This is a genomic window from Achromobacter sp. HZ01 (assembly GCF_003267925.1).
GTDB lineage: Bacteria > Pseudomonadota > Gammaproteobacteria > Burkholderiales > Burkholderiaceae_B > Achromobacter > Achromobacter pulmonis_A.
In genome coordinates this window covers 53660-166417 of sequence record NZ_LWKV01000004.1, presented here as the reverse complement: position 1 = coordinate 166417, position 112758 = coordinate 53660, and the positions used below count along the sequence as shown (strand labels likewise).

Sequence of the window (112758 nt, the reverse complement as noted above, 5' to 3'; positions counted from 1 at the left end):
CAGCGACTGGGTCGAGGGCGGCGTCACGCCCGACGACGCGGTGGAGATCGCGCGCCACTTCAAGGCCGCCGGCGCCGACATGATCGACTGCTCCTCCGGCCAGGTCAGCAAGGAAGAAAAGCCGGTCTACGGCCGCATGTTCCAGACTCCGTTCGCCGACCGCGTGCGCAACGAGGCCGGCATTCCCACCATCGCGGTGGGCGCGATCTTCGAGGCCGACCACGCCAACGCCATCATCGCCTCGGGGCGCGCCGACCTCTGCGCGCTCGCGCGGCCCCATCTGGCCGACGCCTCCTGGACGCTGCGCGAAGCGGCGCGGGTGGGCTACCGTGACGTAGGCTGGCCGAGCCAGTATTTCGCCGGCAAGCGCCAGCTGGAGACCAATTTCGAACGCGCCGCCGCCATGGCGCAACTGGACATCAAATGAACGCAACTCCGCTTCCCCTGGCCGGGCGCCACGCCCTGGTGACGGGCGGGGCCCGCGGCATCGGGCTGGCCTGCGCCCGCGCGCTGCTGGCGCGCGGCGCCCGCGTCACGCTGCTGGGCCGCGACGGCGCGGCGCTGGAGGCCGCGGCCGACGGCCTGGCCCGCATGGGCCAGGTGCAGGCCGTCAGCGCCGACATCGCCGACGAGGCCTCGGTGCGCGCGGCCTTTGCCCAGGCCGAGGCCGAATTCGGGCCGGTCCTGGTGCTGGTGAACAACGCCGGCCAGGCGGTCAGCGAACGCTTCGACCGGACCGACGCGGCCTTGTGGAATTCCATGATTGCCGTCAACCTGACCGGCACGTTCCACTGTATCCAGGCGGCCCTGCCGGGGATGCTGAAAGAGAAATGGGGGCGGGTCATCAACGTGGCCAGCACCGCCGGCCTGATCGGCTACGGCTACGTCAGCGCGTATTGCGCGGCCAAGCATGGCGTGGTCGGGCTGACCCGCTCGCTGGCGCTGGAAACCGCGCAGAAGGGCGTGACGGTCAACGCGGTCTGCCCCGGCTACACCGAAACCGACATCGTGCGCGGGGCGGTGTCGAACATCGTCGACAAGACCGGCATGAGCCCCGAAGCCGCCCGCGCCAAGCTGGCCGAACGCAACCCGCAGGGCCGCCTGGTGCAGCCCGAGGAAGTGGCCGAGACGGTCGCCTGGCTGGCGCTGCCGGCCTCGGCCTCGATCAATGGCCAGGCCATCGCCGTCGACGGCGGCGAGGTGATGACCGGCTGAGGCCGGCGTCGCGTCCACCGAACAACCCTGAATGGAGACACCATGAGCACCCAGCCCGAAGAGCACACCATGAAGCACCACAAGCGTCCGATGGCCGGCTACCAGGCCAGGACGTTCCTGTGGCAGGTGTCGGCCGACGGCAAGATCGGCTCGATCACCCTCAACCGCCCGGAGCGCAAGAACCCGCTGACGTTCGACTCCTACGCCGAGCTGCGCGACCTGTTCCGTTCGCTGGTGTACGCCACCGACATCAAGGTGGTCGTGGTGACGGGCGCGGGCGGCAACTTCTGCTCGGGCGGCGACGTGCATGAAATCATCGGTCCGCTGACCAGAATGTCCATGCCCGAGCTGCTGGACTTCACGCGCATGACGGGCGATCTGGTCAAGGCCATGCGCGCCTGCCCGCAGCCCATCGTGGCCGCGGTCGACGGCGTCTGCGCCGGCGCCGGGGCGATGGTCGCGCTGGCCGCCGACATGCGCCTGGGCACGCCGGCGGCGCGCACCGCCTTCCTGTTCACGCGGGTCGGCCTGGCCGGCGCCGACATGGGCGCCTGCACGCTGCTGCCGCGCATGATCGGCCAGGGCCGCGCGTCGGAACTGCTGTACACCGGCCGCGCCATGACCGCGGAAGAGGGCGCCAGCTGGGGATTTTTCAACGCGCTGCACGAGTCCGGCGCGCTGGCCGAGGCCGCGCAGGCGCTGGCCGCGCAGCTGGCCGCGGGTCCGACCTTCGCCCACGGCGTGACCAAGAAGCTGCTGCACCAGGAATGGAACATGGGCGTGGACGAGGCGATCGAGGCCGAAGCCGAGGCCCAGGCCATCTGCATGCAGACGCGCGATTTCCACCGCGCCTACGAGGCTTTCGTGGCCAAGCAGAAACCCGTATTCCAAGGGGACTGATCATGCGCGACGCAAGCTGGCTGGACTGGCCGTTTTTCGACGATGCGCACCGCAAGCTGGCGCGCGAGGCCGACGCCTGGTGCGAGGCCTCCCTGGGGGACGTGGATCACCATGACGCCGACGGCGCATGCAAAAAGCTGGTGCGGGCCATGGGCCAGGCCGGCTGGCTGCGCTACGCCGTGGCGGCCGGCCCCGGCGGGGCCTGGGGCGGGGCGCAGCCCGAGGTGGATTCGCGCGCGGTCTGCATCCTGCGCGAGACCTTCGCCCGCCACGAAGGGCTGGCGGACTTCGCCTTCGCCATGCAGGGCCTGGGCAGCGGCGCGATTTCGCTGATGGGCTCTGAGGACGTGCGCCAGCGCTACCTGCCGCGCGTGGCGCGCGGCGAAGCCATCGCCGCCTTCGCGCTGTCGGAGCCCGAGGCCGGCTCGGACGTGGCCGCGCTGGCCTGCGAGGCCCGCCAGGACGGCGACCACTACGTGCTCAACGGCGCCAAGACCTGGATCTCCAACGGCGGCATCGCCGATTTCTATTGCGTGTTCGCGCGCACCGGCGAAGCGCCCGGGGCGCGCGGCATCAGCGCCTTCGTGGTGGACGCCGGCACGCCCGGCTTCGAGATCAGCGAGCGCATCGAGCTGATCGCCCCGCATCCGCTGGCCACCATCACGTTCGACAACTGCCGCATCCCGGCCTCGCAGCGCCTGGGCGACGCCGGCCAGGGCTTCAAGCTGGCCATGATGACGCTGGACATCTTCCGCGCCTCGGTGGCCGCGGCCGCGCTGGGTTTTGCGCGCCGGGCGCTGGACGAGGCCCTGACGCGGGCGCGCTCGCGCCGCATGTTCGGCCAGACCCTGGCCGACCTGCAGCTGACCCAGGCGGCGCTGGGCGACATGGCGGCCGCCATCGACGCCTCGGCGCTGCTGACGTACCGCGCGGCCTGGATGCGCGACGTGCAGAAGCAGCGCACCACGCGCGAAGCGGCCATGGCCAAGATGACCGCCACCGAATCGGCCCAGACCGTCATCGACCGCGCGCTGCAGATGTTCGGCGGCGCCGGCGTGGTGTCGGGCATGCCGGTGGAGAAGTTGTATCGGGAAATCAGAGCGCTGCGCATCTACGAAGGCGCCACCGAAGTGCAGAAGTTGATCATCGCCCGCGAACTGCTGAAAACCTAAAAATGCCGACCGGCTCCGCCAAGGGGAATTCCATGGAAGCATCCGCCCACATCGACACTTTCGCCCGGGACAACCTGCCCCCGGCCGAACAATGGCCCGAGTTCCTGCTCGACGGTCCCGACGTGGCCTATCCCAAACGCTTCAATTGCGCCGTCGAGCTGGTGGACGCGATGGTGGGCCGCGGGCATGGCGAACGCGTGGCGCTGCGCTGGCGCCAGGACGGCAAGCCGGCCGCCATGACCTACCGCGAGCTGGCCGCGCTGAGCAACCGCATCGCCCGCGTGCTGGTCGAGGACATGGGGCTGGTGCCCGGCAACCGCGTGCTGCTGCGCGGGCCGAACAACCCCATGATGGCGGCGTCCTGGCTGGCCGCGATCAAGGCGGGCCTGGTCACCGTGCCGACGATGCCGCTGCTGCGCGCCAAGGAGCTCAAGCAGATCATCGACAAGGCGCAGGTGCAGGCGGTGCTGTGCGACGTGCGCCTGAAGGACGAGGCCGAATTCTGCGTGCAGCCCGGCCACGAGCACCATTGCCCGGCGCTGTCGCGGGTCATGTATTTCAACGATGCCGCGCCCGACGCGCTGGACGCGCTGGCCGCGGGCAAGCCGGACGACGCCTTCCAGGCCTGCGACACGGCCGCCGACGACGTCTGCCTGATCGCCTTCACCAGCGGCACCACGGGCGCGCCCAAGGGCTGCATGCACTTTCACCGCGACGTGCTGGCGATGTGCGACCTGTTTCCCAGGCACGTCATCAAGCCGGGCCCGGACGACATTTTCTGCGGCACGCCGCCCCTGGCCTTCACCTTCGGCCTGGGCGGGCTGCTGTGCTTCCCGCTGCGGGCAGGCGCCAGCGCCGTGCTGGCCGAGAAGCTGACGCCGGAAAGCCTGCTGCAATTGATTCAGGATTTCCGCGCCACCATCGTGTTCACCGCGCCGACCTTCTACCGGCAGATGTCCGCGCTGGCGGGCAAGTTCGATATTTCCTCGCTGAAGAAGAGCGTGTCGGCCGGCGAGGCGTTGCCCGACGCCACCCGCCAGCTGTGGAAAGAGGCCACCGGCATCGAGATGATCGACGGCATCGGCGGCACGGAAATGATCCACGTGTTCGTGTCCAGCCCGCCCGAGTCGGTGCGCCGCGGCGCCATCGGCCGCGTGGTGCCGGGCTATGTGGCGCGCATCGTGGACGACAAGATGCAGCCGGTGCCCAACGGTACGGTGGGCCGGCTGGCGATCAAGGGTCCCACCGGATGTCGCTACCTGGCCGACGAGCGCCAGCTGCGCTTCGTGCAGGACGGCTGGAACCTGCCGGGCGATACCTTCGTGCAGGATGACGACGGCTATCTGTTCTATCAGGCGCGCAATGACGACATGATCGTCTCGGCCGGCTACAACATCGCCGGCCCCGAGGTGGAGGACGCGCTGCTGCGCCACGAGGCCGTGGCCGAGTGCGGGGTGGTGGGCGCGCCGGACGACGAACGCGGCCAGGTGGTCAAGGCTTTCGTGGTGCTCAAGCCGGGCTACGAGGCCGGCGGCGAGCTCACCACGGCGCTGCAGCAGTTCGTCAAGGCCACCATCGCGCCTTACAAGTATCCGCGCGCCATCGAGTACGTGGATGCGCTGCCGCGCACCGAGACCGGCAAGCTGCAGCGTTTCGCGCTGCGCAAGATGGCTTGAACAGACCGGAAGGAAACATCATGGCAGCTCCGTTCATCAGCCAGGTAGAGGTGCGTTTCCGCCACTGCGATCCGGCGGGCATCGTGTTCTATCCGCGCTATTTCGAGATGATCAACGATTTCGTCGAGGAGTGGTTCGACAAGGGGATGGGGCTGCCGTTTCATGCGCTGCACGTGGAGCGCCACATCGGCACGCCGACGGCGTCGGTGCAGTGCGATTTCAGCGCGCCGAGCCGCTGGCACGAGCGTCTGCGCCAGGTGCTGGAGGTGCAGCGCATCGGGGGGGCGTCGTTCAAGGTGCTGGTGAAGTTCGAAGGCCCGGACGGCCAGCTGCGGCTGGCGGCGACGCTGACGATCGTGACGGTGGATTTGCGGACGATGAAGTCCATGCCGCTGCCTGCGGACTTGCGCGAGCGGATGCAGGTCTACCTGGTCCCCGCCGCCTGAGCGGCGGGGACCGCCCTGTAGTTTGTTTTTTTGATAATAGGATGACGTTATGAAGATTCTGCAACCGCCGGATTGGATGGCGCCCCGGGGCTATTCGAATGGTGTGCTCACCGAGATGCAGGTGGGCAGCAAGCTCGTTTTCGTGGGCGGACAGGTGGGGTGGAATGGCCAGCAGCAGTTCGAGTCGGACGACCTGGCGGAGCAGGTGCGCCAGACGCTGGCGAACATCGTCGCGATCCTGGCCGAGGGCGGCGCGAAGCCCGAGCATATCGTCCGCATGACGTGGTACGTGACGGACAAGGACGAGTATGTGGCGGCCTATCCCGCCATCGGCAAGCATTACCGGGAGTACATCGGCCGGCACTTTCCGGCGATGACGGCGGTGGAGGTGGCCGATCTGGTCGAGGACCGGGCCAAGGTCGAGATCGAGGTGACGGCGGTGGTGCCGGCTTGATGGGCACCGCCTGATGGGTTGCGCGCGCTAGTTCTTGCCGCGCTGCACCCATCCTACGGTCTAGCCGTCGTAGGATGGGTGCAGCGCGAGATATTCGACATAGAAAATCAACCGCCAAGCGCGCGTAACCCATCGGCCGGCGAAGCCGGCATCCAGCCCCGGCATTCAAACCCGCCGCGTCTCCCGCGGCAATTCCCCGAACCGTTCCCGGTAATACTCCGAAAACCGCCCCAGGTGCCCGAAGCCCACGCCCAGCGCCACTTCGGTGACGCTGGCGCCGGCGTCGGATTTCAGTTTCTGCCTGGCCGTGTCCAGCCGCAGCGCGCGCAGCGCGTTCATGGGGGTGGTGTCGCGGTGTTCCTGGAACAGCCGCGTCAGCGCGCTGGCGCTGGCGCCGGCGTGGCGGGCGATGTCCATCAGGGTCAGGGGGGCGGACAGGTGCTCGCGCATGTAGGACTCGGCCAGGGCCAGGCGGCGGGGGACCGCCGAAGCCAGGCCGGCGCGCGCCTGCCAGCTGTTGGGCTGGTTGTAGAGCAGGTGCAGCATCAGGGTGTCTTCCAGGTGTTCCAGCCACGCCGCGGGCGGGCGCGGCGCGCCGTCGTCCAGCGTGGGCAGCAGATGGATCAGGCTTGCGACCATGCTGCACCAGGCGGCCCCTACGGGCGTGTCCAGGCGCAGCGCGGGGGCGAAGTCCAGCGGGCCGGCGGCGGCTTCGCCGAAGGCGCGCAGGCCGATGGCTTCGAGCTTGCCGCGCGGAATCTTGAGTAGCAGCTGTTCGCAGCCGGCTTCCCAGTGCAGGCGCAGCGGGCGGTTGGGGGCGATGACGGCGGCGCAGTCGGGGCCGGCGTCGACGCGGTCGGCGCCGCATTCGATGCAGGCGCGGCCGCGCAGCGGCACCTGCACCAGCATGAAGTCCTGGAGGCGGTCGGGTTCGATGTGGACTTCGGCGCCGTAGCGCAGCGTACAGACGGTCAGCGAGCCGAAGCGGGCGCGGTTGAGCTGCGCGTCCACGCGTCCGCCTTTCCAGGTCAGGCGGTGCTCCTTCAGCGCTTCGGACACGAGCGTGCGCGTCTCGTCCTGCTGCGTGGAGCTGAAGACGCGCCGCTGCAACAGGGGCGCCAGCGTGGATCGGGACCAGCCATGCATGCATGCCTCCGGCACGGGAACCCTCCCGTATCTGCGGCCAGGGTAATGTAAAGCGCGCGCGCGTGGAATTAAGTGAATCCCGGATAAGGCTGACAGGAATCGGATAGAGCCGCCCGGCCCGCCGGCCTAAGCTGGCAGGACGGCAGGGTGGACCGTGGCAGACGGCTTCTGTCAGCGTTGCGCCGGCGCGGCCGGCGGGGAAAACGGGGTGGCTCATGAATCGAAACCTATGGCGCCGGCGCGCGCTGGCGGCGCTGGCCTGTATGGCCGCCGCGGCGCATGCGTCGGCGGCCGACCAGATCAAGATCGGCCTGCTGACCACGCTGTCCGGGCCGGGCGCGGCGCTGGGCAACGAGATCCGCGACGGCTTCAATCTGGCGCTGCAGCATACGGGCGGCAAGCTGGGCGGGCTGCAGGCGGAAGTGGTGGTGGCCGACGACCAGCAGAAGGCCGACACCGGGCGCCAGGCGGTGGAGCGCCTGCTCAAGCGTGACCGCGTCGACGTGATGACCGGCATCGTGTTCTCGAACGTGCTGCTGCCGGTGATGCCCGCCATCCTGCAGTCGGGCACGATCTACCTGAGCACCAACACCGGTCCGGAAAACTACGCCGGCGCAGGCTGCAACCCCAACTTCTTCGCCGTGGCCTGGCAGAACGAGGACATCCCGGCCGCGATGGGCAAATACGCCGCCGACCAGGGCTACAAGCGCGTGGCGCTGATCGCGCCGGACTATCCCGGCGGGCGCGAGTCGCTCAACGGCTTCAAGCGGCTGTACAAGGGCGGCCTGTCCGAAGAGATCTACACCCAGCTCGGCCAGCTGGACTACGGCGTGGAAATCACTCGGCTGCGCGCCAGCAAGCCGGACGCGGTGTTCTTCTTCCTGCCCGGCGGCATGGGCGTGAATTTCATCAAGCAGTTCAACGGCGCGGGCCTGGGCAAGGAGATCGCGCTGCTGGCGCCGGGCTTTTCGGGCGACGAGGACACCATCGCCGCGGTCGGCGCGCCCATCGAGGGCCTGCGCAACACGGCCCAGTGGGCCGCCGAACTGGACAATCCCGCCAACCGCAAGTTCGTCGAGGATTTCACCAAGACCTACAAGCGCAGCCCCACGCTCTACGCCTCGCAGGGTTACGACGCGGCCATGCTGCTCGACAGCGCGGTGCGCCAGACCGGCGGCAAGCTCGGCGCCGACGCGCTGCGCCCGGCCTTGCGGCGCGCGGACTTCAAGTCGGTGCGCGGCGATTTCAAGTTCAACACCAACCACTATCCGATACAGAACTACTACCTGCGCATCGTCGAGGCGGGCGCGGGCGGCAAGCTGTCCAACAAACTGTCGGGCACGGTGCTGACCCAGTACCACGACCCGTTCGCCGCTTCCTGCCGGATGAAGTAGGGCGGATGCCCGCAACCAGGAGACACGCATGACCCCCAGCATTACCACGCGCGACGTGACGGTCGCCTCGCACGACGGCAAATCCTTCGGCGCCTATCTGGCGGTGCCGGCCTGCGGGCACGGCCCGGGCCTGGTCCTGTGCCAGGAGATCTTCGGGGTGAACGACTTCATGCGCCGCGCCGCGCAGCTGCTGGCCGAGGAAGGCTACGTGGTGCTGGTGCCCGACCTGTTCTGGCGCCAGCAGCCCGGCATCCAGCTGACCGACGGCCCGGCCGACATGCCGCGCGCCTTCGAGCTGTACCAGGGCTTCGACGTGGAACTGGGCCTGCGCGACATCGGTTCGTCCGTCGCCGCGCTGCGCGATCTGCCCGAGCAGCGGGGCGGCGTCGGCGTGCTGGGCTACTGCCTGGGCGGCAAGCTGGCCTATCTGGCCGCGTGCAGGCTCGACGTGGACGTGGCGGTGGGCTATTACGGCGTGGGCATCGAACAGAGCCTGGACGAGGCCGCCGGGCTGCGCGGCCGGCTGGTGCTGCACATCGCCGAGCAGGACGGCTATTGCCCGCCGCCGGCGCGCCAGCGCATCCTGGAGGCGCTGGGCGGCAAGCCCGGCGTGGAACTGTACGTCTACCCGGGCGTGGACCACGCCTTCGCGCGCACCGGCGGCGAGCACTACGACAAGCCCTCGGCGCTGATGGCGCACCAGCGCAGCATGGCCGCGCTGCAGCGCGCCATCGGGCCGGAGTTCGATTATTCGCACCTGTGGGACAAGCATTGCGAATACGAATTCGGCACGCGCGACGTGGCGGCCACCATGGCCACGATGGTGGCCGAGCCCTATGTGAACCATATCCCCACCATGACCGGCGGCGTGGGCTACAAGGAGCTGAGCCGCTTCTACCAGCATCACTTCGTCAACAACAACCCGCCCGACACCCGCCTGGTGCCGCTGTCGCGCACGGTGGGCGCCACGCAGATCGTGGACGAGCTGCTGTTCTGCTTCACCCACACCACCGAGATCGACTGGCTGCTGCCGGGCGTGAAGCCCACGGGCAAGTACGTGGAGATCCCGCTGGTGGCCATCGTCAAGTTCCGCGGCGACAAGCTCTACCACGAGCACATCTATTGGGACCAGGCCAGCGTGATGGTGCAGGTGGGGCTGCTGGACCCCAAGGGCCTGCCCACCGCCGGCCGCGAGACGGCGGCCAAGCTGCTCGACGAGACGCTGCCGTCGAACACGCTGATGGCGCGCTGGCAGGAAAGCGCGGGCAAATAGGAGGAAGGCATGTCATACACCGAAGCGCAACTGGCCGCCCTGGTGCGCGGCGACAGCGTGCATCGCGCGGTCTACACCGACCCGGCCATTTTCGACCTGGAGATGCAGCGCATCTACGGCCGCGCCTGGATCTACGTGGGCCATGAAAGCCAGGTGCCCAGGACCGGCGACTATCACACCACCCGCGTGGGCGACCAGGACGTGCTGATGGTGCGCGCCGCCGACGGCCGCGTGCACGTGCTGTACAACCGCTGCCCGCACAAGGGCGCCAAGGTGGTGGCGGACGGCGACGGCTGCGCCGGCAAGTTCTTCCGCTGTCCCTACCATGCCTGGACCTTCAAGCTGGACGGCAGCCACCTGGGCGTGCCGCTCAAGCAGGGCCTGGAGGGCACGGCCTACGACCCGGCCGATCCCGCGTTCTCGATGCGCCGGCTGGCGCGGGTGGAAAGCTACCGCGGCTTCGTGTTCGCCAGCCAGTCGGCCGAGGGGCCGGGGCTGGAGGAATTCCTGGGCGGCGTGCGCTCGTCCATCGACAACCTCTGCGACCGCTCGCCGGTGGGCGAGGTGGAGGTCGCCGGCGGCATTTTCCGCGTCATGCAGCGCTCGAACTGGAAGGTGTTCTACGAGAACCTGCACGACACCATGCACGCCCGCGTCACGCACGAGTCGTCCTATGCCGCCGCGCGCGACGAGGCCAAGGAGCTGGGCGAGATGCCGCTGGAGCTGCACATCATGGACGGCAACGGCGAGCCTTATGAATTCTGGGAAAAGCTGGAGCTGCGCGCCTACGCCAACGGCCACGGCTACATGGAAGGCATCTTCAACCCCGGCGCGGCCGAGCGCGATCCGGTGTCGCGCGCGCATTTCGAAACCCTGACGGCCGCCTATGGCGAGGCGCGGGCGCGCGAGATCCTGGGCATGAACCGCCACAACACCGTGATCTACGGCAGCGGCTCGCCCCACACCGTGTTCCAGCAGTTCCGCGTGATCCGGCCCATCGCGGTGGACCGGACCATGATCGAGATCCAGACCTTCCGCTGCAAGGGCGCGCCGGACGGCGTGTTCAAGCGCGCCATGCTGTACGCCAACGTCATCAACTCGCCCTCGTCGAACGTGATGCCGGACGACATCGAGCTGTACAACCGCTGCCAGGAAGGCAACGCCACGCGCGGTGGCGAGTGGGTCAGCATGCACCGCTACCACGGCACCGACCGCAGCGACCCCGACGGCATGGTGTCGGTCAACGGCACCAGCGAGCTGCCGATGCGCAATCAGTTCCACGCCTGGAAGACTTATATGCAAGCCGGCGCCACCGCCACCGCCGCGGCCGCCGAGGGAGACCGAGCATGTTGCTAGACCTGGATTTCGACGTCGCCACCGACGGCCTGGCGCCGGCCGAGGTCCCGGCCGACGCCTATCACCGGATCGCGCAGTTCCTGTACCGCGAGGCGCGCCTGCTGGACGAGCGCCGCTACGCCGAATGGCAGGCGCTGTGGACGGACGACGGCATGTACTGGATGCCGCGCGTGCCCGGCCAGCAAAGCCCCTACGACCACATTTCGCTGTTCTGGGAGGACCGCATGCTGCGCGACGTGCGCGTGCGCCGGCTGGAGCATCCGCGCAACTGGTCGCAGCAGCCGCCCACGCGTAGCGTGCGGCTGGTGGGCGGGGTGCAGGTCGAGGGCGTGGACGCCGGCGGCAATCTGGTGGTGCATTCCGTTTTCCAGATGACCGAATGGCGCAAGCGCCAGCCGCGCCAGCTGGCCGGACGCTACACCCATAAGCTGGCTGCCGAGGGCGACAGCTGGCGCATCCGCATGAAGCGCGTGGACCTGGTCAATTGCGAGGACGTGCACGACGTGTTCGAGGGCTTCGTGTGACGGCGGCCGATACCGCGGTGCTGGCGCTGCACTACCAGAACGACGTGCTGCATCCGGCCGGCAAGATCCGCGTCGGGCTGGACGCCGACGGCGACACGCGGCGGCGCGTGCTGGAAGGCGCGGCGGCGCTGCTCGCCGGCGCGCGGGCCGCCGGCCTGCCCATCGTGCACGTGCGCATCGCGTTCCGGCCCGACTACGCCGACCTGCTGCCCAATTGCGCCATCTTCCGCAACGTGGCGGCGATCGGCGCGGTGCCCGACGGACAATGGGGCAGCGAGTTCTACGAGGGCCTGCAGCCGCTGGCCGGCAGCGCGCGCGAATTCGTGGTCAAGCACACCCGCATCAGCGCCTTCTACGGCACGCCGCTGGAAGAAACGCTGCGGCTGCTGGGCGCGCGCCGGCTGGTGGTGGCGGGCGTGGCCACGCATTCGGTGGTCGAGGGCACGGTGCGGCATGCGGCCGACATCGGTTTCGACGTCATGGTGGCGCAGGACGCTTGCGCCGCGGCCGACCCGGCGGCGCACCAGGCCTCGCTGGCCAGCATGCGCCTGATCGCGCGGATCGGCACGGTGGCGGACGCGCTGCGCTGGGCGGCCGCGCCGCCTGGATAAGGAAGAATCATGGACTACACGGGTTTTCCAGGCGTGGCGGGCAGGACCGCCATCGTGACCGGCAGCACCCAGGGGCTGGGCGCGGACATCGCGCGCGGCCTGGCCGCGGCCGGCGCCAACGTGGTGCTGGTCGGGCGCAATGCCGAGGCCGGCCGGGCGCTGGAGCGCGAGCTGGGCGAACGGGCGCTGTACTGCGAGACCGACATCGGCCAGGACAGCCAGATACGGCGCTGCATAGACGCCGCGCTGGCGCGCTTCGGGCGGCTGGACATCCTGGTCAACAACGCCTGCCAGTACGCGGACCGCGGGCTGGCCTCCAGCCGCGAGGAGTGGCACCGCACGCTGGACACCAACCTGGTGTCGGCAGCCATCTTCACGCAGCTGGCCGCGCCGCTGCTGCCGCGCGGCGGCGTGGTGGTGAACCTGGGCAGCACGGGCGGCAAGTTCGGCGCGGCCGGGCGCGCGCTGTATCCGGCCTCCAAGGCGGCGCTGCTGCAGATCACCAAGAATTTCGCGGTGGAACTGGCGCCGGCCGGCGTGCGGGTGCTGGCGGTGTCGCCGGCCTGGACCTGGTCGCCGTCGGTGCAGCAGTTGTCGGGCGGCTCGCGCGAGACGGCCGACGCCGTGGGCGCGCATTTCCATCCGCTGGGCCGGGTCGGTTCGGGCGAGGAGGTCGCGGCGGCGGTCTGTTTCGCCTGTTCCGACGCGGCGTCATGGATGACGGGCGTGGACCTGCCGGTGGACGGGGGATTCTCCATCCTGGGGCCGGACCGCGGCATTTCGCCGCGCGCCTGGTTCCAGGAACTGGCGCCGCAGGACGGCGTCAGCGGATGACGATCTGGCCTTCCTCCAGGCCGGCCTTGCCGCCGATCTGGTCTTCCAGGAATTCCTGCATCTTGTTGCCCAGCTGAATCGTCACGCCGCTGCAAAAGCGCCGCGCCGCGACGATGGTGGCGGTCTGCAGCGGCTGCAGTTCGCGCGCCAGCTGGGCCTCTTCGGCTTCCAGTTCGGCCAGGTCCTGGCCGAGCTTGAGGTGCGTGTTGCGCGCGCGCTCGGCCACGTCGGCCGGGGCGCGCTGCGGATTGGCCTGCAGAAAGGTCAGCAGCTTTTCGAGCTTGGCCTTTTCCTCGTTCATCTGCTGGCGCTTGCGGTTCAGCGCCGAACGCTTGATGTCGGCGTGCGGGTCCAGGCCGGCCTGCACCAGCGTCGGAATGCCCGAAGGCGCGCCGATGGTGCCGGCGCGCACGCCGGTCAGCGCGCGTGTCTGGCCGCCCACGATGGCGGTCTGCTGCGTGTTGGGCGGGCCGACGTTGATGCTGCCGCCGGCGGCGATGCTGCTTTGGCGGATCTCGCGCTCGACCTCCACGTTGCGGCCGGCGCTGACGATGGCGTTGGTGATGAAGCGGGCGCGCACCTCGCCGCCGCAGATGATGCGGGCGGTGCGCGCCGCGGCGGCGGCGTTCTGCAGCGCCTCGGCCGTGCCGATGATGCCGCCCTTGACCGTGACGCTGCCGCCGGCTTCCACCAGCGCGGCCTCCATCGTGCCGTTGACGACCACGTCGCCGGTCACGCGCACCTCCATGGTGGCGCTGATGTCGCCGCGCACCTGCAGCGAGCCCTCGAAATTGATGTTGCCGGTGGACAGGTCGACGGCGTCGACTTCCACCACCGGATTGACCTGCACGCCGTGGCTGACCAGGGTGGGCGTGCCCGAGACGGTGGCGCGCAGCAGCAGCGGGTCCTCGGGATCGACCTCGACGCCGGCCAGCTCCTTGGCGAAGGGCGTGTCGGGCATTTCGTCGGGCAGCACCGGCTGGCCCAGCACGTCGGTGCCGTCCACGCCGGGCAGGGGCGGCACGCGCCGCATCAGCGGCGTGCCCGGGGTGACCAGCAGCAGATTGCCCAGGTCGCGGTAATCGACCTGGGCCAGTTCGTCGATGTCCTCGCCGCGCGGTTTGAGGCGGTCCAGCAGGCTTTCGAAGCGGGTGGGCGTGCCGCGCACGGGCGGGGTGCCGCGCGCGACCTCCACGGTTCCGGGGGCGCCGCGCTCCAGCGCCGCGGCCAGTTCCTCTTCCAGCACGCCATGGACGACGCCCTGGTCGGCCAGCGCCTGGCGCACATCGGCCAGCGCCACGGGCTTGCCGCCCTTGGGGGCGTGCAGGGTGAGCAGCGCCGACATGCGGGCGGGGTCGAGTTCGAGTTCGAAACTGCCGTCCACGACCATGCCGACCGCGCCCTCGACGCCGTCCTGGGCCTGGCGGCATTGCTCGATGAAGGCCTGGACGGCGTGGGCGTCGAGCGCTTCGGCGTTCCAGCCCTGCGCCGTGACGGCGGCGCTCAGCGTGTCCCAGGTGGGCAGATCGGCGGGGAAGCGGGGCGCATCGGCGGCCGGAAGATCGGGCGTCTCCGGGACGTCGGCCGGCTCCGGACGAGTCGGCGGCATGTAGCTTGCCGTCAGGACCCGGGTACTGGCGTCCAGCGCCAGCCGGAGCGTGTTTGTTGCGTCCATTTCAGCCTCTCCGCTTGGCACTGGCGGCCAAGTTCTTCATTTGGTAATGATGCGAAATATTAAGACATATTCTAGCGCAGGATTAGGACGTAGGTAGGAGCGACAAAACCGGCGGTCCGCAGCAGCATATGAGCTCGCCCACGCATCCGGAGCCCGACCCCATGCGCAGCCCCCTCCGCCCCTTTCTACCGGCCCTGCGCGCCCGCCTGGCGCGCGCCGGCGGCATCGCGGCGCTGGCGTGCGTCATCGGCGGGCCGCTGGCGTTGGCGCCCGCCGCCCCGGTCCAGGCCGCCGAGGTCTATCGTTACAAAGATCCCTATGGCGTCTGGCGGGCCATGAAGGTGCCCAACGGCTACGCCAAGCACTACAAGCGGGCCCAGGTCCGCGCCGGCTGGCGCAGCGCCGGCAAGCCGCTGTGCGTGACCTGCGAACCCCAGCCCGGCGACGGCGCGCGCCAGGCGCCGCTGGCGCCGGCTTCGCGCGCGGCGTACTGGGAAGGCAAGGGGGCCAGCGCGCACGACACGCTGATCGCGCGCGCGGCCCAGGATTCGGGAGTGGACCGGGCGCTGCTGACGGCGGTCATCGCCATCGAATCGGGTTTCCGCAGCGACGCGCGTTCGCCCAAGGGCGCGCTCGGCCTGATGCAGCTGATGCCGGCGACGGCGGCCACGCTGCTGACGGTGGACGACGTGGAGACGGCGCTGGTGGACCCCGCCACCAACGTGAAGGCGGGCTCGCGCCACCTGCGCCGCCTGCTGGACCAGTATCCGGGCCGGCTGGACCTGGCGCTGGCGGCCTACAACGCGGGCGAGGGCGCGGTGCGCCGCTACGACGCCGTGCCGCCCTATGCCGAGACCCAGGCCTACGTGCGCGACGTCACGGCCCTGTACGAGCACTACAAGGCGCCCTGAGCGGGCGCCCGGCTCACAGCGAGGCGAAGACCTTTTCCGCGATGTCCAGCGTGGACTGGATCACGGCGTCGTCGTGCGTGGCCGAGACGAAACCGGCCTCGAACGCCGAGGGCGCGAAATGCACGCCCTGCTCCAGCATGGCGTGGAAGAAGCGGTTGAACGCCGCCGTGTCGCAGGCCGAGACCTGGGCGAACGAGGCGGGCACCTGGTCGCTGAAGTAGAGGCCGAACATGCCGCCCACCGAATCCGCGGAAAACGGCACGCCGGCGGCGCGCGCGCGTTCCTGCAGGCCCTGGGCCAGCTTGGCGGTCTGGGCCGACAGCTGCTCGTAGAAGCCCGGCGCCGCGATCAGGCGCAGCGTGGCCAGGCCGGCGGCCACGGCCACCGGGTTGCCCGACAGCGTGCCGGCCTGGTAGACCCCGCCCAGCGGGGCGATGTGCTTCATGATCTCGGCGCGCCCGCCGAAGGCGCCCACCGGCATGCCGCCGCCGATCACCTTGGCCAGCGTGGTGAGGTCGGGCTGCACGCCGGTCAGGCCCTGCACGCCCTGCGGGCCCACGCGGAAACCGGTCATCACCTCGTCGAAGATCAGCAGCGCGCCGTGCTGCGTGCAGACTTCGCGCAGGCCTTCCAGGAAGCCCGGGGCCGGCTTGATCAGGTTCATGTTGCCGGCGACCGGCTCGACGATGATGCAGGCGATGTCGGCGCCATGCTTTGCGAAGGCCTCGCGCACCGCGTCCAGGTTGTTGTATTCCAGGGTCAGCGTGTGCGAGACGAATTCGGGCGGCACACCGGCCGAGCTGGGGTTGCCGAAGGTCAGCAGGCCCGAGCCGGCCTTGACCAGCAGGCTGTCCGAGTGGCCGTGGTAGCAGCCTTCGAATTTCACGATCTTGGCGCGGCCGGTGGCGCCGCGCGCCAGCCGGATGGCGGTCATGGTGGCCTCGGTGCCCGAGCTGACCAGGCGCACCTGCTCCAGCGAGGGCAGGCGCGAGATCAAAACTTCGGCCAGCTCGATTTCCGCTTCGGTGGGCGCGCCGAACGACAGGCCGTCGACGGCCGCTTCCTGCACCGCGCGCACCACCTCGGGATGCGAGTGGCCCAGGATGGCCGGGCCCCACGAGCCCACGTAGTCGATGTACTGGCGGTCTTCGGCGTCCCACACGTACGGGCCTTGCGCGCGCTTGATGAAGCGCGGCGTGCCGCCCACGGAACGGAAGGCGCGCACGGGCGAGTTGACGCCGCCGGGGATGCTGCGGCAGGCGCGTTCGAAAAGCTGGGCGTTACTGGACATGGCGTTCAAGGCTTGCGATTGGGGTTGGCGGAATAGGGCGCCGCGCAGGCCGCGGCGGCGGCGCGGATGCTGGGCGCTTCGAAAAGGCCGGTGATGACGGCGATGGCGTCGGCGCCGGACTGCGCCACCAGCGCGGCGTTGTCGGGCGTGATGCCGCCGATGGCGACGACCGCGGGGCGGGGCGCGTCGCGCTGGTCGGCCAGCTGGCGCGCCGCGGCCAGCACCGAGAGCGGCGCGCGCACCGTGTCCGGCTTGACGGTGGAGGGGAACATGGCGCCGAAGGCGATGTAGTCGGCGCCGGCGTCGAGCAGGGCCTGGGCGCGGTCCAGGTCGTCGTAGCTGGAGCCGCCCAGGATCAGGTCGGGACCGGCCTCGGCGCGGATGCGCGCCAGGCTGTCGTCGTCGCGGCCCACGTGGGCGCCATCGGCGCCGACTTCCAGCGCCAGGCGCCAGTCGTCATTGATGAGGAACACCAGGCCCAGCTCGCGGCACAGCGGCGCCAGCGCGCGCGCCTGTTCGGCGCGCACCGCGTCGGGCACGTTCTTGCGGCGCAGCTGCAGCGAGCGCATGCCGCCTTCGGCGGCCTGGCGGACCGCCCGCAGCAGGCGGTCGGTGTCGTCCCATTCGGGGGTCACGCCGTACAGGCCGGCGGGGAAACGCAGCGCTTTCATTGGGGAGGAATCCGGTTGGGTATGCGCCGGCCCATGCCGGGCAGGAAACTGGCGGCGATCGCGCTGTCGGCATGCGCCAGGCCCTGGCGTACGGCCTCCGGCATGTCCAGGCCGCGGGCCAGCATGGCCGCGATCGCGGTGGCGGCCACGCCGCCGGCGTCGCCGTTGCGGTCGGGCGGCGCCTGCCAGGGCAGGGTGGCGGTCTGGCCGTTGGGGCCCAGCAGCATGTTGGCGTAATGGCCGGGACGCTGCGGGCTGCCCAGCACCAGCACCCATTGGGCGCCGGCGGCCACCAGGGCGTGCATGGGCGAAGGTGCGTCCCCGATATCTATGTCGCCGTCGGCGTGCCATTGCGCCAGGCGCAGGTGCTCGATGACCAGCAGGTCGGTCTGCGGCAGCACCAGCTCCAGCGTGGCGGCCAGCAGATCGTCGGCCTCGTCCTCGTCGGCGGCGTTGGCCGGCGGCTGGGCGCGCTGGCCCAGGTGCAGCACCAGCGGCACCTGGCTGTAGTCGGCCGCGACCTGCGCGGCTACGCTGGCCGTTTCGGCAGTGTATAGTCCGCCCACCTTGATGGCCTGCACCGGCATGTCTTCGAGCAGGCAGCGCGCCTGGTCGTCGAGCAGGTCGGGCGAAACGGGATGGATTTCTTCGATACCGGCGGTATCCCGCACGGTGAGGGCGGTCACGGCCGCCAGGCCGTGGCAGCCGAGGGCGGCGCAGGTGACGGCGTCTGCCGGCAAACCATCGGAGCCCGAGGGATCGAGCGGACCGAAGACCAGAACGAGAGGGGGAGTAACGGGGGCCACGTGCACAGCGCTTGAGTATGGCTATCCGGACTCATTTACGATGAATCAGGGGAAGCCCTATTGGGTTTCGGTAAGATTGTCCCCATTCTAATGGAAGCCCCTCACCTTTGCCCCGCCGCCGGGGCGCGGGCCGGGATTTGATGTAAGAGAGAACTATGCGTACATGGATGTGTTTGATTTGCGGCTGGGTCTACGATGAAGAAGCCGGCCTGCCCGACGAGGGTATTGCTCCCGGCACCCGCTGGGAAGACGTGCCGCCGAACTGGGTCTGTCCCGAATGCGGCGCGCGCAAAGAGGACTTCGAACTGATGGAAATCTGACGCGGCACTGCCGACAACTTCCGCCAAGGCTCGTAAGATGGGATCAAGCCCCATCCCTCGCGACCACGGGACGGCCAGGACGCGTTTGCGCGGCCGGTCCCTCGGTTCTCTCAGACTACCCACGAAGGGGTTGCCATGACGGAAAAGCACCAAGACGACACTACGACGCAGGCGGCCAATTTCGCCAACCAGTTCCTGATCGCCATGCCGGGCATGGTCGAAGGCAGCCTGGCGGGCTCGGTCATCTATGTCTGCGAACACACGGAACGTGGCGCGCTGGGCCTGGTCATCAACCGGCCCACCGACCTGACGCTGGGCACCCTGTTCGAGCGCATCGACCTGACGCTCGAAATCGGCCCCGTGAAGGACTCGCTGGTTTACTTCGGCGGGCCGGTGCAGACCGACCGCGGCTTCGTGCTGCACGCGCCGGCCGGCGACTACAGCTCCAGCATCAAGCTGGGCGGCATGGCGCTGACCACCTCGCGCGACGTGCTGCAGGCGGTGGCCGAGGGCAACGGGCCGGCGCGCATGCTGGTCACGCTCGGCTATGCCGGCTGGGGCGCGGGCCAGCTCGAAAGCGAGATGGCCCAGAACGCCTGGCTCAGCGTGGGCGCCGACGACAGCATCATCTTCGACGTGCCGCCCGAGGACCGCTACCCGGCCGCGCTGAAGCTGCTGGGCATCGATCCGGTGATGCTGGCGGGCGACGCGGGCCATGCCTGAAGAGACCCTGCTTGCCTTCGATTTCGGCGAGAAGAAAATCGGCATCGCCATCGGCAACACGCTGACGCGCCACGCGCGGCCGCTGGAAATCATCTTCAGCGAAGTCCGCGAGGCGCGCTTCGGCCGCATCGCGGCGCTGCTGCAGGAATGGCAGCCGCGCCGCGTGATCGTCGGGCTGGCGCTGGACGCCGACGGCGGCGAACAGCCGGCCACCGCGCGCTGCCGCCGCTTCGCCAACCAGTTGCACGGCCGCTTCGGCGTGACCGTCGAACTGGTCGACGAACGCGGCTCCAGCATGGAGGCGCAGCGCCTGCTGGGCACCAATGCCGCCGATGACGCGATGGCGGCGGCTGTTATCCTGCAACGCTACCTGGATGCCTTGCCGGCGGCCTGAGGCCCGCGAACCGCCCCGCCTATGCTCAATCCGCAACTCGATCGCCGCGGCGAACCGATACACCTGCTGACCACGGAAGGCCTGCCCCGCCGCCACGTCGAGCGCCTGCTCGACATGGCGCTCGCGGCTCCACCCGCCGTGCGCGCGCAGCCGGCCTATCTGTGCCTGCCGGACGACGCCGCGACCGAGCGCGACGCGTACTCGGCCGCGGCCGCAAGCCTGGGCCTGCGCCCGGTGGCGCTGGCCGCCGACGCCGGCGAGACGCTGGCGGACGTGGCCGCCGCCCTGGAGCCGGGCCTGCTGGTGCTGCGCCACGCCGCCAGCGGCGCGGCGCATTGCGCCGCCGCCCATGCCGCGCCCGGCGTGCGCGTCATCAACGCCGGCGACGGCGGCCACGCCGATCCGCTGCCGGCGCTGGCGCTGCTGCAGGCGATGCGCGAAGCCCGCCAGGACCTGGCGAATCTTTCCGTGACGCTGGTGGGCGACCTGCGTCACTCGCGCGTGGCGCGTTCGGCCATCCACGCCATGACCACGCTGGGCGTGGCGCAGGTAAGCGCGGCAGGCCCGGGCACCCTGCAGCCCGAAGGCCTGGCGCAACTGGGCGTGCGCGCCTGCGCCTCGCTGCGCGAAGGCCTGGACGCCGACGTCATCGTCATCCTGCCGCTGGACGTGGAACGGATCAGCGGCGCGCTGCTGCCCTCGGCCCGCGAATACGAACACTCCTTTGGCCTGACGCCCGCCATCCTGGCCGGGGCCCGCGCCGACGCCTTGCTGCTGCCCGCGGGCGCGCTGACGCCGGGCGTCGAGGTCGACGCAGACGTCGCGGCCAGCCTGGCTCCCACGCAGGCGCGCCTGGCCGCATTCACGCAGCAGCTGCGCGTGGCGGTCCTGGCCATGCTGGCCGGAGACGCGCCATGAGGCTGCACATCGCCAACGGCCGCCTGATCGACCCGGCCAACGGCGTCGACGGATTGCACGATCTCTACCTCGCGGACGGCCGCGTCGCGGCGGTGGGCCGCGCGCCCGACGGCTTCCAGGCCGACCGCCGGCTGGACGCGGCGGGGCTGGCGGTGCTGCCGGGCCTGGTCGATCTGTGCGCGCGGGTCGCGCAGCCCGGCGCGGCGGCCTTCGCGCCGACCGAACTGCGCGCGGCCCTGGCCGGCGGCGTCACCACGCTGGTGCTGCCGCCCGACGCCGCGGCGCCGCTGGACGAGCCGGGCAAGGCCGAGGCGCTGCTGCGGCAGGCGCAGCCCGGCCAGTGCCGGGTGCGCCCGCTGGGCGCGATGACGGTGGGACTGGCCGGCGAAACGCTGGCCGAAATGGATCTGCTGGGCCGGGCGGGCTGCCTGGCCTGCGCCCAGGGCGAGCATGGCATCGCCGACGCCCGCGTGCTGTGGGGCGCGATGCGCTATGCCAGCGGCCTGGGCCTGGCCTTGTGGCTGCGGCCGCAAGACCCGTGGCTGTCCCGCGGCGCGGCGGCCGCCGCCGGCGCCTATGCCGAACGCCTGGGCCTGCACGGCCTGCCGCCGCAGGCCGAGACGCTGGCCCTGCACACCATCTTCGAATTGCAGCGCGCCACCGGCGCACGCGTGCACCTGACGCGCCTGTCCACCGCGGCCGGCATCGAACTGCTGCGCGCCGCGAAGCGCGAAGGCCTGCCGGTCACGGCCGACGTGTCGGCCAACAGCCTGCATCTGTGCGACGTCGACATCGGCTTTTTCGACACCCGCTTCCACCTGTCGCCGCCGCTGCGCGGCCAGCGCGACCGCCAGGCGATCCAGGCCGCGCTGGCCGAAGGCCTGGTCGATGCGCTGTGTTCGGACCATGCGCCGGTCGAGGCGCGCGCCAAGGCCATGCCCTTTCCGCTGTCCGAGCCCGGCGCCACCGGGCTGGAGCTGCTGCTGTCGCTGGCCCTGAAGTGGGCGCGCGACGCCCGCCGGCCCGTGGCCGACGCGCTGGCGCGCGTCACCAGCGGCCCGGCCGCCGTGCTGGCCGCGATCGCGCCGCAGGCGGCGCCCGTCGGCCAGCTGGGCGTGGGCGCGCAGGCCGACCTGTGCCTGGCCGACCTGGAAGCCGAATGGATGGTCGCGCCCGGCGCGCTGCACAGCCGCAGCGGCCAGACCCCGTTCGCGGGTATGATGCTGCCCGGCCGAGTACGCGCCACCGTCGTGGGTGGCAGCCTGGCCTGGGAGACTCCGGTTTGAAGCTGTTGCGCTTTGTCCTAAGGCTGGTCCTCGTGCTGCCCTGGATCGTTCTCGGCCTGCTCTGCGTGGGCCTGGCGTATCCGCTGCTCGGAATCCGCTCGCGCGCCTGGCTCAACCGCCACTGGTCGCGCTGCCTGATGGCGTTCTGCGGCCTGCAGGTCATCATCAAGGGCGAGCCGCGCCTGACCGGGCCGGTGCTGCTGGTGGCCAACCATGTGTCCTGGATCGACATCTTCGTGCTGAATTCGGCGCGCGCCACGTCCTTCGTCGCCAAGAGCGAGATCCGCAGCTGGCCCGTCATAGGCTGGCTGGTGGCCGGCGCCGGCACCCTGTTCATCGAGCGCGGCCAGCGCCACGCGGTGCACGCGATGGGCGAGGCCATGCAGGCGCGCTTCAAGCAGGGCGACGCGGTCGGCCTATTCCCGGAAGGCACCACCAGCGAAGGCTTCGAGCTGCTGCCGTTCCACGCCAGCCTGTTCGAGCCGGCGCGCGCCGCCGCCGTGGAAATCCAGCCGGTCGCGCTGCGTTTCCTGCAGCATGGCAAGCGCAGCGGCTACGCCGCCTTCGTCGGCGAGGAATCGCTGGTGGCCAATCTGTGGCGGGTGCTGGGGGTTACCGGACTTGCCGTGGAAGTGGTGTTTCTGCCGCCGCTGCCGGCGCGGCATCCGGACGGCAGCCTGCCGACGCGGCTGGAGCTGTCGCACCAGGCCAGGGACGCGATTTCGCGGGTGTTGTGAAGGGGGGCGATGGGTTCCGCGCGCTCGATGGTTGAGTTCTTGCTTAAGGATTCTCGCGCTGCACCCATCCTACGCTGCGAATCCACGGCTCGACCGTAGGATGGGTGCAGCGCGAGAAATTCGACGCAAGAACCCCACCGTCAAGCGCGCGGAACCCATCGCCCCAAACCCTCATTCAGACAACGGGTCCTGGAACTGCGAGCATTTCACCTGCACCAGTTTGCGGTCCTGCAGGCGCAGCGCCGTCAGCGACCCGCCCCACACGCACCCGGTATCCAGGCAGATCGCGTCCGGCCGCAGCAGCAGCCCCAGCGTCGACCAGTGGCCGAACACCGTCGTGACGTCGCGGGTGGCGCGGTTGGGCACGTCGAACCACGGCACCAGCCCCGCGGGCCAGGCGCCCGGCGTCACCTTGGTGGCGAATTCCATGTGGCCGTTGGGCGTGCACAGGCGGATGCGCGTGAGCGCATTGATGATGACGCGCATGCGCTTGCCGCCCTTGTGGTCTTCCTTCCAGGTGGCCGGCTCGTTGCCGTACATCTTCTGCAGCGCCTTCTGCCAGTTCGGCCCGCGCAGCGCGTCCTGGACCTCGCCGGCCAGGGCCAGGGTCTTGGCGACGTCCCATTTGGCCAGGGTGCCCGCGTGCACCAGCAGATGGTTCTGCTCGAAATGCGCCAGCGGACGGAAGCGCAGCCAGTTGATCAGGTCGTCGGCGTCCGGCGCCCGCAGTATCGCTTCGAGCGTGTCCGACTTCGAGGGCTTGCGCACGCCGGCCGCGGTGGCCAGCAGGTGCAGGTCGTGATTGCCCAGCACCGAGGTGGCGCGGTCGCCCAGGTCGATGATGCGCCGTAGCGTCTCCAGCGACTGGGGGCCGCGGTTGACCAGGTCTCCGGCGAACCAGAAGCGCGATTGCGGATCGCCGACCACGTCGGGATGGGACAGCAAGCGATCCAGCGGCGAGCAGCAACCTTGCACGTCGCCGATCATCCAGATACTGCCGTTCATGCGGGACTTTTACTCCAGGGCCAGCGTTGTTGGATGACGCGAGTGATGGTGTGGCGGTATTCCATGTAGCTCATGGCTCCCAGCGCCAGGATCACCGCGCCCAGGTTCGGCCCCAGCGCGGTGAGCCAGGGCGGCCATTTGCCCAGCATGCCCACGTTCAACGCCAGCTGGTTGACCATGAAGAAGGCGACGCCGAGCAGAATGCCCACGAACACCTTGGCCCCCACGCCGCCGCGGCGGGTCTGCATCAGGCCGATGGGCGCCGCGATCGTGATCATGACGAGCAAGGTGAACGGATATGCCAGTTTGCGCCATAGGGCGACGACCTGGCGACCATATTGCAATTGGTTGTTGCGGAGATACTCCACATAGTCCAGCAGCGTCACGATGGACATGCGTTCCGGCGTCAGCACGCGCGCGATCAGGCGTTCGGCGCTGAGCGTGGTGTCCACCGTGCGCTCGGGCACCTTCACCACGGTGGCCGGCGGCTGCTTGGGCGGGCGCGCGTCGGCCAGCGCTTCGGCGGCGTTGTCGTCCAGCCGAGTTTCGGACACATCCTTGAGCACCAGGTCGCCGTGCGAGAACACGCCGGTGGGCGCGGTCGACAGGGCCGACAGCGTCAGGTCCTTCTTGAACTCGTAGAGCGTCACGGCGTTGACCTGGCCGTCGCCGCGCAGTTCGCCGATATTGATGATGCGGGTGCCGCCGTTGGCGGTGGGTTCCTTGAACCAGTAGCCGCTCTTGAGGCGGTCGCCGCCGGCTTTGCCGCGGAACATCAGGTTGGCCTCGCCGGACTTGATTTCGGCCCAGGGGGTGACGTATTCGGACAGCAGGGTGGCGCCTATCATCAGCGGGATCGTGACGATCCACAGCATGCGCAGCAGCTTCATGCCGCTGACGCCCGAGACCCGCAGGATCACCAGCTCGTTGCGCTGCGCCAGCCCCGCCAGCGCCAGGATGGCGCCGATCAGCAGGCCGATGGGCAGCAGGTCGTACAAGCGGGTGGGAATGGCCAGCGCCTGCATGTAGAGCAGGGCCATCATGGAGAACTTGTCGCCCACGTTGTCCAGGTCGTCCACCAGCGCGAAGAACGTGAAAAGGCCCAGCAGGGCCATAAGGACCACTGCGCAAGAGCGATAGATCTCGCGGGCCAGGTAGCGACGTGCGGTACGCATGTAGGAAAGAGGGAGCGCGTAAACGTGAAAGCTTAACAAATCCTGCCGTCCCGGTCCGGGCCCGGAGGGTCCCGGCCGACGGCTCCTGTATCAGGGAATGTCGACCATGCGCATGCGGCGGGTCAGGACGCCGACCCGGGAGTTCAGGTAGCGGGAATTGCGGTGGCTGTCATAGAAGCGGGGGTTGGGCAGCATGGCCGCCAGCCGGGCCGACTGGCTGGCGCCCAGGCCGGCGGCCGAGGTGTTGAAATAGTGCCGGGCGGCGGCCTCGGCGCCGAACACGCCCACGCCCCATTCCGCCACGTTCAGATACAGTTCCAGTATCCGCTCCTTGCTCATGACGTGTTCGATCATGTAGGTCAGGACCAGTTCCTGGCCCTTGCGGATATAGCTGCGCGAACTCGACAGGAACAGGTTCTTGGCCAGCTGCTGGGTGATGGTGGAGCCGCCGCGCATCTTGCTGCGCCCGGCTTCCTGCTGCTTCTGGTTGTATTCCCAGGCCTTGCGGATGGCGTCCCATTCGACGCCGTCGTGCTCGGTGAAATTTGAGTCCTCGGAGGCCACCACCGCGCGCTTGAGGTTGCGGTTGATCTTGTCGTAGGGCACCCACTCGTACTTCAGCTCCAGGGCCGGATTGGTCTCGCGCAGGCGCGACAGTTCTTCGCGCATGATGGCGCTGCTGCCCGGGTCGCGGTAGTTGTACCAGACGACCTGGGCGAACAGCCAGAACTGGTAGAGCAGGATGGCGCACACCAGCGCCATCAGCGCGCCGGTGACGATGCGGAACCAGGAGCGGCCCTTGCGCGTCGCCATGCCGCTCACTGGCCGGCCGCGAGGTCCGCGCGCAACGCCGCGAGGACCGGCGCGGGATCGGGCCGCAGGCCGTGCCAGATGAAGTAGCTCTCGGCCGCCTGGCCGACCAGCATGCCCAGGCCGTCGGCCGTGAGCGCGGCGCCGTCGGCCTGGGCCTGGCGCATGAAGGCCGTGGGCTGCGCGCCGTACATCATGTCGTAGGCGGCCGCGCCGGGGGCGTACAGGCCCGCGGGCAGGTCGGGGGCGGCGTCCTGCAGGCCGCTGGCGGTGGCGTTGATGACCAGGTTCCAGCCGCCGGGGGCGGCGGCGTCGGCCAGGCCGCCGGCGCTGACCCGGGTCTGGGGCGATACCCCGCTTTCGCGCCAGGCGTCGGCCAGCGCCTGGGCGCGCGCGGCGGTGCGGTTGACGATGTGGATGCGGGCGCAGCCGGCCTGCGCCAGCGGTTGCAGCACGCCGCGGGCCGCGCCGCCGGCGCCTACCAGCAGCACGCCGGCGCCATTCAGGCGCACGCCCAGGCGCATCAGGTCGGCGACCAGGCCGACCCCATCGGTGTTACAGCCGTGCCAGGCGCCGTCGCGCCAGGACAGGGTGTTGACCGCCCCGGCCAGCCGGGCGCGGGCCGACAGCCGGCCCGCGGCCAGGGCGTAGGCGTCCAGCTTGAAGGGCACCGTGACGTTCAGGCCGACCCCGCCGTCGGCCACGAAGGCCGCCACCGCCTCGGCGAAACCGTCCACCGGCGCCAGCAGCCGGTCATAGCGCAGCGGCTTGCCGGTCTGGCGGGCAAACATGGCGTGGATCTGAGGCGAGCGGCTGTGCGCAATGGGGTTGCCGATGACGGCATATCGGGCAAGAGGGGACGCCTCGGTCATGGGGCTTCGGTTTCCAGGGTGTCGTTGACGAAATGCCAGGTCCGGGTGATGACCAGCACGTCGGTGTCGCGGGCGACGTCGGGCGGGAAGGGCGGGAAGGGCGCGGCCAGCTGCACGATGCGGCGGGCGGCCTGGTTCAGCACGGCGTGCGGCGAGGGCTGGTCGATCTCGACGTCGGCGATGCTGCCGTCGGCGCGCACCGACACCGTGATCCGCAGCGAGCCGTAGATGCGGCCGCGCGCCTCGTCCGGGTAGTGCTGGGTGCCGACGGTTTCGATCCGGGTGCGCCAGGCGTCCAGGTAGGCGGCGTAGCGCGAGGCCTCGGCCGACGGCGCCACGAACTGCTTGCGCGGTTCGGCGCTGTACTGCTGGACGCGGGCCGCCAGGGCCGCCACCTGGGCGTTCTGCACCAGGCTGGCCTGGTCCTCGGCGTCGCGGCCGAGGTCGGCGCCGTCCGGCCAGGGATTGACGGCCTGGCGCTCGGCGCCGGCCTTGTCGGCCGAGCGCAACTGGGTCATCAGGCGGGTCTGCTCGGCCTCGAGCTGCACCTGGCGGCGGCGCATGGCCTCTAGCACGATGGTCTCGGCCGATTCGCCGGTGCGCGGCAGCGGCGTGGTCGACATGCCGCGCTCGGCGTTGCCGCCGCCGCTCATCTGCTGCTGGGCCTGCGCGCGCGGCGTGTCCGGCGGGGTTTCGCTGCGGGCGTTGAGCAGCACGATCTCCAGGCTGGTGGCCGGCGGGCGCGAGGGCGCCGGCGCGCCGAAGCGCCACGCCAGCGCGCCGGCGTGCAGCAGCAGCGAGATCGCGATGCCGATGCGCAGGTGCTGCTGGGCAGGCGCGCCCAGCCACCGCAGGTAACGGCTCAGCGGAGAGGGGTGGTCAGCAAGACGTTGCACGCACGCATTGTAGAGCGACTCCCGCTCCCGCGGGCACCGGGGCGCCCGGGGCCGCCCGCGCCGACGAGCGGCCTACGAAGAAGAGGCCACGGCCGTCAGGACAAACAAACCCGCCTTACGACTCCCCGCCGACAGCAGGACTGACAACCCCCACATACCGGCAATCCAGCTCCAGCGACAACTCATCCATCCCCAGGATATCCAGCTCCACGGCAGTCCCCCGTTCCAGCTCCGGCATCCCGCCGACCCGCGTCACCAGCGGCGCATTGGCGAAGCGCACCAGGTCCTCCCGCAGCACGTGGGCCACCGTGCGCGTCACGTTGTGCTGCTTCAGCCAGCGCAGGCACCAGTAGCGCTCCATCGCGCTCTGGAATTCCGCCCACGCGGCGTATTGCGCGTCGAACGCGCCGATGATGGCGAACAGATCGGCGTCGCGCGGCTTGAACGGCGCCACCAGGCGCGCCGACACGCCATGCTCCACCGCCGCGATCAGCTGCCATTGGTTCACCAGGTCCACGTAGCGGCGCAGCGGCGAGGTGCTCCAGGCGTATTGCGGCACCCCGATGGCTTCGTGCGGCAGCGCCTGCGTGCTCATGCGCACGCGCCCGGCCTGCTGCGAGCGGTAGATGCCCGGCACGCCGTGCTGGTGCAGCAGCCCGCCCCACAGGTTGTTCGCCAGAATCATGTACTCGGCCACCATCCGGTCCAGCGGCGCGTTGCGCTGGCGCGGCACCAGCCGCACCGGGGTGTCGGGATCGTCGGGATCGCCGTCCAGGTAGAAGCTGTATTCCACGCGCGAATTGTTCTCGGGCTTGCCGCGCACGTTCTCGCGCTGCGCGCACAGCGCCTGCGCCAGCTTCCACAGCGGGCGCAGCCAGTCGCCGTAGGGCAGTTCGGCCGAGGGATCGGCCAGGCTGGCCTCCGTGACGTGGGCGTCGAGCATGTTGTGGCGCAGGTTCTCGCGCACCACCAGGCGCTCCAGGCGCGTCTCCGACTCGATGATCTCGCCGGTCTCGGGGTTGGCCACCACGTACAGCGACAGCACCGGCGCCTCGCGCCCGGCGTCCAGCGAAAACGCCTGGATCACGTTGTCCGGCTGCATCGGGATCTTGTCGCCCGGCATGTAGACCGTGGACAGGCGCGCCCGCGCCAGCTTGTCGAAGTCGCTGTCGCGCGTCACGCTCAGGCCGGGGGCGGCCACGTGCACGCCGACGCGCACGCGGCCGTCGGGCAGGGTGCTGACCGACAGCGCGTCGTCGATTTCGGTGGTGGTGACGTCGTCCACCGAATAGGCCACGGCGTCGGACAGCGGCAGATCGCGGTCGATCGGCGGCAGTTCCAGCTCCGGAAAGCCCACGCCGCGCGGGAAGTTGGTGGCCAGGAAGCGGCGCTTGTGCAGCGCCAGCGCATGCGGCCAGGCGCCCAGCTCCAGCAGCAGGCGGTCGGGGCTCTTGCCCAGCTTGGCGCAGGCGGCGTCCAGGGCCTTCCATTGCTGGGAGTTCTTGTCGGGGCGGATCAGCAGGGACTCGGCGGCCTGCGCGATCGGTTCGGGCAGGCGCCCGGCGGCCATTTCGTCCACCCATTGCTGCTGCTGTTCGGCCTGGCGCTGCTTTTTCTCCAGCGCGGCCAGCGCGGCGGCGAGGATGTCGGGCGGGGCGGGGCGGTAGCGGCCCTTGCCGCGGCGGTGGAAATAGGCCGGCGCGCCGTGCAGGCGCATCAGCAGGGCGGCCTGTTCGACCGGCGTGGGCGCGTGGCCGAAGTAGTCGGCGGCCAGGGCCGGGGCGTCGAATTCTTCCTGCGGCGCGCATTCCCACAGGAACTGCAGGTCCAGCGCCTCGGCGGCCGCCGCCGCCTGGCTCATCAGCGCGGCCGGTTCCGGCGCGGCGAAGGTGAACAGCGTGTTGGCGCGCTTGATCTTGCTGCGCTTGCCGGATTCCGACTCCACCTGCAGGCTGGCGTCGGTCTCCGACAGGATATTGCCGGCCTTGAAGCTGCCGTCGTCTTCGTAAAACACATACATGGTGGGATCGTCCTGGGCGGCGCGCATGCGCCGCCTTGCGCAGCTATATAGATAGGGTGTTGATGTTTGAAACTGATTATTGGGGGCGAACCTGCTCGTCGCCAAGGGCGAATTCAAGCACCTCCGGCATCCAGCGCTCGAAATCGGACAGCCCGTGGTCGCTGCCTTGCACGATGCGCTGGCGGCAGCCCGCGTACCGGTCGCGCATTTCGCGCCAGTCCAGCACCTCGTCGCCGGTGGCCGCGACCAGGAAGTAGCGGTCGGGCCGGGTGACGCGGGCGACGCGGATCGCAGCGAGCTCGTCCACGTAGCCGGGCAGGAAGGTGAACGGCGCGTCGGAATGATACATGCGGTGTTCGCCGACCTGAGTGGTCAGGTCGCGCGCGGCCTCGACGGCGGGGTTGAGCAGCACGGCCTTGCAGCCCAGCTGCTCGGCCAGCCAGGTGGCGTAGTAGCCGCCCAGCGACGAGCCGATCACGGTCAGCGCCCGCGCGCACGCCGCGCCTTCGAGCTGGCGCCGGGCGATGTCCAGCGCCAGTTCCACGGCCTCTTTGGGGCTGGGCGGCAGCTGCGGGCAGGCCCAGGCCGCCGACAGGCCGCGCGCGGCCATGGCGTCGGCCATCATCCGGGCCTTGAATGAGGTCGGCGAGGAACGGAAACCGTGCAGATAGAGAATCATGTCTCGCCTTTGCCTTGGGGTCTGGATCAGGGGCGCGCCTGCAGGGCGTCCAGCAGCTTGCCGTGCACGCCGCCGAAGCCGCCGTTGCTCATCACCAGCACCTGGTCGCCCGGACGGGCGGCGGCGGCCACCGCCGCCACCAGCGCTCCGAGGTCATCGTAGCTCGAAGCCCGCTCGCCCAGGGGCGCCAATACTTCCGCGGGATTCCAGCCCAGCGCGTGCTTGCCCGAATGGGCGCCGAAGCAGAACACCAGGTCGGCGTCGGCCAGGGCCTCGGGCAGGCGCGCCGCCATGGTGCCCAGCTTCATGGTGTTCGAGCGCGGCTCCAGCACCGCCAGGATGCGCGCCGCGCCGACCTGGCGGCGCAGCCCCTCGATGGTGGTGGCGATGGCGGTGGGGTGGTGCGCGAAATCGTCGTAGACCTTGATGCCGTTGACCGTGCCGCGCAGCTCCATGCGGCGCTTCACCCCGGCAAAGCGGGTGAGGGCCTCGATGCCCTGCGCCGCCGGCACGCCCACGTGCTCGGCGGCGGCCAGCGCGGCCAGCGCGTTCATCCGGTTGTGCTCGCCGCCGAGCGTCCAGCGCACCGTGCCCGCCGGTTCGCCGGCGCGCAACACCTCGAAGGCGCCGTCCGCGTCCGGCGCGCCCGCCTGCCAGGCGCCATCGGCGCCGAACGTGACGGTTTCCGACCAGCATCCGCGCGCAATGACGCGGTCCAGCGCCTCGCAGTGCGTGGGCCGCACGATGCGCCCGGAGCCGGGAATGGTGCGCACCAGATGATGGAATTGGGTTTCGATCGCGGCCAGATCCGGGAAGATGTCGGCGTGATCGTATTCAAGATTGTTCAGGATGGCCGTGCGCGGACGGTAATGGACGAACTTGGAGCGCTTGTCGAAGAACGCCGTGTCGTACTCGTCCGCCTCGATCACGAAGGGCCGGCGGGCCGGATCGTAGCGGGCCGATACCTGCAGGTCCTGCGCCACGCCGCCGATCAGGAAGTTGGGCGCCAGGCCGGCGGCCTCCAGCACCCAGGCCAGCATGGAGCTGGTGGTGGTCTTGCCGTGGGTGCCGGCCACGGCCAGCACGTGCGCGCCGGGCAGGATGTTGTCGCCCAGCCATTGCGGGCCCGACACGTAGCGCGCGCCCGACTCCAGTATGGCCTCCATCAGCGGATTGCCGCGGCTGACCACGTTGCCGATCACGTACAGATCGGGCTTGAGCGCCATTTGTTCGGGGCCGAAGCCTTCGATCAGCTCGATGCCTTGTTCGGCCAGTTGCGTGCTCATGGGCGGGTACACGCCCGCATCGCAACCGGTGACCTTGTGGCCGGCCGCGCGCGCGATCAGCGCCAGGCCGCCCATGAACGTACCGCAGATGCCTAGTATGTGCAGGTGCATTGAAAACTCTCCTGCCCTGCATTGTATATATAGCGACCCGGCGCCTGCCGCGGCCTTGCGCGTGCGCAGCGACAAGAAAAGGCGCAAACGGTTATGATCGCGCCATGAATCGACGTCTACTCCTGTCCGCCGGCGTGGCCATCGCGGCCGCTGTCGCTGGCGGCTATACGTTCCTGGGACGCAAGGCGCCGGCGCCCGCGGCTGGGCCTGCCGGCGGCGGCGACCCGATAGCCGACCTGATGCAGCTGCAGCTGCCCGACCTGGCGGGGGCGTCCCATTCGCTGGCCGGCTGGAAGGGCCAGCCCATCGTGGTCAATTTCTGGGCGACCTGGTGCGCGCCCTGTGTGCGCGAGATGCCGGAACTGGACGCGCTGCAGAAAAAATACCCGGATATCCGCTTTGTCGGTATCGGTGTCGATTCCGCCGCGAACATTCAGAAATTCGTCGAGAAAGTGCAGGTTTCCTACCCCTTGTGGGTAATCGGCGCGGGTGCGATAGATACACTCCGCAAGCTGGGAAATCCCGCCGGAGGCCTGCCTTTTACTATTGTTTTCAATGCAGATGGCAGTATTAACCGGAAGATATTGGGTGAAATCCAGCCAGACGATCTGGACAAGACTTTATCTGGTTTAAAGGCGTAAGTCTGTTGGACAAATAGTAGGAATTGGCGTAAAAAGCTGGTTTATCGACTGTTTTGCCAACAATTGGCAAACCACTCTTGGTCAAGCGCATGGCGCAAAACATACTGGTATTGCATGGCCCGAACCTGAACCTGCTCGGCACCCGGGAACCTCATATCTACGGCAGCCTCACGCTGGCCCAGATCAATGAGGGACTGGAACTGCTGGCAGGCGAATTGGGCGCCACGCTGACAGCGTGGCAAGGCAACCACGAAGGCGCGCTGGTCGACCGTATCCAGGCGGCCCGGCAGGACGGCACTGACTTCATCATCATCAATGCGGCGGCCTATACGCATACCAGCGTTGCGATCCGCGATGCGCTGGCCGGGGTCGCGATCCCATTTATTGAAGTACATTTGTCCAATCTGTATAAGCGAGAGCCGTTCAGGCATCACTCTTATCTGTCCGATCTGGCGGTAGGCCTCATCAGCGGCCTCGGCGCGGACGGCTACGAGGCGGCGCTGCGTTACGCAGTGCGGCACTGATCTCGCACCAACTCACAGCAACTACATATCTTTACGGCGCGCGCCCGATGCAGGGACGTTGCCGACACTATCTCGGGAAGCAGCTTCTATGGACCTTCGAAAACTCAAAACCCTGATCGACCTGGTGGCTGAATCGGGCATCGCCGAGCTGGAAATCACCGAAGGCGAAGGCAAGGTAAGGATCGTCAAGTTCTCGCAAACCTTGCAGCCGGTCGCCTACCACCAGCCGGAAGCGGGCGTGCCCGCCGCGCCCGTGGCCCAGCAGCCCGCCGCCCCGGCCGCTCCCGCCGCCGAGGCCGCCCCGGTCATCCAGGGCCACGTGGTCAAGGCCCCCATGGTCGGCACCTTCTACCGCGCGCCGAACCCGGGCGCCGCGCCGTTCGTGGACGTGGGCGCCACCGTCAAGGAAGGCGACCCGCTGTGCATCATTGAAGCCATGAAGCTGCTCAATGAAATCGAGGCCGACAAGTCCGGCGTCATCAAAGAAATCCTGGTCGAGAACGGTGAGCCCGTCGAGTACGGCCAACCCCTGTTCGTCATTGGCTGATAGCTGAACATGTTCGAAAAAATCCTGATCGCCAACCGGGGCGAAATCGCCCTGCGCATTCAGCGCGCTTGTCGCGAGCTGGGCATCAAGACCGTGGTCGTGCACTCCGAGGCCGACCGCGAAGCCAAGTACGTGCGCCTGGCCGATGAATCCGTGTGCATCGGGCCCGCGCCGTCGCGCGAAAGCTACCTGAACATGCCGGCCATCATCTCGGCCGCCGAAGTCACGGATTCCGAGGCCATCCACCCCGGCTACGGTTTCCTGTCCGAGAACGCCGATTTCGCCGACCGCGTCGAGAAAAGCGGCTTCGTGTTCATCGGCCCGCGTCCCGACACCATCCGCCTGATGGGCGACAAGGTCAGCGCCAAGCGCGCCATGATCGAAGCCGGCGTGCCGGTGGTGCCGGGCTCGGAAGGCGCGTTGCCCGACGATCCGCAGGAAATCCTGCGCGTTGCGCGTGAAGTCGGCTATCCGGTCATCATCAAGGCCGCCGGCGGCGGCGGCGGCCGCGGCATGCGCGTGGTGTACACCGAGGCCGCGCTGCTCAACGCCGTCACCATGACGCGTTCGGAAGCGGGCGCCGCGTTCAACAACCCGGAAGTCTATATGGAGAAGTTCCTCGAGAACCCGCGCCATGTGGAAATCCAGGTGCTGGCCGACGGCGGACGCAACGCCGTGTGGCTGGGCGAGCGCGACTGCTCCATGCAGCGCCGCCACCAGAAGGTCATCGAAGAAGCGCCCGCGCCGGGCATCGCGCGCCGCCTGATCGAGCGCATCGGCGACCGCTGCGCCGACGCCTGCCGCAAGATGGGCTACCGCGGCGCCGGCACGTTCGAGTTCCTGTACGAAAACGGGGAGTTCTATTTCATCGAAATGAACACCCGCATCCAGGTCGAGCACCCGGTCACCGAGCTGATCACCGGCGTGGACCTGGTCCAGCAGCAGATCCTGATCGCCGCCGGCGAGAAGTTCACGCTGCGCCAGCGCGACATTTCGTTCAAGGGCCACGCCATCGAATGCCGCATCAACGCCGAAGATCCGTTCCGCTTCGTGCCCAGCCCGGGGCGCATCACAAACTGGCATACGCCGGGCGGCCCGGGCGTGCGCATCGATTCGCACGCGTTCAACGGCTATTTCGTGCCGCCGAACTATGATTCGATGATCGCCAAGGTCATTACCTACGGCGATACGCGCGACCAGGCGCTGGCGCGCATGCGCATCGCGCTGTCGGAAATGGTGGTGGAAGGCATCTCCACCAACATCCCGCTGCATCGCGAACTGTTGCAGGACGCCCGCTTCATCGAGGGCGGCACCAGCATCCACTACCTGGAAAACAAGTTGGCGCAGCGTCCCTGACCAACGATTCTGGGGCCTCACGGCCCCTTTTTGCGCCAAGGAACCCGTCTCTGCGGAGCCGCTCCAAAGCGATAGGGCCGACGGGCCGCGGCATGCGCCGCGGCCCGTCGGCCAGATGGAAGAACTATCATGCGTGAACTCGTGCTCCATTGCCTGGAGGCTCAGGCCGAGGCCCTGTCCGATGCGCTGCTCGAAGCGGGCGTGCTGTCGGTGTCGGTCGAAGACGCCGACCTGGGCACCGATGACGAGCGCCCCTTGTTCGGCGAGCCGGGCACCGAGCCCGACGTCCAGGCCTGGGACCGCAACCGCGTCGTCGCGCTGTTGCCCGATGGCGCCGATCCGGCCCAGATCATGGCCGAGGCCGCCGAGGCCGGCGAGCTCGACCCGGCGCTGTTCGCCGGCTGGAGCCTGCGCGAAGTCCCCGACGCGGACTGGGTGCGCCTGACGCAGTCGCAATTCGGCCCCATCCACATCGCCGAACGCCTGTGGATCGTGCCCAGCTGGCATCGCGACAATCCCGACGTGCCCGGTTTCGAGCCGGACGCGCCGGCGCAGGACGGCGCGATCCACATCGAACTCGATCCCGGCCTGGCCTTCGGCACCGGCAGCCACCCGACCACGCACCTGTGCCTGGCCTGGCTGGAAGCCGAAATGCCGCAGGGCGCCACGCTGCTGGACTACGGCTGCGGCTCGGGCATCCTGGCCATCGCCGCGCGCAAGCTGGGCGCGGGTCCGACCCTGGCGGTCGACATCGACGCCCAGGCCGTGCAGAGCACGGCCTTCAACGCCGGGGTCAACCAGGTCGAACTCCAGGCCATGCTGCCCGACGCGCTGCCCGAAGGCACGTTCGGCGTGGTGGTGGCCAACATCCTGTCCAATCCGCTCAAGGTGCTGGCTCCCATGCTGGCCGGGCGCGTTGCCGCCGGCGGCCATCTGGTGCTGTCGGGCGTGCTCGAGCGCCAGGCCGAGGAAGTCGCCGCCGCGTACGCGCCCTGGATCGCCATGTCGGTCTGGCGCGCCCGCGACGGCTGGGTCTGCCTGCACGGCCGCAAGGCCTGAGCGCCCGCGCCGCGTGACCGCGTCATGGCACTGACCACCCGCTGCCCGCAGTGCGGCACCTCCTTCAAGGTGGTGCCCGACCAGCTTCGGGTGCGCAACGGTCTGGTGCGCTGCGGAGCCTGCGCGACCGTGTTCGACGGCCGCGCCTGCCTGCTGCCGGAGGCGGGCGCACCGCCCGTCGCGCCGCCGCCCGCGGCGCCGTCCGTGCCGCCCGCGCATGCCAACGCCGCGCCGGTGCTGACGCCGCCGGCCGCTCCCGCCGCCGCTCCCGCGGAAATCCCTCCCTGGGAAGACGAGCCGCACATTCCTGCCGTCGCGCCCGAGCCGCCGCCTGCCCCCGCGCCGTCGCCCGCCGTGCTGCGCGGCCGCGACGACATCCGCCGGCGCGCCGAACCCATGATCGGCCCGTATGCCGATCCGGACGGCCGCAGCCGGCACGTGGACGTGCGCGACGAAGCGCGCGACGACGAGTACGAGGACGAAGACGAATACGCGCAGGACCAACGCGAGGACTACGACGATCCGCGCGAGCCGGTGCTGGGCGACACGCGCACGCGCTATTCCAGCGCCACCGACGTGGGCCGCGCGCCGCCCGAGTTCCTGGACCAGGACCGCGAGGACCGCCGCAGCCTGATCGGCAAGCTGTGGGGCGCGGCCTGCCTGGCCGGCCTGATCGCGCTGGCCTTCCAGTTGCTGTACGTGTACCGCAGCGACATCGCCAACGCCGTGCCGGCCTTGCGGCCGGTGCTGGAAAGCGTGTGCCGGCCGCCCCAATGCACCGTGGGCTACGCGCGCCGCATCGAGCGCATCGCGATTTCGTCGTCGTCGCTGCAGCCGCCGGCCGGCGCCGCCGCCATCGACGACGGGCGCACCCGGCTGGTGCTGCGCCTGGTGCTGCGCAACCGCTACGACAAGCCGCAGCACTGGCCGGCGCTGGTGCTGGACCTGACCGACCTGTCGGACACGGTGGTCGTGCGCCGCGTGCTGATGCCCGAAAACTACCTGACTCCCGAGCAGCTGCGCGGCCCGTTCGCGCCGGCCGGCGAGCTGAAAGTCTCCGTACCCATTGAAGTGACCGGCGTGCAGGTCAATGGCTACCAAATCGATAAATTCTTTCCTTAAAGGATGACAAGCATGGCGACCCCCGTTCTGGTCTGCGGTTCGATGGCGTTCGACACCATCGCGGTGTTCGAAGGACGCTTCAAGGAACACATCCTGGCCGACCGCGTGCAATCCCTGAGCGTGTCGTTCCTGGTGCCCAGCATGCGCAAGGAATACGGCGGCTGCTCGGGCAATATCGCCTACAACATGCAGCTGCTGGGCGGCAAGCCGGTGCCGGTGGCCACCGTGGGCGAGGACGCCGGCGAATACCTGGAGCGCCTGTCCGGCCTGGGCATCGACGTCAGCCGCGTGAAGGTCGTGCCCGGCACCTTCACGGCGCAATGCTTCATCACCACCGACCTGGACGACAACCAGATCGCGGCCTTCCACCCGGGCGCCATGTCGCACTCGGCCGACAACGACCTGAGCGACGCCGACGCGGCCTGGGCCATCGTCGCGCCCGACGCCAAGGAGGGCATGTTCGCCCACGCCGAGCGCCTGAACAAGCGCGGCATCCCGTTCATTTTCGACCTGGGCCAGGCCATGCCGCTGTTCGACGGCGCCGACCTGGAGCGCATGCTCGGACTGGCGCAGGCGCTGGCCGTCAACGATTACGAGGCCGGCGTGGTGGAGCAGCGCACCGGCCGCAGCATGGCCGATATCGCCCGCTCGCTGCAGGCCGTGGTGGTGACGCGCGGCGGCGAAGGCGCCACGCTGCTGACCGAAGGCAAGACCATCGAGATCGAGCCGGTGCGCGCCGCCGCCGTGGTGGACCCCACCGGCTGCGGCGACGCGCAGCGCGGCGGCCTGCTGTACGGCCTGACCAGCGGCTGGAGCTGGCAAGACAGCTGCCGCCTGGGCAACGTCATGGGCGCCATCAAGATCGCTTCGCGCGGGCCGCAGAACCATGCGCCGTCGCGCGCCGAGATCGACGCGGTGCTGCACGCCACCTACGGCATCCGCCTGCCGGCCTGAGCGGCCGGGAACCCGGCGGCGCGGGCCAGGTCGAATCATCGTCGGGACGGCCGCCGCGCGGGCTGCGCTGTTTGCAGCTTCTGGCCTTGAGTTTCAGTATGTTGCAGCAGCGTGAACCGTCCCTCGCGGGCAGAGTATGATCGAATAGTCGTCGGCCTTGCCGATCGAGGAGTCCAAATGAACCAAAGCAAATCCATTACCCTGGCCGCGCCGCGCACCGGCCGCTGGCTCGCCATCGCCGCCGTCGTCACCTCGCTGGCCGTGCTGGGCGGCTGCGCCAACCGCAGCGCTTCCAGCGGCGTCTACAGCTATGACCAGGCGCAGCGCGAACAGATCGTGCGCACCGGTACCGTCACCGGCGTGCGCCCCATCGTGATCCAGGACGACAAGTCCAGCGGCGTCGGCATGGTTGCCGGCGGCGCGCTCGGCGGCGTGGCGGGCAACGCCATCGGCGGCGGCACCGGCCGCACCATCGCCACCGTCGGCGGCGTCATCCTGGGCGCGCTGGCAGGCAACGCCGTTGAAAACCGCGTCGGCAAGAGCTCCGGCTACGAAATCACCGTGCGCCTGGACAACGGCGAAACCCGCGTGGTCGCCCAGGAAGCGGATGTGCCCATCAGCGTGGGCCAGCGCGTCCAGGTGATCAGCGGCTCCGGCCCCACCCGCGTCACGCCGATGTAAATTGCCGCCATCCCGGCACCAAGCCCGCGCAAGCGGGCTTTTTTTCGGCCTGTCGCGGCGCCGCAACGCGGGGTCTCGGGACTTACCCGCAAGCGCCCGCCTACCACAAAAGTTCAATGGCGGTCCGGCCGGCGTAGTGACATGATTGCGCCTGCGATCGACGCCGCCGCGCGTACATCATGTAACCATCTGCTTCGCGGCGTCGTTCATGGCGGGCTGGAATTTCAGTTCGGTTTCAGCATTTCCTCAGTAATCTCATCGTCCTCTATCCCAGGGCAGGGGACGTTCGCCCACAAGGCAACGCAACGCCGCACGAACCATGCATTCCGAGCAAGAACTCCACACCAGGATCGGCGAGATCGTCGAGTCGATCGTCATGAAGAAAGTCACTCCCGACACGCAGCTGATCGCCAGCGGCCTGGTCGACTCGCTGGCCGCCGTCGACATCACGCTGGCGGTCGAGTCGGAGTACGGTTGCAGCATCCCGGCTCCCGAGATCGCGGAGCATCTACAGTCGGTCCGCACGCTTGCCGGCTATGTCGCTGCCCATACTGCGTAATTCGCGCTTCTGTTCGCACGTCGCGGCCGCCGCGACGGCGGTGGCGCTGGCCATCGGCGCCTATTGCGGCGCCGACGAGCTGCTCAGCCGCATGGTGGTCCCCACGCAGCAGGCCGCGGTCGCGGCCGGCAGAAGCAACTACCTGCCCAACCTGGGGCCGGACTGGGGCACGCAGCACGTCAACCTGGAGCGCCTGGGCAACGCCCTGAGCGACGGCACGCTGGTCGTGCTGGGCTCGTCGGAATTGTCCAGCCATGACCTGCGCTTCGTGCCCTACCGCTTTTTCCCGCAAGAGCTGAAGGTGCCTACGCTGGCCTATGGCCACGCCATGTTCCAGTCCTACGGCATCGTCAGCGTGCTGGAGTCGGTGGCGGATTCGCTCACGCCCAACACGCGGCTGGCGATCATGCTGTCGCCGGCCTGGTTCGCCTCGGGCGGCCAGCTGCCGCGCAGCGCCTTCGCCGAGCATGTGACCGGCCCGGTCTGGGACCGCCTGTGGGACCGCCCCAGCACGCGCGAGCAGATGCAGAACTGGATCACCGACAACGCCAACTGGGGCCTGCTCTGGCTGATCGCCAACGGCCAGGTCGCCGAGCTCAAGGACAAGCTGGCGCTGTGGTGGCAGGCGCGCAAGGAGCCGGCGCCCGACCGTCCGCGCAGCAAGCTGTCGGTGCCGGCGCACCGCTACGTGGCCTGGCCGTCGGCGGCGCGCCTGGACGCGGGCCAATGGAGCCGGATCACGCACCAGGCCCGCGAAGTCGAGCGCAAGCTGGGCGGCCACAATCCCTACGACGTGCGCGACGATTATTACCAGCAGTACCTGGCGCCCCTGTATTCGCCGGCCCGCAACGAGTTCGCCGACGTCGATCCCATCACCCGGGCCGAACTGGGCGACCTGTCGCGCGTCATGGCCTTGCTGCAGAAGCGCAAGGTCCACGCCTATTTCGTCATCCAGCCGTTCAATCCCAAGCTCATCCTGGACGTCGAGCGCTTCGATCCGGTGGTGGCCGCCATCACCGGCATGTGCGCGCGCTACCAGATGGGCTGCCTGGACCTCTACAGCATCCCCTTCGAGCCGGGCATGCTGCGCGACGACATGCACCTGGCCGAGCTCGGCTGGGCGCTGGCCGACCAGGGCATTGCGGAGTACTTTTCCCGATGAACAAATTGTTCCACTGGGCCAGGCCCAAGGCGGGCGATCCCGCGCAGGGTCAGGCGACCCGCAAGGCCGCCGCCGCATGGGGGCGGCGCTTCCTGTGGCACCTGTGCCTGTATCTCGGGGTGATCCTGGTGTTCGTGCTGCAGGCGCAGCCCACCACGGGCAGCGGCGGACCGATCAAGGTCGAATTCCAATACCAACAGTTCTGAGCCCGGCATGGAATTGTTCGCAAGCCTGAGTTTTTTCGGCGGCGCCCTGTGCGGCGGCCTGGGCCTGTTGGCGTACCGCTTCTTCGGCATGCCGATGCGCATCGGCTACCGGCACATCATCGGCGTGGTCTGCCTGGGCGTCTGGATGGCGGTGTTCTGGGCGCGCCCCTACCAGCCCATCGCGCTGATGGCCATCGCCGGCGGCGCGCTGTGGGCGGTGCGGCGCGGCTACATCCCGACCTGGCTGGGCGTGATCGTGACGATGGCGCCGCTGCTGCTGGTGAAGACCGGCGTGTCGCACCTGGGCGCCATGCTGGGCCTGTCGTTCGCGACCTTCCGCGCCATCGACGTGCTGCTGTTCGCGCAGCGCAACGAGCGCGTCTCGCCGCTGGACTACTTCATCTACCTGTTCTTCCCGCTCGCGCTGCTGGCCGGCCCCATGTACCGCTGGCGCAATTTCCAGGCGGATCTGAAGCGCGGCTACGAAGGCGTGAACCTCAACACCTGGCTGGCCGGGCTGGAGCTGATCATGCTGGGCGTGATCCAGAAGTTCGGCCTGGCCGAGCTGATCTGGCGCTACGGCCTGGCGACGCTGGACGCGCACGACTATTCGCTGACCGGCGTGGCGCTCAATGCCTCGCTGTACAGCGCCTACCTGTTTTTCGATTTCGCCGGCTACTCGACCATGGCGCTCGGCATCGGCATGCTGTTCGGCTTCACGCTGCCCATCAACTTCCGCAATCCGCTGGCGACGCTGAATCCGCAGGACTTCTGGCGGCGCTGGCACATCAGCCTGTCGGAATGGCTGCGCGACGTGGTCTTCATGCCCATCTACAAGGCGCTGAGCAAGACCGCGTACTTCTCGCGCCACCGCCTGGCCGCGCAGAACATCGGCATCTTCGCGACCCTGCTGGCCATGGGCGTGTGGAACGGCCTGTCGCTGCATTACATCGTCAGCGGCCTGATGTTCGGCGCCTATTCGGTGGGCCACAACCTGCTGGTCAACGCCGCGCGCACCCGCCCTGCATTGCAGGCCGCGCTGGCGCGCCCGCTCATGCGCCTGCTCGGGCGCGTGCTGACCCTGGTCCTGGCGGCGCTGGCGCTCTACGTGTTCAGCGGCCGCAGCCCTATTTGACGCCGGGAGCATCGGCATGCGTTTCGACCTGAAATCCTTCCGTTTCGCGGATTCCGAACTCGCGCCCGAGGCGCTCGCCGTCGCCGGCGCCGACCGCAGCCTGAGCTGGGCGCAGCTGCGCGACGAAGCGGCCGCCTGGGCCGGGCAGGCGCGCCGCCACGGGCTGGGGCCGGACGTGCCGGTGGCGATATACGGCCACAAAGAGGCGTCGTTCTTCGTCGCCATGGTCGGGGCGCTGTCCATCGGCGCGCCGTTCGTGCCGGTCGACACCATCTATCCCGCCGAGCGCCTGCGCCGCATCGTCGAGATCGTGCGCCCCGGCGCCGTCTACGACGCGGCCGCCGGCACGTTCGCGCCGCACGAGGGCGCCATGCTGCAGGAGCGCGGCCTGGCCTACGTCATGTTCACCTCGGGCAGCACGGGCGATCCGAAGGGCGTGCAGATCGGCCGCGAAAGCGTGGGGCTGCTGGGCGACTGGATGCTGGGCAGCTTCGGCCTGGGCGAGGCGCCGGTGTTCATGAACCAGGCGCCGTTCAGCTTCGACCTGTCGATGTACGAGGTGTTCGCCACCCTGGCCTCGGGCGGCAGCTGCGTGCTGAACGCGCGCGAGCAGATCGCGCAGGCCGCCGCCTGGGTGCCGCGGCTGGCCGCGCATGGCGTGACGGTCTGGGTGTCGACGCCGTCCTTCGCGCACCAGCAGCTGGCCAACCGCGATTTCTCGCCGGCCGCGCTGCCCACGCTGCGCACCTTCCTGTTCTGCGGCGAGCCGCTGCCGGCGGCGCTGGCGCGCAAGCTGCGCCAGCGCTTTCCCGACGCGGTCATCCTGAACACCTACGGCCCGACCGAGGCTACCGTGGCCACCACGTGGATCGAAGTCACCGACGCCGTGCTGGCCGCGCACGACCCGCTGCCGGTGGGCCGCGCCAAGCCGGACAGCGTGCTGCTGGTCGACGAGGGCGGCGAGATCTGCATCGTGGGCGACCACGTCATGCGCGGCTATCTGAACCGCGCCGACCTGAACCAGGCCAAGCTCTACACCTATGCCGACGGCCGGCGGGCGTTTCGCACCGGCGACCTGGGGCAGATGGGGGAGGAGGGGCTGCTGTTCTGCCGCGGCCGCATGGACGACCAGATCAAGCTGAACGGCTATCGCATCGAACTGGCCGAGATCGACGAGGCGCTGCACGGCCTGCCGGGCGTGGAGGGCGGCGCCTGCGCCGTGCTGCGCCGGCCCGACGGCACGGCGGTGCGCCTGATCGGCTTCGTGGCCGGCGTGGCGCCGGCGGACCAGCCGGCGAGCCTGCTGGCGCCGCAGGCCCTGGATGACTGGAAGGCGCGGCTGGCGCAGCGCCTGCCGCCTTATATGGTGCCGTCAGAACTGGTGGCCTGCGCGGCGCTACCCATGTCGAACAACCACAAGATCGACCGTAAGAAGCTGGTCGAGATCTACAGCGCGATTCCGGTGTAGCTAGATGCCCATCATGCCGTAGCTCAGGCGGGCCAGGATCATCAGCAGGATCTGCGCGGCCACCAGCAGCACCAGCGGCGAGAAGTCGATCGAGGTGCGCGGCAGCACGCGGCGGATGGGGTTGAGCAGCGGGTCGGTCAGCGCCTGCAGCAGCGGCATCATGGGCGCCATCGGATTGACCCACGACAGCACCGCCTGGATCAGCGTCAGCCAGACCACCAGGTTGAGCGCCCATTTGGCCGCCAGGATCAGCGCCGAGCCCATGGCCGCGGGCAACAGCTCGGCGGGAATCAGCGCGCCGATGGCCACCAGCCAGATCAGCACCAGGTAGACCAGCGCCGACAGCCACACGGCGACCAGGCTGGTCCAGTCGATCTTGTTGCCGGCGGGAATGATCTTGCGCAGCGGCGACACCAGCCAGTTGGTGGCCTGGTAGACCGCGCGGGCCAGGGGATTGAAGGGATGCAGCCGTATGGCGTGCATCCATGCGCGGGCGATCAGCGCCGCGCCGAACAGCGTGAACAGGATTTCGAGAAGGAAACGGAAGATTTCACCGAGCATGGACACGTTCACCCTGAAAAAGAGGAGTCAATTGTCGCACGCGCCACCGTGAAAAAAACCCCTCCATGCGGCCGGTGCAGACGGCCTCGCGACAAAAAAGCCGCCCGGCATGGGCCGGGCGGCTTCTGGCGAAGCTAGGGCTTCGAACCGTCCTGATTAGGGACGGCCACCGGTCGGGAACGGCCACGACGCGGCGGGGTTCAGCGCGGTCTTCGCGCCCGGGGCGGCAGCCGTGGACGGCGGCGTTACGGGCTTCTTCGGAGCGGCTTTCTTCGCGGCAGGCTTCTTGGCAGCGGCCGGCTTCTTGGCAGCAGCAGGCTTGGCGGCAGCGGGAGCCTTCTTGGCGGCGGGGGCCTTCTTGGCAACCGCCTTCTTGGCGACGGCCTTCTTGGCTACCGCTTTCTTGGCAACGGCCTTCTTGGCAGGCGCCTTCTTGGCGACGGCCTTCTTGGCAACCGCCTTCTTGGCGACGACCTTCTTGGCTACCGCTTTCTTGGCGACGGCCTTCTTGGCAGGCGCCTTCTTGGCGACGGCCTTCTTGGCTACCGCTTTCTTGGCGACGACCTTCTTGGCTACTGCCTTCTTGGCGACGGCTTTCTTGGCAACCGCCTTCTTGGCGACGGCCTTCTTGGCTACCGCTTTCTTGGCGACGGCCTTCTTGGCGGCAACCTTCTTGACTGCCGGCTTCTTGGCGGCAACCTTCTTCACTGCCGGTTTCTTGGCGGCGACTTTCTTGACGGCTACCTTCTTGACGGCAGCTTTCTTGGCCGGGGCGGCCTTCTTAGCTACTGCCTTCTTGGCGGCGGGCTTTTTCACCGCTTTCTTTACGGCTTTCTTGGCTGTTGCCATGGTCATGCTCCTTAGGTTCAGGGGTCCCAGAACTTAAACCCGTGCCCCGACCCACCCTTCGGCGGACCGTGCCCGGGCTATTCATCGGCGCATGCCGCTGTCCTGTGCGAGCAACAGCTACTACGGTTTGCGCTAATGAATTCGGCACAGCCATTTGATATGGCCCCCGCTCCTTTGGCGCGAGCCATTTCAAATGGCGCCGGCCGGCAGCCCGATCACGGGCCCCGACCGCTTGTTCTACGTGTTCGAAAACGATTCCGGAACACCCTGACCAGAGAGCGCATCATCGAGCCTGTCGCGAACGCGACGCCCCTGGTTCAGGGGCGTGCCCGCGCCGGGCCCGATGGCGTACTGCCTTACTCCCAGCTCAGCGTGCCACCGGTTTGGTATTCGATCACGCGAGTTTCAAAAAAGTTGCGTTCCTTTTTAAGGTCGATCATTTCCGCCATCCACGGGAAGGGATTCTCTTCCTGCGGGAACAGCGGCTCGATACCGATTTGCTGGCAACGGCGGTTGGCGATGAAGCGCAGGTAGGACTTGAACATGGGTGCGTTCAGGCCCAGCACGCCGCGCGGCATCGTGTCTTCGGCGTAAGCGTATTCGAGTTCGACCGCTTTGCGGAAGAGTTCTCGGATTTCTTCGCGGAATTCCGGCGTCCACAGATGCGGATTTTCCAGCTTGATGGTGTTGATGAGGTCGATGCCGAAGTTGCAGTGCATGGATTCATCGCGAAGGATGTACATGTACTGCTCGGCCGCGCCGGTCATCTTGTTCTGGCGGCCCAGCGCCAGGATCTGCGTGAAGCCAACGTAGAAGAACAGGCCTTCCATCAGGCAGGCGAAGACGATCAGCGACTTCAGCAGCGTCTGGTCGGCTTCGGGAGTGCCCGTCTTGAAGTTGGGGTCCGCGATCGCGTCGATGAACGGGATCAGGAATTCGTCCTTGGCGCGGATGGACGGGACTTCGTTGTAGGCGTTGAAGATCTCCGCCTCGTCCAGGTCCAGGCTTTCGACGATGTATTGATAGGCGTGCGTGTGGATCGCTTCCTCGAACGCCTGGCGCAGCAGGAACTGGCGGCACTCGGGCGCCGTGATGTGGCGGTAGGTGCCCAGCACGATGTTGTTCGCGGCCAGCGAGTCGGCCGTGACGAAGAAGCCCAGGTTGCGCTTGACGATGCGGCGCTCGTCCTCGGTGAGCCCGTTCGGGTTCTTCCAGAGGGCGATGTCGCGCGACATGTTGATCTCTTGCGGCATCCAGTGGTTGGCGCAAGTGGCCAGGTACTTCTCCCATGCCCACTTGTACTTGAAGGGCACGAGCTGGTTGACGTCCGTCTGGCCGTTGATGACGCGCTTGTCGGCAACCTTCACGCGTTGCGAGGTGGCGGAGCCGCTGACCGCCAGGCCGGCCGCGTGTTCAGGCGCGGCAGGCGTGGGCAGGGCGGCGTCGCCGAACACGCCGGTCGCGGCCCGCACGGCGGGCTCGGCCTGGCCGCCCGCCGCGGGAGCGGGCGATTGCGCAGGTTGCGTGGCGATGTTGTCGTCTTCCCAATTAATCATGATTCATTCTCCGGAGGCGGTTATTGGCAGGCTTCGCACTCTTCGAAGCCGGGGTCGCCCGGCCGCATGGTGCAAACCGCCCCGAGAACTTCGGGTTCCGGCAAAACAGTTGCGGCAGCCACGGCAGGCGCCGTGGATTGGACTCCCGCGCTGACGGCGTTCAGTTCGCCGCCGCGACCCGTGGACTTCTCGGCGCTGGTGGCGCCCAGGGTGCGCAGGTAGTAGGTCGTCTTCAGGCCACGCTTCCAGGCCAGCTTGTAGGTGTCGTCCAGCTTCTTGCCCGAAGCGCCGGCCATGTAGATGTTCAGCGACTGGGCCTGATCGATCCACTTCTGGCGACGCGAAGCGCATTCCACCAGCCAGCTCGGTTCGACTTCGAACGCGGTGGCGTAGAGTTCGCGGAGTTCGGAAGGTACGCGATCGATGCGGGACAGGCTGCCGTCGAAGTACTTGAGGTCGGCGACCATGACTTCGTCCCAGAGACCGAGTTTCTTCAGGTCACGCACGAGGTAATCGTTAACGACCGTGAACTCGCCGGAGAGATTCGATTTGACGTACAAGTTCTGGAAAGTGGGTTCGATGCACGCAGATACACCAATGATATTGGAAATAGTCGCGGTTGGGGCGATTGCGATGCAATTGGAGTTGCGCATGCCGTGTTCTTTGATGCGCGCGCGCAACGCATCCCAATCGAGCGTGCTCGACTCATCGACGTCGACGTGACCGCCGCGCTCATCGCGCAGCATCTTCAACGTGTCTTGCGGCAGGATGCCGCGCGACCACAGCGAGCCTTCATACGATTGATAGCGGCCGCGTTCTTCGGCCAGCAGGCTCGAAGCCCAGTACGCGTGATAGCACACGGCTTCCATCGAGGTGTCGGCGAATTCGACGGCGGCCTGCGAAGCGTAAGGCACGCGCATCATCTGCAGGCAGTCCTGGAAGCCCATGATGCCCATGCCCACCGGACGATGGCGCGCGTTCGAGTTGCGGGCCTTGTCGACGGCGTAATAGTTGATGTCGATCACGTTGTCGAGCATGCGCATGGCGATGCGCACCGTGCGCTTGATCTTCTCGTGGTCGAGTTCGAAACCGCCGCCGGCGGCCGGCTTCATGTGCGCGACCAGGTTCACCGAACCCAGGTTGCACACCGCGATTTCGGATTCGTTGGTGTTCAGCGTGATCTCGGTGCACAGGTTCGAGCTGTGGACCACGCCCACGTGCTGCTGCGGCGAACGGATGTTGCACGGATCCTTGAAGGTGATCCACGGGTGGCCGGTTTCGAACAGCATCGACAGCATCTTGCGCCACAGCGAGACGGCCGGCATCTTCTTGAAGAGCTTCAGTTCGCCGCTGGCGACGCGGGCTTCGTAGCCCAGGTAGGCGCGCTCGAATTCCTGGCCGACCTTGTCGTGCAGGTCAGGGCAGTCCGACGGCGAGAACAGGGTCCATTCGCCGTTTTCCATGACGCGCTTCATGAACAGGTCGGGAATCCAGTTCGCCGTGTTCATGTCGTGGGTGCGGCGGCGTTCGTCGCCGGTGTTCTTGCGCAGTTCGAGGAATTCCTCGATGTCCAGGTGCCACGTTTCCAGGTAGGTGCAGACGGCGCCCTTGCGCTTGCCGCCCTGGTTCACCGCGACCGCGGTGTCGTTGACGACCTTCAGGAACGGCACCACGCCCTGGCTTTCGCCGTTGGTGCCCTTGATGTGGCTACGCAGCGCGCGCACCGGGGTCCAGTCGTTGCCCAGGCCGCCGGCGTACTTGGCCAGCAGCGCGTTTTCCTTGATGGCGTCGTAGATGCCTTCCAGGTCGTCGGAGACGGTGGTCAGGTAGCACGACGACAGCTGCGAGTGCAGGGTGCCCGAGTTGAACAGCGTCGGCGTCGAGCTCATGAAGTCGAACGAGGACAGGATCTCGTAGAACTCGATGGCGCGCGCTTCGCGGTCGGTCTCGCGCAGCGCCAGGCCCATGGCCACGCGCATGAAGAACACCTGCGGCAGTTCGATGCGGGTGCCGCGGATGTGCAGGAAGTAGCGGTCGTACAGCGTCTGCAGGCCCAGGTAGCTGAACTGCAGGTCGCGCTTGGCGTTCAGGGCCTGGCCCAGCTTGGCCAGGTCGAAGCTGGCCAGTTCGGGCGACAGCAGGCCGCCTTCGATGCCGCGGGCGATGAAGGTGGGGAAGTATTCGGCGTAGCGGGTGCTCATGCCGTCCTGCGAGACTTCTTCGCCCAGCACTTCCTTGCGGATCGTGTGCAGCAGCAGGCGCGCGGTGACCTGGCTGTAGGCCGGGTCTTTTTCGACCAGCGCGCGCGCCGACAGGATGGCGGACTTGAACACTTCGTCGACGGGGATGCCGTCATACAGGTTCTTGACCGTTTCCTTCAGGATCGCTTCGGTGTCGATGAATTCGGCCAGGCCTTCGCCGGCGGCGACGATGGTGGCGCGCAGTTCGGCCAGGTTCAGCGGACGGCGCACGCCGGCGTCGGTCACGTTCAGCGCGTGTTCCTGCGGCGCGGCGGCGGCCTTTTCCTGGCCTTCGGCGGCGGCGGCAGCGGCGCGTTCCTGGGTGCGCTTTTCGCGGTACAGCACGTAGGAGCGGGCGACGTCATGCTGGCCCGAGCGCATCAGCGCCAGTTCGACCTGGTCCTGCACGTCTTCGATGTGGAAGGTGCCGCCGCCGGGGCGGTTGCGCACCAGCGCGTTGACGACCTGCGAGGTCAGCGATTCCACCAGTTCGCGCACGCGCGCGGACGCGGCGCCCTGGCCGCCGTTGACCGCCAGGAAGGCCTTGGTCATGGCGATGGCGATCTTGTTGGGTTCGAACCCGACCACCGAGCCATTGCGGCGGATCAGGTTATAGCTGGCCCATTGCCCGTTGTCGGCGGCGGGGGAGTCGGTTTGCGAGGGCGGCACGGCCGTGGGCCGGGTCACAGAGGCGATCGTAGTCTGCATGGAAGCTCCTGTGCGAAAAGCGCGTAGATGACGACATGACGGGGTCATGTCCGGTACGAAATCGGGTCTTTTTGAGGGGAATCGCGACGCTTGGACGCCTAGTCCAAATGGCGTGGCTGAAGGGAATCAGCGCATAAGCGACCACAATATGTAGTGTAGCATCCCTCGATGGACACTAATTCTAGTGATCGAGTGCGACAGCGACAAGAAGAAGATAAGACGGGATTCACAAAAGTTGTTACCAAATGCACTGGGCGCGCCCAGCAAGGCGCGCCCAGGAAGCTGCGGCTGAAAGCAAGCGTTTATGCGGTCTTGCGCAGGGGCATGTCGTGCGGGGCAGGCGCCGTATAGCTTTGCATCAACCGGCTTAACTCGGTCCGATACTTTTCGACGCTTGCCGCCTTCACGTGGCCGTACCCGCGTATGGTTTCCGCAAGGGCGGCGATTGTAGCCGCTTGGCCGATATTGTCCCGGTTCAGGCCCGCAAGCAGCTGCTGCACGGTCTGGCGGTACTCGCCGATCAGCGCCCGTTCCATCCTGCGTTCGGCGGTGCGGCCGAACGGATCGAACCAGGTGCCGCGCAAGCCCTTCAGGCGCGCCAGCGCCTTGAGCGCCGTCATGGTGCGCGGGCCCAGCGTGACCTTGCGCGGCACGCCGGTGCGCGGGTCCTTGCGGGCGAAGATCGGCGGCGCCATGTGAAAGCGCAGGCTGTAGTCGCCCTCGAACTGGCTGTCGAGCTGCGCCTGGAAGGCCGGGGCGGTGTAGAGCCGCGCGACTTCGTACTCGTCCTTGTAGGCCATGAGCTTGAACAGGCCGCGCGCCACCGCCAGCGCCAGGCGCGGGCTGCGGGCGTCGGGCGCCAGTTCGCGCTCGCGCGCGGCCACCGCCTCCACCGTCGCCTGGAACTCGCGCGCGTAGGCGGCGTTCTGGTAGGCGGTCAGGTCCTCGATGCGCCGCGCCACGGCGCGCTCGAAGGTCTCGGGCATGTGCAGCTGCACCACCTGGGCGCGCGGGCGCAGCGCGCCTTCCAGCGCGTCGGGCTGGTGCGCGGCCAGGCGGCCGTTGTCGAACGCGGCGCGGTTGGCGGCCACGGCCACGCCGTTCAGTTCGATGGCGCGGTAGATGGCGGCCTGCGACAGCGGCACGCCGCCGCGCTGCCAGGCATAGCCCAGCATGAACATATTGGACAGGATGCTGTCGCCGAACAGCGCCAGCGCGGCGGCGTGCGCGTCGATCTCGGCGGTGCAGGCCTCGCCGGCCGCGTGGCGGATCTTGGCCAGCAGCGCCTCGGGCCGCATGGCGACGTCCGGATTGCGCGTGAACTCGGACACCGGCGCCACATAGGTGTTGACGGTGACCTTGGTGTGGCCGCGGCGCAGCGCGCCCAGCGAATCCGGCGCCACCGAGGCCACCGGGTCGCACAGGATCGCGGCATCGGCCTGCTGCCAGTCCAGGCGCACCGGGCCGGCGGGCGCGCCCGCCGGGGCCAGCCGGATATGGCTGACCACCGTGCCGCCTTTCTGCGCCAGCCCGGTCAGGTCCAGCACGGCGGCCGACAGGCCTTCCAGGTGCGCCGCCATCGACACGATGGCGCCGATGGTGATGACGCCGGTGCCGCCCATGCCGGCCACCAGCAGGCGGTAGGGCTGCTCCAGCGCCGGCACGGCCGGCAGCGGCAGTTGCGCGATCAGCTGTTGCAGGCGGTCCTGGTCGGCCTTGGGCGCGGCGCTCTTTCTGGGCTTGCCGCCCATGACCGAGACGAAGCTGGGGCAGAAGCCCTCCACGCACGAGTAATCCTTGTTGCAGCTGGACTGGTCGATGGCGCGCTTGCGGCCGTAGGGCGTCTCCAGCGGCACCACCGACAGGCAGTTCGACTGCACGCCGCAGTCGCCGCAGCCTTCGCAGACCGCGCTGTTGATCAGCAGGCGGCGCGCCGGATCGGGGAACTGGTTCTTCTTGCGGCGGCGGCGCTTTTCGGCGGCGCAGGTCTGGTCGTGGATCAGCACGGTCACGCCGGGGATCTCGCGCAGTTCGCGCTGCAGCGCGTCGAGTTCGCGGCGGTGGTGCACCTTGATGCCGGGCCCCAGGTCCACGCCCTGGTACTTTTCCGGCTCGTCGCTGGTGACGACGATGCGGGCCACGTTCTCGCCGCGCAGCTGCTGGCAGATCTGCGGCACCGAGATCGGGCCGTCGACGGGCTGGCCGCCGGTCATCGCCACCGCGTCGTTGAAGAGGATCTTGTAGGTGATGTTGGCGCGCGCGGCCACGGCCTGGCGGATCGCCAGATAGCCCGAGTGGTAATAGGTGCCTTCTCCCATGTTCTGGAAGATGTGCGGCATCTCGGTGTAGCGCGACAGGCCGATCCAGTCCACGCCTTCGCCGCCCATCTGGGTCAGGCCGCCGGTGTCGCGGTCCATCCAGGCGGCCATGTAGTGGCAGCCCACGCCGGACAGCGCCTGGCTGCCTTCGGGCACCTTGGTCGAGGTGCTGTGCGGACAGCCCGAACAGAAATAGGGGCGGCGGCGCATGCCGTCGGCGTCGTTGGACAGCGGCGCCTGGCATTCGAAGGCGGCCAGGTCCGCGGCCAGCGGCAGGCCGGCCGCGCGGCTGAGCCAGCCGGCCAGCGGGCGCGCCAGCAGCGAGGGGCGCAGCTGGCCGGCCGAGGGCACCATGGGTTCGCCGTCGAAGCCCTTCTTGCCGATGACCGTGGGGCGGTCCGGCAGATTGAACAGCAGGTCCTTGATCTGGCTTTCGACCACCGCGCCTTTTTCCTCGACCACCAGGATGTGCGAGAGGCCGCGCGCGAACGCCAGCAGGCGCTCCGCGTCCAGCGGCCAGGTCAGGCCGGGCTTGTAGATGCGCACCGGCGCGTTGGCGGTGACGGTGTCCACGCCCAGGCGCGACAGCGCCTCCATGGTGTCCAGGTGCGCCTTGCCCACCGTGACGATGCCGACGGCGGCCTTGGGCGCCGCGCAGACCAGGCGGTCGATGCTGTGGCGGCGCGCGAACGCGGCCACCGCCCGCATGCGCAGGTTCATGCGCGTTTCGACGGCCAGCGACAGGAAATCGCGCGCCGAATATTCCAGCGATTCGGGCGGCAGGTCCGGGTCGGCCGGCATATCGTACGAGACCGGCTGCGCCGGCGTGAAGGAGTGGCCGCTCTCGATGGTCTCGGACACCGCCTTGAACGCGACCCAGGTCCCCGAATGGCGCGACAGGGCCCAGCCCCACAGCGCGAAGGTTTCGTATTCGTCGATCGAGGCGGGATGCACGATGGGCATCTGCCAGCCGATCAGCGAGGCCTCGCTGGCGTGCGGGATCGAGGACGAGACGGCGGTGTGGTCGTCGCCCACCACCACCAGCACGCCGCCGTTGCGCGAGGCGCCCGCGGCGTTGCCGTGGTGCAGCGCGTCGCCGGCGCGGTCCACCCCCGGGCCCTTGCCGTACCACATCGCGAACACGCCATCGACCTTGCGGTCGGCGCGCATCCCGGCCTGCTGCGTGCCCATGACGGCGGTGGCCGCCATGTCTTCGTTGATGCCGGGCAGGAAGCTGATCTGGTTGTCGTCCAGCGCTTTCTTGGCTTTCCACATCGCCATGTCCACGCCGCCCAGCGGCGAGCCGCGGTAGCCCGAGACGAAACCGGCCGTGTTCAGGCCGCGCTCGCGGTCGAGCCGGCGCTGGGTGAGCATGATGCGCACCAGCGCCTGCGTGCCGGTCAGGAAGATGCGGCCGGCGCTGCGGGTGAGGTTGTCGGCCAACTGGTAGTCGAGGTCCAGCTCGGGTTCGGCGGCGGGGGTACCGTCCATAGTGAATACTCCTGGTTTTCGGCACTATGATAGGTTCGCCCGGGAGCCGATTCATTGCGTTATCGGATCGTGCTATCCCTATAATTCGAAATAAACATTTCGTTTATATAAAACCAGGAGACGACGCATGGACAAGACCGATATCGGCATACTCAAGGCCTTGCAGGAGGATGGCCGGGCCTCGGCGCAGCAATTGTCGGAAAAGGTCGGCCTGTCGGCCGCGCCGGTGTGGCGGCGGGTCAAGGCGATGGAGGCCAGCGGGGTGATCCAGGGCTACAGCGCCCAGGTGGACCGCAGCAAGGTCGGGCTGGGCTGCATGTTCGCGCAGATCAGCCTGGAGCGGCATTCCGCCAATACGGTCGAGAACTTCGAGCGCTCGGTGCGCGACGCGCCCGAGATCCTGGAATGCTATGCGGTCACGGGGGATTCGGATTTCCTGCTGAAGATCCTGGTGGAAAGCCCCGAGGCCTACGACCGCTTCCTGCACCGCTTCCTGTTCAACATGCCCGGCATCCGCCAGACGCGCACCATCGTGGCGCTGCGCGAGATCAAGCACGAGCAGCGCCTGCCGCTGTAGCGGCGCCGCCCTCTACTCTATATAGATAGATATAGAGGGCGGCGGCTTTATTGCGGCTGGATGCCGGAGATGCGGATCCATTCCTTCCAGCGCTGGGCGTCTTCCTTCACGAAGGCGTCGAAGCGCGCCACGTCCATCGATTCCGGCGTCAGGCCGAGCGCGCGCAGCTTGTCCGAAGTGGCCGGGTCCCGCACGGCGGCCTGCAGGTGGGCGTTCATCCGTTCCACGATGTCCGGCGGCGTGCCCTTGGGGGCGGACAGGCCGAGCCAGCCGGCCACCACGAAATCCGGATAGTAGGAAGCCATGGTCGGCACCTCGGGCCAGGCCGGCTGCGCCTGCGCGCCGGTGACGGCGATGGGGATCAGGCCCTTGCCGTCGATCTGGCCCATCGCGGTCAGGTAGTCGACGAAGGCGAAGCCGATCTGCTTGCCGCGCAGGTCGGTGATGATCTGCGTGATGTTCTTGTAGGCCGCGCCGGTGATCTCGATGCCGGCGCGCTGCTTGAACAGTTCGGACGGCACCTGCGACGACGAACTGTAGTAACCGAAGAACACTTCGCCCGGATGCTTCCTGGCGTAGTCCACCAGCTCGGGCACGCTGCGGTACGGCGCGCCCGGCGCCACCACGCCCACGGTGCCGAAAGTGCCCAGCAGGCCGACCTGGCTGAAATCCTTTTGCGCGTCGTAGGGCAGGTTCTTGTACAGGTACTGGTTGGCGGCGTGGGTGGAATTGGTCGACAGCAGGAAGGTGTAGCCGTCGGGCGCGGCGTTGCGCGCGGCATTGGTGCCGACGATGCCGCCGGCGCCGGGACGATCCTCGACGACCACGGTCTGGCCGGTGCGCTCGCCCAGGAACTGGGCGAAGGTGCGCGCGGTGAGGTCGGCCGCGCCGCCGGCGGCCGACGGCACGATGAGGGTGACGGTCTTCTCGGGCCAGCCGGCGGCCTGCGCCGCCGAGGCCAGCAGCAGGCCGGCGCCGATCAGCGCCGGGCGTAGGAGTCGGGAAATGGACATGGGGGTCTCCTGTTTATGAGCTTGCGCGTGTGGGCGCTGCCGTTGTCGTCATGGGCCGAAGGAATCAGCCGAATTGCGCGCGGTGCCATTGCAGGATGGCGCGGGCGCTGGTCTGCCAGTCGTCCGCGTACATCATGCAGTGCGGCTGGCCGGCAAGCACCGCGTGCGAAAAGCCATAGCGCCGCGCGATGGCGAGGTCCTGGCCGGGCGGATGCCGGTCGTGGGTGTCCAGCCCGGCTTCCAGGCACAGGCCGGGCGCGCCGAAGGGAGCGTCGCCGATCGCCACGCGCAGCAGATAGCGGTCATTGAGCACTTCGGGGCTTTCAGCGCACAGGCGCCGGATCACGGCGTCGACGTCGCGGTCCGGCGCCGTCGCCAGGAAGCGGGCGCGGATCTCGGCGGCCTGCGGCGCCGGGCGCGGCGCGGCCGGCGGCACCGGCGGCAGGGCCAGCGCGCCGGGCAGGTCGCCGGGCGGCGAGGGCGCCAGCAGCACCACGCCGGCCACCGCGCGCCGGCGCGCGGCCAGCAGCGCCGGCAGCGCGCCCATGCTGTGGCCCACCACCACCCAGGACCCGGCCAGCGCATCGAGCGCGTCGGCCACGTCCTGGCCCAGGTCGGCGATGGTGGCGGACGCGAACGCCGCGTCCTGCGCCAGCGCGCCGTGGCCGCGCAGGTCCAGCGCGGCGCAGCCCAGGCCGGCGGCGGCGAAATAGGCCAGGTAGTGCGCGTAGCACCAGGCGCCGTGATAGGCGCCCGGCACGAACAGCAGGCCGGGCCGGGCGTCGCCGGGCCGCGCGCCGATCACCAGCCGGCCGCGGCCGGCCTCGTGCGCCGGCAGCCGGTCGATGAGGCTGAAGTCCAGCGGGTCTGCGCCGGTGTCCGAGAGTAAGGGGGAGAGGGCTGCGGTATTCATCTTGCGGCCATGTTAAGTGCCGGCTGGTGATGAGAAAACTTTATTTTTCCTATGCTTTGATAAGATTTCCAAATTGCATCCCCGCCGCTGAACCATGCCCTCGCTGCCCGACCTGTCGATCACGCACTACCGGCATTTCCTGCTGGTGGCCGAACTGGGCAGCTTCCGCGCCGCGGCCGCCCGCGCGTTCCGCTCGCAGCCGGCGCTGTCGCTGTCCATCCGCGAAATGGAGCAGCGCCTGGGCCAGCCGCTGTTCGAGCACGGCAACCGCGGCACGCTGACGCGCTTCGGCCAGGACTGCCTGCCGCTGGCGCGCGAACTGGTGGAACACCACGACCGCGTGGCTGGCGCGCTCGCCGGGCTGGCCACCAGCGGCGCGGGCACGCTGGCCATGGCCTCGGTCGCCACCGTGGCCACGCACTGGCTGCCCGAGCTGGTGGCCGCCTACCGCGAGCGCTATCCAGCGGTGGCGCTGCGCCTGTTCGATGACAACTCCGAAGGGGTCGAGCGCATGGTGCTGGCCGGCGAGGCCGAACTGGGCGTGTGCAGCCCGGTGTCGCGCGACCGCCGGCTGGCGTTCGAGCCCTTGCTGCGCGACGCCTTCGGGCTGGTGTGCCACCGCGGCCACCCGCTGGCCGGGCGCAAGTCGGTGACCTGGCGCGAGATCGCCGACCTGCCGCTGGTAGGCACCATCGCGCATCGCCAGCTTGCCGGCTATCCGCAGGCGGCCTTCATGCTGGACCGGCAGGTGTTCGTGTCCAACATGATGTCGCTGCTGGCCATGCTGGAGCGCGGCGTGGGCGTGACGGTGCTGGCCCGGCTGGGCGTGCCGCCGGATTCGCCCGAACTGGCGTTCGTGCCGCTGGCGCGTCCGCGCATCGAACGCGAATTGGGCATTACCCGGCTGGCCGGGCGCAGCCTGTCTCCGGCGGCCGCGCGCATGGAGGAAATGCTGCGCGCGAAAGCGCGCCGCAGCGGCCGCGGTGTCGTTTGAAACCAACGCATTTTTGCGGATTCCGGCGCTAAAACCGGCTTGCCGCCGGCCGCACTGTTGCGCAATTGCACTAGGCGCGGATCGGCGTTGATTCTTGCCTGACGGCTCTTTAGAGTGCGGAGTGTTTGCTGCGCGAGGGTGGCGCCGGTGTGATCGGCGCGGCGCGTCGACAGACGTGTTGAGGAAGTCATGAGCAGTGTGTATTTGCGTTCGGCCGGCGTCGCTTGCGCCGTCCTGATCCTGGCGGGCTGCGCCGCCAGGAAGCCCGCCGCCATCGCCGAGGCCCAGCCGGCGCAGGCCTCGAAACCGGTGGTTTGCACCCCCGCAAAAAGCGGCGATCCCATGATCGGAACCTGGCTGTCGAATTCGCGCCCGCGCGACGTCAGCGGCGAATTCCGGGCGCTGACGGTGCTGTCGGCCGACGGCACCATGTCGTACGAAACCCAGTTGAAGATCGGCCGCAAGACGCGTCCGGCCCTGCGCGAGACGGGCTGCTGGAGCGTGGCCGACGGCGTCTACACCATGCAGACCACGCGGTCCAACGGCGAGGACGTGGACACCAAGGACCCGATCTACCTGAACCGCTATCGCATCGAGCGCGTCGAGCAGGCGAAGCTGACGCTGCGCGAAATCAAGGCCGGCGGCCAGGTCGTGACCGCGCGCCGCATGCCGGCGGGCTACCGCCTGCCGTACTGAGGCATCGCAAGGCACGCCAGGCGGACACGGCGCCCGGCGTCTTCGCCAAGCCGGCCCGGCTGCGGTAAGGTGCGATCTTCGCCTTTTGCCGCAGCGCCGCCGATCCATGTCCGCCCCATCTTCCGAAACACGCGCCATCGCGCTGCTTGCGCTGGCCGCCTTCGTCAGCGCCAGCGCGTTCCGTATCTGCGATCCCATGCTGCCGCAGCTGGCGGCGGAATTCGACACCACCACCGGCCAGGCCGCGCGCGCCGTGACCGCGTTCGCGGTGGCCTACGGCGTGCTGCAGATGTTCTTCGGCCCGCTGGGCGACCGCTACGGCAAGTACCGGGTCGTCAGCGTGGCGACCCTGGCCTGCGCGCTGGGCAGCGCAGGCGCCGTGATGGCGCGCTCGCTGGACGTGCTGGTGTTCTTCCGCGTGCTGTCCGGCGCGGCCGGGGCCGGCATCGTGCCGCTGTCCATGGCCTGGATCGGCGACAACGTGCCTTACGAGCGCCGCCAGGCGACCCTGGCGCGCTTTCTGACCGGCACCATCCTGGGCATGTCGGCCGGCCAGCTGGTCAGCGGGCTCTTCGCCGATACGGTGGGCTGGCGCTGGGCCTTCGCGGCGCTGGTCTGCGGCTATCTGATAGTGGGCCTGCTGCTGCTGGCGGAAGTGCGCCGCCAGCGCGCCGCCGGCCTGGGCCGCGTCGATCCGGGCGCGGCGCGGCTGAGCTTCGTGGCGCAGGCGCGGCTGGTGCTGGGCACGCCGTGGGCGCGCGTGGTGCTGGCCACCGTCTTCATCGAAGGCCTGCTGGTCTTCGGCGTGCTGGCCTTCGCGCCGGCCTATCTGCATGAACGTTTCGGCATTTCGCTGACCGCCGCCGGCGCGCTGGTGGCGGTCTACGCCGTGGGCGGCCTGGCCTACACGGTGGTGGCCGGCCCGCTACTCAAGCGCCTGGGCGAACGCGGCCTGGCCATCGCCGGCGGCCTGGTCCTGGGCGTGGCGTTCCTGTCCTATCTGCTGGGTCCGGTCTGGGCCTGGAGCCTGCTGGCCAGCGCGCTGGCCGGCTTCGGCTATTACCTGCTGCACGCCACCTTGCAGACCAACGCCACCCAGATGGTGCCGTCGGCCCGCGGCACGGCGGTGGCCTGGTTCGCGTCCTGCCTGTTCATGGGGTAGGCGGCCGGCGTGGCGCTGGCCGGCGCCTTGCTCGACCGCGTGGGCGCGGCCGCCCTGTTCGGCGGTTCGGCGCTGTTGCTGCCGATTCTGGGGATGGGGTTCGCGCGGGCGCTGCGGGGGCGGACGGCCGTGGCGGCCTGATGGGTTTCGCGCGTTCGATATTGGAGTTCTTGCGTTGAGGCGCTCGCGCTGCACCCATCCTACGGTCTTGCCATCGTAGGATGGGTGCAGCGCGGCACCATCAGCGCAAATAATCCAACGCCGACCGCGCGAAACCCATCAGGCGGCGAAATCAAAAACCGATCAGATCCCCGCCAGCCGCTTCAACACCGCCTGCTTGCCCAGCAGCGCAAGCACGGCGTCCACGGCCGGCGTCTGCGTCTGGCCGGTGACGGCCACGCGCAGCGGGATGGCGAGTTGCGGCATCTTCATGCCGCGGTCGGCCAGCACGGCCTTGATCAGCGCCGACAGGGCCTCGCGGGTCCAGTCGATGTCCTGGGCGCGGGCGGCGAAGTCGGCCAGCGCTTCGCGCGCGGCGGCGGTCAGGTGCTGTTCGGCGAGTTCGGCCGGCGCGCCCTTGAATTCGGCGCAGAACAGCATCGCGCCGTCGGCCAGCTGTTCCAGGGTTTCGGCGCGGTCCTTGAGCAGGCCCATGACGCCCGGCAGGTCGATCTTCTCCGGATGGCCGCCGCGGTTCGCCACGCGCGGGGCGACGCGCTCGGCCAGTTCGGCGTTGTCCATCTGCTTGATGTAGTGGGCGTTGACCCAGTTCAGCTTCTTCGGGTCCCACTGCGAGGCCGACTTGGACAGGTGTTTGGCGTCGAACCACGACACCAGCTGCTCGCGGCTGAACAGTTCGTCGTCGCCGTGGCTCCAGCCCAGGCGCGCCAGGTAGTTGACCATCGCCTCGGGCAGGTAACCCTCGTTGTCGTACTCCATCACGTTGACCGCGCCGTGGCGCTTGGACAGCTTTTCGCCGTCCGGGCCCAGGATCATGGGCACGTGGCCGTATTCGGGCAGCGTGGCCCCCAGCGCGCGCAGGATGTTGATCTGGCGCGGGGTGTTGTTGACGTGGTCGTCGCCGCGCAGCACGTGGGTGATGCCCATGTCCCAGTCGTCGACCACCACGCAGAAGTTATAGGTGGGCGTGCCGTCCGGGCGCGCGATGATCAGGTCGTCCAGCTCGGCATTGTCGAAGCTGATGGTGCCCTTGACCATGTCGTTCCAGGAGGTGGCGCCTTGCTGCGGGTTCTTGAAGCGCACGACCGGCTTGCGGCCCTCGGGGATGGCGGGCAGCGTCTTGCCGGGTTCCGGACGCCAGGTGCCGTCGTAGCGCGGCTTGTCGCCGCGCGCGCGGGCGGCCTCGCGCATGGCTTCCACTTCCTCGGGCGTGCTGTAGCAGTGGTAGGCGGTGCCGGCGGCCAGCATCTGCGCGACCACTTCGCGGTAGCGGTCCATGCGCTGCATCTGGTAGAACGGGCCTTCGTCGGGCTGCATGCCCAGCCACTCCATGCTGTCCAGGATGGCCTGCACCGCCTCCGGCGTGGAGCGCTCGACGTCCGTGTCTTCGATGCGCAGCACGAAGGTGCCCTTGTGGTGGCGCGCGAAGGCCCAGGAGAACAGCGCCGTGCGGGCGCCGCCCAGGTGCAGGAAACCCGTGGGCGAGGGCGCGAAACGGGTGCGAATGGGGGAAGAGGCGTTGGAAGTCATAGATGGCAATGATAGCGGCTGCGGCGCCACAATACGGCGTCAGGCTTGGCCCGGGTCAAGCGCAAGGCGGGCTGGTCTTGTTACGATGAACGGTATTTTAGATTAGGCCCTGGGCCCCGGCCCGCGACCCCTATGCTGCGACACGCTCTCGCCCCGATGTTCGAGCCCAGTTCGCTGGTGATCGTTGCCGACCGGCCCCTGCCGGCGGCCGCTTCGCTGTCGGCCGCGCTCAAGGCCAGGACCACGGTGGTGGCGTGCGAACCGGGCGCCGCGCCCGAGCTGCCGGCGGCCCTGCAGGGCCTGGCGGCGGGCGAGCGGCCCGATCTGGCCCTGGTTTGCGTATCGCCGGCCGTGCTGCCGGAGACGCTGCGGCGCCTGTCGCCGCTGGCGCCGCGCTCGGTGATCCTGCTGCCGCACGAGCTGCCCGATCCCTATCCGCGCGGCACGCTGGCGCTGTGCCGCGCCTGGGCCGAGGAAAACCGCTGCGAGCTGCTGGGCCCGCGCTCCTTCGGCGCGCAGCGTCCCCACGCCGGCTTCAATCTCAGCCAGCATCCGGTGCTGGCGCGCGCCGGCCGCGTGGCGCTCGCGGCGCAGTCGCGCTCCATCATGGCCGCGGTCATGGACTGGGCCGAGGACGTGCACATCGGTTTTTCCACCGTCGTGTCGCTGGGCGACGAGGCCGTGGTCGGCCTGCCCAAGGTGCTGGACTATCTGGCCAGCGACCCGCGCACCGACAGCATCGTGCTCTATCTGGAAGACGTGGGCCCGGCCCGCGAATTCATGAGCACGCTGCGCGCGGCCGCCTCGATCAAGCCGGTGATCGTGCTCAAGGCGGGCCGTTCCGACGCCGACGGCGGCGACGCCATTTTCGACGCCGCCCTGCGCCGCGCGGGCGCGGTGCGGGTGCGCTACTTCGTGCAGCTGTTCTCGGCGGTCAAGGTGCTGGGCTACACGCGCCGTCCCAAGGGCCGGCGCGTGGCGCTGATCTCCAACGGCAGCGGCCCGCCCCAGCTGGCCATGGACCTGATCGGCCCCGAGGCCGCGGTGCTGCGCGCCGAGTTCGCGCCCGCGACCCAGCGCGCGCTGGCCGCCATGCTGGAGCCGGACGCGGCCACCAGAAACCCCGTCATCACCTTCACCCCGCTGACGCCGGAGCGCATCCGCGCCATGCTGGACGCGGTGCTGGACGACAGCGGCGTGGACGGCGTGCTGGTGCTGCTGGCGCCCGACGCGCTGGCCGACATGCAGGCGGTGGCGCGCGAACTGGCGCAGATCGCGCCCAAGGCCAAGAAACCGGTGGTGACGTGCTTCATGGGCGACGCCGGCATGCGGCCGCTGCGGCGCATGCTGGACGACGCCGGCACCCCGGCGTTCCGCACGCCGGAGTCGGCCGCGGACGCCTTCGGCGTGCTGGCGACCCACCACTACAACCAGCAGCTGCTGCTGCAGACGCAGCCGCCGGAGCCGGCCAGCCACGTGCCCGACCTGATCACCGCGCGCGAGGTGCTGGCGCGGGTGCGCGCCGACGGCCGGCGCGAACTCACCAGCTCCGAGATCCGCACGCTGCTGGCGCTGTTCTACGTGCCGCTGCGCGACATGCCCATGGACATCATGGCGGCCGAGCCCGAATCGCGTCCGATGGCGATCCGCGTGCGGCGCGACCCGCAGTTCGGCCCGGTCATCCGTTTCGGCGCGGGCGGGCCGGACGCGGCGCTGTCGCAGTCGGACCGCGGCGTGGACCTGCCGCCGCTCAACGGCTTCCTGGCGCGCCAGCTGATCGAGCGCAGCCGGCTCTGGCGCCGCGTGCTGGCCCCGCGCATCGGCCATATGGCGGCCGAGGCGCTGCAGCAGGCGCTGGTGCTGGTATCCGAAATGGTCTCGGAACTGCCCGACATCGAAACCCTGGACATCGATCCGCTGTACGCCGGCGAAACCCATCTGCGCGCCGGCGGCCTGCGCATGACGCTGACCGACAAGCCCGGTTGTGGTTCGCCCCAGGCCGAGGGCTATCCGCATATGGCGATCCACCCGTATCCGGCGCGGCTGGTGCAGGTGCGCCGCTTCGACGACGGCATCCCCTGGGTGCTGCGGCCGATCCGGCCCGAGGACGCCGAGCCGCTGCAGGAGTTCATCCGCGGCCTGTCCGAGCGTTCGCGCTACATGCGTTTCGTGTCCATGATGCGCGAGCTGACGCCGCGCATGCTGTCGCGCTATACCCAGGTCGATTACCACCGCGAACTGGCGCTGGTGGCCGCCACGCAAGTGCCCAACCCGGCCAACCGCGGCCATCCGCGGGAGGTGCTGGTGGGCTTTGCGCACTACCTGCGCAACCCCGACGGGCGCGGCGCCGAGTACGCGCTGGTGATCGGCGACGACTGGCAGCGCCGCGGCCTGGGCCGTCAGCTCATGACGGCCCTGATCGACGCCGCACGCGAACAGGGCCTGGAATACATCGACGGCCTGGTGCTTTCCAGCAACCGGCCCATGCTGGCGCTGATGACCAGCCTGGGCTTCACCAACGACGCGGACCCCGAGGACCCGACCATGCGCCGGGTCTGGCTCAACCTGGCCTGAGCCTGTCGGTGGCCTCGTCCACCGACAGCACGTCGCCGAAGAACATGATCCAGCCGTGCAGCGCGTGCTCGTGCTCGGCCGGCGTCACCGCCGCCAGCGCGTCGTCGATCATGATGCTGCGGAAGTCGCGCATCATCGCGTCGCGCCCGGTGGATTCGCAGCATACGTTGGTGACGGTGCCGGCGATCAGCAGGGTGTCCACGCCGCGCCCGCGCAGCAGCGGCTCCAGCTCGGAAGATCCCGGCGCCATGGCGCTGTAGAAGCGCTTGACCACCCGCAGGTCCGAATCGTGGGCGCGCAAGTCCGGGTGCAGCGCGAAGCCGGGCGAGTCGCGGCGCAGCGTCTGCAGGCGCCTGGCGCTGCGTTCGGGCGTCAGCATCACGCCGTGGTGGTGCGACCAGAACGAATCGGCGTTGTCGGACGCGGTCTGCACCCAGACGATGGTGCCGCCGGCGGCGCGGACCGCTTCGCACAGGCGGTTGATGGGGCTGATGATTTCGCGCGCGGGCGCGCATTCGCCCTGGTAGCCGGGCAGCGTGAAGTACTGCTGCATGTCGATCACCACCACGGCCAGGCGCGAGGCCGGCAGCTCGTCGTAGGGATGCAGGCAGCCCTGGCGGGCCACCACGCGGTCGCGCACCCACTGCGGGAATTCCATGTCGGCTCCTTATCCGTAGCGCCGCGCGATGGCGGCTTCGATGCGGTAGACGGCCAGGTACATCAGGCTGGAGATCACGGCCAGCACGGCGATCGCGGTCATGACGATATTCAGCTTGAAGATCTGGCTGCCGTTCATGATGAGAAAGCCCAGCCCGGAATCGGCCGACTGGAATTCGCCCACGATCACGCCCACCAGCGCCAGGCCGATGTTCATCTTCACGGCCGCGATCAGCGTGGGCACGCTGCCGGGCAGCACCACCTTGGTCAGCACCTGCCAGCGGCTGGCGCCGAAGGTGTGGGCGAGCTTGACCTTGTTCAGGTCGATGCCGCGAAAGCCCGCGTAGACCACCATGATGGTCACGAACACCGCGATCGCCACGGCCATGCCGTACACCGCGTAGTCCGAGCCCAGCCACAGGTAGAAGATCGGCACGAACGCGATCTTGGGCATGGCGTTGGCCACCACCAGGAACGGGTCGAGCACCTTGTACAGGAAGTCCGACCACCACAGCGCCGCCGCCACCGCGATGCCGATCAGCATGCTCAGGCCGAAGCCCACCAGCGTGGCCGACAGTGTGGTCAGGATGTGCTTGCCCAGGTTGCCGTTGTTCCACAGTTCGATGAAGGTGGGCCACAGCGCGCTGGGATAGCTGGTCAGCATGGGGTTGAGCACGTGCATGCGCGGCAGGATCTCCCAGGCGCACAGGAACAGCGCCAGCAGCAGGACCTGCGCCACGCGGATGTGGCGGCGGCGCGCGCGGTCGCGCCGCAGGTAGTCCAGGTATTTCTCGCTGGGCGCGCGCACGGCGCGCAGCGGCACGGTATTGGCGACGGGGGCGTTCATGGGTCAACCCTCCACGTGGACGTCCAGCTCGTCCCAGAGCTGTTTGAAGTAGGCGTTGAATTCCGGACGCGAGCGCGCCTGGAACGGCGTCGGCCGCGTCTGGCCTTCGTAATGGATGCGGTACTGGCTCTTGAGCCGCCCGGGCCGGCGCGACAGCACGATGACGCGGTCGGTCATCGCGATGGCCTCGCCGATGTCGTGGGTGACCAGCACCACCGTCTTGCCTTCGCGGCGCAGGATGTCCACCACTTCGTCGGAGATCGCCAGCCGGGTCTGCGAATCCAGCGCGGAGAAGGGCTCGTCCAGCAGGATCACGTCGGGCTCGGTGACCAGCGTGCGGGCCAGCGCGGCGCGCTGGCGCATGCCGCCCGACAGCTGGCGCGGCGTGTGCGACAGGAACGCGCCCAGCCCGCATTTCTCCAGCAGGTGCACGGCGCGCGCTTCGCTGCGCGCGTCGCGCCGGCCCTGGATCTCGGCGCCGAGCATGACGTTGTCGAGGATGGTGCGCCACTCGAACAGATAGTCCTGCTGCAGCATGTAGCCGATGCGCGGATTGGGTTTGGTCACGGCCTGGCCGTCTATCGCCACCGAGCCGGAGGTGGGCGGGATCAGCCCGGCGATCAGCGACAGCAGGGTGCTCTTGCCGCAGCCGCTCTGCCCGATCAGGCTGACGAACTCGCCGGCGGCCAGCGTGAACGACACGTTCGACAGCGCCTCGGTTTCGCCTTCCTGCGTGAAGTACGACAGACAGACATCGCGCAGCTCGATCTTCGCGGTGGCCGCGCCGGGTTTCAGGTTGTGGACGACGGCTCCCATCATTGCGCCTTCCTTGCAAAGTCGGTCACCACCACGTCCTCGTACTTGACGCGCGCGCCGTCCTTCATGACCGCGCTGGCGACCAGCATGTCCTGAAGCTGGTTCATGGCCTCGGCCGTCACCAGCGGCGTGCGCTTCCAGATCTGGTACTTCTTGTAGCGCTCGATCGCCTCGGTCACCGCGGCCTGGTCCATGCCGGGGAAAAAGCTCATGATCTGCGGCGTCAGGGCGGCGGCTGGCGTGTCCTGGACGTATTTCTCGGCGCGCGCCACCACGTCGGTCCAGGCCTGTATCACCTTGGGGTTGTCGCGGATGTATTTGTCGGTGGCGGTGAACACGGTGTAGTCCACCTGGCCCACTTCATGGCCGACCGAGGCCACGATATAACCCTTGCCATTGCGCACCAGTTCCCCGGCCTCCGGCTCCAGGAAAATGCCGTACTCGCCCTGGCCCGCCATCCAGGCCCCGGCGCGCGCCGGAATGCCGATGTTGTTCAGCAGCTTGACGTCCTTCTGCGGGTCCACGCCATGCTTGCGCAGCGCCGTCTCCAGGAACACCAGCGGATTCGAGCCGGGCCGGAAACCGATGATCTCCTTGCCCTTGAGCATGGACCAGTCGAACTTCTCCACCGGCTTGCGCGACAGCAGGAAGAAGCCGTCGGTGGCGGTCAGCCCGGCGAAGATCCGCGGCTTGACCGGCGATTCGCTGTTCTGCACGTAGATGGAGGCTTCGGGACCGATCAGCACGATGTCGGCGCTGCCCGAGAGCAGGGCGGTCATGCCCTTGTCCGTGCCCTGCGAGGTCTTCATGGAGACCTCCAGGCCGGCGTCCTTGAAGTAGCCCTGCGACAGGGCCACGTACTTGGGCACATAGAGGATGGAACGCACCACCTCTTCGTAGCGCACCTTCACGGGGGGATTGAGGGCTTCGGCCTGGGCGGCCAGGGGGGCGAGCAGCGCGAACAGCGCCGCGCCCGCCAGTCGGGGCGATGGCAAGGATTTCACGGGACTTTCTCCTGCGTCTTGAATGCCACGCCGCTACCCGGCGCAACACACGGCCAAGGGAATGGATCGACTGCAACAACAGGAAAGCCCGAACACCTGCAAGCTCGGGCCGATACGGCTTGGATCGAATACTATATTCAATACAAACAGGCGACAAGCCCTTTTGGTGTTGTGGTTTCTCTCTATGGACGAGCGGGGAGAAGCCCTGAAGAATTCAGGGTTGAATTGCAGTTGGTATACAGAATGGGAGGGCGCCGGCGTTTGCCGCTGGCCACGAAAGGCGGCGGCCGGGGCCGCCTGATGGGTTACGCGCGCTCGATATTTGGGTTCTTGCCCAAGAACACTCGCGCTGCACCCATCCTACGCCAGCACTTCCTTCAAGAACCCCGAAATATCCCGCACTTCCTCGGCGCAGACCGAGTGCGGCATGGGGTAGGTGTGCCAGCGCACGTCGTAGCCCAGGCGCTGCAGTTCGGCCAGCGAAGCCTGGGCGCGGGCCAGCGGCACGACCGGGTCGTACTGGCCGTGGGCCAGGAAAATCGGGGTGTCCCGGTTGGCGCCGTCGCGCTCGGCCTCGGCCGTGTCGATGAGGGGCAGGTAGCCCGACAGGCCCATCATGCCCGCCAGCTTCTCGGGCAGGCGCAGGCCGGTGTGCAGGGTCATGGCGCAGCCTTGCGAGAAGCCGGCCAGCACGATCTTGGAGGTCGGGATGCCGCGGGCGTTCTCGCGCGCGATCAGCTTGCGGATCGCGGCTTCGGAGGCGCGGATGCCGCGGCCGTCCTCGACGCGCACCAGGTCCATGACCAGGATGTCGTACCACGACCGCATCGCCATGCCGTTGTTGATGGTCACGCGCTGCACCGGCGCGTTGGGGAACACGAAGCGCACGGCGGCGCCGGCCGGCAGGTCCAGTTCCGGCACGATGGGCGCGAAGTCGTTGCCGTCGGCGCCCAGGCCGTGCAGCCAGATCACGGCATGCGTGGGGTTGGGGGCGGTTTCGATCTCGATGCAATCGAGCAGGTCGGTCGGAGCGTTCATGGACGGCGGCGGGGGAATCAGGGGGTAAGGGTCTTGAGCGCCTGGAACAGTGCGCGGTAGTGCTTTTTCTGCGGTTCCTGGCCCTGCAGCAGCGAGGCGTTGGCCAGCCGCTCCTTGCGCGCGGCGCGGATCAGGGCGCGCAGCTGCTGCGCGTCGGCCTGCGGATTGTTGTTCAGCAGCCGGGTCAGGGCGTCGTCGTCGTCGAGCAGGCGGTCGCGCAGGGTTTCCAGCCGGTGCATGGCGGCGGTTTCCTCGCGCGAGCCGTTTTCCCAGATGTCGAGCTGGGCGCGGATTTCGTCGGCCGGCGCGTCGCGCATCAGCTTGCCCACGAAGTGCACCTGGCGGCGCTTGCCTTCGCGGCCGGTGGTGCGCTGGGCCATGCGGATCGCCTCGTAGAGGCGTTCTTCGAGGGGCAATTGCTTGAGGCGCTCGGGCGACAGTTCGATCAGCTGCTTGCCCAGGTCCAGCAAGGCGTGCATTTCGCGCTTGATCTGGGATTTGCTGGGGCGGTCGTAGCCGTTCTCGTCGTAGCCGTCGCCGGCGGATTCTTCTGCGGGGTGGGAATTCATGGAAAACTGCGCAATGACAGACTTGGCTATGATAACCGTCTCTGCAAATTGGACAGCAATGGTTAAAACTTCCTCATCCTTGCCGCTGGCGGCGAATCACGCGCGTTTTTCCGAACTCGTCGAACAAACCCTCGCCTACGCGCGCCAGATCGGCGCGTCGGACGCCGCGGCGGAAGTCTCGGAAAGCCTGGGCCTGTCGGTTTCCGTGCGCAAGAACGACATCGAAACCGTGGAGCAGACCCGCGACCGTTCGCTGGACCTCACGGTCTACGCCGGCCAGAGCCGCGGTTCGGCCTCGACTTCCGATTTTTCCGAAGCGGCGCTGCGCCAGACGGTGGAAGCCGCGTGGCACATCGCCCGCCATACCGCCGCCGACCCGGCCGCCGGCCTGCCCGACGCCGACCAGCTTGCCACCGAATTCCCCGACCTGGACCTCCACCACGCCTGGAGCGTGTCGACCGAAGAGGCGGCCGAACTGGCGCTGCGCGCCGAGCGCGCGGCCCGCGAGGTCGACGCCCGCATCACCAACACCGACGGCGCCACCGTGGGCACCTACGAAGGCCAGTTCGTCATGGGCAACACCCGTGGCTTCCTGGGCGGCTATCCGTACTCGCGCCACAGCCTGTCGGTGGCGCCCATCGCCGGCCGCGGCAACGGCATGCAGCGCGACTACTGGTATTCGTCCGAGCGCGACCCGGCCAAGCTGGCCTCGCCCGAGGCCGTCGGCCGCTACGCCGCCGAGCGCACGCTGTCGCGCCTGTCGGCCCGCCGCATCCGCACCGGCAAGTTTCCCGTCCTGTTCGAGGCGCCGCTGGCGCTGGGCCTGGTCGGCGCGCTGACCCAGGCCGCCAATGGCGGTGCGCTGTACCGCAAGGCCAGCTTCCTGGTGGACGCGCTGGGCAAGCCCATCTTCCCCGAGCACATCAACCTGACCGAAGACCCGCACGTCCGCGGCGCCATGGGCAGCTCGCCCTTCGACGACGAAGGCGTGCGCACGCGCCGGCGCAACGTGGTGTCGGCCGGCGTGCTGGAAGGCTACTTCCTGTCGTCCTACACCGCCCGCAAGCTGGGCATGGCCACCACCGGCAACGCCGGCGGTTCGCACAACCTGGTGTTCAGCTCCACGCGCACCCGGCGCGGCGACGATTTCGAGGCCATGCTCAAGAAGATGGGCACGGGCTTCCTGGTGACCGAACTCATCGGCCAGGGCGTCAACTACGTGACCGGCGACTACTCGCGCGGCGCCTTCGGCTACTGGGTGGAAAACGGCCAGATCCAGCACGCGGTGCAGGAAGTCACCATCGCGGGCAACCTGGCCGACATGTTCAAGCAGATCGTCGCCGTGGGCGCGGACGCCATTTCGCGCGGCACCAAGACCACCGGCTCGATCCTGATCGAGGAAATGGCCATCGCCGGGATCTGAGCGCCGCCGCAACTGCTTTGCCGCCTGTTCTTTGCAATCCCTTACCGGAACAGGCCTTCCTTTCTGTCCCCATCTCGGCGTGTAATATCCGGCGGGTATCGCTCGATGTCCCAGGTGTCGCTGTAAAGGAGCAAAGAGATGCAACGACGTTCGTTCTTGAAGCGCGCCGGCTTGGGCGCGGTCGCAAGCGGTGCCGCCATCAGCGCGCCCGCGTTCGCCCAGGACATGCCGTCCGTCAGCTGGCGTCTGGCGTCGGGGTTTCCCAAGGCCCTGGACCTGCGCATCGACACCGGCGAACGCTTCTGCAAGTACGTCTCCGAGGCCACCGCCGGCAAATTCAATATCCGCCACTTTCTCGAAGGCGAGGTCGTGGCCGCGCCGGACGTGATGGACGCCGTGTCCACAAAAAAGGTGGAATGCGGCCACGTCTCGTCGCGCGCCTATTACGCCAAGAACCCCGTATTCTGCTTCGACGCCGCCGTGCCCTTCGGGTTGAACGCGCGCCAGATGAACGCCTGGATGAGCGAAGGCGAGGGCCTGCGCCTGACCCGCGAGCTGTTCAAGCCCGAGAAGATCATCAACTTCCCGCTGGGCAACACCGGCGCCCAGATGGGCGGCTGGTTCGTCAAGGAAATCAAGCGTCCCGGCGACCTCAAGGACCTGAAAATGCAGGTCGGCGGCCTGGCCGGCATGGTGCTCGAGCGCATGGGCGTGGCGCCGCAGCAGCCGGCGCCGGGCGGGCTGGCCGAGGCCTTCGAAAAGAACGGACTGCAGGCCGTGGCGGGCGCCGGCGCCTACGACGACGAAAAGCTGGGCCTGAATAAAGTTGCCAAGTATTACTACGCACCCGGCTGGTGGGCCGGCGGCGAGCAGCTCTCGCTGTACGTCAACGAAGAGGCCTGGAACGCGCTGCCCAAGCATTACCAGGCGCTGCTCGAAGCCGCCGCGCAGGCCGCGCACGCCGCCGCCACCGCCCGCTACGACGCCCGCAACCCCGCCGCGCTGGCGCAGCTGGCCGCCAACGGCGCGCAAATCCGCGCATTTCCGCGCTCCATCATGGACGTGGCGTTCGAGACCACGCAGCAGGTCTACAAGGATTTAGGCGCCAAAGACCCCAGGTTCCAGGCGATGCACGATAGTTACATGGGCTTTCGCGACAGCGAGATGCCGTGGTTCCGCCTGACCGAAAGTGCCTACGGCCAGTACCTGGGCGTGGCGCTATCGGGCAGAATATAGGGCGCCCGCCGACGCTGAATGGCGTTCGGCGAGCGTTAGGGTTTTTGCTAGTAACCTCGCATTTTTTACAAAAAAATGGGCGGTTTGTAGGCTTTTGTTGAATGGCATTCGAGTTTCGGCCTGATACAAAGGAGTAATATCCCGGGTCTTGACGCGCAAACATGGCGCCTTTAGGCGGCATCCGACGTCAATCCGGCAGGATTACATCAGCCCGGATTACCAATATTCCGAGACAGACTTTAAGGTGGTACCAACCATGCAATCCAAGACCAAGAAGCTGCTGGCCGCGCTGATCGCCGCCGGTGTCGTTCCGGCCGCCTATGCTGCCGACATCAAGATCGGCGTGGCCGAAGCCCTGTCCGGCGGCGCCGCCCAGTACGGCGTGTCGATCCGCAACGGCTTCCAGCTCGCCGCCGATGAAATCAACGCCGCGGGCGGGATCAACGGCAACAAGATCGTGCTCGTGATCGAAGACGAGCAGGGCAAGAAAGAAGAAGCGATCAACGTCTTCAAGAAGCTGATCTTCAAGGACAACGTCCTGATGGTCTTCGGTCCCACCCTGTCGAACTCGGCCCAGGCCGCCGACCCGATCGCCCAGGCCGCCAAGACCGTGGTCTTCGGCACCTCCAACACCGCCGACGGCATCACCTCCATCGGCAACTACGTGTTCCGCAACTCGGTCACCGAAGCCGACGTGCTGCCGGCCACCATCTCCACCGTCAAGGCCAAGACCGGCCTGAAGAACGTCGCCGTCCTCTACGGCAACGACGACGTCTTCACCAAGAGCGGCTACGACAACTTCAAGAAGGCCCTGGAAGACCAGAAGATCCCGGTCACCACCACCGAAACCTTCGCCAAGGGCGACGTGGACTTCAAGGCCCAGCTGACCAAGATCAAGGGCACCAACCCCGACGCCATCGTGCTGTCCGCGCTGCTGGCCGAAGGCGCCCCGATCATGGTCCAGGCCCGCCAGCTCGGCCTGAACGTGCCGGTCATCGGCGGCAACGGCATGAACTCGGTCAAGATCTTCGACCTGGCCCCCGGCGGCGCGTCGAACAATCTGTGGATCGGCAGCCCGTGGTCGATCGAGAACAAGGCCCCCGAGAACGTCAAGTTCGTCGACGCCTACAAGGCCAAGTTCAACGGCGCGCCCGACCAGTTCGCGGCCCAGTCGTACGACGCCATGTACATCGCCGCCCAGGCCCTGAAGAACGTCAAGATCAGCGGCGAACTGGCCAAGGACCGCGCCGCCGTGCGCGACGCCCTGCCGTCGGTGACCTGGACCGGCGCCACCGGCCCGTTCAAGTTCCGCCAGGCCAAGGACCGGGCCGGCAAGCCCGCCGGCTACGACGCCGACCAGGCTCCCATCGTCAGCGTGACCAAGGACGGCAAGTACGTCATCGAGAAGTAAGCTGACACGCATCCCCGCGCGGGGGATGTGCCTTGTGGACGGCCGCGGCCGTCCACAAGGCGTTTTTTGATCGCAAGGGCCCGTTCAGGACGAAGACCCCCTCAGGGGGCGGAAAGTCCACGCCAGGGGAGCGGCGTGCGGGCCCGGGTCCCCGGATGAAAGTGCGTCCCTGGAGCAGGGGCAGCCGGCCCACGCAGAGGACGTCGCGTGGACGCCTTTTATACAAAGGGCCGCCCCTCGGGGGCCTTATTTTTTGATTTGGAACGTCCCATCATGTTGGAACAACAATTCGTCAACGCCTTGTCGCTGGGCTGCGTGTATGCGCTGTTCGCGCTGGGCTTCACGCTGGTCTTCGGCGTGCTCGGGGTGATCAACCTGGCGCATGGCGCCGTGTTCATGGTCGGCGCCTACGCCGCGCTGACCGTGGTCCAGCACTTCAGCCTGCCCCTGTGGGCCGCGCTGATGGTCGCCTTCTTCGTCGCCGGCTTCACCGGCGTCATCATCGACTACCTGGTGCTCAAGCCGCTGCGCAAGCGCAACGCGCCTCACCTGATCCCCATGATCGCCACCATCGGCGTGGGCATCATCCTGAACAACGGCGCCCAGGGCATCTTCGGCGCCAGCAACCTGCGCTTCCCGCACGGCACCGTGCCGGAAGATGTGATCGAAATCGCCGGCCTGCACCTGACGGTGATCGAGCTGGGCATCATCTTCCTGTCGTTCGCGCTGATGGCGGTGCTGATGTTCGTCATGCGCCGCACCCAGTTCGGCCGCGCGCTGCGCGCCATCGCCGAATCGCCCAAGGCCGCCTGGCTGCTGGGCATCAACGTCGAACGCCTGTTCGTCACCACCTCGTTCGCCGCCGCCGCGCTGGGCGGGGTGGCCGGCGTGCTGATCGGCCTGTACTCGAACGCGCTGTTCCCGCTGATGGGCCAGCCGATGCTGCACAAGGGCATCGCGGTCATCATCCTGGGGGGCATGGGCGACATACGCGGCGCCATGCTGGGCGGTCTTTTCCTGGGCTTCGCCGAGGTGCTGTCGGTGGCTTACATCGGCTCCACCATGCGCGACGCGGTGGCTTTCGGCCTGCTGTTCCTGATCCTGCTGGTGCGCCCGCAAGGTCTGTTCGGCAAAGTGGTTCAACGCAAGGCTTGAGTATGAGCGGATTCGAAAACTTCTGGGCCATCTATGGCAACCTGGTGCTCACGCTGGGCACCAACGCATTGTTGGCCCTCTCCATCTGGCTGACCCTGGCCTGCGGCATGCTGGCCATGGCCAACGCCGCCTTCATGGGCATCGGGGCGTACACCGCCGCGCTGCTCACCATGAACTACGACGCGCCGTTCACGGTCGCGTTGGCCGGCGGCATGGCCGCGCCCGCGCTGGTGGCGGCCCTGATCGGCCTGCCCACCCTGCGCCTGTCCGGGGTCTATCTCGCGATGGCCACGCTGGGCTTCGGCGAAGTGGTGCGCGTGACGGTGCTGAACACTGAATCCATCACCGGCGGCGCCCTGGGCCTTAACGGCATTCCGCAGCTGACGCAGTGGTGGCACGTGCTGCTGGCGGTCGTCATCGTGCTGCTGGTGCTGTGGCGCGTGCGCGCCTCCAAGGTCGGCCGCGCCTTCGACGCCATCCGCGGCGACGAAACCGCCGCCGGCCTGATGGGCATCGACGTGCGCGCCAACAAGATGCTGGCCTTCGTGGCCGGCGCCGTGATCGCGGGTCTGGCCGGTGCGCTCAACGCCCACCTGACCTTCTTCATCGGCCCCAACGAATACGGCTTCGACCGTGGCGTGGAAATCCTGACCATGGCCATCCTGGGCGGCATCGGCGGCCTGACCGGCCCCGTGCTGGGCAGCTTCATCATCACGGTGCTGCCCGAGCTGCTGCGCGGATTCGCGGATTTCCGCCTCGTCCTCAACGGAGTGATTCTGGTGGTGATAGTGCTGTTCCTGCCGCAAGGCATCTGGGATCCGGCGCGCTTCAAGCGCTGGATGCGTCAAGGAGGCAAGCGCCATGCTTGAGCTCTCCTCCGTCTCCAAGAACTTCGGCGGCCTGCACGTGCTGCATGACGTCAGCCTGTCGGTGCCCGAAGGCGCCATCTTCGGCCTGATCGGCCCCAACGGCGCCGGCAAGACCACGGTGTTCAACCTGATCACCGGCTTGCTGCCGCCCAGCGGCGGCGCCATCACCTTCCAGGGCGAGAGCGTGCTGCGCAAGAAGCCGCACAGCATCACGCGCATGGGCATCGCCCGCACCTTCCAGAACATCCGTCTCTTCAAGGAGATGACGCTGCTGGAGAACGTGGTGGTGGGCGCCTACCGCCACATGAACTACGGCTTTCCCGGCCTGCTGCTGGGCCTGCCGGGTTACCGCGAGGCCGAGCAGCGCGCCCGCGAGCGCGCCCACGAACTGCTGACCTGGATGCGCCTGGACCACAAGGCCAACGACCTGGCGGATAACCTGTCCTACGGCGAACAGCGCCGCCTGGAGCTGGCGCGCGCGCTGGCCACCGAGCCCAAGCTGCTGCTGCTGGACGAGCCCGTGGCCGGCATGAACACCGGCGAGCGGGCCGAACTCATGCGCGAGATCCTGGCGATCCGCGACCGCGGCTACACCATCCTCATGATCGAGCACGACATGCGCTTCGTCATGGGCCTGTGCGAACGCATCGCGGTGCTGAACTTCGGCAAGATCATCGCCTGCGGCGGTCCCGAGGAAATCCGCAACAATGAGCAGGTCATCGAGGCCTACCTGGGCCGCGAAGACGACGACGACACCGAACTGGCGGAGGGCGCGAAATGAGCGCAATGCTGGAAGTCCGCGGGCTCGAGGTCAATTACGGCCACATCGAAGCTGTCCGCGGCATAGACCTGGATCTGAACGCCAAGGAAATCACCGCGCTGGTCGGCGCCAACGGCGCCGGCAAATCGACCACGCTGCTGGCGCTGTCGGGCCTGCTGCCCAAGGCGCGCGGCCGCATCACGTTCGAAGGCGAGGACATCACCAACCTGGCGCCGCACCAGCTGGTGGCGCGCGGCATCGTGCAGGTGCCCGAAGGCCGCGCCATCCTCACCACCATGACGGTGCTGGAAAACCTGGAGCTGGGCGCCTACCGCCGCGGCCTGAAGAACGTCGGCGACGACCTGGAATACGTGTTCAACCTGTTCCCGCGCCTGAAGGAGCGGATCACGGGAATCGCCGGCAACCTGTCCGGCGGCGAACAGCAGATGCTGGCGATCGGCCGCGCCCTGATGGCCAAGCCGCGCCTGCTGCTGCTGGACGAACCGTCCATGGGCCTGGCGCCCATCGTGGTCCAGGAAATCTTCCGCTCGCTGCGCGCCATCAACGCCGACGGCCTGACCCTGTTCCTGGTGGAGCAGAACGTGCGCCAGGCGCTCAAGATCGCGCAGCAGGGCTACGTGCTGGAAAACGGCGCCATGGCGCTGACCGGCACCGGCCGCGAACTGCTGGGCCATCCCCGCGTGCTGGAAGCCTATCTCGGCGGCTGATACGGGGCAGGGGGGATGCGTCCCTCCTGCCGGATTCTTCCGTGTGCGCACGGGGTTGCCCATTTTTTGAGCAACTGTGCTAGAATCGTTGGCTTTCCCTCATTTTGGCCAGAAGCACGGGCGGGTAATAACGCTTAGGCAGACGCCGATATGGGCTGGAGTTGCCGGTTTTTTTCCGGCAATTCGGCTTAGTTGGGGAAAAAACCTGGTTGGATGGTCCAGCCAGAGAAAATTTTTACTAGGAACCATCATGAAGACCTTTGTGGCCAAGCCGCATGAAGTCCAACGTGACTGGTTTGTGATCGACGCCAAGGGCAAAGTCCTCGGTCGTGTGGCCAGCGAAGTCGCACGTCGTCTGCGTGGCAAGCACAAACCTGAATTCACGCCGCACGTTGATACCGGTGACTACATCGTCATCATCAACGCTGCCGATATCGTCGTTACGGGTAGCAAGGCGAAGGACAAGAAGTACTTCCGCCACACCACGTACCCGGGCGGTATCCGTGAAACGAACTTCGAGAAGCTCCAAGAGCGTTTCCCCGGCCGCGCCATCCAGAAGGCTGTCAAGGGCATGCTGCCCAAGGGTCCTCTGGGCTACGCCATGATCAAGAAACTGAAGGTGTACGCCGGTGCCGAGCACCCGCACACCGCCCAGCAGCCCAAGACGCTGGATATCTAAGGAAACGCCATGATCGGTAACTGGAACTACGGAACCGGCCGTCGCAAAACCTCGGTGGCTCGCGTTTTCATCAAGAAGGGCACGGGCAAGATCGTCGTCAACGGCAAGCCCGTCGACGAGTTCTTCGCTCGCGAAACCGGCCGCATGATCGTGCGCCAGCCGCTGGAACTGACCGGCCACCTGGAATCGTTCGACATCAAGGTCAACGTGCACGGCGGCGGTGAAACCGGCCAGGCCGGCGCAGTCCGTCACGGCATCACGCGTGCCCTGATCGACTACGACGCCACCCTGAAGTCCGCGCTGTCGCAAGCCGGCTTCGTGACCCGCGATGCCCGCGAAGTCGAACGCAAGAAGGTCGGCTTCCGCAAGGCGCGCCGTCGCAAGCAGTTCAGCAAGCGCTAAGGCGCTCTGCACCAAAAGCCCGCTTCGGCGGGCTTTTTTCATATGGCCGCCGCGGTCCGGCGCGGAACTCCGCGCCTCGGCCGCGGTCCGAACCTGGTGTTGCGGCGCCATCCCGGCCGCTGTGCCGCAACGCCGCTGTCCCGAGCGATACAATCTATCCTCGTTCTTCGAAGAGCACTTACCATGGCCCAAGCATCGAACACCCGCATCAAGGTCGGCATCGTCGGCGGCACCGGCTATACCGGCGTCGAACTGCTGCGCTTGCTGTCGCAGCACCCCAACGTGGAACTGACCGCCATCACCTCCCGCAAGGAAGACGGGCTGCCTGTCGCCGACATGTATCCGAACCTGCGCGGCCGCGTGAACATCGCCTTCTCGGCGCCGGAAAAGGCCACGCTGACCGATTGCGACGTGGTGTTCTTTGCGACGCCGCACGGCGTGGCCATGGCCCAGGCCCAGGAACTGATCGCCGCTGGCACCCGGGTCATCGACCTGGCCGCGGACTTCCGCCTGCAGGACATCCCCACCTTCGAACGCTGGTACAAGATTCCCCATACCTGCCCCGACATCCTGGCCGAATCGCAGTACGGCCTGGTCGAACTGAACCGCGAAGCCATCGCCAAGGCGCGCGTCATCGGCAACCCGGGCTGCTATCCCACCACCGTGCTGCTCGGCCTGGCGCCGCTGCTCGAAGGCGGCAAGAAGCTGGTCGACGCGCAGACCCTGATCGCCGACTGCAAGTCGGGCGTGTCGGGCGCCGGCCGCAAGGCCGAAGTGGGTTCGCTGTTCTCGGAGGCTTCCGACAACTTCAAGGCCTATGGCGTGGCCGGCCATCGCCACCACCCCGAAATCGTCGCCCAGCTGGAAAAGATCGCCGGCGGCAAGGTCGGCCTGACCTTCGTGCCCCACCTGGTGCCGATGATCCGCGGCATGTTCTCCACGATCTACGCGCGCATCCTGCCCGAGGCCCGCGACACCGACTTCCAGGCGCTGTTCGAAGAACGCTACGCGAACGAGCCCTTCGTCGACGTGATGCCGGCCGGCAGCCTGCCCGAGACGCGCTCGGTGCGCGCGTCCAACAACCTGCGCATCGCGCTCAGCCGTCCCGGCAACGGCGACCAGCTCATCGTGCTGGTGGTGCAGGACAACCTGGTCAAGGGCGCCGCCGGCCAGGCGGTGCAGAACATGAACCTGATGTTCGGCGTGCCCGAATCCACCGGCCTGGACCAGGTCGCCATCCTGCCCTGACGTAAACAAGGTCCGCGGCCCGGCCGCGGGCCGCCGTCCTTCATGCCTCCAGACCCCAACGCAACGCCCCAGACCCGCCCGGCCGGCGGGCTGCTGCGCGTGTTCGCGGGCCTGCTGGCGGGCGTGCTGCTGGGCGGCTCCGCGGGCTATTTCTACGCCCGCCAGCTCTACCGGCCGCAGGACGCGGTCGTCATCAGCGCCCGCCAGGCCGAGGCCCAGGAAGAGTCCATGCGCCAGCAGGCCACGCAGCTGCGCTACGTCCAGGGGCAGCTCGACGCCGCCGACGGCGAACTGGTCATCGAGCGCGCCGCGCGCCAGGAACTCGAAACCGAGCTGCGCGCCGTCCAGGCCGAAGTCGGCCGGGTGCGCGACCAGCTGGCGTTCTATGAGCAGCTGCTGCCGCCGGGCCCCGAAGGCGCCGTCGACATCCGCGGCGTGCAGATCGACCGCGGCGGCGGCGGCCTGCGCTACAAGGTCCTGCTCATGCGCAGCGGCCGCAATGGCGGTACGCCGTTCGCCGGGGCCTTGCGGTTCCAGGCCACCGGCACCCTCCAGGGCGAGACGGTCACCGTCGAGCTGGCCCCGCTGCAGGTAAAGGCCGAATCCGGCCCGGTGACCAATACCGGCGAAAGCACCGCCGCGGCCTCGCTGGCCCTGCAGTTCGACCAGTACCAGCGCAGCCAGGGCGTGCTGGCGCTGCCAGAGGGCTTTGTCCCCGAAAGCGTGACCGTCAGCGTGCTGGAAGGCGAAACCGTGCGCGCGTCGCGCAACGTCAAGCTGGAACTTTGAGTCTGCGCAAAGCGTGCGCTATAGTGACAACATACGGGCGGCGAGGCCGCTCACCGAAATATGGCCGAACCGGCCAGGAGTGAACCATGAATGCAGTGACCGAAACCGTCGACCTGCAGGCCGCCCCGCCTGCTCCCTTGCTCTTTACCGACTCGGCCGCGGCCAAAGTGAAGGATCTGTTGGCCGAAGAGGGCAATCCCGAGCTCAAGCTGCGCGTATTCGTGCAGGGCGGCGGCTGTTCGGGCTTCCAGTACGGCTTCACCTTCGATGAAGTCGTCAACGAAGACGACACCGTGCTGGACAAGGCCGGCGTGCAGCTGCTGGTCGATCCGATGAGCTTCCAGTACCTGGTCGGCGCCGAAATCGACTACAAGGAAGACCTGGAAGGCGCGCAGTTCGTCATCCGCAATCCCAACGCCAGCACCACCTGCGGCTGCGGTTCCTCGTTCTCGGTGTAAACCGCCGGTTCCGAGTCGCCAAGAAAAGCCCTTCGGCATGCCGAAGGGCTTTTTTGCGTGTGAGGGGTGTGATGGGTTTCGCGCGTTCGAGGTTCTCTTTCTTGCCTATGGTTTCTCGCGCTACACCCATCCTACGGTAGGCGCGTAGGATGGGTGTAGCGCGAGATATTTTGAACAAGAACGAGAACCTCGAACGCGCGAAACCCATCAGCCAGCCCACAGCCCCCCTTTCCATCCCGCCTAAGCCGGATAAAGCCCCCCCAGAATACGCTCCCCCCGCGCTCCCGTGACCGCGGGCATGCCCGCCGGCCGCCGCTCCAGGAACGCCTGCGCCAGCCACGCAAACGCCAGGGCCTCGACTTCCTGCGCCGGCACGCCCAGCGCGTCGGTGGCCTGCACCGGCCGCTGCAGGCAGTACGCCAGCTCGCGCATCAGCCCCGGATTGCGCGCGCCGCCGCCGCAGACGTACACCTCCTGGGTGCCGGGCGCGGCCGCGTCGATGGCGTTGGCCACGCTGCGCGCCGTCAGCCGCTCCAGCGTGGCCTGCACGTCCTGCGGCGCCGGGCTGGGGCCGTCGTAGGCCGCCAGCCGGCTGTCCAGCCATTGCATGTTGAACAGGTCGCGGCCGGTGGACTTGGGCGGCGGCAGGGCGAACCAGGGCTCGCCGGCGATCAGCTGTTCCAGCAGCGGCGCCAGCACCCGGCCGGTGGCGGCCCAGCGGCCGTCGGCGTCGAACGGCGCGCCCAGGTGGCGCTGGCACCAGCCGTCGAGCAGCACGTTGGCCGGACCGGTGTCGAAGCCGCGCGGGGGCTGGCCGGGCGCGAGCAGCGTCACGTTGGCGATGCCGCCCAGGTTGAGCACGGCGCGGCCGTGGGCGGCGCCGAAGACGGCCGCGTGAAAGGGGGGCACCAGCGGCGCGCCCTGGCCGCCGGCGGCCACGTCGCGGCTGCGGAAGTCGGCCACCACGTCGATGCCGGTCAGTTCGGCCAGCAGGGCGGGCGCGTTGAGCTGCACGGTATAGCCGCGGTCGGGGCGGTGCCGCACCGTCTGGCCGTGGGCGCCGATGGCCGCCACGTCCTGCGCCGCCACCGCGGCGTCCTGCAGCAGCGCGGCCACGGCCTGGGCATACAGGCGGGCCAGCGCATTGGCGGCCAGCGCGCCACGCGCCAGTTCGTCCTCGCCGGGCTGGTTCAGCGCCAGCAGTTCCTGGCGCAGGCCGGCCGGCATGGGCAGGCTGGCGCTGGCCAGCACCTGGGGCGGCTGCCCGCCGCCCAGGCGCGCCAGCACGCCGTCGACGCCGTCGACGCTGGTGCCCGACATCAAGCCGATGTAGAGCCTGGAATCCTTGGAGACTCGGGAAGTCACGGGATGGCCTCTCGCAATAAAAAAAGCGGCCGCGCAGTGATCGTGCGGGGCCGCCTTCGGGGTGACGTCTTGCCTAGCGGCTGGCCACGTTGGTCAGCGCGTCGGGCAGGGTCTGCTGGAACTGGGTCAGCAGCTGGATCTGCTGCTTGTACGGGGCCACGGCCTGGTTGAACGCGCGCACTTCGGCGGGTTCCAGGCTGCGCGCCACGGGCAGGTCCACGGCCAGCGGGTCGACCGGCTGGTTGGCCACGCGGAACTCGTAGTGCAGGTGCGGGCCGGTGGCCCAGCCGGTGGAGCCGACGTAGCCCAGCAGCTGGCCTTGCGAGATCTTCGCGCCCTTGGTGATGCCCTGGGCGATGCGGCTCTGGTGCGCGTACAGCGTCGAGTACTTGCCGTGGTGCTTGACGATGACCACGTTGCCGTAGCCGTTCTGCCAGCCGGCGAATTCGACCGTGCCGTCGGCGGTGGAGTGGATCGGGGTGCCGGACGGCGCCGCGTAGTCCACGCCCTTGTGTCCCGTCCAGGTCTTGTGGATGGGGTGCATGCGCATGCCGAAGGTGGAGCTGATGCGGCTGAACTTCAGCGCGGTGCGCAGGAAGGCGCCGCGCAGGCTGGTGCCGTCGAAGTCGTAGTACGAGCCGCTCTTGTCGTCGGGGCTGAACCAGACGGCGCTGTAGGTCTTGCCGCCGTTGATGAATTCCAGCGCCAGCACGCGGCCGGCGCCGGCGTAGCGCCCGTCGTGCGAGCGCACTTCGTAGACCACGCGGAACTGGTCGCCCTGGCGCAGGTCGCGCAGGAAGTCGATCTTGGCGCTGAGGATGTCGGCCATCTGCATGGTGACCGAATCCGGGATGCCGGCCTCGTCGGTGGCGCCGAACAGCGAGGAGCGGATCGTGCCCACGGCCACGCGGGTCTGGCGCTCGGTGTTTTCGGTGACTTCCTCGGCCTTGTAGCTGTCGCCCGACGGCGCCACGTGCAGCAGGCGCGTGACGATCTGGCCGTCGGCCTCGTTGCCGGGGGTGTGGATATAGCGCAGCCAGAGCAGCTTGCCGTCTTCGTCGGTCGCGGCCTGCACGGAGCGGCCGGGGTACAGCTTGTAGATGCTGCGGGCGCTGGCGTCGTGGGTCAGGAAGGCCTGCAGGTTGGGCGCGTCCAGGTCCAGGCGCTGCAGCACGGCCGACAGCGTGTCGCCCGGGCGGATGCGGGTCTCGCTGATGTAGGGCGCGGCGCTGGGGGCGCTGACTTCGACCTGCTCGGCGCTTAGCGGCAGGACGCTGCGGATGATGCGCGACGGGGGGAGTTCGGTGCGGTCGGGTTGCTGCACCATGCCGAGGGCGGCGGCGCCGGCAAACAGGCCGAGTGCGGTGACGAGAAGAGTGCGACGGAAAAGTCCCGAGCGGTGCGGCTTGGGTTCTACGGGCGCAAACAGGGCAGCAACTTTGCGCTTGATGCTACTCGCCAGTTCGTGGAGGCCACGAGTCATCGTGAAGTTACCCTCTCAGGTGGCAGGAGCTCGCAGGGTGCGTATGCGGACATACCCTCGCGCGCCACGGTTTCCGGGGCAAGGGCAGGCGCGAGGCGCATCTTGTGAACAACGGGTGAGTGAAACGGAAAAAACCGGGGTAAAGCGGCCGCAACTGCGTATAGCTGGCAATTGCGTATGATTAGGGCGGTATCCTAGCCGATTCGGCTAGAATTTTCGATAGTTTTCGTCACTTTTTACACCTTTTTGTCGGCCAAAGCCGCGTCAGTCCCCCTGCCATGTCATCCTCAGAAGCCCCCATCACTCCCGAAGTCGAAGCCGATCTGCGTATAGCCCAGCGTGGCTGCGACGAACTCCTGGTCGAATCCGAGTTCGTCCGCAAGCTGGCCCGCAGCCGCGCCACCGGCGTGCCGCTGCGCATCAAGCTGGGGCTGGACCCCACCGCGCCCGACATCCACCTGGGCCACACGGTGGTGCTGAACAAGATGCGCCAGCTGCAGGACATGGGGCACAACGTCATCTTCCTGATCGGCGATTTCACCTCGACCATCGGCGATCCCAGCGGCCGCAACAACACCCGCCCGCCGCTGACCCGCGAGCAGATCGAGGCCAACGCCCAGACCTATTACGCCCAGGCCAGCCTGGTGCTGGACCCGGCGCGCACCGAGATCCGCTACAACTCCGAGTGGTGCGATCCGCTGGGCGCGCGCGGCATGATCCAGCTGGCCTCGCGCTACACCGTGGCGCGCATGATGGAGCGCGAGGACTTCACCAAGCGCTTCAAGAACGGCGTGCCGATCTCGGTGCACGAATTCCTGTATCCGCTGATGCAGGGCTATGACTCGGTGGCGCTGAAGTCCGATCTGGAGCTGGGGGGCACCGATCAGAAGTTCAACCTGCTGGTCGGCCGCGAGCTGCAAAAGGAATATGGCCAGGAGCCCCAGTGCATCCTGACGATGCCGCTGCTGGTGGGCACCGACGGCGTCGAGAAGATGTCCAAGTCCAAGGGCAACTACATCGGCATTTCGGAGTCGCCCGACTCCATGTTCGGCAAGCTCATGTCGATTTCCGACACGCTGATGTGGCGCTACTTCGAGCTGCTGTCGTTCCTGTCGCTGGACGCGATCGCCGCGCTCAAGCAGGAAATCGACGGCGGGCGCAACCCGCGCGACGCCAAGGTCATGCTGGCCCAGGAAATCATCACGCGCTTCCACTCGGCCAAGGCCGCCGAAGCGGCGCTGGCCACGTTCGAGGCCCGCTTCCGCGACGGCGCCATTCCCGACGACATCCCCGAAGTGAACATCGGCGGCGCGCCGGTGGGCATACTCAAGCTGCTGCGCGAAGCCGGCCTGGTGGCGTCCGGCTCGGAGGCGCAGCGCAACGTGGAGCAGGGCGGCGTGCGCGTCAACGGCGACCGCGTGGAAGACAAATCGTTGCAATTGCCCGCGGGGTCTTACGTGGTCCAGGTGGGCAAGCGCAAGTTCGCGCGTGTTAATTTGAAGCCGTGACAATCAGGATTTGATACCCTGTGAGCGTACGGGCAGGGGCTGTGGGGCCTTTGCGGCAAATCTAGGAGCACGACATGGAACTCTCGAGTTTGTCCTTTTCCGATCACGAGTCGATTCCGGAGCGCTACGCTTTCGGCAAGATCGATGCGCAATCGCACGTCGCGCTGGCAGACAACTACAACCCGCAGTTTTCCTGGGACGACGTCCCGGCGGGTACGCAGTCGTTCGCCCTGATCTGCCACGATCCCGACGTCCCCTCCAGTCCCGACGACGTCAACCAGGAAGGCCGCGAAGTGCCGGCCGACCTGCCGCGCGTGGACTTCTTCCACTGGGTGCTGGTGGACCTGGCCGCCGACATGCGCGAAATCGACGAAGGGGCCTTCTCCAACGGCATCACGCCGCGCGGCAAGGGCGGCCCGCTGGCGCCCATGGACACGCGCCAGGGCATCAACTCGTATTCCTCGTGGTTCGCCAATGACCACGACATGAGCGGGGATTATTTCGGCTATGACGGCCCGTGCCCGCCCTGGAACGACGCGCTGGTGCACCGCTACGTGTTCACCCTGTACGCGCTGGACGTGCCGACCCTGAACCTGCAGGGTTCGTTCACCGGCGAGGACGCGCTGCGCGCCATGCAGAACCACGTGCTGGCCAAGGCCTCGCTGACCGGCACCTACACGCTCAACCCCAGGCTTGCGCCCAAGCAGATCGGCGCCACCTCGGCCTCCTGAGGCCGCACCGCCGGAAAGGGGCCGCTTTATGCGGCCCTTTTTTTCTTGCCGGCTTGCATGAAAGTTCCTCAAGCCGGCTTGAGGCGTTTTGCCGTACGCGCCGCGATGCCGTGGTTTTCGCGCCCGTCGCGGCATTTTTGCCCGGGTTGCGCGCATTTTGGCGGCAATTTGCCCGGCCCGACGCGGTAAACTATCCGCCATTGTCCGGGTTTACCCCGTCCGACGCCGTTTTCCTCTCTTTCTTACCGTCTCAGGAACCCCCCGTCATGTTTGACCGCAACCTCACCCTGTCCAAGGCTGACCCGGACGTTTGGGCCGCCATCCAGAAGGAAGACGTGCGCCAGGAGCAGCACATCGAGCTGATCGCTTCGGAAAACTACGCCAGCCCGGCCGTCATGGAAGCCCAGGGCACGCAGTTCACGAACAAGTACGCCGAAGGCTACCCGGGCAAGCGCTACTACGGCGGTTGCGAGTACGTGGACGTGGTCGAACAGCTGGCCATCGACCGCCTGAAGCAGATCTTCGGCGCCGAAGCCGCCAACGTGCAGCCCAACTCGGGCTCGCAGGCCAACCAGGGCGTGTACATGGCCGTCCTCAAGCCGGGCGACACCGTGCTGGGCATGAGCCTGGCCGAAGGCGGCCACCTGACCCACGGCGCTTCCGTCAACGCCTCGGGCAAGCTGTACAACTTCATCTCGTACGGCCTGGACGAAAACGAAGTCCTGAACTACGCCCAGGTCGAGCAGCTGGCCAAGGAGCACAAGCCCAAGCTGATCGTCGCCGGCGCCTCGGCCTACGCCCTGCACATCGATTTCGAGCGCATGGCCCGCATCGCCCACGACAACGGTGCGCTGTTCATGGTCGACATCGCCCACTACGCCGGCCTGGTCGCCGGCGGCGTCTACCCCAACCCGGTGCCGCACGCCGACTTCGTCACCTCGACCACGCACAAGTCGCTGCGCGGCCCGCGCGGCGGCGTCATCATGATGAAGGCCGAGTACGAAAAGATCATCAACTCGGCGATCTTCCCCGGCATCCAGGGCGGCCCGCTGATGCACGTCATCGCCGGCAAGGCCGTGGCCTTCAAGGAAGCGCTGGAACCCGAGTTCAAGACCTACGCCGAGCAGGTCGTCAAGAACGCCAAGGTCCTGGCCGACACGCTGGTCAAGCGCGGCCTGCGCATCGTTTCCGGCCGCACCGAAAGCCACGTGATGCTGGTGGACCTGCGCTCCAAGGGCATCACCGGCAAGGAAGCCGAAGCCGTGCTGGGCCAGGCCCACATCACGGTCAACAAGAACGCCATCCCGAACGACCCGGAAAAGCCCTTCGTGACCAGCGGCATCCGCCTGGGCACGCCGGCCATGACCACCCGCGGCTTCAAGGAAGCGGAAGCCGAGCTGACCGCCAACCTGATCGCCGACGTGCTGGACAACCCGCGCGACGAGGCCAACATCGCCGCCGTGCGCGCCCGCGTCAATGAACTGACCGCGCGCCTGCCGGTCTACGGCAAGAAGTAAGCCCGCCTGCGGGCCGCGCGCCCGCACTGGCCTGGCTAAGGGACGGTCCGCAAGGCGCCGTCCCTTCGCTTTTTTTGCGGGCCCCGGCCTTGCGGCCTGGCCTGTATGGATGGCTGCGGGTCGCCGTTACAATATGCTTAACTATTGCCTCCAGCGCCTTTAGGGATCACACATGCGGTGTCCATTTTGCGGCAATGCCGAAACGCAGGTCGTCGACAGCCGGGTCTCCGAAGAGGGCGACGCCATCCGGCGTCGCCGCCGCTGCCTGTCCTGCGACAAGCGGTTCACCACGTATGAACGGGTGGAGCTCGCCATGCCTTCGGTCGTCAAGCGCAACGGCAGCCGCAGCGATTACGATCCCGGCAAGCTGCGCGCCAGCCTGAGCCTGGCGCTGCGCAAGCGGCCGGTCAGCACCGAAGACGTGGACGCCGCGGTCGCCCGCATCGAAGAGCAGCTGCTGGCCAGCGGGCTGCGCGAGGTGCCCACCGAGCAGATCGGCGAACTGGTCATGAACGAGCTGCGCAAGCTCGACAAGGTGGCCTACGTGCGCTTCGCCTCGGTCTACAAGAGCTTCGAGGACATCGGCGAATTCGTCGAGGCCATCCGCGAGATGCAGGGCCCGCTGCTGCCGGGCAAGCTGCGCAAGGACTAAGCCCCGTCCCGTCAGTGTTCGGCCGCCGCGCGCGCCAGGCTGGGCGTGAGCGGCTGGAACTTGCGCCAGACCCGCCGCATGTGCTGGGCCGAGCCAAAACCCGATTTTTCGGCCACGCGCTCCAGGTCCAGCCGGGTGTCGCGCAGCAGGTCGCGCGCCAGCGCCACGCGTATCTGGTAGAGATAGTCCATCGGCGTGCAGCCCGCGTGCTCGCGGAACAGGCGGGTCAGATGGCGCGCGCTGGTATGCGCGTGGTCGGCCAGCGATTGCGCCGACCACGGCGCGGCCGGATCGCGGATCACGGCGTCCTGCACCCGGTGCACGCCCGGATGCAGGTGGCTGCGGTGGTCCAGCCAGGGCGACAGCGCCGAATCGGTGCCGGCGCGCCGCTGGTAGACCACCATGTCGCGCGCCACCTCGCTGGCCACCCGCGGCCCGCAATGGCGCGACACCATGTGCAGCGCCAGGTCGATGCCGGCGGTAATGCCGGCGCTGCTGACCAGTTTGCCGTCCTCGACGAAGATGCGGTTGTCGTGCAGCCGCGCGCTCGGGTCTATGGCCGCCAGCTGCTGCAGGCAGCTGTGGTGCGTGGTGCATTCGCGCTGCCGCGTCAGTCCGGCGCGGGCCGCGAACAGCGCGCCCGCGCACACGGTCATCAGCGTGAAGCCGTCGGCCGGGTGGCGCTGCGCGAGCCACTCGATGATGGCGCGGGCCTGCGGCTCGTCCAGGCGCGTGGGCTGGCCCACCACGCCCGATACGATGACCAGCGCGTGCGCCGGCAAGGCTGCTGGCAGCGGCTTGACCTGGGCCAGGTGCAGGCCGGGCAGGCCGCTCTCGACCTCGCGCGACGGGCCGCAGAAATGCAGTTCGAACGCGCCGGGGCAGAGTTTGTTGGCCACGCGGAACGCTTCGGCCGGGCCGGCCACGTCCAGCAGGACGACGCCTTGCGACAGCACGAAATACACCGGCACCATGCGCGGCTCCTAGCCCGCCAGCGCGTCGGCGGCCCGCGCGATGCGGGCGAAGCGCCCCTGCAGCACCAGTTCGGTGCGGTCGCGGATCTCGGCCGGCGTGTAGTTCTTGCCGGACGGACTCTGCATGGCGAAGGTCAGCGTGGCGTCGGTCGGGAATACGACCTTGAAACCGGCGTCGCTGGCGTGGCGGGCCGTGGTTTCGCAGCACTGCTCGGTGCGGATGCCGCAGACGATGACGCCCTCGATGCCGTGCTCGCGCAGCCAGTCGTGCAGGCTGGCGCCGTCGGCGTCGACCGCGTAGAGCGAGGAATGCACGGTCTTGTGGAACACGGCGGAGGGGGCGAGGTGCAGCTCCTTCAGCGTGCGCACGTGGCCGGAAGCCAGCGAGAACGGGTTGGCCGGGTCGTTGGCGGCGCTGGTGTGGAACACCTGCAGCACCGGCATGTCGCGGGCGACGGCGGCGTCGATCAGGGACTGGATCTGCCCGAGGAACGCCGGATATTCCGTTTCGTCCCAAAACGGACGCAGCCGGAAAGATTCTTGTACGTCGATGACGATCAGCGCTTGTTTCATGGACCGGCTCCAGGCAGTGGAATAAAAAGGGGTGTAGCGACAGTTTTACTGCAATCCCGGCCCCGCCGGCGCGCCGCGAAAGACGCCTATCGGCCCAAAACGGACATTCACTGCCGGCCCCGTCGCAGGCGGCCGGCGCGGCATACAATCCTGGGCATGATGACCCCGAGCGACCCCGACGACGTTTTCTGGATGCGACGCGCGCTGGACCTGGCGCGCACCGTCATGTACTCCACCGCGCCCAACCCCCGGGTCGGCTGCGTGATCGTGCGCGACGGGCGCGTGCTGGGCGAAGGCGCGACCCAGCCCCCCGGCGGTCCCCATGCCGAAGTCTGCGCCCTGCGCGACGCGCAGGCGCGCGGCGAGTCGGTGGCCGGCGCCACGCTGTACGTGACGCTGGAACCCTGCAGCCATTACGGCCGCACGCCGCCCTGCGTGGACGCGGTGCTGGCGGCGCGTCCGGCGCGCGTGGTGGTGGCGCTGGGCGATCCGAATCCGCTGGTCAACGGGCAGGGCCTGGCGCGGCTGCGCGAGGCCGGCATTGCGGTCACCACCGGCGTGTGCCGGGAAGAAGCGCTGGCGGTCAACGCGGGCTTTATTTCCCGCATGAGCCGCGGGCTGCCCTGGGTGTGGATGAAAATGGCGGCCTCGCTGGACGGCCGCAGCGCCCTGCATAACGGCGTATCGCAATGGATCACCGGCGCGGACGCCCGCGCCGACGGCCATCGCTGGCGCGCGCGCAGCTGCGTGGTGCTGACCGGCATGGGCACCGTGCTGAAGGACGACCCGCAGCTGAACGTGCGCGGCGTGGATACGCCGCGCCAGCCGCGCAAGGCGGTGGTCGACGGCCGCTTCGAGATCCCCGAGCACGCCAGGCTTTTCGACGGCGCCGAAGTCATCGTCTTCACCGCCCGCGAGGACGCGGCCAAGGCCGCGCGGCTGCATGCCATGAACGCGCGCGTCGTGCCGCTGCCCGGCGCGACGCCGGACCGGGTGGATCTGCCGGCGATGATGCGTTGGCTGGCGGCCGAGCAGATCAACGAAGTGCACGTGGAGGCCGGCGCCGGCCTGAGCGGCGCGCTGGTCGCGGCAGACTGCGTCGACGAACTGCTGCTGTACATGGCGCCGGTGCTGCTGGGCGATGCCGCCGGCATGGTGCGGCTGCCGATGCTGGAGCACCTGGAAGCCGCCCGTCGCTACGAATTCATCGACGCCGAACGGGTGGGCGCGGACCTGCGCGTGCGCGCCCGGGTCGCCGAAACGTGGCGCCAGCTCATGCAGCGCGTGGAATTGCCCGCGCTGTCCTGAGGCGCATAAACCGCACTGGCGCAAGGGCTGCTAGCACTCGGCATGTGCGGCTGCCAGCCGCGCAACGCCGCGCGCGCGATGCGATGACGCCAAATTCGCGAGCTTTTATCCGCATGTTTCGTGCCGCCGATGCGCGCCGCCGCGCATGCCAAGATACGGACTATTTTGGGCATTGCGCAAAATGAATTGCCACAAAACCTTCAATTGGCTATAGCATAGGCACATGACTAGGCGATACGTCCTGAAGGCTTAAACCGTTCAGTGCCACATGCCCTCGTCACCACGGATTCCCGTGCCGCGTTATCGGCGCTTTTTCACGACCGGAGCGGCACGCTGCTGAACGAAGACGCCACGCGCCGTTCAGACCGTCCGCTGCCATCGCATAGCGGGCGCATCGGGTTTGGCCCGAATCATAAGAATCCTCGGGATATCGCTCTTCCCTTCAAATCATTGCCGAGCATTTCATTGCAGGCGCGCTTATCGTGCGCGCATACGGCGATATGCTGACAGCGAATGAGCGAACATTCTTCACGTAAGTTGCAATCCCTGACGGAACTTGTGTCCGAAGGGTGCAGCCTAAACGGAAAGGGCCTGATCGTGCTCATGGTTGATGTGTGGCGAAAGCAACATACCTTCCGGCCAACAATGCATATCGCGAGATTGTCTAGTAATGCGCGAGCGCTGAGGCACAATGGGGACACGTAGGGACGTATTGGATTTTTCGCGTGTTGTAGGAGGTTTCCGTGCAAAACATCGTCGAAGGCTTCAAGTCGCAGTATGCAAAAGAGCAGGAATCAGAACTCTCCCTCGAGGAGTACCTGAATCTCGCGAAACGCGATCCCATGGCGTACGCCAGTCCCGCTGAGCGCATGCTGGCCGCGATCGGCGAACCCGAGATCGTGGATACGCGTAACGACCCACGTCTTTCCCGTTTGTTTTCCAACCGGACCATCCGGCGCTATCCGGCGTTCCAGGAGTTCTACGGCATGGAGGACGTGATCGGGCAGATCGTTGCGTTCTTCAAGCACGCGGCCCAGGGACTGGAGGAGCGCAAGCAAATCCTGTATCTGCTGGGGCCCGTGGGCGGCGGCAAGTCGTCCATCGCGGAGCGGCTCAAGGCCTTGATGGAGACCTATCCCATCTATGCCTTGAAGGGCTCGCCGGTCAACGAATCGCCGCTGGGCCTGTTCCATCCGGAACGGTTCGGCGACATGCTGGAAAAGGAATACGGCATTCCGCGCCGCTACCTGACCGGCATCATGTCGCCGTGGGCCGTCAAGCGCCTGAAGGAATACGACGGCGACATCTCGCAGTTCCGCGTGGTGCGCCTGAATCCGTCGGTGCTGCGCCAGACCGCCATCGCCAAGACCGAGCCGGGCGACGAGAACAACCAGGACATCTCCTCGCTGGTCGGCAAGGTCGACATCCGCAAGCTCGACCGCCATTCGCAGGACGACCCGGACGCCTATAGCTATTCTGGCGGCCTGTGCCTGGCCAACCAGGGCCTGCTCGAGTTCGTGGAGATGTTCAAGGCCCCGATCAAGATGCTGCACCCCTTGCTCACGGCCACCCAGGAAGGCAACTTCAAGGGCACCGAAGGCTTCTCCGCGATCCCGTTCAACGGCATGATCCTGGCCCACTCGAACGAATCGGAATGGCAGACCTTCCGCAACAACAAGCACAACGAGGCGTTCCTCGACCGTATCTACATCGTCAAGGTGCCGTACTGCCTGCAGGTGTCGGAAGAGGTCCGCATCTACGAGAAGCTGCTGCAGCACAGTTCGCTGTACTCGGCGCCGTGCGCCCCGGGAACGCTGGACATGATGGCGCAGTTCTCGGTGCTGACGCGCCTGAAGGAACCCGAGAACTCCAGCATCTACTCGAAGCTGCGCGTCTATGACGGCGAAAGCCTGAAGGACGTGGACCCGAAGGCCAAGGCCTTGCAGGAATACAAGGACTACGCGGGCACCGACGAAGGCATGGCCGGCGTCTCCACGCGTTTCGCCTACAAGATCCTGTCCAGCGTCTTCAACTACGACCAGACCGAAGTGGCCGCCAACCCGGTGCACCTGATGTACGTGCTGGAGCAGCGCATCGGCCGCGAGGACTATCCCGACGAAATCCGCCGGCGCTACCTTGAATTCATCAAGGGTTACCTGGCGCCGCGCTATGCGGAATTCATCGGCAAGGAGATCCAGACCGCCTACCTGGAGTCGTACTCCGAGTACGGCCAGAACATCTTCGACCGCTACGTGACCTTCGCCGACTGCTGGATCCAGGACGAGGAATTCCGCGACCCGGAAACCGGCGAAAGCTTCGACCGCAGCGCGCTCAACGACGAACTGGAAAAGATCGAAAAGCCGGCGGGCATCGCCAACCCCAAGGACTTCCGCAACGAGATCGTCAACTTCGTGCTGCGGGCGCGCGCCAACAACAACGGCCGCAACCCCACCTGGACCAGCTATGAAAAGCTGCGCGAAGTGATCGAGAAGAAGATGTTCTCGAACACCGAAGACCTGCTGCCGGTGATTTCGTTCAACGCCAAGGCCTCGGCCGAGGACAAGTCGAAACACCAGAGCTTCGTCGATCGCATGGTGGAAAAGGGCTACACGGAAAAGCAGGTCAGGCTGCTGTGCGAGTGGTATCTCCGTGTGAGGAAGTCCTCCTGAGCGAGGTGAATCATGAATTCACTGATCGATCGCCGTCTCAACGGGCGCAATAAAAGCGCCGTCAACCGGGAGCGTTTTCTCCGGCGCTACAAGGACCAGATCCGCAAGGCGGTGCACGGGATGATCCGCGACCGCTCGATCCAGGACATGGACCAGGGCGGTGAAATCAACCTGCCCGCCCGCGACATCTCCGAGCCGACCTTCCGGCACGGCACGGGCGGCGACCGCGAGATCGTGCACCCCGGCAACCGCGAGTTCGCCAAGGGCGACACCTTCGACCGGCCGCAGGGCGGGCAGGGCGAGGGCGGCTCCGAGCCGGGCGAAGGCGAATCGGTGGACCAGTTCACCTTCAGCCTGTCGCGGGCCGAGTTCCTCAACCTGTTCTTCGAGGACCTGGAGCTGCCCCACATGGCGCGCACGCAGCTGGGCGAGGTCAGCCAGAAGAAGTGGCAGCGCGCGGGCTACACCACCACCGGCTCGCCCAGCATGCTGAGCATCAGCCGCACGCTCAAGTCCTCGCTGGCGCGGCGCGTCGCGCTCGGCGTGAAGGCCCGCGCCGACCTCGAGGACGCCGAAGAACGCCTGGCCAAGGCGCGCGAGGCGGGCGCCTCCGCCGCCGAAATCCAGGTGCTCGAACAGGAAGTCGAGGACTGTCGCGAGCGCCTGGCGCGCGTGCCGTTCCTCGACGACCTGGACCTGCGCTACCGCAACCGGGTGTCGGTCGCCATCCCCATGGCGCGCGCCGTCATGTTCTGCCTGATGGACGTGTCGGGCTCCATGGACGAAGGCAAGAAAGACCTGGCCAAGCGCTTCTTCTCGCTGCTCTACCTGTTCCTGTCGCGCAAGTACGAGCACGTGGACCTGGTTTTCATCCGCCACACCGACAACGCCGAGGAAGTGGACGAGCAGACCTTTTTCTACGACCCCAAGAGCGGCGGCACCATCGTGCTGTCCGCGCTGGAGCTGATGCGCGACATCCTCGAAAAGCGCTATCCGCCGGGGTCCTGGAACGTCTATGCGGCGCAGGCCAGCGACGGCGACTCGTTCGGCGCCGACGCGGGCAAGAGCGCGCGCTTTTTGGCCGAGCACCTGCTGCCGGCCACCCGTTACTTCGCCTACATCGAAGTGCCCGACTCGCAGGAGGCGCGCAAGAGCAGCCTGTGGGCCGAATACGAACAGAAACTGGAGCCGCATTTCGTGATGCGGCGCATCTGCGAACGCAGCGAAATCTTTCCTGTGTTCCATGATCTGTTCAAGAAGGAGACCGCATGAACACCCACGTCGGAGCACTCGTGGAGCCGGAGACCGCCGGCGGCGCCCGGCCGATCTCCCAAGGTTCCGAATGGACGTTCGAACTGATCCAGTCCTATGACGAGGCGATCTCCAAGGTCGCCGCCGAATACGGCCTGGACACCTATCCGAACCAGATCGAGGTGATCACCTCGGAGCAGATGCTGGACGCCTATGCCTCGGCCGGTCTGCCCATCGGCTATCCGCACTGGTCATACGGCAAGGAGTTCATCCGCAACGAGCAGTTCTACCGTCGCGGCATGCAGGGCCTGGCCTACGAGATCGTCATCAACTCCAACCCCTGCATCTCGTACCTCATGGAAGAGAACTCCATGACGATGCAGGCGCTGGTGATCGCGCACGCCTGCTACGGGCACAACTCCTTCTTCAAGGGCAACTACCTGTTCCGCCAGTGGACCGACGCCGACGGCGTGCTGGATTACCTCGTCTTCGCCCGCAAGTACGTGATGTCCTGCGAGGACCGCTACGGCATCGACGCCGTGGAGGCGGTGCTGGACTCGTGCCACGCGCTCTCGCACCACGGCGTGGACCGCTACAAGCGTCCCACCCCGATCTCCTACAAGGAAGAGGCCGCGCGCCAGGCCGAGCGCGCCGAGCACGCCCGCCTGCAGTACAACGACCTCTGGCGCACCCTGCCGCGGCTCGAGGACGAAAAGGACACCCGCGTCGAGGCCTCTGTGTTCCCGCCCGAGCCCGAGGAGAACCTGCTGTACTTCATCGAGAAGTACTCGCCCAAGCTCGCGCCCTGGCAGAAGGAACTGGTGCGCATCGTGCGCAAGATCGCCCAGTACTTCTACCCGCAGACCCAGACCAAGGTCATGAACGAGGGCTGGGCCACGTTCTGGCACTACACCATCCTCAACCGGCTGCATGAAAAAGGCCTGGTCAACGACGGCTTCATGATGGAGTTCCTGCAAAGCCACACCAATGTCGTCAGCCAGCGCGGCTTCGACGAACGCGGCTACGGCGGCATCAACCCGTACGCGCTGGGCTTCGCCATGATGTCGGACATCCGCCGCATCTGCGAAGCGCCCACGCCCGAAGACCGCCAGTGGTTCCCGGACATCGCCGGCGGCGACTGGCTGAAGACGCTGGACTTCGCCATGCGCAACTTCAAGGACGAGTCCTTCATCTCCCAGTACCTGTCGCCGCGCCTGATCCGCGAGTTCCGCTTCTTCGCCATCTCCGACCACCAGGCCAACCCCAAGCTCGAAGTCGCCGCCATCCACGACGACGAAGGCTACCGCGACATCCGCCGCCTGCTCGCCGCGCAGCACAACCGCGACAACCAGGTGCCGGACATCCAGGTGGTGCGCTTCAACCGCGACTCCGACCGCTCCCTGGTCCTGCGCCACCTCAAGACCCGCGGCCGCCCGCTGGCCGGCGAGGACGCCGAACAGGTCATGAAGCACCTGGCGCGCCTGTGGGGCTTTCGCGTGCGCCTGGAAGAGACCGAGACCGACGGCACCGTCAGCTCCTACCGCGAACAGGACCCGCCCGCCGCCACATAGAGGCCGAAGCGCAACGAGGGGGGGCGCTACGGCGTCCCCCATTTTTGCAGCCCTTGCCGCGCCCGCGCGCAATCTGCTAGAATCGCGGATTCGCATTTTTCGCAGCGGCGAATGCCGCCCGCGCAAGACGCAGATAGGACAGGTGGCCGAGTGGTTGAAGGCGCACGCCTGGAAAGCGTGTATACGTGAATAGCGTATCGGGGGTTCGAATCCCCCTCTGTCCGCCAGGAATTCATAAAAGCCCCTGATCTCATCGAGATCAGGGGCTTTTTGTTTGCATCCGCCGATCGATGGGTTACGCGCGACAGGCAGCGGTTATCCTGCGACGGGGGTGCCGCGCTGCACCCATCCTACGGCATCGGTTCGTAGGATGGGTGCAGCGCTAGCATCCTTAAGCAAGAACCCGAATAGTCAACGCGCGAAACCCATCAGGCGGGGCCTCAGCCGCCATCCGGGACTCAGGCGCCGACCGGCTTGCCGTCGGTGCGGCGCACGACGATCGTGGCCGAGCGGGCGTCGCCGCCGCCGGCGCGCAGCGTGTTCCAGCTGGCGTTGGGGTGCTGGATGTTGATGAAGAACGTCGTCAGGTCGGGCGTGTAGGCGATGCCGGTGATTTCGCAGCCCAGCGGGCCGACCAGGAAGCGCTTGGATTCGCCGGTCTGCTGGTCGATGTAGTACATCGAGTTGTTGCCGAAGAAATCGGTGGTCGACGTGCCGGTGCCGGCGTCGGTCTGCACCCACAGGCGGCCCTTGGGGTCGACGCGGATGCCGTCCGGGCTGGAGAAGGTGTCGCCGTTGACGTTGCCGGTCAGGTTGGGCGCCGCGCCGTCGGCGGGGTCGCGGCCGGCCAGCAGCAGCAGGTCCCATTCGAAGGTCGTCGCCAGCGGCGAATCGCCGCGCTCGTGCCAGCGGATGATCTGGCCGTGCGAGTTGTTCACGCGCGGGTTGGCGGCGCTGGTGCGCTGGCGGCGGCTGTTGTTGGTCAGCGTGCAGTACACGGTCTTGTCCACGCCGACCGTGATCCACTCGGGGCGGTCCATCAGCGTGGCGCCAGCCACGCGGGCGGCGGCCTGGGTCTTGACCAGCACGTCGGCCTGCGTGTTGAAGTCGACCAGCGTGCCGGTGATGACGGTGCCGCTGGCGACCTGGGTGAAGTTGCCCGGATCGGTGGCGCCGGTCGTGAGGTTGTTCTTGCCCACGGTCAGCTCGACCCAGTTGCCGCTGCCGTCGTCGTTGAAGCGCGCGGCGTACAGCGTGCCTTCGTCGAGCAGGTTCATGTTGTTGGCGCGGTTGGCCGGGTCGTAGGGCTTGCTGGGCACGAACTTGTAGATGCAGCCGGGCGTGGTGTCGTCGCCCATGTAGAACGCGACGCGGTTGTTCTCGTCCAGCATGTAGGCCGTGTTCTCGTGGCTGAAGCGGCCCATGGCGGTGCGCTTGACGGCGGTCGAACCGGGATTCTGCGGATCGATTTCCACCACCCAGCCATAGCCTTCGTCGGCCGGCTGGCCGGCGTCGCCGGACTTGTAGTGGTAGTTGTTCAGCGTTTCTTCACAGGTCAGGTACGTGCCCCACGGCGTGTTGCCGCTGGAGCAGTTGTTCAGGGTGCCGACGACGGTGGCGCCGACCACCGATTTGGCCGGGCCGCTGACGTTGTAGACCGTGTTGCCGGTGTAGCGCTTGTTGTAGCGCGAGTCGGTCTTGACCGACCACTTGCCGTCGGCGGCGCGGGCGATTTCGACGACGGATACGCCGACGTTCGACAGCCGGGTCTTCAGGCCTTCGACGCTCTGGTCCAGGGTGGCGTCGTCGAGGGCTTCGTGGTTCACCACCAGCAGGCCGCCCTGGTTGGGGTCCACGCCTTCGAGCGGGTAGAAGTGCATGCCATCGTGCTGACCGCCGGACTGGGTTTCGGTGGCGGGGTAGGACTGCGGAATGCCGGTGTAGCCGACCGAACCGATCACGCACTTGTCGCCGGCCGAGTACAGCACCTCGGCCACGTAGCCTTCGGGCACCGTGACGGTGTCGGCGACGATCTTGTCTTCCAGGGGCTTGAACGTGACGGAGTAGTCGGGGCCTGCCGGCTCCGGTTCCGGCGTAGGGGTGGGCGTGGTGCCTTCGCCGGTGTCGCCGCCGCCGTCGCCGCCGTTGGAGGGCGCGTCGTCGTCATCGTCATCGCCGCCACAGGCCGTCAGCAGCGAGGAGGCGCCGAATACCGACAGCATCGACAGGCCGAAGCTGTTCTTCAACAATGTGCGGCGTTCCGGGTTCGCGGCGACGATGTCTTCCAGCATCTGGCCCGGAACCGTGACTTCTCCCTGGGCTTCACGGTGGGGGGCGCGCAGTTTGTCGGTCAAGTAGGACATTCCAACCTCAATAGAGTAGCGAACAATTCGCTAAGTTATTTGTCAGGATTGCGGCAGCGAGGTTAGAAGCTGCGCATGACACCGGGGTGACGGATGGATGAATTCCAGATGCCGCGTTCACATTCTGGCGGGAGGCTCGGCCCGCGAGTAGCGGGCCGGTGGGATTACATCGTTTGGAGAGACTGGCCGACGATGGGAGCGACGTCCAGCACGTACATCTGGCGTTCGCCTTCATGCACGGAGTCGATGCAGACCTGGGTGCCGTCGCGGCTCCAGCGGGGATGCAGGTCGCAGCGGTTTTCCTTGGACAGCGCGGGATCGGCGTAGAAGCTGCCCAGGGCGTGGCGCTGGCCGCTGTGCATGTCGTAGAGGAACAGCACGCGCTCGTGGGTGCGCGAGTCGGGATAGGTGTCGCTGAGCAGCCAGCGCGGGTTCACCGGCGAGAAGGTCATGTGGCCGTTCTCGGTCAGCACGCCGTCGCCCACGACCTCGACGCGGCCGTCGGGCGCGTCCTCGTAGAGATGGTAGTGGATGCTGTCGGCGTGCGGGCCCCAGACGATGATGCTGCGGTCGTCGCGCCACAGCGGATGCGAGATCTGGTATTCGGACTTTTCGTAGTCGAAGGTGCCGACCGCGGTGGGGTCGAAGTCGTCGGCCAGTTGCGGTAGCGGATGGTCGGAGCATTCCAGCAGGCGCATGTCGCTGCCGTCGGCGTTCATGGTGATCAGCCGGTGCAGAAAGCAGGTCTCGTCCTCGACGCGTTCGGTCCAGCGGTGCAGGAACAGGATGCGGGTGGAGGACGGGTTGACCTCGATGTGGCTGACCCAGTGGATGGCGCGCGCCATCGAATCGCGCGGATGGAAGTTGCGCAGGTCGGCGTAGCTGACCAGCAGCCGGTGCTCGCCGCTGTCCAGGTCGAGGCGGCGGATGCCGTCGTCGGCCGGCGCGTTGGCGACCGGGCCGGGCGCGTGTTCGCTGTAGCCGATGGTCTGGTGCGTGATGTAGAGGCGGCGGTAGTCCACGCAAAGCGCGTAGCGGCTGTCGGGCGCGGCCACGTAGATGGGCAGCGGCAGGATGCGCGTCTGGCCGGTGGCCAGGTTGTGGATGGCCGAGCGGAAGCCGGGATACACACCGCTGTCGTCGCCGCTGCGGCAGTTGTAGATCAGCTGCGGTTCGGCCAGGCCGTCTAGCCATTGCAGCTGGCAGCCCATCTGCCAGTTCCATGCCGTGGTGGTCCCCACGGCATGGTAGCGGTCGCCGTCATGCAGGTCGAAGTAGCCCACTTCGGCGCTCAGTTCGGGCGTGAGCCGGGCGTCCTTGAAGGCGGTGCGATTGGCCAGCAGATAGCGGCCGTCTCGGTGCCAGACGGTTTTGTTGTAGTAGCCGAAGAAATGGTGGTGCGGCGTGGCGCCCAGGCGGCGGCAGGCGGTGGACGTGGCAAGCATGCGGTTCATGAGAATCAAGGGTGCGGCGCTCAGCCGGCGGTGATGTGTTCGGTTTCGATGACTTTGTTCCAGCGGGCGCGCTCGCGTTCGACGAACTCGCGCGCTTCGGCCGGGCTGTTGCCCACCGGCGTCATGCCCAGGCGTTCCAGGCCGGCGCGGAAGGCCGGGTCGGCGTAGACGCGGCGCAGGTCCGCGCTGATTTTTTCGATGAGGGCGTCGGGCACGTCCTTGCTGGCGGCCAGCGTGGTCCACGAGGTCACCGTCAGGCCGGGCAGGCCGGCTTCGGCGGCCGTGGGCACGTCGGGCAGGGCGGGCGAGCGCGTCGCGCCCGTGATGGCCAGGGCCTTGAGCTTCTTGGCCTCGATATAGCCGATGGTGGTGGGCACGTTCTCGAAGAGCAGCTGGATCTGGCCGCCCAGCAGGTCATTGGTGGCGGCGGAGCTGCCGCGGTACGGAATGTGCACGATGGGCGCCTGCGCGGCCATTTTGTAGAGTTCGCCGACCATGTGCACCGACGAGCCCACGCCCGCCGAACCGAAGTGCAGCGTCTCCGGCTGGGCGCGCGCCAGCGCGGTCAGTTCGGCCAGGGTATTGGCCTGCAGCGAGGGGTTGGCCACCACCACGTGCGGCATTTCGGCCACGACGGTGATGAGCTTCAGGTCCTGCGCCGGGCGGTAGTTGAGGCTTTTGTAGACGCCGTAGGTGGCGTGCAGGCCGATGGAGCCCAGCAGCAGGGTGTAGCCGTCCGGGCCGGAGTCGGCCACGAACTTGCCGCCGATGTGCCCGCCGGCGCCGGGCCGGTTCTCCACCACCACGGACCGTCCATAGAGCTTGCCCAGGTGCTCGGCCAGCAGCCGGCCCTGGATGTCGGAGCTGCCGCCCGCGGTGAACGGCACGATGATGCGGATCGGGTGGTCGGGATAGTTGGCCTGGGCCTGCGCGGCCAGCGGCGCGGCGGCGGCGGTGGCCAGGCACAGTGTTTGAACGAGCTTGCGCCAGTAGCGGCTGGGATTCATGGGGCTTCCCCTGGAAAGTTGGGATCGCGGGCGCGTCTGCCGGCGCCCTGGGAAGCCCAGTGTAGGAGGCTGCATGTATTTGAAAAAATTCTTTTTTACGCATAGGCTATGCAGAATTGCCATACTCTATGCCGCCCATGAGCCGACCGCTGAATTTCCGCCAGATCGAAGCCTTCCACGCGGTGATGCTGGCCGGCACCACCACCGGCGCGGCGCAGATGCTGCGCACCACGCAGCCGTCCATCAGCCGCCTGCTGGGCCAGGTGCAGCAGGCCAGCGGCCTGAAGCTGTTCGACATGGAGCGCGGCCGCCTGCGGCCCACGCGCGAGGCCAAGGACCTGTTCGATACGGTCAAGCGCCATTTCGTGGGCCTGGAACGCATCGAGGACCGCCTGGCCGCCATGCGGCGCAGCGGCAGCGGCGTGCTGCGGCTGGCCTGCACGCCGGCGCTGGGCCTGGGCGTGCTGCCCGGCGCGGTCGAGGCGTTCGCGCAGCGCTATCCCGAGGTCCACATCAATATGCAGACCATGGGCAGCCAGTACCTGCGCGAGGGGCTGCTGCACGGCACTTACGACGTGGTGGTGACGGCGGCGCCGCTGGACGGCGCGCTGCTGGACCTGCACGTGCTGCACGAGAGCGAGGCGGTCTGCGTGATGCGCCCGGACCACGCGCTGGCCGCGCAGGACGGCATCGACATCCTGGACCTGAACGCGCGCCGGCTGCTGGTGCTGAACGCGGACGACGACGTCTACCTGCAGTTGCGCGGCGCGATGCAGGCCCACCGCGTGCAGCCGGCCTCGGAGATCGAGACCACGTATTCCTCGACCATCTGCGCGCTGGCGGCCGCCGGCCACGGGCTGGGCGTGGTCAACCCGTACATTGCGGCGGTGTTCGCCGACCGGCTGGCGATACGTCCGTTCACGCCGCGCCTGCCGGTCCGCGTGTGCATGGCCTATCCGGCGCAGACGGCGGTATCGACGGTGACCGAGGCGTTCGTCGAGATCCTGGCGCAGCGCTTTCGCGACCCGGGTATCATCTCGCCATCCTGACGGGCTCAGCCCTTGCGCTGTTCGTACGAGGTGTCGAGCAGGTCGTCCTCGGGCGTGATGATGCCGGGCTCGCCGGGCTCCACGATGGCGCGTCCGCGCCGCGGCATGCCGGCGACCAGCGGGTTGCGTTCGTCGGGCATGGGCATGATTTCGGTGCCTTTGCGCGGATCGGCGGGGACCGGTTTCTCGGCTTCGGCGGGTTTGGCGAGGTTGGGATCTGGGGCAGTTTTCAACATGATGATTGCTCCGCTTGCGGGCGCCCCGGGATGGCGGCGCGCCTGATTCCACATCCATCTTAGGCCCGCGCGGCGCCGCCGTGGCGCGTCAGGCTGTCACGTTTGCAAGGGGCTGTTGCAGCGCCCGAACCTTATAATTTGCCGCGCCGCCCGGACACCGGGCTTCACTCTTTTCCACACGCCTACTTTGACCGAATCCGCCGAACGCTCCCTTCATGCAGAACTCGTCGCCGTGCTGGTCGCCGTCACCAACGGCGAGCCGCGGGTGCTGACGACCGAGGATGCGCGCGCGTTGCCGGCCGGGCCGTTCGAACTGTCGCACCGTTCGCTGCAGGCCGGCCTGCGCGCCTGGGTCGAAGCGCAGACCCATCATCCGCTGGGCTATGTGGAGCAGCTCTATACCTTCGCCGACGGCGACCGTTCCGACGAATCGGGCGCGCGCGTCATGTCGGTGAGCTACCTGGGCCTGACGCGCGAGGCCGGCGAGACCGGCGTGGCGCAGGTGGGCTGGCAGGACTGGTATCGCTATTTTCCGTGGGAGGACCGGCGCGCCGGCACGCCCGCGCTGGTCGAGGAACTGATCGTGCCGCGGCTGGCCGCCTGGTGCGAGGACAGCGCCGACGCGGCCCTGCGCAAGCGCCGCCGCCAGCGCGCGGCGGTCACCTTCGGGCTGGATGGCGCGTCCTGGAACGAAGACATGGTGCTGCAGCGCTACGAACTGCTGTTCGAGGCCGGGCTGGTGCCCGAGGCGGCGCGGCGCGGCCGCGGCAGCGGCGCCGTGGTGCCGGGCGAGCCCATGCGCCACGATCACCGCCGCATCCTGGCCACCGGCATCGCGCGGCTGCGCGCCAAGATCAAGTACCGGCCGGTGGTGTTCGAACTGATGCCCGAACAGTTCACCCTGTTGCAGCTGCAGCTGGCGGTGGAGGCCCTGGCCGGACGCGGCCTGCACAAGCAGAATTTCCGCCGCCTGATCGAGCAGCAGGCGCTGGTCGAGGAAACCGGCGAGATGGCCACCGGCACGGCAGGGCGGCCCGCCAAGCTGTTCCGCTTCCGGCGCGACGTGCTGATCGAACGCGCCATCGCCGGCAGCAAACTGCCGCTGTCGCGCGCGCTCTGAGGCTTGACACGGTTTATGCTCGGTCTTAGCATAAGTGTTGCGCAATCGTTGCGCGCCTTTTTTTACTCTCAAAATACTCAAAATGAGCATTAAAGCCGCAGCCTCATCGACCGTCTCCCGACTGGCCGTTCCCCCCTTGCCGGAAGTCATGCTGGAGCCGCTGGTGCGCGCGGCGCTGCTCGAAGACCTGGGCCGGGCGGGCGACCTGACCACCGACGCCATCGTGCCGGCCGACGCCATCGCCGAGACCCGGCTGGTGGCGCGCCAGGACGGCGTGCTGGCCGGGCTGGACCTGGCGCGCCTGGCGTTTCGCGCGATGGACCCGGGCATCGAATTCGCGGTGTCCCAGCGCGACGGCGCGGACCTGCGGCCCGGCACGGAAATCGCGCGCATCCGCGGCAACGCCCGCGCCATGCTGAGCGCCGAGCGCGTGGCGCTGAATTTTCTTTGCCACCTGAGCGGCGTGGCCAGCGCCACGGCCTCGATCGCGCGCGCCATCGCGGGCTACGGCGCGCGCGTGACCTGCACGCGCAAGACCATGCCGGGCCTGCGCGCGGTGCAGAAGTACGCGGTGCGCGTGGGCGGCGGCAGCAACCATCGCCACGGCCTGGACGACGCGGTGCTGATCAAGGACAACCACATCGCCCTGGCCGGGGGCGTCGCCATCGCGGTCGAGCGCGCCCGCGCCGGCGTCGGCCACATGGTGAAGATCGAGCTGGAAGTGGACACGCTGGAGCAGCTGGAAGTGGCGCTTTCGCTGGGCGTGGACGTGGTGCTGCTGGACAACATGAGCCTGGACGACCTGCGCCGCGCCGTCGCCATGGCGCGCGGCCGCGCCATCACCGAGGCCTCGGGCCGCATCACGCCCGAAACCGCGGCGGCGGTGGCCGCCACCGGCGTGGACCAGATCGCCGTGGGCTGGATCACGCACAGCGCCAAGGTGCTGGACATCGGCCTGGACGCCTGAGCCTCGCAATCAACCGGTCCGCAAGATGAAACGCCTGCTGCGCGCCCTGGCGCCGATGCTCGTCCTGTCGCTGGCCGCCTGCGGCAACCCGCCGTCCGGCGAAGCGCCCGAGGACGCCGCCTATCCTGCCCATCCCATCACCATCGTCGTGACCTTTCCGCCCGGCGGCGGCACCGACCTGCTGGCGCGCCGCATCGGCGCCGAGCTGCAGGAGACGCTGGGCCAGCCGGTGGTGGTGGAAAACCGCCCCGGCGCCAGCGGCAATATCGGCGCGCGCGTCGTGGCCGAGTCGCCGCCCGATGGCTATACGCTGCTGATGGTCAACAGTTCCTTCGCCATCAACCCCGGGGTCTACCGCCATCTGGGTTTCGATCCGGCGCGTGACTTCGCGGCCGTCATCAACGTGGCCTTCGTGCCTTCGGTTTTCGTGGCGCCGGCGCATTCCGGCCTGCGCGGCCTGGACGACGCGCTGGCCGCCGCCCGCGCCGGCCAGCCGCTGCCGTTCGCGTCCTGCGGCAACGGCACGCCGCAGCACCTGGCCGGCGAGATGCTGGCGCGCGCGGCCGGCGCGTCGTTGCAGCACGTGCCCTACAAGGGCTGCGGGCCGGCGCTGACCGACGTCACGGCGGGCCAGGTCGCAATGGGCGTGGTCACCGCGTCCAGCGCGGCCCCGCTGATCGCGGCCGGCAAGCTGCGGGCCCTGGCCGTCACGTCGCCGGCGCGCTCGCCGCTGATGCCGACCGTGCCCACGGTCGCGGAGCAGGGCGTGCAGGGCTACGCGCTGGACCAGTGGCATGGGCTGCTGGCGCCGGCGGCCACGCCGCCCGCGGTGGTGGCCAAGCTGAATGCGGCGGTGGCGCAGATCGTGCAGCGCCCGGCCATGCAGGCGGCGCTGCGCGAACAGGGCTTCACGCCCGCCACCAGCACGCCGCGCGAGTTCCACGACATGATCGCCGCGGACATGCGGCGCTACGGCGCGCTGACCGCCGCGATCGGGCTGCGCGCGGACTAGGCGGCCGCCGTCCGGGCGTGCTGCTCCAGCTGTTCCTTGAGGCCGGGCTGCAGCTTGAGCTGGCGCGCCAGTTCGTCCAGGTAGGCGCGCTCCATATAGCTTTCCTCGTCCACCACCAGCAGGCTGGCCAGGTACATTTCGGCGGCCATTTCGGGGGTCTGGGCCGACCGGGCCACGGTGGCCGGGTCCAGCGGACGCGAGAGTTCGGTTTCCAGCCATTGCCGGTCCTGCGCGTCGGAGGACAGCTTGGCCAGCTCGGTTTCGAGCAGGGCGCGTTCTTCCGGGCCGATGTGGCCATCGGCCTTGGCCGCGCCGATCATGGCGGTGAGCACGGCGGTGCTGTGCTGCTCGGCCTGCGGGGCGGGCAGGCGGTCCAGCGTCTGGGGGGCGGGGGCAGCCGCGCCGCCGGCCTGGCTGCGCTGCCAGTCGCCATAGGCGCGGTAGGCCAGCGCGCCCAGCGCCGCCATGCCGCCGTACATGGCGACCTTGCCGCCGATCTTGCGGGCTTTCTTGCTGCCCAGTAGCAGCCCCAGCGCGCCCGCGCCGAGCGCGCCGCCGCCCAGGCCGGTCAGGAAGGACGAGCCCTTGCCGCCCGTGGCGTTCTGCACGCGGCTGGTGGTGTCGGAAAGCAGGCCTTGCCCGGACTGCAGCAGTTGATCGAGGAGTTGTCTGGCGCTCATGCGGCCCCCTATAGGTGTATTCCGGATAGAAATATCCGACCGTGTCCGCATCAGGAAGTTCAGCGTCCAGTCAGGTGTGGCGCAGCGCCGCCTGGTGTTACAACGTCGATTGGGGCCGCCGCGGCGGCCATCCACCGAACCCCAGCCAGGAGACTTCACCCATGAGCAGCATCCGCTTGCGCCAGAACGCGCCCAATACCCTGCAGTTCACCGCCACGGCCGAAGGTCATGAGCTTCCGCTGGCGATGCCGCAGCCGCAGGGCGAGGGCCCCGATCCGCACGATTACTTCGATACTGCGCTGGGCGGCTGCAAGGCGCTGACCCTGATGGTGTATTCGCAGCGCAAGGGGCTGCCGCTGGAATCGGTGGGCGTGGAGGTGGTGCGCGACGACAGCGAAGAGCGCAAGGGGATCTACCGCCTGACCGCCAAGCTGACGCTGCATGGCGAGCTGTCCGATGCGCAGATCGACGAGCTGCTGGCGGTGGCCGAGAAATGCCCGGTCCACAAACTCATGACCGCGGTGGACGTGCAGGTCTCGACGCTGGTGGTGCGTCCGGCCTGAGCGGCCGGACGCGCCGCCGGTTTCAGTCTTCCATGCCCGGGACGACGGTGGAGAAGCCGCCGTCCACGTGGGTGATTTCGCCCGTCACGCCGGCGGCCAGGTCCGACAGCATGAAGGCGGCGACGTTGCCCACGTCTTCGATGGTGATGTTGCGGCGCAGGGGCGCCTGGGCCTCGACGAACTTCAGGATGGCCGAGAAGTCCTTGATGCCGCTGGCGGCCAGCGTCTTGATCGGGCCGGCGGAAATGCCGTTGGCGCGGATGCCGCGCGGGCCCAGCGCCGTAGCCAGGTAGCGTACGCTGGCTTCGAGCGAGGCCTTGGCCAGGCCCATGGTGTTGTAGTTGGGAACCACGCGCTCGGCGCCCAGGTAGGTCAGCGTCAGCACCGAGCCGTTGCGGCCTTCCATGAGCGGCAGGGCGGCCTTGGCCATGGCGGGGAAGCTGTAGGCCGAGATGTCGTGCGCCACGCGGAAGGCTTCGCGCGACAGGCCGTCGAGGAAGTTGCCGGCGATGGCTTCGCGCGGGGCGAAGCCGATGGAATGCACCAGGCCGTCCAGGCCGTCCCAGTGCTGGCCGAGTTCGGCGAAGGCGGCTTCGATCTGGCTGTCCTCGGCCACGTCGCAGGGCAGCACGATCTTGCTGCCGAATTCGGCGGCGAATTCGCTCACGCGGTCCTTGAAGCGGTCGCCCACATAGGTGAACGCCAGTTCGGCGCCTTGCTGGTGACAGGCGCGCGCGATGCCGTAGGCGATGGAGCGGTTGGAAAGCACCCCGGTGACCAGGATGCGCTTGCCGGCGAGAAAGCCCATATTTCTATCCTTTGATTTTTTCCCTTCTGGAGACCGCCTATTTTAAAGAGTTTGGCGGCCCCTCCATTAAAAAGAAAAGGGCGCGCCCGTCGGGGTGCGCCCTTTTGCCGTGCCGTTGCGCTCAGCCCCGCGCGTTGGTGCCGGGGACCCGCAGCGGCGTGCCGACCTTCAGCGCGCTGCCCTTGAGGTTGTTCAGCGCGCGCAGCGCGTCGATCGAGGTGCCGTATTGCTTGGCCAGCGAGTACAGCGTGTCGCCCTGGCGCACCTTGTGGGTGCGCACGTTGGGACGGGCGCTGGCGACGCGGGCGCTTGCCACGCGCGCGGCGGGCGCCTGCTGGGCGCGGCCGCGCGTGGCCGGGGCCTTCTCGGCGGCGGGCGCCGCGTCCAGCACCGGCGGCGCCAGCGAGGCCAGCTGCACGTTGCCGGCGCTGTCGCCCGGCACCAGCAGGGACTGGCCGGAAGCGGATTTCTGGCGCGAACCGATGTCGTTGATCTGGCGCAGCCGGCTTTCGGTCACGCCGAAACGCTTGGCGATCGAGGCGTAGGATTCGCCGCGGCGCGTGTGGTAGACCTTCCAGGCGCTCAGGTCGCCCTTGTAGTTGGTCAGGTTGGCGTTGAAGATTTCGACGCGGTCGGCCGGCAGCAGCAGGGTGGGGCCGTGGTCGCCGCGGATCAGCGGACGGTTGAACGAAGGGTTGAGCGCCTTGAATTCGTCCAGCGGCATTTCGGCCAGCTTGGCGGCGATTTCGAGGTCGATGTCGCTGTTCTTCTGCACCGTCACGAAGTAGGGCGTGTTGCCCACCGGCGGCAGGGCCACCGCATAGCGCTGCGGGTCGGCGATGATGTTCTTGATGGCCTGCAGCTTGGGCACGTAGTTGCGGGTCTCGTCGGGCATGCTCAGCGACAGGTAGTCGGTGCGCAGGCCGGCGGCCTCGTTCTTGGCCATGGCGCGCTGCACCGAGCCTTCGCCCCAGTTATACGAGGCCAGGGCCAGATACCAGTCGCCCTGCATTTCGAACAGTTTTTCCAGGTAGTCCAGCGCCGCGTTGGTCGAGGCGATGGGGTCGCGCCGCTCGTCGCGCCACCAGTCCTGCTTGAGGTTGAAATGCTGGCCGGTGGCCGGCACGAACTGCCACAGGCCCGAGGCCTGCGAGCGCGACAGCGCGGTGGGGTTGTAGGCGCTTTCGACGAAGGGCAGCAGCGCCAGCTCGGTGGGCAGGCCGCGGCGGTTGATCTCGTCGACGATGAAATACAGGTACTTGCCGGCGCGTTCCGCCATGCGCTGCACCGACTCGGGGTGGGCCGCGTAGTAGTCGGTCCACTGCTGCGAGAGGTCGGTGTTCAGGTTGGGGATGGCGAAACCGCGGCGGATGCGGTCCCAGGCGTCGGCGGGAGGATTGGTGAGGTCCACCGTCCGGGAAGTGTCGCGGGCGATGTAGCGCCCTTGGGAATTGGTGGTGAGATTCTTGCTATCGGGGGATTTGGTTCCTGCGCAACCGGCGAGGACTGCCAGCATCAGCGGCAGAAGGAGTCGGGATAGATTCATCGGGCTGTCACTTGAATTCGTTCTTCCATTCGCGAAGGGAGGCAAATACCTCTACCGGCGTGGCAAGGCTGTGGCCGGCCCAGCGCTCTGCGGCGCGGACGACCTCGGGTTGTTGCGTGCGCAAAAACGGGTTCGTCGCGCGTTCCTGACCGATGGTCGACGGAAGCGTGGGAAGGCCTGCTGCTCTCAATTGCCGGGCCCGCTGATGCCATTGCTGCAGGTTGCGGTTGGCCGGTACGACTGCCGACGCCCAGCGCAAGTTCGCTAGAGTGTACTCGTGTGCGCAAAAAACCTGTGTATCCGCCGGTAAAACAGAAAATTTTTCCAAGGAATCAAGCATTTGCGCGGGGGTGCCTTCGAACAGCCGGCCACAGCCGCCGGCAAACAGGGTGTCGCCGCAGAAAAGAACCGGCTCCACGCCGGCCGCCCGGCCGGTGTAGGCGATGTGGCCGGCCGTGTGGCCGGGCACATCCAGCACGGCCAGGTCCAGGTCCAGTTCGGGTATCAGCACGCGGTCGCCCTGCGCCAGCGGCACGTCGCAGCGCGGCAGGCGTTCTTGCGCCGGGCCATATACGGTAAGGCCTTCGATGCGGGACAATTCGGATACGCCGCCGACGTGGTCGCCGTGGTGGTGCGTGAGTAGAATGGCGCGCAGTCTCAAGCCTTGCTGCTCGAGCAGCCGCAGCACCGGGCCGGCCTCGCCCGGATCGACCACGGCGGCCTGGCCGTCGCGCACGATCGCCCAGATGTAGTTGTCGGTGAAAGCGGGTAGCGGCAAGACCGCGGCGTTGCGCTCGCGGCCGCCGTCGGAGGCGGTCAGGGCTTGCATGGGATTCGAAGGATAGAACGTGGCAGAAGAAGATACTCCGCCGATTGTAGAACTGGCCGAATGGTTCCAGACGCCGCCGGGACAATACGTTCTGGCCTGGGAGCGGGCGCAGTTCGACGCGGCTGTCGCGGACGTATTCGGATATTACGCCTGGCAGGTCGGCCTGGCCGACATGAACCTGCTGGGCGCCAACCGCATGCCGTTCAAGGGATACGTGGGCACCGAGGCGCCCTCGGCCGAGAGCGCGGCCGGCTGGCAGTCGCGGGTGGTGATCGCCCAGCCCGAAGCCCTGCCGTTCGAATCGCAGAGCGTGGACCTGCTGATCCTGCCGCACGCCTTCGAATGCACGCAGGAACCCCACAACGTGCTGCGCGAGGTCGAGCGCGTGCTGGTGCCGGAAGGGCGCGTGGTGATCTCGGGCTTCAATCCCTGGAGCATGTGGGGGGCGCGCACGCGCATGCCGGGCATGGAGCCGTGGCTGCCGCAGCCGCCTTCGTCGCAGGTGTCGCTGCCGCGCCTGAAAGACTGGTTCAAGCTGCTGTCGCTGGAGGTCGAGCAAAGCCATTTCGGCTGCTATGCGCCGGCCTGCCGCAGCGAAAAATGGCTGCAGCGCTGGGCTTTCCTGGAGTCCGCCGGCGCGCGCTGGTGGAGCGTGGGCGGGGCCGTCTATCTGGTGTCCGCCGTCAAGCGCGTGGCCGGCATGCGTATCATAGGCCCCGCCTGGAAGACCAAGCCCAAGCGCGCGCGCGCCGCGTCGGTGGTGGTCAACCGCCAGGCGGACGACGGCTACGACCGCTCCTGAGCGGCCGGCCGGCAACGAATCAAGCACGAAGGAACTCCGGGCAGCACCATGCAGGACAGCAAAGCGAACGAACAGAAAGTGGAAATGTGGACCGACGGCGCCTGCAAGGGCAATCCGGGGCCGGGCGGCTGGGGCGTGCTGATGCGCGCCGGCAGCCACGAAAAAACCCTGCACGGCGGCGAACTCCAGACCACCAACAACCGCATGGAGCTGCTGGCGGTCATCCAGGGGCTGCGCGCGCTCAAGCGCCCCTGCGCGGTCACCATCCACACCGATTCGCAGTACGTCATGAAGGGCATGACCGAGTGGCTGGCCAACTGGAAGCGGCGCGGCTGGATGACGGCCGACAAAAAACCGGTCAAGAACGCCGAACTGTGGCAGCTGCTGGACGAGCAGGTGGGCCGCCATACCGTGTCCTGGCGCTGGGTCCGCGGACACGCCGGCGACCCGGGCAACGAACGCGCCGACCAGCTCGCCAACCAGGGCGTGGAAGCGGCCCGCCGCGCCTGAACGCCCGGGCGCCGGCCCGCAGGGCATTGGGATATACCCTTAAATCGCTTCATCGGGCGAATTTAGTTCTTTCATCCGGCTTCTGGATTGTTCCAGTATGTAAATCCGGGTGCTAAAGTGCCAACCCTCATTCTCCCTTCCTGCGGCGCCCGGCCCGCGCCGCGCGACCGCCACATTCGCGCATGAAAAAAGCAGTATTGCTGGCCGCCGTAGCGGCGGGATTGGCTGCGGGAGCGGCGCTCGGCGTGCTGGTGCCGCGCTGGCTCGCGCCTGCGCCGCCCGCCGTCCAGGCCGCCGCCCAGGCTCCCGTCGCGCCTGCCGCGCCGGTGCGGGTCGAGGTGGCCGCCGTCAAGGAAATCCCGTTCGCGCGCGGCCTGTCGGCCGTGGGCAGTCTGCGGTCCGACGAATCGGTGGTGCTGCGCCCGGAAGTCGCCGGCCGCATCCAGTCCATCGGCTTCAAGGAAGGCCAGCCGGTCAGGCAGGGCGAGGTGCTGATCCGCCTGGACGATTCGGTGCCGCGGGCCGAGCTGGCCCAGGCGCGGGCCAATCTCACGCTGGCGCAAAGCCATTTCCGGCGCTCGGTGGAGCTGCAGGGCAAGGGCTTCGTCAGCCAGCAGGCGCGCGACGAGGCCGCCAGCAACCTGAAGGTGCAGGAAGCGGCCGTGGCGCTGGCGCAGGCGCGGCTGGACAAAATGACGATCAGCGCGCCGTTCGGCGGCATCGTGGGCCTGCGCAGCGTGTCGGTGGGCGACTACGTGAACCAGGGCCAGGACCTGGCGCCGCTGGAGGCGATCGACCCGCTCAAGGTGGATTTCCGCGTGCCCGAAATGTATTTGAGCAAGGTGGGCGTGGGCCAGCAGCTGACCCTGCGCCTGGACGCGCTGCCGGGCCAGGAGCGCCAGGGCATGGTCTACGCCGTCAGCCCGCTGGTCGACGCCGGCGGCCGTTCGATCCTGCTGCGCGCCACCGTCGCCAACAAGGACGCGGTGCTGCGCCCGGGCATGTTCGCCCGCGTGCAGCTGCTGTTCAGCCAGGACAAGGCGCTGGTGGCGCCGGAAGCCGCGCTTTCGCCCTCGGGCGAGACGCAGTACGTTTACCGGGTCAGGGACGGCGTGGCCGAGCGGCGCGAGGTCACCATCGGCGAGCGCCGCGAAGGCCGCGTGGAGATCCTGACCGGCGTGGCCGCGGGCGACCAGCTGGTGGTCTCGGGCCTGCAGCGGGTGACGGACGGCGCGGCCGTGACCGTGCTGGGCAACGGCGCCTGAAGCCGGCCTTTTTCTCTTTTGGGCGGTGGCGCAATGCGTATCTCGGAAACCTGTATCAAGCGGCCGGTATTCGCGTCGGTCCTGTCGCTGATCATCGTGCTGATCGGCCTGATCTCGTATTCGCGCCTGACCGTGCGCGAGTATCCGAAGATCGACGAGCCCATCGTCTCGGTGGACACCACCTACAAGGGCGCCTCGCCCGAGGTGATCGAATCCCAGGTGACCAAGCCGCTGGAGGACCAGCTCGCCGGCATCGAGGGCGTGGACGTAATGACTTCGCGCAGCCGCTCCGAACGCAGCCTCATCAACATCAAGTTCAACCTGTCGCGCGATCCCGACGCGGCCGCGGCCGAAGTGCGCGACAAGGTCTCGCGCGCCCGCCGCTTCCTGCCCGACGAGATCGACGAGCCCATCATCGGCAAGGTCGAGGCGGACTCCCAGCCCATCATCTACATCGCGGTGGAGTCCGGCACCTACTCGGCGATCCAGACTTCCGACTACATCAACCGCTACATCAAGACCCGGCTGTCGGTGCTGCCGGGGGCGGCGGAAGTGCGCGTGTTCGGCGAGCGCCTGCCGTCCATGCGCATCTACGTGGACCGCGACAAGCTTGCCGCCTACGGCCTGACCGTGCAGGACGTGGAGGCGGCGCTGCGCAGCCAGAACGTGGAAATCCCGGCCGGGCGCATCGAGTCCCGGGCGCGCGAATTCTCGGTCGTGTCCTCGACCGACCTGCAGACGCCGGCGCAGTTCGAGGACGTGATCGTCGCCAACGTCAAGGGTTATCCCGTGCGCCTGCGCGACGTGTCCAAGGTGGAAATCGCCGCGGCCAACGATCGCATCCTGTCGCGCTTCAACGGCAAGCCGGCGATCAACATCGGCCTGACGCGGCAGTCCACCGCCAACCCGCTGGAGCTGTCCAAGGCAGCCCGCGAGGAGGTCGAGCGCCTGAACGAGAACCTGCCGGCGGGGATGCGGCTGAACATCGCCTACGACTCGTCGGTGTTCATCGAACGCTCGATCGACTCGGTGTTCAACACCATCGGCGAGGCCATCGTGCTGGTGGTGCTGGTGATCTTCTTCTTCCTGCGCAACCTGCGCGCCAGCATCATCCCCATCGTCACCATCCCGGTATCGCTGGTGGGCGCCTGCGCGCTCATGTATCTGTTCGGCTTTTCCATCAATACGCTGACCCTGCTGGCGATGGTGCTGGCCATCGGCCTGGTGGTGGATGACGCTATCGTGGTGCTGGAGAACATCTTCCGCCACATCGAGGACGGCATGCCGCGCAAGGAGGCCGCGCTGCGCGGCTCGCGCGAGATCGGCTTCGCGGTGGTGGCGATGACGATGACGCTGGTCACCGTGTACGCGCCGCTGGCGTTCGCCACGGGCCGCACCGGGCGGCTGTTCATCGAATTCGCGCTGGCGCTGGCCGGCGCGGTGCTGGTGTCCGGCTTCGTGGCGCTGACGCTCACCCCGATGATGTGCTCGGTGCTGCTGCGCCACCAGAGCAGCCACAGCCGCTGGTACAACCTGATCGAAGGTTGGCTCGACGCTCTGAGCAATGGCTACCGGCGGGTGCTGGCGGCCTCGCTGCGCCATCGCTGGATCGTGGTGGCGGTGGGCCTGGCGGTGGCGGCCGCCAGCGGCGTGCTGTTCAAGGTGGTCAAGAGCGAACTGGCCCCCGTCGAGGACCGCGGCGTGGTGTTCGGCATCGTCAGCTCGCCCGAGGGCGCCACGCTGAACTACACGCTGGAAAGCATGCTGGGCATCGAAAAGTTCTACGCCGATATCCCGGAGGCCAGCGGCAGCCAGGTGACCGTGGGCTTTCCCACCGTGACCGACGGCACCGCCATCCTGCGCCTCAAGCCCTGGGAAGAGCGCGGTCGCCGGCAGCAGGCCATCACCCAGGAGCTGCAACCGCTGTTCGCCTCGCTGCCGGGCGTGCGGGCGTTTCCCACCAATCCGCCGTCGCTGGGCCAGTCCGCGCGTTCCAAGCCGGTGCAGTTCATCATCATGAGCCAGGCCTCGTACGTGGAGCTGGCGCGCCTGACCGACGTATTCATGGCCGAGCTGCGCAAGTATCCCGGCCTCATCAACCTGGACACCGACCTGCGCCTGAACACGCCCGAGCTGCGCGTGCGCGTGGACCGCGACAAGATGGCCGACGTGGGCGCCAACGTGGACACGGTGGGGCGCACGCTGGAATCCATGCTGGGCGGACGCCAGGTGACCCGCTACAAGGACGAGGGCGAGCAGTACGACGTCATCGTCCAGGTCACGCCGCGCGACCGCGCCAATCCCACCGACATTTCCGGCATCTATGTGCGCGCGCGCGACGGCAGCATGGTGCAGCTGGACAACCTGCTGGGCGTGCACGAAGGCGTTTCGCCGCAGTCGCTGAACCACTTCAACCGGCTGCGCGCGGTCAAGATCGACGGCGCCGTGGCGCCGGGCTACGCGCTGGGCGAGGTGCTGGCGCACATGCACCAG

105 protein-coding genes, 1 tRNA gene and 1 pseudogene (2 of these 107 only partly in view) are annotated in these 112758 nt (G+C 68.0%); 68 read left to right on the top strand and 39 right to left on the bottom strand.

Features of this window, described 5'->3' with window-relative positions; translation table 11 throughout:
- The 7 genes in view from A6B37_RS20355 to A6B37_RS20325 are tightly spaced (at most 49 nt apart) and all read left to right on the top strand, a layout consistent with a single transcriptional unit that may run on beyond the window.
- Positions 1-427, top strand: the 3' portion of a protein-coding gene (locus A6B37_RS20355) for a bifunctional salicylyl-CoA 5-hydroxylase/oxidoreductase (protein WP_111826763.1). The gene continues 1925 nt to the left of window position 1, outside the view; only the last 427 of its 2352 coding nucleotides appear in the window; the start codon falls outside the window, past its left edge; it ends in the stop codon at positions 425-427.
- Positions 424-1215, top strand: coding sequence for an SDR family NAD(P)-dependent oxidoreductase (locus A6B37_RS20350; protein WP_111826762.1), 792 nt, complete (start codon positions 424-426; stop codon positions 1213-1215). Before A6B37_RS20355 ends, A6B37_RS20350 begins: the two co-directional genes overlap by 4 nt.
- 42 nt (positions 1216-1257) lie before the next feature.
- The gene (locus tag A6B37_RS20345) at positions 1258-2115 is read left to right on the top strand and encodes an enoyl-CoA hydratase family protein (protein ID WP_111826761.1); all 858 of its coding nucleotides are present in this window, start codon (positions 1258-1260) and stop codon (positions 2113-2115) included.
- Positions 2116-2117: 2 nt separating this feature from the next.
- Positions 2118-3287: an acyl-CoA dehydrogenase family protein gene (locus A6B37_RS20340; RefSeq protein ID WP_111826760.1), complete on the top strand. Its 1170-nt coding sequence runs from the start codon at positions 2118-2120 to the stop codon at positions 3285-3287.
- Positions 3288-3319: 32 nt separating this feature from the next.
- The gene (locus A6B37_RS20335; protein ID WP_111826968.1) at positions 3320-4963 is read left to right on the top strand and encodes an AMP-binding protein; all 1644 of its coding nucleotides are present in this window, start codon (positions 3320-3322) and stop codon (positions 4961-4963) included.
- Positions 4964-4983: 20 nt separating this feature from the next.
- The gene (locus A6B37_RS20330; protein ID WP_111826759.1) at positions 4984-5409 is read left to right on the top strand and encodes an acyl-CoA thioesterase; all 426 of its coding nucleotides are present in this window, start codon (positions 4984-4986) and stop codon (positions 5407-5409) included.
- Positions 5410-5458: 49 nt separating this feature from the next.
- The gene (locus A6B37_RS20325) at positions 5459-5863 is read left to right on the top strand and encodes a RidA family protein (RefSeq protein ID WP_102775734.1); all 405 of its coding nucleotides are present in this window, start codon (positions 5459-5461) and stop codon (positions 5861-5863) included.
- A gap of 165 nt (positions 5864-6028) precedes the next feature.
- On the opposite strand, the gene A6B37_RS20320 is transcribed toward A6B37_RS20325, so the two are convergent.
- Positions 6029-7009: an AraC family transcriptional regulator gene (locus A6B37_RS20320; RefSeq protein WP_102775735.1), complete on the bottom strand. Its 981-nt coding sequence runs from the start codon at positions 7007-7009 to the stop codon at positions 6029-6031.
- 215 nt (positions 7010-7224) lie between these two features.
- Between A6B37_RS20320 and A6B37_RS20315 the strand changes: the two genes are divergently transcribed.
- The 6 genes from A6B37_RS20315 to A6B37_RS20290 are packed head-to-tail and all read left to right on the top strand — an operon-like array spanning position 7225 to position 13001.
- Entirely contained in the window at positions 7225-8403 is a 1179-nt protein-coding gene (locus A6B37_RS20315; protein WP_111826758.1) for an ABC transporter substrate-binding protein, read from the top strand.
- A gap of 28 nt (positions 8404-8431) precedes the next feature.
- Positions 8432-9676: a dienelactone hydrolase family protein gene (locus A6B37_RS20310; protein ID WP_102775737.1), complete on the top strand. Its 1245-nt coding sequence runs from the start codon at positions 8432-8434 to the stop codon at positions 9674-9676.
- A gap of 9 nt (positions 9677-9685) precedes the next feature.
- Positions 9686-11032, top strand: coding sequence for an aromatic ring-hydroxylating dioxygenase subunit alpha (locus A6B37_RS20305; protein ID WP_111826757.1), 1347 nt, complete (start codon positions 9686-9688; stop codon positions 11030-11032).
- A complete protein-coding gene (locus A6B37_RS20300; protein ID WP_102775739.1) occupies positions 11023-11556 on the top strand; it encodes an aromatic-ring-hydroxylating dioxygenase subunit beta in 534 nt (177 codons plus the stop codon). The genes A6B37_RS20305 and A6B37_RS20300 overlap by 10 nt, the downstream gene beginning before the upstream one ends.
- A complete protein-coding gene (locus tag A6B37_RS20295) occupies positions 11553-12167 on the top strand; it encodes a cysteine hydrolase family protein (RefSeq protein ID WP_102775740.1) in 615 nt (204 codons plus the stop codon). Before A6B37_RS20300 ends, A6B37_RS20295 begins: the two co-directional genes overlap by 4 nt.
- Before the next feature lie 9 nt (positions 12168-12176).
- Positions 12177-13001 (top strand): SDR family oxidoreductase, encoded by an 825-nt coding sequence (locus tag A6B37_RS20290; protein ID WP_102775741.1) that lies wholly within the window; start codon positions 12177-12179, stop codon positions 12999-13001.
- Here A6B37_RS20290 and A6B37_RS20285 read toward each other — a convergent pair.
- Complete coding sequence (locus A6B37_RS20285) at positions 12991-14676, bottom strand: FapA family protein (RefSeq protein WP_111826756.1); 1686 nt, start codon at positions 14674-14676, stop codon at positions 12991-12993. The two genes, A6B37_RS20290 and A6B37_RS20285, sit on opposite strands and share 11 nt — an antisense overlap.
- A gap of 161 nt (positions 14677-14837) precedes the next feature.
- Between A6B37_RS20285 and A6B37_RS20280 the strand changes: the two genes are divergently transcribed.
- On the top strand, positions 14838-15587 hold the full coding sequence (locus A6B37_RS20280; protein ID WP_102775743.1) for a lytic transglycosylase domain-containing protein: 750 nt from the start codon (positions 14838-14840) through the stop codon (positions 15585-15587).
- Positions 15588-15600: 13 nt separating this feature from the next.
- Here A6B37_RS20280 and hemL read toward each other — a convergent pair whose 3' ends face one another.
- Genes hemL through A6B37_RS20265 form a run of 3 tightly spaced genes read right to left on the bottom strand, consistent with a single transcriptional unit; the run spans position 15601 to position 18355 of the window.
- Positions 15601-16878 (bottom strand): glutamate-1-semialdehyde 2,1-aminomutase, encoded by a 1278-nt coding sequence (gene hemL, locus A6B37_RS20275; protein ID WP_102775744.1) that lies wholly within the window; start codon positions 16876-16878, stop codon positions 15601-15603.
- Between the two features lie 5 nt (positions 16879-16883).
- A complete protein-coding gene (gene thiE / locus A6B37_RS20270) occupies positions 16884-17549 on the bottom strand; it encodes a thiamine phosphate synthase (protein ID WP_111826755.1) in 666 nt (221 codons plus the stop codon).
- Positions 17546-18355, bottom strand: coding sequence for a hydroxymethylpyrimidine/phosphomethylpyrimidine kinase (locus A6B37_RS20265; RefSeq protein ID WP_181391079.1), 810 nt, complete (start codon positions 18353-18355; stop codon positions 17546-17548). Before A6B37_RS20265 ends, thiE begins: the two co-directional genes overlap by 4 nt.
- A gap of 155 nt (positions 18356-18510) precedes the next feature.
- Between A6B37_RS20265 and A6B37_RS20260 the strand changes: the two genes are divergently transcribed.
- From A6B37_RS20260 to A6B37_RS20235, 6 genes are all read left to right on the top strand, one after another.
- A complete protein-coding gene (locus A6B37_RS20260) occupies positions 18511-18675 on the top strand; it encodes a rubredoxin (RefSeq protein WP_003814980.1) in 165 nt (54 codons plus the stop codon).
- Between the two features lie 135 nt (positions 18676-18810).
- Positions 18811-19398, top strand: a complete 588-nt coding sequence (locus tag A6B37_RS20255) for a YqgE/AlgH family protein (protein ID WP_111826754.1) — start codon at positions 18811-18813, stop codon at positions 19396-19398.
- Positions 19391-19792 (top strand): Holliday junction resolvase RuvX, encoded by a 402-nt coding sequence (gene ruvX, locus A6B37_RS20250; RefSeq protein WP_111826753.1) that lies wholly within the window; start codon positions 19391-19393, stop codon positions 19790-19792. The genes A6B37_RS20255 and ruvX overlap by 8 nt, the downstream gene beginning before the upstream one ends.
- 21 nt (positions 19793-19813) lie before the next feature.
- Positions 19814-20710, top strand: a complete 897-nt coding sequence (locus tag A6B37_RS20245; protein ID WP_111826752.1) for an aspartate carbamoyltransferase — start codon at positions 19814-19816, stop codon at positions 20708-20710.
- Positions 20707-21996: a dihydroorotase gene (locus tag A6B37_RS20240; protein WP_111826751.1), complete on the top strand. Its 1290-nt coding sequence runs from the start codon at positions 20707-20709 to the stop codon at positions 21994-21996. The genes A6B37_RS20245 and A6B37_RS20240 overlap by 4 nt, the downstream gene beginning before the upstream one ends.
- On the top strand, positions 21993-22733 hold the full coding sequence (locus A6B37_RS20235) for a lysophospholipid acyltransferase family protein (protein WP_102775751.1): 741 nt from the start codon (positions 21993-21995) through the stop codon (positions 22731-22733). The genes A6B37_RS20240 and A6B37_RS20235 overlap by 4 nt, the downstream gene beginning before the upstream one ends.
- 171 nt (positions 22734-22904) lie before the next feature.
- Here the strand turns inward: A6B37_RS20235 and A6B37_RS20230 are convergent, their stop codons facing one another.
- The 8 genes from A6B37_RS20230 to mpl all read right to left on the bottom strand — a co-directional run bounded on the left by A6B37_RS20230 (position 22905) and on the right by mpl (position 31587).
- Entirely contained in the window at positions 22905-23738 is an 834-nt protein-coding gene (locus A6B37_RS20230) for a symmetrical bis(5'-nucleosyl)-tetraphosphatase (RefSeq protein ID WP_102775752.1), read from the bottom strand.
- Positions 23735-24913, bottom strand: coding sequence for an LPS export ABC transporter permease LptG (gene lptG, locus A6B37_RS20225; protein ID WP_111826750.1), 1179 nt, complete (start codon positions 24911-24913; stop codon positions 23735-23737). The genes A6B37_RS20230 and lptG overlap by 4 nt, the downstream gene beginning before the upstream one ends.
- Positions 24914-25003: 90 nt before the next feature.
- Positions 25004-25726, bottom strand: a complete 723-nt coding sequence (gene mtgA / locus A6B37_RS20220) for a monofunctional biosynthetic peptidoglycan transglycosylase (RefSeq protein WP_102775754.1) — start codon at positions 25724-25726, stop codon at positions 25004-25006.
- A 5-nt stretch (positions 25727-25731) separates the two neighbouring features.
- The gene (gene aroE, locus A6B37_RS20215) at positions 25732-26595 is read right to left on the bottom strand and encodes a shikimate dehydrogenase (RefSeq protein WP_111826749.1); all 864 of its coding nucleotides are present in this window, start codon (positions 26593-26595) and stop codon (positions 25732-25734) included.
- Positions 26592-27491, bottom strand: coding sequence for a TonB family protein (locus A6B37_RS20210; RefSeq protein ID WP_111826748.1), 900 nt, complete (start codon positions 27489-27491; stop codon positions 26592-26594). The genes aroE and A6B37_RS20210 overlap by 4 nt, the downstream gene beginning before the upstream one ends.
- Before the next feature lie 115 nt (positions 27492-27606).
- Positions 27607-29511, bottom strand: coding sequence for a ribonuclease catalytic domain-containing protein (locus tag A6B37_RS20205; protein ID WP_111826967.1), 1905 nt, complete (start codon positions 29509-29511; stop codon positions 27607-27609).
- A gap of 76 nt (positions 29512-29587) precedes the next feature.
- Positions 29588-30190: a YqiA/YcfP family alpha/beta fold hydrolase gene (locus A6B37_RS20200; protein WP_111826747.1), complete on the bottom strand. Its 603-nt coding sequence runs from the start codon at positions 30188-30190 to the stop codon at positions 29588-29590.
- A gap of 26 nt (positions 30191-30216) precedes the next feature.
- Positions 30217-31587 (bottom strand): UDP-N-acetylmuramate:L-alanyl-gamma-D-glutamyl-meso-diaminopimelate ligase, encoded by a 1371-nt coding sequence (gene mpl / locus A6B37_RS20195; protein WP_111826746.1) that lies wholly within the window; start codon positions 31585-31587, stop codon positions 30217-30219.
- 104 nt (positions 31588-31691) lie between these two features.
- On the opposite strand from mpl, the gene A6B37_RS20190 reads away from it, so the two are divergent.
- The 13 genes from A6B37_RS20190 (at position 31692) to A6B37_RS20130 (ending at position 43001) form a co-directional block, all read left to right on the top strand.
- The gene (locus tag A6B37_RS20190) at positions 31692-32228 is read left to right on the top strand and encodes a TlpA disulfide reductase family protein (protein ID WP_111826745.1); all 537 of its coding nucleotides are present in this window, start codon (positions 31692-31694) and stop codon (positions 32226-32228) included.
- A gap of 89 nt (positions 32229-32317) precedes the next feature.
- Positions 32318-32752, top strand: a complete 435-nt coding sequence (gene aroQ / locus A6B37_RS20185; protein WP_102775880.1) for a type II 3-dehydroquinate dehydratase — start codon at positions 32318-32320, stop codon at positions 32750-32752.
- Between the two features lie 88 nt (positions 32753-32840).
- Entirely contained in the window at positions 32841-33299 is a 459-nt protein-coding gene (gene accB, locus A6B37_RS20180; RefSeq protein WP_102775766.1) for an acetyl-CoA carboxylase biotin carboxyl carrier protein, read from the top strand.
- 9 nt (positions 33300-33308) lie between these two features.
- Entirely contained in the window at positions 33309-34655 is a 1347-nt protein-coding gene (gene accC, locus A6B37_RS20175) for an acetyl-CoA carboxylase biotin carboxylase subunit (RefSeq protein WP_102775767.1), read from the top strand.
- A gap of 129 nt (positions 34656-34784) precedes the next feature.
- On the top strand, positions 34785-35714 hold the full coding sequence (gene prmA, locus A6B37_RS20170; RefSeq protein WP_111826744.1) for a 50S ribosomal protein L11 methyltransferase: 930 nt from the start codon (positions 34785-34787) through the stop codon (positions 35712-35714).
- Between the two features lie 24 nt (positions 35715-35738).
- On the top strand, positions 35739-36836 hold the full coding sequence (locus A6B37_RS20165; RefSeq protein ID WP_111826743.1) for a DUF3426 domain-containing protein: 1098 nt from the start codon (positions 35739-35741) through the stop codon (positions 36834-36836).
- A gap of 12 nt (positions 36837-36848) precedes the next feature.
- The gene (locus tag A6B37_RS20160) at positions 36849-37790 is read left to right on the top strand and encodes a carbohydrate kinase family protein (RefSeq protein WP_102775770.1); all 942 of its coding nucleotides are present in this window, start codon (positions 36849-36851) and stop codon (positions 37788-37790) included.
- Positions 37791-37967: 177 nt separating this feature from the next.
- A complete protein-coding gene (locus A6B37_RS20155; RefSeq protein WP_102775771.1) occupies positions 37968-38471 on the top strand; it encodes a glycine zipper 2TM domain-containing protein in 504 nt (167 codons plus the stop codon).
- A 319-nt stretch (positions 38472-38790) separates the two neighbouring features.
- Positions 38791-39030 carry an acyl carrier protein gene (locus tag A6B37_RS20150; RefSeq protein WP_102775772.1) on the top strand — a complete coding sequence of 80 codons (240 nt, stop codon included), beginning with the start codon at positions 38791-38793 and terminating at the stop codon, positions 39028-39030.
- On the top strand, positions 39008-40192 hold the full coding sequence (locus tag A6B37_RS20145; RefSeq protein ID WP_102775773.1) for a D-alanyl-lipoteichoic acid biosynthesis protein DltD: 1185 nt from the start codon (positions 39008-39010) through the stop codon (positions 40190-40192). The genes A6B37_RS20150 and A6B37_RS20145 overlap by 23 nt, the downstream gene beginning before the upstream one ends.
- Positions 40189-40398, top strand: a complete 210-nt coding sequence (locus A6B37_RS26110; protein WP_168202267.1) for a hypothetical protein — start codon at positions 40189-40191, stop codon at positions 40396-40398. The genes A6B37_RS20145 and A6B37_RS26110 overlap by 4 nt, the downstream gene beginning before the upstream one ends.
- A 7-nt stretch (positions 40399-40405) precedes the next feature.
- Entirely contained in the window at positions 40406-41533 is a 1128-nt protein-coding gene (locus A6B37_RS20135) for an MBOAT family O-acyltransferase (protein ID WP_111826742.1), read from the top strand.
- A gap of 16 nt (positions 41534-41549) precedes the next feature.
- Positions 41550-43001, top strand: coding sequence for a D-alanine--poly(phosphoribitol) ligase (locus A6B37_RS20130; RefSeq protein WP_111826741.1), 1452 nt, complete (start codon positions 41550-41552; stop codon positions 42999-43001).
- Here A6B37_RS20130 and A6B37_RS20125 read toward each other — a convergent pair whose 3' ends face one another.
- From A6B37_RS20125 to A6B37_RS20105, 5 genes are all read right to left on the bottom strand, one after another.
- A complete protein-coding gene (locus tag A6B37_RS20125; protein WP_102775776.1) occupies positions 43002-43562 on the bottom strand; it encodes a YggT family protein in 561 nt (186 codons plus the stop codon).
- 156 nt (positions 43563-43718) lie between these two features.
- Complete coding sequence (locus A6B37_RS20120; protein ID WP_111826740.1) at positions 43719-44411, bottom strand: histone H1-like DNA-binding protein; 693 nt, start codon at positions 44409-44411, stop codon at positions 43719-43721.
- 356 nt (positions 44412-44767) lie between these two features.
- Entirely contained in the window at positions 44768-45967 is a 1200-nt protein-coding gene (locus tag A6B37_RS20115; protein WP_102775778.1) for a ribonucleotide-diphosphate reductase subunit beta, read from the bottom strand.
- A gap of 20 nt (positions 45968-45987) precedes the next feature.
- Positions 45988-48915 carry a ribonucleoside-diphosphate reductase subunit alpha gene (locus A6B37_RS20110; RefSeq protein ID WP_102775779.1) on the bottom strand — a complete coding sequence of 976 codons (2928 nt, stop codon included), beginning with the start codon at positions 48913-48915 and terminating at the stop codon, positions 45988-45990.
- A 302-nt stretch (positions 48916-49217) separates the two neighbouring features.
- Entirely contained in the window at positions 49218-52724 is a 3507-nt protein-coding gene (locus A6B37_RS20105; protein WP_111826739.1) for an indolepyruvate ferredoxin oxidoreductase family protein, read from the bottom strand.
- Between the two features lie 127 nt (positions 52725-52851).
- On the opposite strand from A6B37_RS20105, the gene A6B37_RS20100 reads away from it, so the two are divergent.
- Entirely contained in the window at positions 52852-53301 is a 450-nt protein-coding gene (locus tag A6B37_RS20100) for an Lrp/AsnC family transcriptional regulator (RefSeq protein ID WP_008159001.1), read from the top strand.
- A gap of 47 nt (positions 53302-53348) precedes the next feature.
- On the opposite strand, the gene A6B37_RS20095 is transcribed toward A6B37_RS20100, so the two are convergent.
- On the bottom strand, positions 53349-54314 hold the full coding sequence (locus A6B37_RS20095; protein WP_111826738.1) for a tripartite tricarboxylate transporter substrate binding protein: 966 nt from the start codon (positions 54312-54314) through the stop codon (positions 53349-53351).
- Positions 54315-54378: 64 nt separating this feature from the next.
- Positions 54379-55227, bottom strand: coding sequence for an alpha/beta hydrolase (locus A6B37_RS20090; RefSeq protein WP_111826737.1), 849 nt, complete (start codon positions 55225-55227; stop codon positions 54379-54381).
- A 94-nt stretch (positions 55228-55321) separates the two neighbouring features.
- On the opposite strand from A6B37_RS20090, the gene A6B37_RS20085 reads away from it, so the two are divergent.
- From A6B37_RS20085 to A6B37_RS20075, 3 genes and pseudogenes are all read left to right on the top strand, one after another.
- Entirely contained in the window at positions 55322-56221 is a 900-nt protein-coding gene (locus A6B37_RS20085; protein ID WP_102775782.1) for a LysR family transcriptional regulator, read from the top strand.
- A gap of 189 nt (positions 56222-56410) precedes the next feature.
- Entirely contained in the window at positions 56411-56917 is a 507-nt protein-coding gene (locus A6B37_RS20080) for a hypothetical protein (RefSeq protein ID WP_102775783.1), read from the top strand.
- A gap of 106 nt (positions 56918-57023) precedes the next feature.
- A pseudogene (locus A6B37_RS20075) lies at positions 57024-58220 on the top strand (MFS transporter).
- 162 nt (positions 58221-58382) lie between these two features.
- On the opposite strand, the gene gltX reads toward A6B37_RS20075, so the two are convergent.
- Positions 58383-59789: a glutamate--tRNA ligase gene (gene gltX, locus A6B37_RS20070; RefSeq protein ID WP_111826736.1), complete on the bottom strand. Its 1407-nt coding sequence runs from the start codon at positions 59787-59789 to the stop codon at positions 58383-58385.
- 132 nt (positions 59790-59921) lie between these two features.
- Here gltX and A6B37_RS20065 point away from each other — a divergent pair, with 132 nt between their 5' ends.
- Positions 59922-62363, top strand: a complete 2442-nt coding sequence (locus A6B37_RS20065) for a GNAT family N-acetyltransferase (protein ID WP_111826735.1) — start codon at positions 59922-59924, stop codon at positions 62361-62363.
- On the opposite strand, the gene A6B37_RS20060 is transcribed toward A6B37_RS20065, so the two are convergent.
- The 6 genes from A6B37_RS20060 to yjgA form a co-directional block, all read right to left on the bottom strand.
- Complete coding sequence (locus A6B37_RS20060; RefSeq protein ID WP_111826734.1) at positions 62350-63021, bottom strand: isochorismatase family cysteine hydrolase; 672 nt, start codon at positions 63019-63021, stop codon at positions 62350-62352. The genes A6B37_RS20065 and A6B37_RS20060 overlap by 14 nt on opposite strands.
- A 9-nt stretch (positions 63022-63030) precedes the next feature.
- The gene (locus A6B37_RS20055; protein ID WP_102775787.1) at positions 63031-63867 is read right to left on the bottom strand and encodes an ABC transporter permease; all 837 of its coding nucleotides are present in this window, start codon (positions 63865-63867) and stop codon (positions 63031-63033) included.
- A gap of 3 nt (positions 63868-63870) precedes the next feature.
- Positions 63871-64683 carry an ABC transporter ATP-binding protein gene (locus A6B37_RS20050; RefSeq protein ID WP_102775882.1) on the bottom strand — a complete coding sequence of 271 codons (813 nt, stop codon included), beginning with the start codon at positions 64681-64683 and terminating at the stop codon, positions 63871-63873.
- Positions 64683-65687 carry an ABC transporter substrate-binding protein gene (locus tag A6B37_RS20045; protein ID WP_111826733.1) on the bottom strand — a complete coding sequence of 335 codons (1005 nt, stop codon included), beginning with the start codon at positions 65685-65687 and terminating at the stop codon, positions 64683-64685. Before A6B37_RS20045 ends, A6B37_RS20050 begins: the two co-directional genes overlap by 1 nt.
- Before the next feature lie 360 nt (positions 65688-66047).
- Positions 66048-66725 (bottom strand): alpha/beta hydrolase, encoded by a 678-nt coding sequence (locus A6B37_RS20040; protein ID WP_102775789.1) that lies wholly within the window; start codon positions 66723-66725, stop codon positions 66048-66050.
- 17 nt (positions 66726-66742) lie between these two features.
- Complete coding sequence (yjgA, locus tag A6B37_RS20035) at positions 66743-67294, bottom strand: ribosome biogenesis factor YjgA (protein WP_111826732.1); 552 nt, start codon at positions 67292-67294, stop codon at positions 66743-66745.
- A 58-nt stretch (positions 67295-67352) separates the two neighbouring features.
- Here yjgA and pmbA point away from each other — a divergent pair, with 58 nt between their 5' ends.
- The 12 genes from pmbA (at position 67353) to erpA (ending at position 78452) form a co-directional block, all read left to right on the top strand.
- Positions 67353-68717, top strand: a complete 1365-nt coding sequence (gene pmbA / locus A6B37_RS20030; protein WP_111826731.1) for a metalloprotease PmbA — start codon at positions 67353-67355, stop codon at positions 68715-68717.
- Between the two features lie 138 nt (positions 68718-68855).
- Entirely contained in the window at positions 68856-69953 is a 1098-nt protein-coding gene (locus A6B37_RS20025) for an ABC transporter substrate-binding protein (protein ID WP_111826730.1), read from the top strand.
- Between the two features lie 256 nt (positions 69954-70209).
- Complete coding sequence (locus A6B37_RS20020; protein ID WP_111826729.1) at positions 70210-71364, top strand: ABC transporter substrate-binding protein; 1155 nt, start codon at positions 70210-70212, stop codon at positions 71362-71364.
- Between the two features lie 273 nt (positions 71365-71637).
- A complete protein-coding gene (locus tag A6B37_RS20015) occupies positions 71638-72519 on the top strand; it encodes a branched-chain amino acid ABC transporter permease (protein WP_111826728.1) in 882 nt (293 codons plus the stop codon).
- A gap of 2 nt (positions 72520-72521) precedes the next feature.
- Complete coding sequence (locus tag A6B37_RS20010; RefSeq protein WP_102775795.1) at positions 72522-73388, top strand: branched-chain amino acid ABC transporter permease; 867 nt, start codon at positions 72522-72524, stop codon at positions 73386-73388.
- Entirely contained in the window at positions 73381-74169 is a 789-nt protein-coding gene (locus tag A6B37_RS20005) for an ABC transporter ATP-binding protein (protein ID WP_102775796.1), read from the top strand. Before A6B37_RS20010 ends, A6B37_RS20005 begins: the two co-directional genes overlap by 8 nt.
- The gene (locus A6B37_RS20000) at positions 74166-74876 is read left to right on the top strand and encodes an ABC transporter ATP-binding protein (RefSeq protein ID WP_102775797.1); all 711 of its coding nucleotides are present in this window, start codon (positions 74166-74168) and stop codon (positions 74874-74876) included. Before A6B37_RS20005 ends, A6B37_RS20000 begins: the two co-directional genes overlap by 4 nt.
- Positions 74877-75126: 250 nt before the next feature.
- Positions 75127-75555 (top strand): 50S ribosomal protein L13, encoded by a 429-nt coding sequence (rplM, locus tag A6B37_RS19995; protein WP_043544818.1) that lies wholly within the window; start codon positions 75127-75129, stop codon positions 75553-75555.
- A gap of 9 nt (positions 75556-75564) precedes the next feature.
- On the top strand, positions 75565-75957 hold the full coding sequence (gene rpsI / locus A6B37_RS19990; RefSeq protein WP_042796334.1) for a 30S ribosomal protein S9: 393 nt from the start codon (positions 75565-75567) through the stop codon (positions 75955-75957).
- Positions 75958-76140: 183 nt separating this feature from the next.
- Positions 76141-77205 carry an N-acetyl-gamma-glutamyl-phosphate reductase gene (gene argC, locus A6B37_RS19985; RefSeq protein ID WP_102775798.1) on the top strand — a complete coding sequence of 355 codons (1065 nt, stop codon included), beginning with the start codon at positions 76141-76143 and terminating at the stop codon, positions 77203-77205.
- A gap of 42 nt (positions 77206-77247) precedes the next feature.
- Positions 77248-77994, top strand: coding sequence for a DUF6776 family protein (locus tag A6B37_RS19980; protein ID WP_102775799.1), 747 nt, complete (start codon positions 77248-77250; stop codon positions 77992-77994).
- 86 nt (positions 77995-78080) lie between these two features.
- Positions 78081-78452, top strand: coding sequence for an iron-sulfur cluster insertion protein ErpA (gene erpA / locus A6B37_RS19975; protein ID WP_102775800.1), 372 nt, complete (start codon positions 78081-78083; stop codon positions 78450-78452).
- A gap of 240 nt (positions 78453-78692) precedes the next feature.
- Here erpA and A6B37_RS19970 read toward each other — a convergent pair whose 3' ends face one another.
- Both A6B37_RS19970 and A6B37_RS19965 read right to left on the bottom strand, forming a co-directional pair.
- Entirely contained in the window at positions 78693-79817 is a 1125-nt protein-coding gene (locus A6B37_RS19970; protein ID WP_281492796.1) for an anhydro-N-acetylmuramic acid kinase, read from the bottom strand.
- Between the two features lie 73 nt (positions 79818-79890).
- Complete coding sequence (locus A6B37_RS19965; RefSeq protein ID WP_102775802.1) at positions 79891-81300, bottom strand: peptidoglycan DD-metalloendopeptidase family protein; 1410 nt, start codon at positions 81298-81300, stop codon at positions 79891-79893.
- A gap of 278 nt (positions 81301-81578) precedes the next feature.
- On the opposite strand from A6B37_RS19965, the gene tyrS reads away from it, so the two are divergent.
- From tyrS to nrdR, 4 genes are all read left to right on the top strand, one after another.
- Positions 81579-82808 (top strand): tyrosine--tRNA ligase, encoded by a 1230-nt coding sequence (gene tyrS / locus A6B37_RS19960; protein WP_111826726.1) that lies wholly within the window; start codon positions 81579-81581, stop codon positions 82806-82808.
- A 74-nt stretch (positions 82809-82882) separates the two neighbouring features.
- Positions 82883-83539 carry a YbhB/YbcL family Raf kinase inhibitor-like protein gene (locus tag A6B37_RS19955; protein ID WP_102775804.1) on the top strand — a complete coding sequence of 219 codons (657 nt, stop codon included), beginning with the start codon at positions 82883-82885 and terminating at the stop codon, positions 83537-83539.
- Between the two features lie 266 nt (positions 83540-83805).
- Positions 83806-85056, top strand: a complete 1251-nt coding sequence (gene glyA / locus A6B37_RS19950) for a serine hydroxymethyltransferase (protein ID WP_102775805.1) — start codon at positions 83806-83808, stop codon at positions 85054-85056.
- 172 nt (positions 85057-85228) lie between these two features.
- Positions 85229-85708 carry a transcriptional regulator NrdR gene (nrdR, locus tag A6B37_RS19945; RefSeq protein WP_102775806.1) on the top strand — a complete coding sequence of 160 codons (480 nt, stop codon included), beginning with the start codon at positions 85229-85231 and terminating at the stop codon, positions 85706-85708.
- A gap of 11 nt (positions 85709-85719) precedes the next feature.
- Here nrdR and A6B37_RS19940 read toward each other — a convergent pair whose 3' ends face one another.
- On the bottom strand, positions 85720-86682 hold the full coding sequence (locus A6B37_RS19940) for a helix-turn-helix domain-containing protein (RefSeq protein ID WP_102775807.1): 963 nt from the start codon (positions 86680-86682) through the stop codon (positions 85720-85722).
- A 9-nt stretch (positions 86683-86691) separates the two neighbouring features.
- Positions 86692-87255: an isochorismatase family protein gene (locus A6B37_RS19935; RefSeq protein WP_102775808.1), complete on the bottom strand. Its 564-nt coding sequence runs from the start codon at positions 87253-87255 to the stop codon at positions 86692-86694.
- 192 nt (positions 87256-87447) lie between these two features.
- On the opposite strand from A6B37_RS19935, the gene ribD reads away from it, so the two are divergent.
- The 5 genes from ribD (at position 87448) to A6B37_RS19910 (ending at position 94281) form a co-directional block, all read left to right on the top strand.
- Positions 87448-88563 carry a bifunctional diaminohydroxyphosphoribosylaminopyrimidine deaminase/5-amino-6-(5-phosphoribosylamino)uracil reductase RibD gene (gene ribD / locus A6B37_RS19930; protein WP_102775883.1) on the top strand — a complete coding sequence of 372 codons (1116 nt, stop codon included), beginning with the start codon at positions 87448-87450 and terminating at the stop codon, positions 88561-88563.
- A gap of 743 nt (positions 88564-89306) precedes the next feature.
- Entirely contained in the window at positions 89307-91232 is a 1926-nt protein-coding gene (locus tag A6B37_RS19925; protein ID WP_111826725.1) for a PrkA family serine protein kinase, read from the top strand.
- A 12-nt stretch (positions 91233-91244) separates the two neighbouring features.
- Positions 91245-92504 carry a YeaH/YhbH family protein gene (locus A6B37_RS19920; RefSeq protein ID WP_102775810.1) on the top strand — a complete coding sequence of 420 codons (1260 nt, stop codon included), beginning with the start codon at positions 91245-91247 and terminating at the stop codon, positions 92502-92504.
- Positions 92501-94054 (top strand): SpoVR family protein, encoded by a 1554-nt coding sequence (locus A6B37_RS19915; RefSeq protein WP_102775811.1) that lies wholly within the window; start codon positions 92501-92503, stop codon positions 94052-94054. The genes A6B37_RS19920 and A6B37_RS19915 overlap by 4 nt, the downstream gene beginning before the upstream one ends.
- Positions 94055-94190: 136 nt before the next feature.
- Positions 94191-94281, top strand: a tRNA-Ser gene (locus tag A6B37_RS19910).
- A gap of 231 nt (positions 94282-94512) precedes the next feature.
- Here A6B37_RS19910 and A6B37_RS19905 read toward each other — a convergent pair.
- The 3 genes from A6B37_RS19905 to A6B37_RS19895 form a co-directional block, all read right to left on the bottom strand.
- Positions 94513-96417: a PhoX family phosphatase gene (locus tag A6B37_RS19905; protein ID WP_111826724.1), complete on the bottom strand. Its 1905-nt coding sequence runs from the start codon at positions 96415-96417 to the stop codon at positions 94513-94515.
- Positions 96418-96581: 164 nt separating this feature from the next.
- Positions 96582-97871: a hypothetical protein gene (locus tag A6B37_RS19900; protein WP_111826723.1), complete on the bottom strand. Its 1290-nt coding sequence runs from the start codon at positions 97869-97871 to the stop codon at positions 96582-96584.
- 20 nt (positions 97872-97891) lie between these two features.
- Positions 97892-98878 carry a tripartite tricarboxylate transporter substrate binding protein gene (locus A6B37_RS19895; protein ID WP_111826722.1) on the bottom strand — a complete coding sequence of 329 codons (987 nt, stop codon included), beginning with the start codon at positions 98876-98878 and terminating at the stop codon, positions 97892-97894.
- Between the two features lie 137 nt (positions 98879-99015).
- On the opposite strand from A6B37_RS19895, the gene A6B37_RS19890 reads away from it, so the two are divergent.
- Positions 99016-99927: a LysR substrate-binding domain-containing protein gene (locus A6B37_RS19890; protein ID WP_102775817.1), complete on the top strand. Its 912-nt coding sequence runs from the start codon at positions 99016-99018 to the stop codon at positions 99925-99927.
- 5 nt (positions 99928-99932) lie between these two features.
- On the opposite strand, the gene A6B37_RS19885 is transcribed toward A6B37_RS19890, so the two are convergent.
- On the bottom strand, positions 99933-100163 hold the full coding sequence (locus A6B37_RS19885) for a hypothetical protein (protein WP_102775818.1): 231 nt from the start codon (positions 100161-100163) through the stop codon (positions 99933-99935).
- A 187-nt stretch (positions 100164-100350) separates the two neighbouring features.
- Between A6B37_RS19885 and A6B37_RS19880 the strand changes: the two genes are divergently transcribed.
- The 3 genes from A6B37_RS19880 (at position 100351) to A6B37_RS19870 (ending at position 103262) form a co-directional block, all read left to right on the top strand.
- Positions 100351-101283 carry a hypothetical protein gene (locus A6B37_RS19880; RefSeq protein WP_111826721.1) on the top strand — a complete coding sequence of 311 codons (933 nt, stop codon included), beginning with the start codon at positions 100351-100353 and terminating at the stop codon, positions 101281-101283.
- Positions 101284-101365: 82 nt separating this feature from the next.
- Complete coding sequence (gene nadC, locus A6B37_RS19875; RefSeq protein ID WP_111826720.1) at positions 101366-102250, top strand: carboxylating nicotinate-nucleotide diphosphorylase; 885 nt, start codon at positions 101366-101368, stop codon at positions 102248-102250.
- A gap of 55 nt (positions 102251-102305) precedes the next feature.
- On the top strand, positions 102306-103262 hold the full coding sequence (locus A6B37_RS19870; RefSeq protein WP_168202289.1) for a tripartite tricarboxylate transporter substrate binding protein: 957 nt from the start codon (positions 102306-102308) through the stop codon (positions 103260-103262).
- Here the strand turns inward: A6B37_RS19870 and A6B37_RS19865 are convergent.
- Complete coding sequence (locus A6B37_RS19865; RefSeq protein ID WP_102775820.1) at positions 103259-103942, bottom strand: tellurite resistance TerB family protein; 684 nt, start codon at positions 103940-103942, stop codon at positions 103259-103261. The two genes, A6B37_RS19870 and A6B37_RS19865, sit on opposite strands and share 4 nt — an antisense overlap.
- Positions 103943-104103: 161 nt before the next feature.
- Between A6B37_RS19865 and A6B37_RS19860 the strand changes: the two genes are divergently transcribed.
- Complete coding sequence (locus tag A6B37_RS19860) at positions 104104-104505, top strand: OsmC family protein (protein WP_102775821.1); 402 nt, start codon at positions 104104-104106, stop codon at positions 104503-104505.
- Positions 104506-104527: 22 nt separating this feature from the next.
- Here the strand turns inward: A6B37_RS19860 and fabI are convergent, their stop codons facing one another.
- From fabI to gloB, 3 genes are all read right to left on the bottom strand, one after another.
- The gene (fabI, locus tag A6B37_RS19855) at positions 104528-105313 is read right to left on the bottom strand and encodes an enoyl-ACP reductase FabI (protein WP_102775822.1); all 786 of its coding nucleotides are present in this window, start codon (positions 105311-105313) and stop codon (positions 104528-104530) included.
- Between the two features lie 121 nt (positions 105314-105434).
- A complete protein-coding gene (locus tag A6B37_RS19850) occupies positions 105435-106859 on the bottom strand; it encodes a transglycosylase SLT domain-containing protein (protein ID WP_102775823.1) in 1425 nt (474 codons plus the stop codon).
- Positions 106860-106866: 7 nt separating this feature from the next.
- Entirely contained in the window at positions 106867-107688 is an 822-nt protein-coding gene (gene gloB / locus A6B37_RS19845; protein WP_111826718.1) for a hydroxyacylglutathione hydrolase, read from the bottom strand.
- Between the two features lie 19 nt (positions 107689-107707).
- Between gloB and A6B37_RS19840 the strand changes: the two genes are divergently transcribed.
- The 4 genes from A6B37_RS19840 to A6B37_RS19825 all read left to right on the top strand — a co-directional run.
- Complete coding sequence (locus A6B37_RS19840) at positions 107708-108490, top strand: methyltransferase domain-containing protein (protein WP_102775825.1); 783 nt, start codon at positions 107708-107710, stop codon at positions 108488-108490.
- Positions 108491-108538: 48 nt separating this feature from the next.
- Complete coding sequence (gene rnhA, locus A6B37_RS19835; RefSeq protein ID WP_102775826.1) at positions 108539-109000, top strand: ribonuclease HI; 462 nt, start codon at positions 108539-108541, stop codon at positions 108998-109000.
- Between the two features lie 182 nt (positions 109001-109182).
- Positions 109183-110265: an efflux RND transporter periplasmic adaptor subunit gene (locus A6B37_RS19830; RefSeq protein WP_102775827.1), complete on the top strand. Its 1083-nt coding sequence runs from the start codon at positions 109183-109185 to the stop codon at positions 110263-110265.
- A gap of 33 nt (positions 110266-110298) precedes the next feature.
- On the top strand, positions 110299-112758 hold the 5' portion of the coding sequence (locus tag A6B37_RS19825; protein ID WP_102775828.1) for an efflux RND transporter permease subunit. Its footprint extends 657 nt past the window's final position; 2460 of the gene's 3117 nt are visible here — the first part of the coding sequence; the start codon lies at positions 110299-110301; its stop codon lies beyond the right edge, outside the window.

Excerpts from the sequence above, each read along its gene's own strand:
- ruvX (WP_111826753.1), top strand. The coding sequence starts at position 19,391 with ATGCCTGAAGAGACCCTGCTTGCCTTCGATTTCGGCGAGAAGAAAATC.
- A6B37_RS20165 (WP_111826743.1), top strand. The coding sequence starts at position 35,739 with ATGGCACTGACCACCCGCTGCCCGCAGTGCGGCACCTCCTTCAAGGTG.
- A6B37_RS20285 (WP_111826756.1), bottom strand. The coding sequence starts at position 14,676 with ATGGACGCAACAAACACGCTCCGGCTGGCGCTGGACGCCAGTACCCGG.
- argC (WP_102775798.1), top strand. The coding sequence starts at position 76,141 with ATGGCCCAAGCATCGAACACCCGCATCAAGGTCGGCATCGTCGGCGGC.
- A6B37_RS20050 (WP_102775882.1), bottom strand. The coding sequence starts at position 64,683 with ATGGGAGCCGTCGTCCACAACCTGAAACCCGGCGCGGCCACCGCGAAG.
- lptG (WP_111826750.1), bottom strand. The coding sequence starts at position 24,913 with ATGCGTACCGCACGTCGCTACCTGGCCCGCGAGATCTATCGCTCTTGC.
- A6B37_RS20260 (WP_003814980.1), top strand. The coding sequence starts at position 18,511 with ATGCGTACATGGATGTGTTTGATTTGCGGCTGGGTCTACGATGAAGAA.
- A6B37_RS20135 (WP_111826742.1), top strand. The coding sequence starts at position 40,406 with ATGGAATTGTTCGCAAGCCTGAGTTTTTTCGGCGGCGCCCTGTGCGGC.
- A6B37_RS19895 (WP_111826722.1), bottom strand. The coding sequence starts at position 98,878 with ATGAATCCCAGCCGCTACTGGCGCAAGCTCGTTCAAACACTGTGCCTG.
- A6B37_RS19940 (WP_102775807.1), bottom strand. The coding sequence starts at position 86,682 with ATGGTGCCGGTGTATTTCGTGCTGTCGCAAGGCGTCGTCCTGCTGGAC.
- A6B37_RS20095 (WP_111826738.1), bottom strand. The coding sequence starts at position 54,314 with ATGTCCATTTCCCGACTCCTACGCCCGGCGCTGATCGGCGCCGGCCTG.
- A6B37_RS20310 (WP_102775737.1), top strand. The coding sequence starts at position 8,432 with ATGACCCCCAGCATTACCACGCGCGACGTGACGGTCGCCTCGCACGAC.
- A6B37_RS20145 (WP_102775773.1), top strand. The coding sequence starts at position 39,008 with ATGTCGCTGCCCATACTGCGTAATTCGCGCTTCTGTTCGCACGTCGCG.
- A6B37_RS20080 (WP_102775783.1), top strand. The coding sequence starts at position 56,411 with ATGAGCAGTGTGTATTTGCGTTCGGCCGGCGTCGCTTGCGCCGTCCTG.
- nrdR (WP_102775806.1), top strand. The coding sequence starts at position 85,229 with ATGCGGTGTCCATTTTGCGGCAATGCCGAAACGCAGGTCGTCGACAGC.
- A6B37_RS20120 (WP_111826740.1), bottom strand. The coding sequence starts at position 44,411 with ATGGCAACAGCCAAGAAAGCCGTAAAGAAAGCGGTGAAAAAGCCCGCC.
- nadC (WP_111826720.1), top strand. The coding sequence starts at position 101,366 with ATGAGCATTAAAGCCGCAGCCTCATCGACCGTCTCCCGACTGGCCGTT.
- accC (WP_102775767.1), top strand. The coding sequence starts at position 33,309 with ATGTTCGAAAAAATCCTGATCGCCAACCGGGGCGAAATCGCCCTGCGC.
- A6B37_RS20335 (WP_111826968.1), top strand. The coding sequence starts at position 3,320 with ATGGAAGCATCCGCCCACATCGACACTTTCGCCCGGGACAACCTGCCC.
- A6B37_RS20240 (WP_111826751.1), top strand. The coding sequence starts at position 20,707 with ATGAGGCTGCACATCGCCAACGGCCGCCTGATCGACCCGGCCAACGGC.
- A6B37_RS20000 (WP_102775797.1), top strand. The coding sequence starts at position 74,166 with ATGAGCGCAATGCTGGAAGTCCGCGGGCTCGAGGTCAATTACGGCCAC.
- tyrS (WP_111826726.1), top strand. The coding sequence starts at position 81,579 with ATGTCATCCTCAGAAGCCCCCATCACTCCCGAAGTCGAAGCCGATCTG.
- aroQ (WP_102775880.1), top strand. The coding sequence starts at position 32,318 with ATGGCGCAAAACATACTGGTATTGCATGGCCCGAACCTGAACCTGCTC.
- prmA (WP_111826744.1), top strand. The coding sequence starts at position 34,785 with ATGCGTGAACTCGTGCTCCATTGCCTGGAGGCTCAGGCCGAGGCCCTG.
- rplM (WP_043544818.1), top strand. The coding sequence starts at position 75,127 with ATGAAGACCTTTGTGGCCAAGCCGCATGAAGTCCAACGTGACTGGTTT.
- A6B37_RS20155 (WP_102775771.1), top strand. The coding sequence starts at position 37,968 with ATGAACCAAAGCAAATCCATTACCCTGGCCGCGCCGCGCACCGGCCGC.
- A6B37_RS20300 (WP_102775739.1), top strand. The coding sequence starts at position 11,023 with ATGTTGCTAGACCTGGATTTCGACGTCGCCACCGACGGCCTGGCGCCG.
- A6B37_RS20010 (WP_102775795.1), top strand. The coding sequence starts at position 72,522 with ATGAGCGGATTCGAAAACTTCTGGGCCATCTATGGCAACCTGGTGCTC.
- A6B37_RS19905 (WP_111826724.1), bottom strand. The coding sequence starts at position 96,417 with ATGTCCTACTTGACCGACAAACTGCGCGCCCCCCACCGTGAAGCCCAG.
- A6B37_RS26110 (WP_168202267.1), top strand. The coding sequence starts at position 40,189 with ATGAACAAATTGTTCCACTGGGCCAGGCCCAAGGCGGGCGATCCCGCG.
- A6B37_RS19955 (WP_102775804.1), top strand. The coding sequence starts at position 82,883 with ATGGAACTCTCGAGTTTGTCCTTTTCCGATCACGAGTCGATTCCGGAG.
- A6B37_RS19865 (WP_102775820.1), bottom strand. The coding sequence starts at position 103,942 with ATGAGCGCCAGACAACTCCTCGATCAACTGCTGCAGTCCGGGCAAGGC.
- A6B37_RS20315 (WP_111826758.1), top strand. The coding sequence starts at position 7,225 with ATGAATCGAAACCTATGGCGCCGGCGCGCGCTGGCGGCGCTGGCCTGT.
- A6B37_RS20015 (WP_111826728.1), top strand. The coding sequence starts at position 71,638 with ATGTTGGAACAACAATTCGTCAACGCCTTGTCGCTGGGCTGCGTGTAT.
- A6B37_RS20105 (WP_111826739.1), bottom strand. The coding sequence starts at position 52,724 with ATGGACGGTACCCCCGCCGCCGAACCCGAGCTGGACCTCGACTACCAG.
- A6B37_RS19920 (WP_102775810.1), top strand. The coding sequence starts at position 91,245 with ATGAATTCACTGATCGATCGCCGTCTCAACGGGCGCAATAAAAGCGCC.
- rnhA (WP_102775826.1), top strand. The coding sequence starts at position 108,539 with ATGCAGGACAGCAAAGCGAACGAACAGAAAGTGGAAATGTGGACCGAC.
- A6B37_RS20350 (WP_111826762.1), top strand. The coding sequence starts at position 424 with ATGAACGCAACTCCGCTTCCCCTGGCCGGGCGCCACGCCCTGGTGACG.
- A6B37_RS20340 (WP_111826760.1), top strand. The coding sequence starts at position 2,118 with ATGCGCGACGCAAGCTGGCTGGACTGGCCGTTTTTCGACGATGCGCAC.
- A6B37_RS20200 (WP_111826747.1), bottom strand. The coding sequence starts at position 30,190 with ATGATTCTCTATCTGCACGGTTTCCGTTCCTCGCCGACCTCATTCAAG.
- A6B37_RS20150 (WP_102775772.1), top strand. The coding sequence starts at position 38,791 with ATGCATTCCGAGCAAGAACTCCACACCAGGATCGGCGAGATCGTCGAG.
- A6B37_RS19885 (WP_102775818.1), bottom strand. The coding sequence starts at position 100,163 with ATGTTGAAAACTGCCCCAGATCCCAACCTCGCCAAACCCGCCGAAGCC.
- A6B37_RS19870 (WP_168202289.1), top strand. The coding sequence starts at position 102,306 with ATGCTCGTCCTGTCGCTGGCCGCCTGCGGCAACCCGCCGTCCGGCGAA.
- A6B37_RS20130 (WP_111826741.1), top strand. The coding sequence starts at position 41,550 with ATGCGTTTCGACCTGAAATCCTTCCGTTTCGCGGATTCCGAACTCGCG.
- A6B37_RS20255 (WP_111826754.1), top strand. The coding sequence starts at position 18,811 with ATGACGGAAAAGCACCAAGACGACACTACGACGCAGGCGGCCAATTTC.
- A6B37_RS19935 (WP_102775808.1), bottom strand. The coding sequence starts at position 87,255 with ATGAAACAAGCGCTGATCGTCATCGACGTACAAGAATCTTTCCGGCTG.
- A6B37_RS20245 (WP_111826752.1), top strand. The coding sequence starts at position 19,814 with ATGCTCAATCCGCAACTCGATCGCCGCGGCGAACCGATACACCTGCTG.
- gloB (WP_111826718.1), bottom strand. The coding sequence starts at position 107,688 with ATGCAAGCCCTGACCGCCTCCGACGGCGGCCGCGAGCGCAACGCCGCG.
- yjgA (WP_111826732.1), bottom strand. The coding sequence starts at position 67,294 with ATGAATTCCCACCCCGCAGAAGAATCCGCCGGCGACGGCTACGACGAG.
- thiE (WP_111826755.1), bottom strand. The coding sequence starts at position 17,549 with ATGAAAGCGCTGCGTTTCCCCGCCGGCCTGTACGGCGTGACCCCCGAA.
- A6B37_RS19915 (WP_102775811.1), top strand. The coding sequence starts at position 92,501 with ATGAACACCCACGTCGGAGCACTCGTGGAGCCGGAGACCGCCGGCGGC.
- A6B37_RS20115 (WP_102775778.1), bottom strand. The coding sequence starts at position 45,967 with ATGATTAATTGGGAAGACGACAACATCGCCACGCAACCTGCGCAATCG.
- A6B37_RS19860 (WP_102775821.1), top strand. The coding sequence starts at position 104,104 with ATGAGCAGCATCCGCTTGCGCCAGAACGCGCCCAATACCCTGCAGTTC.
- A6B37_RS20160 (WP_102775770.1), top strand. The coding sequence starts at position 36,849 with ATGGCGACCCCCGTTCTGGTCTGCGGTTCGATGGCGTTCGACACCATC.
- A6B37_RS19980 (WP_102775799.1), top strand. The coding sequence starts at position 77,248 with ATGCCTCCAGACCCCAACGCAACGCCCCAGACCCGCCCGGCCGGCGGG.
- A6B37_RS20320 (WP_102775735.1), bottom strand. The coding sequence starts at position 7,009 with ATGCATGGCTGGTCCCGATCCACGCTGGCGCCCCTGTTGCAGCGGCGC.
- A6B37_RS20040 (WP_102775789.1), bottom strand. The coding sequence starts at position 66,725 with ATGAACGCTCCGACCGACCTGCTCGATTGCATCGAGATCGAAACCGCC.
- A6B37_RS19890 (WP_102775817.1), top strand. The coding sequence starts at position 99,016 with ATGAGCCGACCGCTGAATTTCCGCCAGATCGAAGCCTTCCACGCGGTG.
- rpsI (WP_042796334.1), top strand. The coding sequence starts at position 75,565 with ATGATCGGTAACTGGAACTACGGAACCGGCCGTCGCAAAACCTCGGTG.
- A6B37_RS20020 (WP_111826729.1), top strand. The coding sequence starts at position 70,210 with ATGCAATCCAAGACCAAGAAGCTGCTGGCCGCGCTGATCGCCGCCGGT.
- glyA (WP_102775805.1), top strand. The coding sequence starts at position 83,806 with ATGTTTGACCGCAACCTCACCCTGTCCAAGGCTGACCCGGACGTTTGG.
- A6B37_RS20055 (WP_102775787.1), bottom strand. The coding sequence starts at position 63,867 with ATGAACGCCCCCGTCGCCAATACCGTGCCGCTGCGCGCCGTGCGCGCG.
- A6B37_RS20065 (WP_111826735.1), top strand. The coding sequence starts at position 59,922 with ATGCTGCGACACGCTCTCGCCCCGATGTTCGAGCCCAGTTCGCTGGTG.
- mpl (WP_111826746.1), bottom strand. The coding sequence starts at position 31,587 with ATGCACCTGCACATACTAGGCATCTGCGGTACGTTCATGGGCGGCCTG.
- A6B37_RS20025 (WP_111826730.1), top strand. The coding sequence starts at position 68,856 with ATGCAACGACGTTCGTTCTTGAAGCGCGCCGGCTTGGGCGCGGTCGCA.
- A6B37_RS20100 (WP_008159001.1), top strand. The coding sequence starts at position 52,852 with ATGGACAAGACCGATATCGGCATACTCAAGGCCTTGCAGGAGGATGGC.
- A6B37_RS20290 (WP_102775741.1), top strand. The coding sequence starts at position 12,177 with ATGGACTACACGGGTTTTCCAGGCGTGGCGGGCAGGACCGCCATCGTG.
- A6B37_RS20330 (WP_111826759.1), top strand. The coding sequence starts at position 4,984 with ATGGCAGCTCCGTTCATCAGCCAGGTAGAGGTGCGTTTCCGCCACTGC.
- A6B37_RS19900 (WP_111826723.1), bottom strand. The coding sequence starts at position 97,871 with ATGAACCGCATGCTTGCCACGTCCACCGCCTGCCGCCGCCTGGGCGCC.
- A6B37_RS20280 (WP_102775743.1), top strand. The coding sequence starts at position 14,838 with ATGCGCAGCCCCCTCCGCCCCTTTCTACCGGCCCTGCGCGCCCGCCTG.
- pmbA (WP_111826731.1), top strand. The coding sequence starts at position 67,353 with ATGGTTAAAACTTCCTCATCCTTGCCGCTGGCGGCGAATCACGCGCGT.
- fabI (WP_102775822.1), bottom strand. The coding sequence starts at position 105,313 with ATGGGCTTTCTCGCCGGCAAGCGCATCCTGGTCACCGGGGTGCTTTCC.
- A6B37_RS20090 (WP_111826737.1), bottom strand. The coding sequence starts at position 55,227 with ATGAATACCGCAGCCCTCTCCCCCTTACTCTCGGACACCGGCGCAGAC.
- accB (WP_102775766.1), top strand. The coding sequence starts at position 32,841 with ATGGACCTTCGAAAACTCAAAACCCTGATCGACCTGGTGGCTGAATCG.
- hemL (WP_102775744.1), bottom strand. The coding sequence starts at position 16,878 with ATGTCCAGTAACGCCCAGCTTTTCGAACGCGCCTGCCGCAGCATCCCC.
- A6B37_RS20205 (WP_111826967.1), bottom strand. The coding sequence starts at position 29,511 with ATGTATGTGTTTTACGAAGACGACGGCAGCTTCAAGGCCGGCAATATC.
- A6B37_RS19850 (WP_102775823.1), bottom strand. The coding sequence starts at position 106,859 with ATGAATCTATCCCGACTCCTTCTGCCGCTGATGCTGGCAGTCCTCGCC.
- A6B37_RS20230 (WP_102775752.1), bottom strand. The coding sequence starts at position 23,738 with ATGAACGGCAGTATCTGGATGATCGGCGACGTGCAAGGTTGCTGCTCG.
- aroE (WP_111826749.1), bottom strand. The coding sequence starts at position 26,595 with ATGACCGAGGCGTCCCCTCTTGCCCGATATGCCGTCATCGGCAACCCC.
- mtgA (WP_102775754.1), bottom strand. The coding sequence starts at position 25,726 with ATGGCGACGCGCAAGGGCCGCTCCTGGTTCCGCATCGTCACCGGCGCG.
- A6B37_RS20125 (WP_102775776.1), bottom strand. The coding sequence starts at position 43,562 with ATGCTCGGTGAAATCTTCCGTTTCCTTCTCGAAATCCTGTTCACGCTG.
- A6B37_RS19830 (WP_102775827.1), top strand. The coding sequence starts at position 109,183 with ATGAAAAAAGCAGTATTGCTGGCCGCCGTAGCGGCGGGATTGGCTGCG.
- A6B37_RS20005 (WP_102775796.1), top strand. The coding sequence starts at position 73,381 with ATGCTTGAGCTCTCCTCCGTCTCCAAGAACTTCGGCGGCCTGCACGTG.
- A6B37_RS20190 (WP_111826745.1), top strand. The coding sequence starts at position 31,692 with ATGAATCGACGTCTACTCCTGTCCGCCGGCGTGGCCATCGCGGCCGCT.
- ribD (WP_102775883.1), top strand. The coding sequence starts at position 87,448 with ATGCGACGCGCGCTGGACCTGGCGCGCACCGTCATGTACTCCACCGCG.
- gltX (WP_111826736.1), bottom strand. The coding sequence starts at position 59,789 with ATGACTTCCAACGCCTCTTCCCCCATTCGCACCCGTTTCGCGCCCTCG.
- A6B37_RS20345 (WP_111826761.1), top strand. The coding sequence starts at position 1,258 with ATGAGCACCCAGCCCGAAGAGCACACCATGAAGCACCACAAGCGTCCG.
- A6B37_RS20085 (WP_102775782.1), top strand. The coding sequence starts at position 55,322 with ATGCCCTCGCTGCCCGACCTGTCGATCACGCACTACCGGCATTTCCTG.
- A6B37_RS20305 (WP_111826757.1), top strand. The coding sequence starts at position 9,686 with ATGTCATACACCGAAGCGCAACTGGCCGCCCTGGTGCGCGGCGACAGC.
- A6B37_RS20325 (WP_102775734.1), top strand. The coding sequence starts at position 5,459 with ATGAAGATTCTGCAACCGCCGGATTGGATGGCGCCCCGGGGCTATTCG.
- A6B37_RS19965 (WP_102775802.1), bottom strand. The coding sequence starts at position 81,300 with ATGACTCGTGGCCTCCACGAACTGGCGAGTAGCATCAAGCGCAAAGTT.
- erpA (WP_102775800.1), top strand. The coding sequence starts at position 78,081 with ATGAATGCAGTGACCGAAACCGTCGACCTGCAGGCCGCCCCGCCTGCT.
- A6B37_RS20060 (WP_111826734.1), bottom strand. The coding sequence starts at position 63,021 with ATGGAATTCCCGCAGTGGGTGCGCGACCGCGTGGTGGCCCGCCAGGGC.
- A6B37_RS20110 (WP_102775779.1), bottom strand. The coding sequence starts at position 48,915 with ATGCAGACTACGATCGCCTCTGTGACCCGGCCCACGGCCGTGCCGCCC.